This window comes from Candidatus Rickettsia barbarica, assembly GCF_041477405.1.
Taxonomy (GTDB): Bacteria; Pseudomonadota; Alphaproteobacteria; order Rickettsiales; family Rickettsiaceae; genus Rickettsia; species Rickettsia rickettsii.
In genome coordinates this window covers 292,501-407,843 of sequence record NZ_JBEWYL010000001.1, presented here as the reverse complement: position 1 = coordinate 407,843, position 115,343 = coordinate 292,501, and the positions used below count along the sequence as shown (strand labels likewise).

Below are 115,343 nucleotides of genomic sequence, written 5' to 3'. Positions count from 1 at the left end.
TTGCAGTAGCAGCTGCGCCTTTCGTAGCAATGCCTGTGTTATTGGTCACCGGCACGGCCCTTACTACTAAAGCTGTCATTCTAGGAGCAGGTATTTTGGCCGGAGGGCTAATCGCTACCGGAACTTATAAACTCACTCAAAAACCTTTACGCAATCTTCAGAAGTCATTTGAAAACTTAACTAGTAGTATAGATAAATATATCTCACCGCCTCCTAAAAATATTGATGAATTAGTAACAGCAAAACAACAAGCAAGACAAAAAGCTGAGACAGAAAAATCTAAAAAAAGGGAAGAAAATTTAAATAATGTAAATAATAATATTGATAAAGCTAAAGAACAAGATCTTTTAAAACAAGCACAAAATAATTTAAACCAAGCAACGCCAAAAGTAGAAATCAAAGAAAAGAAAGATAAAACTGTAGAAACACAACAAGCAAAATCTAATACATTCGCAGCAAAATTTAAGCCTAACACTAAAGGCAAAGGATTTGCCACAAAAATAAAAGACGAAAAAAAATCACACTCAATAAAAGAAGCATATAACTAAATAAGTGTTAAAAATAATATCTGGTAAATATAGAAACCAACTTATACCTACCGCTAAAAATATCAAATATCGACCTTCCACCGGTAAGCTCAAAGAGGCAATATTTAGTATATTAACCTCCGGTGAGTTTACCGGTAATAAATTATTTAACGAAAATACTCACATTCTCGATTTATTTGCCGGTAGCGGTAGCCTTGCTTTTGAGAGCCTATCAAGAGGAGCAGGTTTTGCTACCTTAATTGATATTGATACATCCTCATTAAAAATAGCAGAAGAGTTTGCTAAATCTCTAAACATTGAAAATAATGTTAATTTCGTTAATATTAATGCTTTAAATCTACCGAAAGCTACTAGACATCTTTTTAAACCAGCTTATAGAGAGGGATCTAAAGGAGACACGGAACACAGTACCGCAGCGTACACACTAGTACGTGAGGATGCGAGTACCGGATCGACGTCTAAATTACCTCTAGAAGCGAAGTTTGGGAAGAGGTCTAATAAATCATTTGATCTTGTCTTTATAGACCCCCCTTATCATAAAAATATAGTGCCTAAAGTAATGAAACTGCTGATAAAAAATAATTGGCTCAAAGACGGTGCTATTATAGTTATTGAGATGGCTAAAACAGATGATTATATTTTAGATGAAAATATTGAAATTATACGTGAAAAACTATATGGTAAGAGTAAGCTGTTGGTTTTGAGCTTTACCGTCATTCCCGCTTTCGTGGGAATGACATAGAACCGCGTAACAAGACATTAAAAAACAAACATGACCAAAAAACATTACATATGTTCTAACTGTGGAAATATTAGTCCTAAATGGTCAGGGCAGTGCTTTGATTGCGGTGTATGGGGTAGTATTGTCGAAGAGATAATAAGTACAAATCAAGCAATTGTTAAAGTCGGTAGTAAGCAAGACTTCGATAAACTTTCAGGGCATGTAACCGAGCAGTTACGCATCCCTACCCCTATAGGTGAATTCAATAGAGTACTAGGCGGCGGTTTAGTGCTTGGTTCTGCTATATTAATAGGAGGAGCCCCTGGTATAGGCAAATCTACTTTGTTACTACAGCTAGCAGCAAGTAACTTTGCATCAAAGATTAATTGCTTATATATAACAGGCGAAGAATCGTTAGACCAAATAAAATTAAGGGCCATAAGGCTAAACCTAACTAACTATAATACCGATATTTTAGCAGCTACTAATTTGGAAGATATTATTGCGAGTATAGAAGCTAATAAAAATAATATTGATTTAATAGTGATTGATTCTATTCAAACAATTACCACAAAAGAATTATCATCGCCTCCAGGCACTGTTTCGCAAATTCGTACATGTGCAAATGAGCTTGTTAATTATGCTAAGCAAAACAATATAATTATTTTATTAAGCTGTCACGTCACTAAAGACGGACAACTAGCAGGTCCTAAGATACTTGAACATTTAGTTGATACCGTGCTATATTTTGAGGGAGATCATAATAATCATTTCCGTATTTTACGCTCATATAAAAATCGTTTTGGCGGTGTGGGTGAAATAGGAGTATTTGAGATAAGCGGCAGCGGGCTTATTGAAGTAACAAACCCGTCTGAACTATTTTTAATGCAGCGAGAACAGAACGTTATAGGTACGTCTATTTTTGCAGGAATCGAAGGTTCAAGAACGTTACTTATGGAAGTACAAGCCCTTATAGTACCCTCAAATATGGTAACTCCTAGACGCTCTGCGGTGGGCTGGGATGCTAATAGGTTATCAATGATACTTGCCGTGCTTAGTAGTAGGATAGGACTGAATCTTGCTAATTATGAGGTATATTTAAGCATTGCGGGGGGACTTAAAATTGCCGATCCTGCTTCTGATTTAGCAGTAACAGCGAGCTTAATATCTGCTGCAACCGGCAACCCTGTACCCGAACATAGCGTCTTTTTCGGTGAAATAAGTTTATCGGGTGAAATAAGAAAAACCGCAAAAGCAGAAACAAGAATAAAAGAAGCCGTAAAACTTGGATTTAATAAGATTATCTGCTCTAAATTTGAAAATTTAACGTATGACTTCATATCTTCCGCCTCACATTTAAAGGACCTAAAAGAGATAATTAAATGATTATAGTTTATGAAATAAGAAATTTGGAAGAAGCACGTAATTTTGTATCTAGTGTAGAAGAACAGCTGATATTAACAAATCATGCCTCTAGCGTAAAATATTACGGTATGCTAGCAATTGATTACATGTTTAAAACTCTAAGTAAAGAATTTCCGGAAAAAGTTTTAGATCTTACCGTAAATGTAGGAGAGGATCACGCCGCTTTATTTACTGCAATCAAACTAGGGTACAAGAATATATCATATACAGGAAATTCTGAGGAAGCTAGGGGGTTGTTGTACGGATATCAAAACGTCATTGCGAGTGATTGAAAGGAACACGGCAATCCAGAAAATAATTAAAAAAATGCTAAAAATTAGCATTTTTAACTGGATTGCTTTGTCAATTACTCCGTAATTTTCCTTGCAATGACAAAAATTTAATAAAAAACCATGAATATCAAAGATATAGGAGTAATAATTGCTAAAAAACCTTTGAAAGAAAATACATTTATTATTACGGTTTTTACTAAAAATCATGGTTTATATTCGGGAGTTGTAAAAGAATTTTCTAAAAAAAGTAAACTTATATATCAAGAAGGGAATATTATAGATTTTCTTTGGCAGGCAAGATTACATGAACATATTGGCATGGCTAAATGTGAACTCATTAAATCTTACACCGGTTATTTTATCACAAATAAAGCTAAATTATATGCCTTTAATTCCGTTATAGCTTTAATCAAAGAGTTATTTCATGAAAGAGAAGAACATTCTAAATTTTTTTCATTTCTAATTAACTATTTAGATAATTTATCAAAGAATTTTTGTTTTCGTGATTATATTAATTTTGAGCTAGCTTTACTTGCCGAGACGGGTTATAAGCTTGATCTTACCAAATGCGGCGTGAGCCATGTTACAACTGATTTAATCTATGTATCACCTAAATCAGCTAGAGCATTATCATATGAAGTAGGAAAACCTTATAAAGATAAATTATTGATGTTACCAAGATTTTTACTTTCAGATAATAGTGAGATTACATTAGAAGAAAAACGGCAAGCTTTAGCTCTAACAAACTATTTTTTTAATAGATATTTATTTCATAATAATAGACAGGTTGAAGCACGCCAAACTTTTATTGAATATACTTTAAATAATTTTTAGAGACTATATTTTTACTTTTATTTTTCTTATTTTATGATATACTTACTTAAGTAATTACTTAAATAAGTATGTCATATGACTAGACTAAGCATAGATATACCAAACGAATTACATCATTTTCTTAAAGTTCACACTGCACATAAAAATGATACTATTATGAATTTTGTAAGAGAAGCGATATATCATAAAATAACACAGGAAAAAGCATTAAATGCAGAATCAATAAAAATATTAGAAGAATCAGCAAAAGGTTTAAATATTAATAAATATTCTGCGTATAAAGAAATGTATAAAAAGCTTAATTTAATATGATTCTGCAAACCTCTACTATTTTATTCCATGTCATTTTTGCTTTCACAGGAATGACATAAGGGCTTTTCAAAAATTTCCCGGTACACTATCTATATACATACCGGTACACATAGTGACTTATTCAAATAATAATCTATGAAAATACTAGCATTTGACACAGCCAATAATACTGCATCGGTAGCAATATCCGAAAATGAGAATATCCTTGCATATATAGAAGAATTACGTCCTTCTATGCAAGCAGAAAATCTAATACCGATGATAGAAGACGTGATGAAATCAGCTAAATGTTCATATGATGATTTAGATTATTTAGCGGTAACTAACGGACCCGGTAGCTTTACCGGCATTAGAATAGGACTTGCTAGTGCTAAAGGTATATTATTTTCCAAGGAGAATATTAAAGCAGTAGCGGTTAGCAATTTTGAATATGCTTATTTTAGAGCCATAACTCAAGTTACAGATTATGATAAAATATATGTCTTTTTAAACGCTTATCGCTCACAGCTTTATATGCAAGTTTTTCATAAATCAGGACAAATAGAAGAGCCGTTATTGATAGATTTCGAGTATGCTATACAACTGCTTACAAATGAGAAAGGGCATATAGTTTGTTGCGGTAGCGGACTTGAATTTATATATCACCAAATTATGCATTTGCCAAATATAATAACCTTGCCACGTTTTGCACGAGTTAAAGCTTGGGTTACCTGTAGATATATTGCTAGTAGATTGTCGAGCGATGTAAAATTAAATAGCTCTATCGAACCACTATACATACGCCCTCCTGATGCTAAAATCGCAATCAATTATGCCATTCCTAGTGAAAAGTAGGAATCCATTTACTGGATTTCTATAATCAACGAAATGACATAAGAGCTTTATTATAAGTATACTACATCATCTTCATAATTCAAGACTCCAAAATTATAAGGTAATTTCATAGTAAAATCACTATTGGAGTGTTCTACTTGATTGTCTGATACTTTTATTTTATCTTCATAATCAAAGAATCCAGAATCACTATCAGATACTGCACCTGATTCTTGCTTTACACACTTCTTGTCGTGTATTAAGGCTATTATTTGCCCAACTAATGATTTCGATAAATCATGATTATCCGAGTCAATAATATCAATGATTCTTACTAGACTTTCATCTGAGGCGTGCGAAATTATTGGTGCTAGCTTATCATTTGAAATATGGCTCATGATTCTTACTAAATTTTTATTTGGAATAATATCAAAATTTTCTGCAAGCTTTTCTTCTCCTGCTAAAATAATTATATTTTCAAGCTGTTCATCAGAAATATCCTCATCTGATAATTTTTTTAGTGCCTGCTCGGTAAGCTTTTCTAAAGAAAGGATAGTATCCATATATGTATTTAATTTATCTACTGGAATAAATTGCATTAATTTTTCAAAATGCTCCGGCAAAATATAATGAACTAATTTTTGTGCTTGTTCATCGGAAATATTATTTATTAATTCTACCAATTTTTTATATGTTATCTTTTCAAAAACTTCATCTAATACATTTTCAGACGTGTTTAAAATTGCTTCTACTAACTCATTATCAGGCAGAGTTTCTAGTTGATCTAAGAGATTAAATGTTTCTTCAGCGTTATTATTTAAATAAGAAAAAACTTTATTACTCACAAAATTAAAAGTTTCAGCAACTTTAGAAGAAAGAATACTAGATGTATTTTTTATAAAATTAAAACTCTTTACTCCGAAATCATAAACTGTTTTTAATGATGAACTAAATGTACTGAAAAAACTTTACTTTTAGGTGTGTTAGTTACTTAAAATTGATTAATTTATTAAAAAGGGATATTCTACTAAATGTCATGCCCGCGAAAGCAGGGCATTGTTGCGTGGTTCTAACTTTTCGTCATTGCGAGGAAATTACGAAGCAATCTCAGGAGTTTGTTATTATTTCATGAGATTGCCATGCAGTCTACAACTACTCGCAATGACGATTTAGTAGTATCCATGCAACAACGCCGCAGTACCTGTATGATAATGTAGCCAATTTTTGAAGTTCAACGAGTATATTATAATTGTCTTTGTTCTTGAATTAGCTCAAAAACTTCAACTGTGTCTCCTTCTCTAATATCTTGGTAATTTTCAAATGCTATACCACACTCATATCCTTCTCTAACTTCTTTAACTTCATCTTTAAAGCGTTTTAAAGTGTTGAGTTTTCCTTCATACATGACTACATTATCACGTAATAAGCGTACGCCCGCTCCTTTCTTAATAATCCCTTTAGTTACATAACTACCTGCGATTTTGCCAACTTTGGTAATATTAAATATTTGTCTAATTTCTGCGCTTCCGATATACTGCTCTCTAACGATCGGATCAAGCATACCGCTCATAATGGCTTTTATATCATCAATTAAATGATATATTATACTATAATATCGAATATCGACTTTTTCTTTTTCTGCGGCAGTTAAGGCATTTGCCCCTGCTCTAACGTTAAAGCCGACAATAATAGCCGAAGAAGCATGTGCAAGAGATACATCGGATTCCGTTATCGGACCTACGCCGCTATGAAGTATACGAAGCTTTATCTCATCACTCGGTAATTTTAATAAGCTACCTGAAATAGCTTCAACCGAGCCTTGAACATCACCTTTAATAATTAAAGGTAATTCCTTAATTTTACTATTACCGGAAGCTTTTAAAAACAACTCTTCTAAACTTGAACGCGGTGCAATAGATATTTTTTTTTCTTTAGCAAGACGCATTCTATATTCGGCTATATCTTTTGCTTGTTTCTCATTTTGTACTACGTTAAATTTATCACCGGCAAAAGGCACTTCATTTAACCCCTGAATTTCTACAGGAACAGACGGAGTTGCTTCTACTATTTCTAGTCCCTTATCATTAGTCATCTTTTTAACTTTACCGTAAGCAATACCAGCTATTATAATATCACTGTTTCTTAAGGTACCTCGCTGCACTAATATAGTGGTTAGCGTTCCTCTTCCTTGTTCAATTTTTGACTCGATTACAACACCGGCAGCTAAACCGAAAGGATTTGCCTTTAAATCCTGCATTTCTGCAATTAATAAAATTGCTTCTTCAAGTTTATCTAAGTTAATTTTCTTTAGTGCTGAGATAGGAATAATCATAACTTCACCACCTGCCTCTTCGCCGATAATTTCATGGACATATAATTCGTTCTTTACACGCTCAATATCAATATCAGGCTTATCAATCTTATTAATAGCTACAATTATAGGAACGCCCGCTGCTTTCGCATGATTAATTGCCTCAACCGTTTGTGTTTTGATTCCATCATCTGCTGCGACCACTATAATAACTATATCCGTTACTTTAGCACCTCTTGACCGCATTTCTGAAAAAGCTTCATGCCCCGGAGTATCAATAAAAGTAATTGCTCTACCGTCTGCAAGAGTTACTCTATAAGCCCCAATATGTTGTGTAATTCCGCCTAGCTCACCTGCAGCAATATCTGTAGACTTAAGAGAGTCAAGCAATGAGGTTTTACCATGATCGACATGACCCATTACCGTCACAACCGGAGCACGCGTTCTTAAATCCTCAACCTTATCATCACTAATTAAAACATTTTCAACATCTGACTCTTGGACTCTTGTTACCGTATGCCCTAAATTTGTTGCAACTAGTTCTGCCGTATCGGCATCTATTGTTTGGCTAGCATTTGCAAGAATACCGAGTTTCATTAATTCTTTAATTACATCAGCCACTCTTTCAGACATAGCATTTGCAAGATCGCCGACTCCGATAGCTTCCGGGATCGTTACTTCTCTATATACTTTCTCAGGTGCTTGTGATACTAATTTACGCTTTTCTTTTTCTCTAGCTCTTTTTATAGCAGCAAGACTTCTAGTTCTACCGCTGCCGCTTTCGTCGTCGCTAAGCATATTGAAAAGATCGACTTTTTTGAATTTTTTTGGCTCTTCTAGCTTAATTTTTGGTGCTATTATTTTACTCTCTGCTGTTTTATCTAATTCTTTCTCTGATTCTATACCGTAACGTGTTCGCATTCCTACTAAAGGAGACTTTACAAAAGTTTCTTCTTTCTTTTTAGGTATTTGTGACGGTATATCTTCATCATCTTGAACGATTTTAGCACTAACTTCTACTTTATTTTCTTCGGTATTTTGCTGTTTTTGTTCAACTTCTTTATCAGTTTCTAGCGGTTCTATTTTTGAGTTAGCAGACTGGTTAATACTTGCAAGTTTGCTTAAAGTGCTTATTTTTGAAGGGTCATTGAATTGAGATTGCTCAGCAGCTTTTTTAAGAATAGATAAACGTCTGTTAAATTCTTCCTTATTAGCATCAATAACAATTTGATCTAAACTATTCCTTTCTTTATTTAATGAAAGGGTAGTAGCACTACCGGTAGAGCTTTTTCTAACTTCTACTAGCGTTTTAGATTTAGCATTAACAAAGCTTTGAGCTCCTGTAAGAGAGTCAAAAGACTTATTAAGCGATAATTTTGAATTGCCAAGTGTCAACTTTTTGGGTTTGATTTCCTGGTTATCCGTCATATTTAAAACCTTTGTGTTTCTGTTTTTTTCCGTCTACTACTTGATTATGTCATTCCTAACTAAAAGCGGCGTTGCTCGCATGGCTCGTTTATGTCATTCCCGCGAAAGCGGGAATCCACTAAAATTTATAAAAAAAACTTATTTTTATAGGTTTATTTTTCAAGGACGCCCTAATTACTAAGCTATTTATTCTGGATGCTTGCTTTCGCAGGAATGATATATACACCCTACATTCAACCCACTAACTATCCTTCAATACACCATGCTGTCTAGCAGTTTTAATCAGCAATTTAATATTTTCGTCCGTTATATTAGAATTTGGAGCTAAATTTTTAAATTCATTTACACTCATCTCTCCTAAATCTTCTATGGTCTTTATACCATATTCGGCAAATTGTAATATTAATTCAAGCGATAATTCTAATATATCTATTAATTCTTGCTCAACTCCTAGATCCTCTAGCTTTTTGATAATCTTTTCATTCTTAAGGTCGACGTAATTAATAGCTCGATTTTTAATCTCTACGGCAAGTTCTTCCTCAAAGCCTTCAATTCTTGTTAAAGTACTAATCTCACTACTAGCAATTTGTTCTACTGAATTAAATCCCGTTACCGATAAAAGCTGACCTATAACTTCTTCAACATCTAAAGCTTCCATAAATAATGCCGTAGAAGTTAAGAACTCTTCATTTCTTCTTTTTGATTCTTGCTCTTCGGTCATTATATCGATATTCCAACCTGTAAGCTGAGAAGCTAAACGCACATTCTGCCCTCTTCTACCTATTGCAATACTTTGATTTTCTTGCGAAACTACTACTTCTACCTTATGCCTATCCTCATCAATCAAAATTTTTGTGATTTCCCCAGGTGCAAGCGGTGCAAGAGCATTAACTATAAACTGTGCAAGATCATTACTCCATAATACTATATCAATTTTCTCTCCGTTTAATTCATTTGTTACGGCTTTTACTCTATTACCTCTAATACCTACGCATGAGCCTACGGGATCTATACTACTATCCGAAGCAAATACTGCTATTTTTGCTTTTGAACCGGGATCACGTGCTACTGATTTTATTTGAATAATAGATTCAAGAATTTCAGGTACTTCTAGCTTAAATAGCTTAACTAGCATCTGGTTATCTACTCTAGACAAGAAAATCTGCGGTCCTTTTGTTTCTTGCCTTACATCCTGTACATATGCTTTTATACGATCATTAGGTTTAAAATTCTCACCCTTAATTAATTGATCTTTTTTTATTATTGCTTCAGCACGACTCAGGTCAACTATTATATCACCGTATTCTATTCTCTTAACTATCCCATTTATAATTTCGCCTTTTCTATCTTTAAAGTCATGATATTGTTTTTCACGTTCAGCTTCTATAACACGTTGCGTTATAACTTGTTTTGCAGCTTGAGCTGATACTCTAGCATGATCAATCGGCGGTAAATATTCATATATCTCATCACCGATTTTAGCTTCCGGATTCTTTATTAAAGCTTCTTCAAGTGAGATTTGCGTTAAGTAATCTTCTACATCTTCTACTATTTTTAAGATCCTGAAAAGATTTATCTCACCGGTTTTCCTATTTATCTGAGCTTTAATATTATATTCATTACCGTATTTTTTTCGTCCTGCTGCTTGTACCGCTTGTTCAACCGTTGAAATCAAAATTTCTTTTGATATTCCTTTCTCACGAGCTACAGAATCTATAATTTGTAAAATTTCTACATTACCTATATTAGACATACATTATCTCTTATTGCTTTAGCAATTTTTTAAATACTTCTTCAGTTAAAACTAGATTAGCATTTTTAATTAAATCATAATCAATTAGTACTTCTTGTTCTTCACATTTTAAATATATTTTATTATTTTCGGCTTTAATTATTTTACCCTGATAACGAGTTTTGCCGTTCAATAATTCTTTAAGTGTGATTTTAACTTCTCTTTCTAAAAATCTATTATAATTTTCAAACTTTACTACCGGACGTTCAAGACCGCTTGATGCTACCTCTAAAGAATATGCAGCTTCTATTAAATCTTCAACATCTAGAATAGCGGAGATAGTCCTACTTGCTTTAGTACAATCTTCCACAGATATTTTTTCGCTGTTTAAGCTATCAATCAATATCTCGACTACTTTAGGGTTAACACCTTTAAACTTCACAAGAACTAACTCAAACCCCATATCTGTCAAGGATTCTTCTATTACTTTTGCTATTTGTTGTTCAATAGTTTGCATATTTGATATTTATAACAAAAAAGGTGGGATAAACCCACCTATCTATAATTTTTATAATGCTTATCCGTAACGAAAATACACTAATTAGAATATATAAGCAATATTTAACTTTATATTTTTGTAAAACTACATATTCATAAAGGGGCAAATACTCGATAATCCCTCTGGTCTGCTTAGAGATGGATCATAGTCTCCTCCTGATGAACAAAATACTTCTACATGAATCTGAGTATACACATAACCCCCATTTTCGCTTCTAATATATGCTGCACATGATCGTTAAAAGAATGAGGAGCACAAATTTCATCAGTTTCACCTTTTAAAAGGCCTAATAAAAATTCTTCAGCTATTCTACCGGTATGATAATGTATATTATCGTTCTCATTAATATTATTATAACTATCTTGAGTATAAAATTTATAATGAATTTCAGTATCACATATTGCTGCCATATCAGTTAATTTTTTTACAGCTGCATCTAATTGAAATGTATCACTGTTTTTATTTCTAGTAGAGTGAATAATGTGCATAACGGCGGAAAGCTTAACATTTTCTTCATTTGTTATACTATTAATTCTAGAAATAGAATGGCTTGCTCCCGACCCCGCCGCTGATAAGAACGAGATCTTTATTGTTTTCTATATCCGATTCAATATATGAAGGGTGTACTTTTACCAGATGATTTTCAGAATCAAATAGATAATTTGTTACAGTTCCATTAGGATTTTTCTTTATTAAGTATTCATAATAATGACCTTCTTCATCATGACCGGTTTTTATAACTGTAAATTCACTGTATCTTTCTCCTACTTTAACAGTAATAATTTGCCTATGTTTGTGCGGTATTACTTTTTGTTCAGCACTTTCTATTTCGATTTTTATTTTATGACTTTCAAAACTCGCTATATTATACTTTGCTTTTAATTCATCATATTGCTTCTTTTCAGCACTTACAAAATGCTTTCCTACTATATTAATATATTTCGGTTACCAGCTTGTTACCCTCATCTACATTTGATATAAGCTCTTCAGCAACAGGTTGATATAACTCTGAAAGAATATTACGCCCTACATGTATACCAACAATTTTTGATACCGCCCTTTTACATTTATGATCATTCTCTAATGCTTGGATTGGATCACTTCTAAAAGACCTACTTCATCTGTTTCGCTATATGCACTTAAAACCTTTAGAATACTACTGCCGGTAAGATTTAAAAAATTTTTCATTGCATTTAGCTGTATTCCTTTCTCAGGTTTTTCAGTATTAAAACCCTTACTATTAAAAAATTCATTTACCACTGCTTCATATTTAGTTGCTAAATTTCCATAAAAATTTAAAGATTTAGTAATATCAAAATTCTTAAATAGCTCCGCAGTTTTTCTTATTTCTCTCACTATAGTTGTTCTAGACATAATTACTCCTTTTTGAATAATATAACCTTTACTATAAATATGCGTTTAAAATACATATTATAGTAACTAGACTTATATAGACATTTTTTTGTATATTCAAGGTAAAAATAAATAAAATTTTTATGCAGTTAACAAGTTTTACCGACTACGGATTACGTAGCCTTATATATCTTGCTTCAAAACCGGAAAGAATTTGTAGTGTAAAAGAGATATCAGAGTACCATAATATTTCCCTTAATCATTTGATAAAAGTGATTCATAGATTAGCACAATTAGGATATATTAATAGTAGTAAAGGAAAAGGAGGAGGAATTAAGCTAGCATTTAGCCCTTCTTCCATAAAGTTGGGAGATATAATAGAAAAATTAGAACCTAATATGGATATAGTAGAATGTTTCAATAAACATACTAATAGCTGCAAAATTACAAATTCATGCCAATTTAAACATTTTATTAAAGAAGCAAGTGAAGCATTTATAAAAACATTGAATAATTATACATTAGAAGATGCAATGATTACTAAAACAATTCAAATTAAGGATAAACTATAGAAAAATAAGCGTTTTTCTTTTTCCGCATATTAAAAACTCTTGATTCCCCTTAGCTCCTAGTATTGGACTTGCTATTATACCGAATATTTTAAAATTATGCTCTTTCTTAAGCCAATCTTTGATTTTATCGCATACTTTTTGATGTAAGAGAGGATTTTTAATAACTCCTCCCTGCTCTACTTCATGCTTTTCGACCTCAAACTGCGGTTTTATTAAAGCAATAAGCATGCAATCTTCTTTAACTAAATTTAGTACAGTCGGTAATATAGTAGTTAAACTAATAAAGCTGGCATCGCAAACAATTAAATCAGGCTTCGTTATTATTTGTTTATCGGTTAAATATCGTGCATTAGTCTTCTCAAGCACCTTAATGTGTGGATTGTCGCGTAATTTAGGATGAAGTTCGCCATAACCGACATCTACGGCAAAAATTAATTTTGCTTTACGCTCAAGTAACACTTCTGTAAAACCACCGGTGCTACTACCGATATCAATACAAACTAAATTTTCGGGATCAATTTTAAAATAATCCAAAGCGGCAATTAATTTTAATGCCCCTCTTGAAACATAATTATGCTGCGGTAGCTTTACCTTAATGTCGGTGTCATTTATATTAACCTGTATCCCAGGCTTAATTAACTGCTCATGCTTATTATGTACTTTACCTTGGATAATCAAACTTCGTGCTATGGTAATATCTGTTACAAAACCTTTTTGCAGCAAATATTTATCAAGCCTTATTTTAGTCATTACTGTTTAAATTTGAATTGAACTTATGTTATAAGGGCCCATTAGATAGACAATATACAATTTGTCTAATTGAAACTGTAAGTTTCAATTAGACATAATATATTTGAGCCATACAATAATGCTGCAACTGAAGGGAACATGGTAATCTAGAAAAATATTCAAACCCTAACCAATATATGTCTTTTCTTACCGGCAGAGAGCTTTATAACTTTTTTATCGAGTAAGAAATTAGTGTTAATTATCATATTTTCATCTTCGACTAATCTATCATTTATCTTAGCACCATTCCCTCTTATAAGCTTGCGTGCTTCCGATTTAGAAGTAACAAGCCCTGCTTCATGAAATAATTCATATGCACTAATACCTGCTTGTAATACTTCCTGCTCTAAAACAACGGTAGGTAAATTCTCATCGATTTGTCCTTCTTCAAATATCTTTACTGCAGTTTCTAGAGCTGATTTTGCTGCCTGCTCCGAGTGACAACGCTTAGTTAGCTCATAAGCAAGCTGTTTTTTAGCTGCATTAATATCTTCTGCCGCTAAACTCTCAAACCTATTAAGCTCTTCTTGAGTGAACTCGCTATATAATGTGGCAAATCTAACTATGTCGGCATCTTCGCAGTTACGCCAATATTGGTAATAATCATACGGGCTTAACAAATCTTCATTAAGCCATACCGCTCCCGCAGCAGTCTTGCCCATCTTAGCACCAGAGCTAGTCGTAAGTAGCGGTGTCGTCATACCGAATACTTCTTTGCCACTTATTTTACGAATTAAATCCGCTCCCATTACGATATTGCCCCACTGATCACTACCGCCAAGCTGCAAGCTGCAATTGTAATGCTTGCTTAAATAGTAAAAATCATAGGCCTGCAATAACATATAGTTAAATTCTAAGAAGCTTAAATGCTGCTCACGCTCAAGCCTTAGTTTTACCGAATCCATAGTCAGCATACGGTTTACTGAGAAATAGCTACCGAAATCCCGTAGAAAATCTAGATAATTGAACGAATCTAACCACTCTGCGTTATCCAGCATAATAGCATCACTTTTACCGTCACCGAATTTGATAAACTTCGACAAAGATTTTTTAATACCTTCGGCATTTTTAGCTATATCTTCTTTGCTTAAAATTTTGCGCACTTCATCTTTCCAAGTAGGATCACCGATTTTACTCGTACCGCCGCCGATAATTACAATAGGCTTATGCCCGTGCTGCTGAAGCAATCGCAGAATCATTATCTGCATTAAACTACCGATATGGAGTGATGTAGCAGTACAGTCAAAACCTATATACGCAGCTATTTTTGTTTCTTTCGTTATAGCAGTTAACCGATCCAAATCGGTACATTGATGGAAATATCCTTTATTTATAAATTCTTCTATAAAATGCATATATTATTTCTTATTTTTTAAAAATTCCTTTTTTGCTTTTCTGCTAGGAAATAAAATGTTAAGGAAAATAGCATCTTTATCACCTTTTATATAAAGTACTGCATATACTTGCGCAATCATTTGAACATATAAAATTTTTTGACCTTTATATTTCTCTTGATTATGATGTAATTTAATATCTAATAAATTACCATCAGCAATCGACTGTATTATTTCTTCAAAGCCTATACCACGCTCATTCAATAACTTAACGTTCTTTTCATGATTATATCTATACTTGGTCATAATATTTAGAGTTTAGTAGGGTCTGAATGAATTAGCTGATAAGGCAAACCATACTTAGAAGCTTTAATTTTTATTGCTTCTATGTCATGTTCTACAATCCTAATAGTAACAGATCTTTTTTTACTAAGATGTGCTTTTGCAAATTTTTGAAGCAAAGCTATTTCACTTCTATCATCAATTTTTTGCTGCTTTTCAAAATTATCTTCAATATCTTGTTCGTAAGAATCTAGTTTGATACTCATAATACAAACATTTTCAATGTTATAAAGAATTTAAGTACTTTGTCAATACTTGATATATTAGATTATCATACGAATATTTGTAAAAGCAGCAATATCAACGGCTGCATGGAGATTTTATGCTCATCCTACAGTTGCTATGGGGATTTGTGTTGGAACAGCTCTTGCATATTCGCCGGAGAACACATTTGAGTTATTAAAAAATACGACTTATACAGGAATAGAAGTAGCAAAATTTGCTTATGAAAATACAGCAGGAATATAGTAAACGGAATAGCCGGCTTAGCGCATCTTGTGTATGATAACTTACCAAGCTACAGCAAAACTCCTCAAGTGGATCTAGTCGGTAGCATAGAAATTTCATAAGTAGATGCTGTTGCATAAATCTCTAAAATAGCCAATAACTAAAAAAACTGATTATGTCATTCCTGCAAACCAGGGACGTTGTTGCATAAATCGGTGTCATTCCCGCAAGACATTGTTGCATGAATCAGTAAAATCCACTGTGTCATACAGTGGTTTGACCACGGTATCCAAAAAAATAACTTAAAACACTGGGCATGCCCGCTGCTGCAGGCAGACATTGCCCGCGTAGATCGATTCCACCATTGTCACCCCGTAGCCTGTACCTGCTGGGTCCAGTTAAAAATACTAGTATTTTTTTATCATATTTATGGATCCCGTGGTCAAGCCACGGTATGACAACAGGAAATCGATCCATACAGGCAATGCCCCACGGGAATGACATAGAATAAAAACTGTCCGGTTACCTTACTGATATCTGTTATATTTTATAATAATAAAATTTTATTTCGTTATTTTTAAATGTATCTTTTTTATTCCTAAAACCCTTTTTTAAAGAGCTACAGGAAAAATTAATATTACCGGCTTGAGCCGTGTCCGGTCCTTCATTTTTTATTTTCTCTATATCCTTTACTAACTTGGTACTACAACGGCAATATGCCCTGCTCTTTTTGGATTAGCATTGTTATATACGAATACAACAAAATATCCTTGATTAGCAAATTTTTGTGCTTGAATAAAACTATCATCACGATTTCCTGCTTTAACAAAATGCCATCCGTTCTTTATTCGGTCTTTTTCAAGCCACTCAGCTTGCTTATTTGATAAAGTAAGGTATAAAAATTTTATCGCTTTCAGGATGGTAGAGACTGATTTGGAAGCCCCAAGGCTGCACTAGCAGCATACGCAAAACAACTACAATGAGTCAAACGCTTTAACTTAGGAGAATTATATTTTTCTGTTTCTTCTAATAAAGTTTCTCCCAACTTACAATTTATTACATTACCTTTCTACCACTTTTCCTCAACATTTAAAAAGTTAATTACTGCTAATTTTTTTTAGCACTTTCTGATATATTGTCTGCTTGTGCAGTCATATTAATCCAAAGTAAGTAAATTATGATGAATTTTATTTTATTCATTTTTTTCTCATATCAATTTATGAACCTCTATATACAATATATAATATGATAATTCAACTATTAATTGTAATTTTTATATTTTATTATTCAGAGAAACATAAGCACACTCTATGTTTCTTGACAAATGCTATGCTTTTATATATGCTTCTTCGTATGTTAGCAACAAGAAATAAGGCTTAGAAATAAGTACTTCAAACTTAGGCACCCGTAGCTCAATTGGATAGAGTATATGACTACGGATCATAAGGTTAGGGGTTCGACTCCTCTCGGGTGCGCCATTCTTCAATTTCTTTCACTTTTATGAATGAAGCAAACGGTGGACGCAGCATAAAATCAAGCTTTTCAGGTTTAAGTGTTAGGTTAGAAAAACTAAAGGTGGTAGAAAAACGATGCGGGCAGCATTATATATGGCAACTGTTACGTCTGTAAGATATAATTCTGCAGTTAAACCTTTTTATAAAAGACTTGTAAAAAAGGAAAAGCCAAAAAGTTAGCTCTTATCTTAACTTCTTAAACACAATTACCTATGTAAAGGATAAAGAACTTAAAGGCTGAGTTAAATGCCGTAAGCTGGAACGGACTATATTTTGAGCGAGGTGGATTTAGCTTTACCAAGTGAGATTTAAGCAAGAAAGCAACACATTTATTCCCGGGAAATAAAGATTTTTCTTCTATATAGAGTTATCTCCCAGTTGAGATATTGCTTTTTGACTGATCGTTTAAAGCTTTCCATTGTACTTAGCAGCAATTATATTTTGCCTAGGTTCATTTTTTGCTTCAGCTTCACTAGAAGAAGTGTCAGCAGTCAATTTCTTTTGTCTCTGTTTTTTTAAGGTTCATGTTCTTTATCTTTGCTATGTTCTTTCTCCGGGTTTATTTTAAGCGGGGTGTCTTTAATCTTTAATTCCCCTTTGCCTATATATCTTACTATACCGTTAATTGCTATTTTCTTCTCCTATTCTGATAAAGCGTTATATTTTTCATATGCTGTTTTACCTAGAAAATCCTCTAACCAGTCAGGATTTTTTCTTATAACATCTATTAAATCCCATTCATATCCTACTCCATTTCCTCCGCTAGTAGTAATATTAAGCGGTATTAAGTGTTTTTGTTTACTCTTATCAGTAAAATGCAAATCTACATTTTTCGTTTCTTTATTTATAATTAAATCACAACTAATACAACAAAATTTAGACAATCCTATGTATTATATTTCTGCACTTAATTGATTATCACGATCTGGAAGTTGTGCTTTTATATACTGTATTATTCTCATTTCAGCATGAGCTTTATCGCTAAGTGGACCATCTAATACAATTTTATATGGTTGTTTTATAGCTTCAATAATTAAATGGACAAATTTTTTACTTGCATCAATAGTATCAGGGTTTAATGCATCTTCTCATTTCATCAAATCTCTTCTAGCTCTAGCTACTGCCTTCACTACTTTTGGGCTTACACTGGTTACATTACAGACTTTTTGTTGAACCTCTTGATTTATTATTCGGATATTTTTCTAGCTCTTGCAAAATACGTGGTAATATATCCTTATGGTCGCTATTATTTTTATAATAATATTGTGCAACATCTAGAAGTAGCGCTTTTCGTTGAGTATATAGATTTTGTTGTTATAGAAAATTTTTTTGCTCTTCTGTAGGTCAAGCTGTGTAAGTAGCATAATCTTGTAAATATTTAAAAACTTTTGTGGTATGTGTCTCAATTTGTTCAACTTTATTTGTGTTCACACTAGAATTATGTAATTCGTTGAACGCTACTAAAATTTGTTTGCCGTTAAAACATACGGTACTACATTGGCTATTATATTGAATTAACCTACCTAAGGCATCAAAGCATCTATTTTGTAAAGGAGTATCATTTTCTTTTATAATCTTTGAGTTAAGTCGAGTACGGCAAGCATATGCAAAATTCTGCAGATTTGAGTTGTTGTTGCCATTGAATAGCCCGTGGGTAGGATGCTCGTCAGCAAATCCAACATGAAATACCATATAAGAAACAAGTTGTTTTGGAATAATCTTTTCTGTTTTACTTGCTAAAACCGCTAGAACTGCTAATTTTTCAAAACTTTCATCCAGGGCTTCACTATTATTTTTTTCTTATAGTGTGCAGTAAGGATTTTTAAGACAGATATAGATTCGTTTAATATAATACTTTTTAATAAAGCCTCTCTCGATTTTTTATCTCTTATGATTCCTCTACTGTCTGGCTATCTACATATTTAATACACTCTACTGTTAACCTTTCTTTCTGTGCATTTGTTAGATTTGCCATATAAATATTATTTTATAATTTTAATTATTTTCTCCTAAAGCCTCAACGCTTTTCTCAAATATTGAATTATCAATATCATTACCGTCTACTAAAATCATCATGTTACCTGGAATGCTTTTTAAGCTTTCCACACCCAAATTGGTTATGTTATTATCTCTTAGATCTCCTATTTCAATATTATTGCTTATGAGTAAAGTTTCTAACGCTTTATTTTCGGTTAATGCAGTAGTAAGTTCTTTTATATTATTATGGGTTAAATTATTGTTATTAAGATTTAGAGTTTTTAACCATGGATTTAATTTTAAAGCAGATGAAGTTATTTGCTTTAAGTCTAAGGTATCAATATGCATGAGATTAAAAAACTTTCAATTACTTCTGCACTTTTTTCGGAGATTCTTGTTTCATTTAATATTAATTCTTTAATATATTGATTAGCCATTAAAGCATGCAGTAATTTTATGACTCCCTCGTTTCTAAGGTTATTATACCCTAAATTTAACGACATTAATTTTGCACTGCTAATATTATTTGCGATAACGTCGTCTATCCCTTCGGCAGTAATATTCATTTGTCCTATATCTAAGGATTTTAACTGTAGTTTTGAATGAAACAACTCACTAATAATTGCTGCTCCTTTATTTCCTACTGCACTACTACCTAATGCTAAAGAACTTAAATTAGGGTGGTTTTTAATATCATCTATTAATATTCTTAAATCTTCTATTTTCAGCGCAATAGCATTTAAAGATAAATATTCAAGAGAGGTATTATCTGCTAAAACATCAATAAGAATTTTTATTTTTTCACTATCTAAAGAAGTAGAATTCAGGTTTAAATGTGATATTTGATTTAACTTTACAATTTTACTTAGATTTTTTATATCATCGTTACTAAGGTTGCTGCCATATAAATCAATTTCTTTTACTACAGTATTTTGCTCTAACGTTTTAATTACAATTGACAAAAAACTACTATCTTCTTCATAAGGTAGTTCTACACAAACAATTTCAGGATCATTATTCTTAATTTTCTGCAACAATAAATCATTTCGACTAAGATCAATTTTTTGTCTTTTGGGAGACTCATCTTTCTTCACATCATCTATGCTACACAAGATATAGACATTGAAAAAAGTGGTAGTAATAATTGTTGTTTTACGTCCTATAGCGTCTCCTATCCAACCAAATATTAAAAAGCTCCAAAAGGTCTTAATAAACATGTTGAACAAAAAGCAGATGAATAAATAAAAACTACTTTGGGATCAGCCTTTGGAAAAAACAATTCATTGAATACTACTACCATATGTACAACATATAAAGCATAAGGTCAAAATATTCAAGAAATGTACCAACAGATAATAAACCTATTGCTTCTTTTTGATTACGATTTAAGCTGCTTTGTTCTTTCTCATAGCCGAGCATAATGTCTTTATAAAAAATTAAATTGTAAAGAAACTTATACTGTTTTATATAAAAGTCAATAGGAAATTTCGCTTTATACGATAAATAAGGAAACGAAGTACAACTTAACTCACTTCATATACTAATGCGTTGATCTTATATGAATATGGCATAACCTCACCGATAGTGGAAAACTAAAACCTATTAAGAACCAAGTTAAATAAAACTTATATCCCAAATATTGTTTGAATAGATAATTAATATATGCAATCAAAGCTATTGAAGCGACAATGATAGCTAAATTAATAAAACGCTTTAATTTTGATTGAGGAAAATCAAAATATTTATAAAACAGCCCCCCAGAAATAGTAAAACCGAGTAATCCCCAAAATACCGTCCATACCCAAGCAAGACAATTCACGTCAATAATTTTAAGATAAGCTACCATCGGTACGGTTAATAGCCATAAAAACGCTCCAAACATATAAGGATATTTTTGAATAATCTCTTCTTTTGTTACACTATATATAACAGCAGCAATAACCATTATTCCAATTGTTATAGATGCAATAATATCAACGGATAATGATAGCCCTTATAAATCAGCGAAAATCCCATACCGGTTAAAATCACTACTATTATTATTCTTAATAAGGAATATATAATATTTGCAAAAAACCAACCGTCAAATACTACGCCGCTGCTCATATCATATGACCGCTAGGGAAAGCAAAACCTTTAATATTTAGAGTAGGATTCAAAGGTATTTCAAATGTATATTTTAACAATATATTTAAAATTGTAGTGAAAAGTAATACACAAATAGCTTGTGCAAATAGTTGCCTCCTAATATAGTAAATCCGAGTATTATGATAATCTCATAACACTCTTCTTGTCCAAATAACAAAAAAACTTTTGCTGAATATTGAACAAAATATCCTTATTCATTACTTTACTTAATTTTATTTATATATAATTGAAGTTATCATAAATAATAAGCTATAGATATGCAAAATATTTTCCGCAATTTCCGCAAATTTGTATTTACTATTTTCGTATGTTTAATAAATTTACAACTAATTGCTGCAAGCTTTAACGAAAAAATACCTTTATATTTTAAATTAACTAACGAAAATCTGTTAGCAGGACAAAATGCGTTAAATATTGACCTTTGCGACTCTAGAATTAAAGAATGGTGTACAAAGCCACAAAGAGAGCTAGGGCTTAACGGAAAAAAAATCAATGATTACATATCTATTTCACCTGATATTAAAGGAGAATGGCGATTTGGCTGGTGGTATAACATAAATTTTACTCCAGAAAGCAATTTTGTAGCTCATCAAACTTATAAGATTACTATCGCAGATTATATATTCCCTCATTTTGTCGGTTTAAAAAGTAATAATATAAGTTTCACGACTTTACCACTACTTCCTATTATTAAAGAAATGAATTATCTACAGGATAATATCGATATTTCCAAAAAACTCGTTCACACTAAAATAGCTTTTAACTATCCTATCGATCCTAAAACTCTAGAGGAAAGAATAGAGTTTATAAAATCTTCAACTAAAGAAAAATTACCGTTTTCTATCAAATTCAATACCAATAATACGGAAGCTACGATTATTACTAATATACCACCGCTTACAGATAAAGAAGATACAATTTCCGTAATTATAAAAGACGGTGTTAAACCTCTACATGGGAGAAGTTTTCACATATAAAAATGTAAAAGATCTAAATAATAAGACACCAAATAACATAAGATATTCTTATAAAGAAAATGTATTAATTCCAAGTCTATCCTCATATTTAAAAATCACTAAATAGTACTGCTACAATTGTTAAAGATGATAAACTACAACCGGAACAGATAATTATAATTACCACAAATACACCGGTGTCGGGTGAGGAAATAAAAAAACATTTAGAGTTATTTTTATTACCGCAGGATAAGCCGGCTTTCTTAGGAGTTGCAGGCAAAAAAAACTATAAATGGCAAAATCCGAAAGAAATAACCGATGATATTCTTAAATCGAGTGAAAAAATAAATTTTGAGCTTTTATCTTCCGTCCCAAGCATTACTACTATGTATAGTTTTAAAGTAGATACGTTTGCCTCAAGAGCTTTTGCTTGTTAAAGTAAATCAAGGTGTTAAAACATCGGATAATTTAACACTCGGCTCAGATTATTTTCAAATCGTACAAATACCGGATAACCCTAAAGAAGTTAAGCTAATGTCCGACGGTTCTATTCTTTCATTAGCCGGCGAAAGAAAACTTCCCGTATATTCACTTGGCATAGATAAATTATATTTAGACATCGATAAGATTAATCAGCAAGAAGTTAATCATTTAATCAGTCAAACAAATAGATATAATATTTTCCAAAACCCGACTTTTATAAATGAATATACCTTTAATGAGTATAATATTTCCGAAGTATTTCAAGAGGAAGTAATAGTGAACTCTCAAAATTTAAATTTACCTCATTATACCGATTTAGATTTCAGTAAATATTTTAATTTAGAAGAAGCAGGCAGCTATTCCAAGGGGTTATTTCTAGCAAAAGTTTATGCTAAAGACAATAATAACATTATATCTCAAGATAAAAGATTAATTTTAGTTACCGATCTTGGTTGTATAGTAAAAACCGATAAAACCGGGACGCATCATATCTTTGTTTCTTATATCAGTAACGGTAAACCGGCTGGAGGCGTAAAAGCAGATATTATAGGACTTAACGGTGAGGTGTTAGTAAGCAGCAAAACCGATAGTAAAGGACATGCCGTTTTATCAAATATAAATGATTTTTCAAAAGAAAAAACTCCAGTAGCTTATATATTAACTACTAAGGATGATTTTTCATTTATGCCGTATAGTAGAATGGATAGACAAGTTAATTATTCTCGGTTTGATGTAGCAGGAGCCGTTAGTTCTGATCAAGGGTTAAAAGCTTATTTATTTTCCGATCGTGGCATCTATAGACCAAGCGAGCAAGGTCACATAGGCATTATGCTCACACAAACCGACTGGCAAGGAAAATTTGACGGCTTACCTTTAGAAATACAAGTAACTAACCCTAGAGGAAAAGTAATAGATAAAAGTAAAATAGTTCTAGATGCAGAAGGATTCGGCGCATATTTATTCTCAACGCTTGATGATGCCTTAACCGGCTTATACACAATATAAGCTTATATTTAGTAGGAGATAAAGGCAGCAATAACTATCTTAATAGCGTGTCTGTCAGGGTTGGTGATTTTCAGCCTGACCGCATGAAAATAAACATAAACTTCAATAACTCACAAGATGAGCTATGGACGAATCCAAAAGATCTTAAAGCAACCGTTAATCTCATAAATCTTTACGGCACTCCTGCAAAAAATAGAAAAGTCAGCGGCTTTATTGATATTAGACCTACCGAGTTTTTCGTACCTAGATTTAAAGAATATAAATTTTATAGTAGCAAAGGAAATAAAGAGTTTTTTATGAACGTTTAGGAGATATTACTACCGACTCTAAAGGTACGGCAAACTTTGACCTTAACCTTGAGAAATATTATAACGCTACTTTTAATCTAACATTTTCAGCAGAAGGATTTGAGCCTGATTCAGGAAGAAGCGTAAACGCAAGCAAATCGCTTATAGTGTCACCTCTGCCTTATATTATAGGATTTAGAAGCGATAGCGATCTAAAATAGATTAAGACAAAAACAAGCGCGGCAATAGAATTCATAGCCATATCAAATAAAGCAGAAAAAGTAGCTGCACCTAATTTAACTCTTAACTTAAAAAAGATTAATTATGTAAATAACTTAGTAGCAGATAGTAACGGTAATTATTCTTACAGTTCAGTACCTATTGAGACTAATATATCTTCTGACAAAATTAATATCACGGCAAACGAAAGTTATATTTATAAAGTGCCTACTAAAGAAGCAGGCGATTACGTTATTTACTTAACCGATAAAGAAGATACAATCTTTGCCCAAGCTGAATTTTCGGTAATAGGTGAAGGAAATGTTACGGCTAATTTAACAGATAACGCAAATTTAAAAGTTAAACTTGATAAAGATGATTAATACAACCGGCGATACTATTCTTTTAAATATTATAACTCCTTATACAGGTTATGGGTTAATTACTATCGAGACCGATAAAGTACATAATTTTGAATGGTTTAAAGCTGATGAAAATAATAGCATTCAAGAAATAAAAATTCCTGACGGCTTTGAGGGTAAAGGATATGTAAATGTACAATTTATAAGAGACATAGAAGCTACGGAAATCTTTATATCACCGTTTAGCTATGCAGTAGTACCGTTTACTGCGGGCATTTATAAACATAAACAAGATATTGGATTAACACTTCCTGCAAAAATCAAATCGGGAGAAAAGCTAGCAATTCGTTACCGTACTACAAATCCCGGTAAAATAATAATATTTGCTGTTGATGCAGGGATATTATCATTTGCTGGTTATCAGACTCCCGACCCGCTTAATTACTTTATTAACGATAAAGCCTTGGAAGTCCGAACATCACAAATCATGGATTTAATATTACCTGAGCATTCTTTATTAATGAAAGCTCATATGGCGGCTCCTGCCGGAGACGGTTGTATAAATGTCGCTCGAAACCTTAATCCGTTTAAAAGAAAAAGCCAACCTCCCGTAGCATTTTGGTCAAGAATTTTAGAAGCAGATCTTGATGAGAGAGAAGTCACATTTGATATACCAAGCTATTTTAACGGCACTTTAAGAGTTATAGGGGTAGCCTCAAGCCTTGACTCTATAGGAACTTCCAAAGCTGATTTATTAGTCCAATCCGATCTTATTATCAATCCAAATTTACCTTTATTTGTAGCTCCAAATGATGAATTTACAGTACCGGTAACAATATTTAATAACCTCAAAGATTCAGGAAATGCTCAGGTTTTTCTAAATATTGAAACAAGTGAAGGACTTAAAATATTAGATTATCCTAAAGAGATCCCGATAGACGAAAATAAGGAAGCTACTATTAATGTTAAATTAAAAGCGACTAATCAACTCGGTTCAGCAGATTTAAAGGTTGTGGCTTCTATAAATCACCTAAAGCCGGATATAATATCTATGGCAGTAGTACATAGCTCCGAATTAACTAGTACTACGAGCGTTCGCCCTGCTAGTCCAAGCGTTACAACAGTTAATACAGGCTTTATTACAGACAACAAGGCTAATTTAAAAATCTTACGGGATGTATATCCTGAATTTGCTAAACTACAAATTTCCGCTTCTAAATCACCGCTATCTATTATTTCTGGCTTTAAAGATTTCCTAGATAATTATCCTTATGGTTGCACTGAACAATTAATAAGCCAAAATTTTGCCAATATTTTATTATATAATGAACAAGAACTAGTTCAGATTCTTAAAACTGATCGTAAAAAAATGGATGAATCATTATCAAAAATATTTCAAACTTTATCAGAACGTCAAAATTATGACGGTGGATTTAGATATTGGAACAATTTTAATGACGATTCCGATCCATTTATTTCCGTTTATGCTATGCATTTCTTAAGCGAGGGAGCAACTAGATATTTAGCCGTTCCAAGTGATACATTTAATCAAGGTATTTACTATTTAGAGATATGGCTAACAGATCAATAAACTCCTTAGATGAAGCAAGAGAAAAGGCATATGCGGTTTATATCAAAACAGCGTTATTACTACAAGCTATATTGCAAATATTTTAAAATATTTAGACGAGTACCATAAAAATACATGGCAAGATGATTTGACTAGCGTTTATTTAGCAGCTAGCTATAAAATGCTGCACATGAATGAAGAAGCGGAGAAATTATTAGACAGATTTACTCTAAATAAACCTATATCAAAAACAGACTATCAGTATTACAATCCTCTACTAAAATATAGTCAGTATTTATACTTAATTTCTATGCATTTTCCAGAACGGTTAAAAGACTTTGACCCAAAAATTGTACAGGATATCGCTCTTTTTGCTAAAGATAACTATAATAGCCTATCCGCAAGCTATGCTATTATGGCAAGTCTTGCCTATGCCGATAAAATAAATCATGTAGATGAGGCTACTATTAAAGTAACCTCTACAGATAAAGAAGTTACTTTAACAGGCAATAAAGTGATGATTGCTGAGCTGTCGGTAGAAAATAAGAATATCGACTTAACATCCTCAAGTAACGGCTTTTTCTATCAGCTTTTAACTTCAGACTATGATAAGCAATTAACAGAAAATAAAGAGATAGTTAAAGGCATAGAAATAACAAAAAAATATCTCGATGAAAATAATAAAGAGGTTAGCAAAGTAAAATTAGGTGATAATATTACGGTGGAAATCACCATACGTTCAGGTAGTAATAAAACCTTGAGCAATATGGTGCTACTTGATTTATTACCGGCAGACTTCGAGCTTTTACCGGATAACAACCACATAAATATATTAGAACGCATGCAGGAAGTAATGATATGGAAACCGATATATATAAATAATCGTGATGATAGAGTTATGATTTTCGGTACTATTTCTGATCAAAAAATGACGCATCAGTGTAAAATCAAAGCAGTTAATAAGGGCATATTCTCTACTCCTGCTATTTACAGTGAAGCTATGTACGACCCTCAAACTTACTATCGTGGTGTTATAGGCAATATTATTGTGGAGTAGCATTACCCGCACGGTTTTTATGTCATTCCCGTGAAGCATTGTTGCGTGGACCGGTAAATGCTCTCTATGTCATTCCTGCAAAAGCGGGAATCCAGTAAAACCGACAAAAAACTTATTTTTTTAGGTTTATTTTGTCAATATTAAGACTACTTTTTCTGGATTCCTGCTTTCGCAGGAATGACATAGTAGGAGTTTATCCCACAATTGCTTTCAGCTTCTCTATAGTTTTTGTATCTTTTACAAGTTCTAAAAATATTTCCTGCTCATAGGCAAGTAGCTCTTCTTCATTTGTTTCATTATGTGTATCAATAATATCTTGAAATTTGCTAAGCACCTTATTTTGTAGATCGTTATATTTTGATGTATCTATTGCTGTTGTGCTAAATTTATTTTAGGCAAAGTAATTTTATGTGGAATCTCGGTACTATCTTTTTAGGTAGGTTTTAATTTTAAAGCTTCCTCTAAAATATAATGCTTGTTCATATTTACGTGCATATTCTCTACATCATAATCTGCTTTAAAGTAATCCGGCTGAACTTGTTTTATTCTGCTCTATAATATTGCTGATATTTCTAATTAGTTTAGTTTTATTACCATTACTTCAAGCAAACATTTCGGTAACACCGCCCCACCCAGGTATTAAACCAACACCACGTTCTACAAACCCTGCGTTAAGTTCTTGATTTCCTATAATAATAAAGCTTGAGTGCAATAACAGCTCATATCCACTTCCAAGTGCCACACCAAGACCACAAGCTAATAACATGTACAGAGGAATATTTTAAGTGGAGCATGGTTTGCTGTCCCAGCTTTAGTAAATTCTCTAGATCGTGAAAATTCTTATCTTCAATATAAGACAGAAGAAGTTTTAAATCAGCACCGGCAGACAAATTATTTCCTTGCAGATAAATATAAAGATTTTTACCGTCATTTTCGGCTTTACTTGCTGCTTCTTGTAGTAAATAAAACACCTCATGATTTAAACAATTCATTTTTATAGTAATAACAAAAATCAAAACATCTTGATAAAGTATTAATTTTGCCGAGCTATTCTCTAATACTATCTGACTTTCTTGTAAAATATCTTTGTGAGAATTAAATTTTTGTTTATCGATTTTTTGATATTCTTTATTGGCTAAATATTGCGGAAGTGGGATATGCATTAAATCGGCATTTTTAATTACCGAATTCCAACCGTTTTTAGCCGCTATAGTCAATAATTCAAATGGACCATATTTCCAGCTGTAACCAAGCTTCATAGCAGCATCGATATCATAAATATTATCCGTAACCGACGGAACTAGACCTGCTAAATAAACATAAAATTCCGTGATAATTTCAGTAAAAAATTTACCGTAAACCGAATCACTTACAAGAAGCACATCAAGATTAAAATATCTACTTTTTGAACAGGACTATATGATAAATCGTTTATATTGATAACTTCTTTAATCTTTTTGCCCTTTGATACCAATAAACGATCAAATCCACCGTCACCTTTACGTCCAATTAACTGCTTCTCTATCATCTTATCAAGAACAGGGGTCTTTACATATTATTTTATGATAAGCATCATTTGCAGGAAGAGAGGCAAGTAATGAACTTGAAATTAACTTCATTACGTCATACCCGATTAGATCATATAAACCGAAAATTCCGGTACTCGGCAACCCCAAAAATGTAGTAAATATTTTATCTATAGTAGCAACATCAAGATTCTGACTTATCGCTTTACGTGCTACTAATTCAAGTAAAAAATACCCTACTCTATTAGCAATAAAACCAGGCGTATCATTACATTTTACTATAATTTTACCAAGCGTTTTCGTTAAGAACTCTGATACTCTTTCTATTACTTCAGCCTTTATCATAGGGTCTATAATTAACTCAAGCAGTTCCATATTATCTTGGCGGATTGAAGAAATGCGTAATAACGAACCTAGATTTAATATTATCTGGTAAATTCTCTTTGAGTCTTTCAAGCGGTAATGTAGAGGTATTAGAAGCAATAATTGCATCTTCTTTAAGATAAGGAATAATTTTATTATATAATTGGTGTTTGATTTCTAACTTCTCAACAATAACTTCAATCACTAAATCACATTCTTTAATTAAATCTAAATCATATTCTAAATTACCGATGGTAATGAAATTTGCTCTATCAGGAAAGGATAAAGGTGGAGGTGGAGGTTTTTGTTTATGCAAATTTTCTTTAGCGGTGTTAACTATTTTATTAGGATCATCGGAATCTTTAGCGATAATATCAAGCAGCACTATTTTATAAGAGGAATTAGCAATTAACGCTGCAATCCCTGAACCCATTACTCCCGCACCAATAACACAAACTTTTTTTATTTCATTTTGCATAAGTTACCTTCTGTGTTACCCCGTGCCTTGACCATGGGGTCCAGTTAAAAATACTAAAAATTTTTATTATTTTTTGGATCCCGTGGTCAAGCCAAGGGATGACATCGAGTGTGTTTTTCGATACACACAACCATGTCCCCTTGCAATAACGTTATGTCATAGAAACACTTAAGACTTTTACCGACGCCACCCCCGGCTTGTTGTAAAATTTTAGCACATTCATTTATAGTAACAGCAGTGGTAACGACATCATCGACTAATACAATTTTTTTACTTACAATATTATACTTTGTGTTAAATTTGATACTACCCTTTATATTATTTTTGTGTTGTTTTCGTGGGAGAAAAGTCTGAGACTTAGTCCATTTTGCTTTAGTTAAAATCTCAGCTTTTAACATTTTATCGGTAACTTTTGCAATTTCCATAGCTAAAATATGAGCAGGATTATACATTAGTAGGTACAGGTATGATTAAATCAATATCTTTTATATCCTCGCTGCTATATCTATTATATAAAAGTTAGCAACGGTCTTAGCAAATATCGTCTTATCTTGATATTTAAACTGATGAACTATTTTTTTGCTATGCTCATTACACTTAAATAAGCTGCGAGCAAACTCATAATTAGGTTTGTTGCTATAACAATTTCCACAAATGCAGTTATCTAAGATTTTTATACTAAATCTTTGTCCACATATACTACAATAGGGTCTTGCTATAAACTCTAGCTTCTTCCAACAATCGCTACAAAATTCACCGCTCCCCCTAGTATTTCCGCACCGCTTAAACATCTCTGCGGCAAGATATAATCTATAAGATAATTATAAGTCTTTATTAACAATTAAAATCCTCTTGAAGATTCATGGTGTTTAGAAGCATTTGGTGTTGATTGTGATGATGGTACACTAGCACCATAACGAACCCCCTTGTCACGTGACAAATTCTCTTGCATATGTTGGCTTACTCATGAGCTTTATTTTGCTCAGGTTTTACTTTATTACTAACATTTGGAGTTATAAAAGATTGAAATATTTCTTCTTTTTTACCGTACATTTCTTTTAAATCACCAAATTGTGATTCAACAAAATAACCGACTCCTACTTTTACTGCCGATTTAACTTTTTCAAAATTAGTTTTTTCAGCAGGAGGAGCAAATTCAGGTCTCGCTGCAACCTTTGCTCTAGTTACATTAAAATGCTCTCTTAGCTGCCCTTCACTTAATTGATCAATTTTAGGGGGTATAGTTAAAAATTCTTCTAATGCTTTGGTATCTATTTTTGCTTGCCTTTCTTTTTCAAGCAAGTCTTTCTTATCTTCATAATTTCCTATTGATGTTTTAAACTATTTATTTGATTTATTTTATCTTTTTTTCGCTCCATACGCACTAAATTCGCATCTCCTTCACCTATTACATTAGCTCCACTCCTCCGTCCAATAGCACCTGCTACCAAACCGCCTATAATATCGCCTACAGAGCTTACTTGTGCTACTAAAGATACCGTCTCTAAGGTAGTATCTTGCTTTTAAAATCTCTTTAGTTCTAGTTATATTTAATTTTTCAGATTCAACTTTTTCTTGGTAAATTTTAGCTCATTGAGTATCCAAGACATTTTTAAGTTCAGGGCTATCTTTTGCTTTATCTATTCGAGTAGTAACTACTAACTCTGATTGCTTCACATAATTAGCTTTAATATTTTCTAAAGTTTTTTCTTTCTATCTAAACGCTTATCTTCTTTTACTTCTAAAGTTTCTTTTCCAACATTGTAAGCAACGGTTGATAAAGAAAGTGCAGCAAGCCCAACCCCGACGGGAGTGGGATTCAGGACCAACGATACTGCAACGCCGCCAATTCTAGCCGCACGTCTTACTGCTTTACTACCTAATGTTTTATATGTTTTCTCTAGAACATTTGCTGCAGTTTCACCACCGGGTAGTGTCATGATTTTATTTAATGCCTTATCGGCTAAACCGGAACTTGGGGGACCTTTCTCTTTAATTTTTGCACCTTGCTGAAGTGTATCAACCGGATCATAAGCTTTTGCTACTTTTTCTCCAACGTTAATTATTCCTTCTACTAATATGAGTAGGACTAGCGATAACTTTACTGCCCTCCTGTACCACTTCGATTGCTACTCCACTTGCAGCGATTCCCGCACGAGCAACTCTAGCACCGTAAAGTGCCGTATCCTCTTGCAGCGTTCTTTTTCCTGCTGGCTTATTTTACGATTGCCGTTCTCCTGTGAAGGCTCAGAAGCTTTTGTTTGTGCTGCTTCTAAAAGCTCTACTCTTTCAGGGGTATTTATTGAAGATTTAAGCTTATTATCTTCTGCTACATTTTTTATTCCTTCTTCAGGAGTATTAATAAATGATTTACTGCTTAAATTTTCTTTACTCATGCATATCTCATAAAATTATGTTCTATGTTATTTCACATTCTATGTCATTCCCGTGAAAGCGGGAATCCATCTTTTAAAAAGTATAAACAAACAATGCTTTTATCGATTCTTGATTACTGGATTCCCACTTTCGCGGGAATGACATCAGAACTAGCTAGAAATGATACAAAAGAACACTCACCTCTTCCCCATCGCATAGCTAGTAATCAAGTTTTTTACAGGTTTAAAATTATTGATCACCTTAAATCCTATTTGTCTTAAACATCTTAAATTTTTGGAATAATTTGAAAAAATATTATTTAACTCATCAGTCAGCTTATACATAATAAAATTATCCTCTTGCCTTAACTTTTGATATTCTTGTAATGTGCCATTATTACTAACTATCATACTCAAAATCTCTATATCCTTTATGCCCTGATTAAGCCCTTGTCCGGCTAGCGGATGTACTGTGTGGGCAGTGTCGGCAATAAGCACTATACGGTTATGAAAATATCTATTTGCTATACGGGCTTTTAGTAGAAAGCTACTAATCTCACTATCAATAGTAATTTTACCTAGGGAATTACCGGCATTTCTTTGAGTTAAAAACCTAACTTCTTCTACAGGCAAATTAACAATTAAAGCAGCCTGATCAGAAGAAGTTGACCATATTACGGATGAAGCATATTGATCTTTTAAAGGCAGCAAAGCAAAAGGACCAAGCGGCAGGAAATGCTCCATAGCACAATTTTCATGCGGCTTTTCATGCTTAATATTAAATGTAAGAGCAGTTTGATAAGGTTTCTCAATTTCATTAGCAAAGTAATGAGACCTCACTTTTGAATTTGCTCCGTCACATATAACTAATAAATTACACTTAATTTGGTTATCATCAAATTTTATAATCGAGTAGTCATTATGGCTTATAACCTCTTGATATTGATTATTATCAATTAATGTTATCAACGGATTATTAGTTATTTTTGACAATAGCATTTTTTTAAAGTCGCTATTCTTAACCACATATCCAAGTACAGCGTCAGCGTCATTTCGTAAGTCTAATATCTCTGAAGCCTGATTATCTACTACATATATGTCTTGCATTTCTGCTACAAACTTCTCAAGCTCTTCCCATATATCAATAGAGAATAAGAAATTTTTAGAATGCGGCGTTAAAGCAGTAGTTCTTATATCTTTAAAAAACTCTGGGCTTTTTACCGATTTACTCTCGAATATAGTAGTTTTTATACCCTTTTGTGCAAAAGAAAGCGCCGTTAACATGCCGCTAAGACCGCATCCTAAAATTACCGTATTAGACATCTTCCCAAACTCTTCTACTTCTAGAGGTAATTTGTGCGTCGATCCGATACTCGCATCCTCACTTACGCTTGTGTACGCTGCGGTGCTGCGTTTCGTGTCTCCTACAAATTCCTCTCTATAAGTGAATTTGGCAAGATGTCTATCAATCTGTTTTGTTTTCATTCGATTCATTTATGAAATATTTTAAATATCCGTTTGTTGCTATAAAGCTTAGAAGAAAATAAATAATTGCTATATCCAAATATGAGCTATTGCCTGAGTATAAACCTAAACAACAAATCAATACACTCGCTAAAGTCGTAAAGCTATTTAAAATCAATAAATTTGTAAAAATATCCGTTTTGCTGATAAATAGGTAGGTTATTAAGCAAATAAATAATGAAATAATAATTAAAAAGATGTTAAGCATAATTTTTAAAATCGGTTTTACTGTTGGATACACAATCGTCATCGTCATTGCGAGGAAATTACGAAGTAATTGACGAAGCAATCTCAGGAGCTTGTTATTATTTCATGAGATTGCCACGCTCCCTACGGTCGCTCGCAATGACGACTTGGATATCCCACCCCTCTCATTATATATAATCATTTATAACACTACAAACTGCAAATAAAATTAATTAAAATTCCTTAAATAATTTTAATATTATGTAATCTTAGCCAACCTTTACATTATAAATAGCTATTGTGACAAAAATGTTATAAAAAAATGTTGCTTTCTTTTACATTCGGCATTAACGTATATATTTAAATTCTTGGGTACGATTGCTAATTGATTTAATATTTTACGATATTTTTTGCTGCAAATTATAAGATTTTTTTGAAATCTTTCAAAAATCTTATAATTTGCAGCAAAAAATATCGTAAAATATTAAATCAATTAGCAATCGTACCCAAGAATTTAGTATTATTATTTTTAAGGTAAATTGTAATGTCACAACTAGATGTTTTAATAGTAGACGATGAAGAGAGTATACGAAATCTCATTGCTGCAAATTTGAAAGATGAGGGTTTTAACCCTAAGGTTGCCGCTAATAGTACTCAAGCCCTTAAAATACTTTCCGAAAAACCGGTCTCTGCAGTTATACTTGATATTTGGCTTCAAGGAAGCGAAATTGACGGACTTGGGATTTTAGAGATAATAAAAAAACGCTATCCTTTAATGCCGGTAATAATTATTAGCGGTCACGGTACTATAGAAACAGCAGTAAATGCTATAAAAATGGGTGCTTACGATTATATAGAAAAACCGTTTAATAATGATAAATTAGTTATTTTACTTACAAGAGCTTGTGAAGTAACAAAGTTAAAACGCGAAAATATAGATTTAAAATCAAAGGTTATAGATAAAACTGAATTAGTAGGCGAATGTTCGGTAACTTTAAAATATAAAATGGCAATAGCAAAGGCAGCTACCTCTAGCAGTCGTATAATGATTCACGGTAAAGTCGGCAGCGGTAAAGAACTTGCAGCAAGATTAATTCATAAACAATCTAAAAGGGTTAATAATCCGTTCATTATTTTCAGCCCTACATGTATGACTACGGAAAAAATCAATCAAGAATTATTCGGCGAATCGGAAAAGCAGGCAAATAATAAACGCCCTACTATCTTAGAATTTGCCAATAACGGTACTTTATATATAGATGAGGTCAGTAATATTCCTATTCCCATCCAAGTAAAATTATTAAAATTCCTTAAAGATCAAACTATTACAAAACCTTGCGGAAAAAATATTAAAATTGATATAAAAATTATCACCGGTACTTCTAAAAATATCCAAGATGAAGTTAATAACGGCAAATTCCTAGAAGATCTATATTATCGCCTTAATGTATCCTCTCTAAAAGTACCTTCATTATATGAAAGAAAAGAAGATATACCGCTACTCGTTAAGTATTTTGTTAAGCAACTTTCAAAATTTTCAGGTTTAAAAGAACGTAGCTTTGCCGATGAAACTATCGCTGCTCTTCAATCCTATGAATGGCCGGGCAATATTAGACAATTACGTAACGTTGTTGAATGGACTTTAATTATGAATCCGTTAACTACAGGTAATAATGAAATTATAAAACCTTATATGATACCTTCTGAAATATTAGCAAATAGTGCTAATCTTACAACACTTGAAGATAGCTTTGATATGTTATCTATGCCGCTTAGAGAAGCTAGAGAAGTTTTTGAGCGTCAATATCTATCAGCACAAATGAGTCGTTTTAATAATAATATTTCAAAAACATCCTCATTTGTCGGTATGGAAAGATCGGCTTTGCATCGTAAATTAAAATTATTAAGCTTACATATACCTCCTACAAATAGAATAAATGACGAAGAATATGAGGAAGCAAATGCTTAAAGTCATATCAATAATTACGATTTATTTGTTATTAAGCAGCTGCTCCGAATCTACCCGTGATGCGAACGGATTACTTACGGATAGCCAAAGCACGGTAATTCGGAATTATATAATATCGCAAAATTCTAAAAACCTTAAAGTGAACCTTAAAGAGAAATTCGGTTCAAATTTAAAAGGAGTAAAATTAATAGGAGTACAGCTAATAAATGAAGATTTATCAGGAATAGATTTGACTTCCTGCGAAATATTACGTGCTGATTTTGCAGGTAGCAATTTAGACAAAGCAATACTTACAAATGCTATAATTCAAGAAAGTAATTTTGCAGATTCGGTAATAAAAAATATTTCCGGATATAATTCTGACTTTCAAGGTTCAATTTTTCACAATATAACATTACAAAATACAAATTTTGTTCAATCAAATTTTAGCGATACTGCTTTTAATAAAACTACTATAATAAATGTCAACTTTGAAAATTCTAAATTTAGTCATGTATTATGGAACAATAATACTATCGACGGTGTTAATTTTCAAAAAGCTAACCTACAGAATAATAGCTTTAAAAATACTAATATAACAAATTCAATATTTTACGGTACGGATTTAGAAAAAAGTATCATAAATAATACCAATTTTACTAATAATTATTTTGAATCTAGCAACCTAAGTCAAACTACATTAACAGCAGTAATAATTAAGGATTCTAACTTCACACAAAGTATTTTTAATGAAGTAAATTTTAATAACGTACAAAGTAATAACTCTTGCTTTTCATACGCTTCCTTTCAAGATTCAACATTACAAAATATTAGCCTTACTAAATGTGATTTACAAAATAGTACAATTAGTAGTTCAGTTTTAAAGCATTTTAAAATCAATAATGCGATATTAAATAATATGAGTCTAAACGATAATAAATTTAATACTTTATCAATAAAAAATAGTAATGCTAATTTTGTAAGGATTAATAAAACTAAAGGCTCAAATATTACTTTAGATAATATTAGCTATACTAATAATATTTTTAGCAATAATGATTTTAAACAATTTATAGTGATTAATACTGACTTAAACAGCAGTGAAATAATAAACTCAAATATAACTAACGGACAATTTAATAATATAAATTTTTCTAAATCTTTAATACAAAACGTAAATTTTTCAGATGTTAAAATTACTTTAGGCAATTTAAACCAAGTAGCTCTAATAAATTCCACTCTAACAAATATTGCGGTTATTAACTCCGTCCTTTCTAATTCGCAAATAAATAATATTAACTACCAAGCGTATTCCGGTTTTATTAATACTAATGTTTCTAATAATATTATTTTAAATAGTGATAATTCAAGCAAAATTCTACCAAATAATATAGTAATAAATTCGCTAAAAGATTTGCAAAAAATAACTCACTTAACAAATATGAATTTAACAAATTTTGACTTGAGCAACTTAATATTTGATAGAGTAGATTTTTCAAATAGTATCTTTAAAAATGCTAACCTAACAAATACGGTAATAAAAAATTCCATTTTAAAAGAGGCTAATTTTTCTGCAGCAATACTTACTAAAACAGATTTTTCAAACTCAATATTAACAGATAGTATATTTAAATCAGCTAAAATTGATCAGGCGGGCTTTAATAACTCCGACCTAACAAATGCCGATTTTACTGAAGCAGCAATTAAAGATACTTCGTTTGATAAAGCTAAGACAAGCGGAATGAAAGGAGTAGAATAATCTTTAAATACCTTAGTCCTTATACGAACATTCAGTATGTCATCCCCGCGTAGCATTGTTGCGTGGATCAGTCAATGCTCTTTATGTCATTCCCGCGAAAGCGGGAATCCAGTAAAACATATAAAAAATTTTTTATATGCTTATTTTGTTAAAGGTATAATTTTGTCCAATATTAAGGGTTATTTTTCTAGATGCCTGCTTTCACAGGAAGAACATAGCATTTACCTTTGGTTGCTCTTGGAAGACTTTGCTTTATTAGTAGGAGTATTAGACGGTGTAAATGAATTATTATTTATAAAAGCAGTAGGACTTTGCTGCTTCATTCTATTAATAATTTGTTGTTGTTTAAGAGTATTTATCTTTTGTTTTCCGGCTATCCTTATAGATTGAGTAATTGTGGCAGTTTCTACAAATATTTCCTTAGGAGTTTGTAGCTGATCAATTCGCTCATAATGTTTTTTAAGAAACTCTTCCTTTATCTTTGGCTTTATTCCTTTCAAATCAACATATGTTCTATATAACTTCTTTAATTTTATTTGTTGCTTGGAAGATTGGTGAGGAAGTGATTTAATCGAATTAACAAGATTACTACCTATTTCTTTTATAATATTAACTGCAGGCGAAGCTATTTTCTTTATTCCTTCATAAATTTTACCTAACCAACTAGCAATAACATCTAATAGTTTAGGCGCATATTCTTTAGATATAGGGGGCATATCCCTTATAATATCTCTCGCTTCAGTTAGATTATGAGCTAAATGGAGTAATGCTTTTTTCTCCTCTAACTCGGTAGAACGATTAGCATATGAACTAGCTATATCTGCCTGAGCATCTATAGTATCGGTAATTATTGATTTAGTATCATTAAAAGAAAGATCTATAGGTGTCTTTTTTTGCGTTATAGTACTGTCTTCTCTTAATTTATCTAGCCTATCACGTATTGCTTGGTCTTTGTGATCATTAAGGCTTTTACTTTTTTGTTCTAGTTTAAGCTCAGATTGCAGCTCAATTAGATCATCTACTTCATTACCGGATTTTTTTGTGGGGATATAAGGTCTATCTTGGAGCTTTGCAAACCTTTCTTCTAACTCTTCAAGTGATGGAGGAGTGCCTTTAAGTTTTGCTAGTCTTTCTTCTAATTCTTTTATTATTTGATCGTCCTGCTTTTTCTTAGACATATATATACCTCTATAATAATTCCTAGGTTTTGTAAAAGAAAATTAATAAGATTTTTGCAATAATTAGTGAGTCCTATTTCAAAAAAATCTTATGATTTACAACAAAAAATAGATTAATTTAATTTTCCGCATGCAAAGCCTAGTTATTAATAACACAAACTACTAACCAAAATAAAGTATTTTTTGATATGAGTTAAGATATAATTATATAAAACTAGCATTATCCGTGTGGATCAGTTTTGCCATTGTCACCTAGTTCCTTGATCACGGGATCTAATTAAAAATACTAATAATATTAGTATTTTAAGTTGTTTTCTGGATACCACACAATTCAGCTAATTCTGCACATGCCTTATTTTCTCATATAACTTTAAACATTTTTCTTTTTTAACCATTCCCTCACTTCGTCAGTAGTGTAAGTTTTAAAATCAGGGGCATTAATTCTTTACAAAGCAATTTTGCATCTTCTGAATCTTCTTGTATTTCCTGTAGATAATATTCAATTGCTTTACGTACTATATATACCCTTTTGATCTGTCTAAGTTTTTTGCTGACTATGCTAAACTATTATTTAGTTCGTCCGGAATAGTTAAATTCAGTCTTGCCATCTTGTGACCTATCTTTAATTAATAACACATTACGACACATAATAGCACAAACTACAAACTGAAAAAAGCTATAAATACTTATCCAACACGTCCGACATAATTTTACGAGCTACAGGGGCGGCGGCTTTACTACCGCCTCCGCCATGATCAATAAAGACGGTAACGGAATAACTAGGATCGTGATAAGGAGCGAAGCCTAAGAACAAGGCATGATTACGCCTCTCCCAAGCAATAGATTTACGGCTTAAATCATCTTTAGCATTTAGTTTGCCTTGCACCTGCGAAGTACCGGTTTTACCAGCAAGTTGCCTATTTTTGCCTAAAATTCTATTATAATACGCCGTACCTCCCGCAACATTAACGGTATTATACAAACTTTCTTGGATTATTATGATATTTTCGGGCTTAATATTGACATTATAAAATTCCGGATCATTTTTTAATATTCTAGGCGTATACAGTTTACCGTTACTTGCAATAGCTGTAATAAACCTTGCAAGCTGCATCGGCGTTACCCCTAGAAACCCCTGTCCGATTGCTAAATTAAAACTATCTCCTATTGACCAAGGAAGCTTTAATTTTTTCTTTTTCCACTCTTTTGACGGTACAAACCCACTACTTTCAGGAGCTAAATCAATACCGGTTTTTGAACCGAGGCCAAATTCTCTTGCAACTTCAAGAATTTTATCCGGACCTACTATTCTTGCTAATTCATACATATAAATATTACAAGAATGCTTTAAAGCAGACATCATATCTAACGTTCCGTGTCCACTATGATTCCAACATCTAAAGCTATTAGTACCAAGAGCAGAGCTACCGTCGCAAAAAACGGTTTTATTAGGATTAATGCCTACTTCAAGGGCTGCAAGTACGGTAATTATTTTAAAAACCGAGCCTGGAGGATAAGAATTTTGTATTACCTTATTAATTAAAGGCTTATAAGGATCACTCGTTAAACTTTGCCAATAATTTTCCGATAATTTACTGAAATGATTTGATTCAAAACCCGGAGTGGAAGCACAAATTAGTACATTTCCGGTTTTAGTATCCATAACTATTACCGAAGAACCTTTAGGATTTAAATATTGCTGGATATTTTGCTGAAGAGACACATCGATATTTAAATGCATATCTTCACCCGATTTAGTAGGGATTCCCGCTATTTCTCTTACCTGCTTACCGTAAGCGTTTACTTCAACTTTTTTATAACCAAATGCTCCTCTTAGTTTGTTATCGTAATATTTTTCAATACCGGATTTACCGATATTAAAATCGCTTAAACTATGTATATTTAATTCCTGCTTCTCGTGCTCATTTATTTGACCAAGATAACCGATTAAATGAGAAGTAACACTTGAAAAAGGATAAAACCTTAAATAACCTATATCAATAAATATTGAAGCGAGTTTATGCTTTTGTTCTTCAATCATTGATACTTGCTGCCAATCAAGCTGATCAAATATTATTAAAGGAGTGTGGCGACTAGATTTTTTAATTTTTTGCTTAATATAATTATATTTTGCCGGAGATAAATTTAGAATATTACTAATTATTTCTAATTCATCCCTATAATTATTATTAATGCTTCTATCTATTACTAGCTGATAACATGGTTTATTAGTAGCTAAAATATTGCCATCTAAATCGTAAATTCTTCCTCTAGTCGGTGGAAGTACAACAAAATTAATACGATTCTTATCCGATAAAGTCTTATATTCTTCGCTTTTAATAAGCTGTAAATAAAACATTCTTATTCCAAGCAACGATAAAAGTCCGAGTTTACCTAATCCGATTATAAAGGCTCTTCGTGAAATTAACTCACCATGTAGTATTTTCTTATTTAGCATACTTTTTAAAGTAATTCATAGGAGAGTCAAGTATAAGACGAATTATATTATAAGAAAATATAGTTGTTAACAATTGAAAGAAAATTATTAAATATCCGTCTGCTTCTGGCTTCTTGATTTTTATTAGTAAATATTTAAAATTCAATATAAATAAACAATAAACGCAAAAAATAATGAAATTTATTAAATAGTTTTTAGCTACAAAATATTTTGAAGATAATTTATAAATCGTATATGCCGATAAAAAAACTAGCGAATTTGTACCGATAGGCATACCACTTATTTGATCTATAAATAGACCGAGAAAAAATATGCTAAAAATATTTAAGGAATATAACGACATAAAATAATAAATAAATATAATTTCCATCGCCGGAAAGATTCTGCTTTGAATATTTATTTTATAACTCACTAACGGAAATAATATTATAAAAAAACATAGCAAAGCAAACAGCAATTTTAATATTATTTGTAAGCTATTTTTATATATTTCCTGTTTTATCTTTAACATAAATAGTTTTTTGTTATATAGTTTTGTACTGTGTCATACCGTGACTTGATCGGCCATTAGGTTATCATCCCACGACTTGATCGCGGGATCTATATAAACAACATTTTGTGTGGTCATTTTTACTGGACCCCGTGGTCAAACCACGGGGTGACAATAGGAAAATTGCAACCACCCAACGACCATATCAACCACATACAAAATATAAATTAATTTTCTATTTTGTACAGTTTTAAAAAATGAATATGGATTCTACAATAACTCACAACAACTAGGGTTAGGTCTTTTATCATTATCGCTAAGCTCTAATTCTTCTTGTGCCTCGGAACTTGTGGATATAAATAGTTGTTTTGATATAATATTATTTATTATTGTCGTAAGATCAAAAGACTTAAGCCATGGGATAGGTATACTAGGTTTATCTGTTATATTTTTATTTTTTGACATTAAAAACCTCCTTTTTAGCTTATAAATGCGTCATTGCCAGAAAATTTAGGCTTTTTGTTGCACAGATCGTTTTATGTCATCCCCGCATAGGCGGGGATGACATCAAGTAGGTTTTACCGATCTACGCAACAATGCCTGCTCACAATAACAAAATCTATAATTATTAGGTAATATTTTAACTTTCTTCCTCACTTTGTTCTATCGGTTCTAAACCATATAAAGATATCATACGTTCAAATACTCTACCGGCAGTAGGGGCAGCCGTCCAACTTGCGGTTGCAAAGCCAAAGCTTTCTTTAGTCGGTTTCGGCTCATCAAATCTAATAAAAATAACATATTGCGGGTTAGATGCAGGCAGCATACCTAAAAACGATGACGCTCTACTATTTTTTAGATATTTCTTTTTTCCTGCCCCTTGTGAAAGTTTTTCTGCCGTACCGGTCTTACCGCCGATAAGATAGCCTTTGACCTCTGCTCTTTTACCGTTACCTTCTTTTACTACCGCTCTAAATAATTTCTTCATTTGGGTAGAGGTATTTTCACTAAAAACTTTTGTACCTATTACTTTTTCATCCTTTCTTTTTAATAAAGTAAGATCATATAAAGTACCGCCGTTAACAACCGGTAACATTGCTCTAACAAAATGCAAAGGGCTAATCGAAATGCCGTAGCCATACGACATAGTAACACTCGTTAACTCATTCCATCTTTTCTCGGAAGGAAATAACGGAGTACCTCGTTCAGGTAATTCTATTTGCAACTGATCTAATAGACCTAATTTCTTTAGGTATTTTTTAAAATTGCTTTTACCGATTTCAAGCATAATTTGACTTGTGCCAATATTTGAAGAATATAGAAAAATCTCAGGTACACTATGCCATCCTTGCCTTGGAGTATAATCCTTAAGCTGGAATCCTCCTACTTTCATATAACTTATATCATAAGCATCATTCATATTTATTGCACCGGTATCAAAGCCGACTGCCATAGTTAATGCCTTAAACACCGAACCCATTTCGTAAATCCCGAGACTTGCTATATTAAACAGCTCTTCCGGTTTGGCTAAACTCGGATAATGCGGATCGAAATCAGGCTTATTTACTAATGCTAAAATCTCGCCATTATTTGGATCAGCAATAATGCCTACTGCTCCTATGGCCTTAAATTGCTTTAAAGTTTTATCAATCTCCTCACTTAAAATACTTTGTAATCTAATATCAATAGATAATTGAAGCGGTTCTTTCCGATTCTTTGGTTCGTTTAATTCATAATCAGAATTAGTTAAATACTTATCATAAGCGAGCTCTAAGCCACTAAGCCCTACCGAGTCTCTACCTACATAACCGACAACATGCGACAATAAATTAGAAAAGGTATAAATTCGTTTCTGCTCTTCTTCAAATTCAAAACCAAGTAACCCAAGGCTAGTTATCTTTTCTTGCTGACTAGGTAGTACATCTCTTTTTACCCATATAAAGCTTTTATTTGACTTAAGTTCTGCAAGTAATTTAGCTTTATTAATATCAGGTAGAATTTCTGCTAGCTTTTTTACGGAAGTTTCAGGATCAAGTACTATTTGTGGATTAGCAAATAATGAAGCAGAAGGTAGGTTCACTGCTAATAAATTACCGTTGCGATCAACTATTGCTTTTCTAAATTGATGATTTTTTTTAAAGGAATCAATATTTTTATCGTAAACATTCGTAGCAACGATTATCAATCTGTAAGATAAAGTACAAAAAAGAAAAGAAAAGACACAAATAACCATTAATAATCGGATTTTTGTATTTTTACTACAAACATTCCAAATTGTTAGACTTTTAATTGTAGGTTTCCATTTTTCCCAAATTTGTTTCATATGTTATTTATGGTGTTTCAAACACTAATATTTCCGCAATCCTTATGTCATCCCGGCGAAAGCGGGAATCCAGTACTTTAAAACCTTTTCAAAACTTGATTTGAAAAATAAAAAATCTTTAAAATCAAGATTTTTTGAAAAGCTTGATTTATCTCGCTTTACCCTAGATTCCCGCCTACGCGGAAATGACATCGAACGCTTTTTCCAAGCCATGCAACAATCCTACCAAGATACGAAGATCAACTTCAAAAAGAGCAAGGAATCCACAAGACGAGGAACGGAGCGTATACTTAATACGTGAGTACCACAATACTTGTAGGATGACGTAGCCAATTTTTGAAGTTCATCGAGTATCCTTCACTCTACTCGAAACAGTCTGTATATACTTATTATTTGTAATTCTTTTGTAACGCCATTTACTACTCTTGGAAATACTAATATTATGATTAAATTTAATATTTTGATCGATATTTGGCCCTAACGGATCTTTTATCATTTGATAAGATTTAACTGTTTCTAATTTTAAATAAGCCGCCGCAAGTTTTTCCAATCTAGCCGGTAAAAGTAGATAAGCTTGCTCTGCTTTTAAAATATGAATATTATTATTCTCACTATTTATCTGTTTTACAACGCTACTTAATTGATAATCAAGAGTTGAGACTCGCTCCTTTATGCTAAATAAACTACATATTGCTATAATTGTTATCAGTAATGTTAAATAGTGAAGCTTTCTTATACTCATAATTAATTACTCATATATCGCTTTTGCTGCTCGAAGTTTTGCCGATCTCGCTCTAATATTTAGCCCTACTTCTTTATCTGACGGTGCTAGAGCTTTGTTAGTAATAACCTTAAGCCATTTATTTGGATCAAGCGTCATGTCGTCTTTAGCATATTTTGATCTTACTACCGGCTTTTCCGAATTTTCTTTAAAGAAATTCTTAACTATCCTATCTTCTAAAGAGTGAAAAGACACCACAACTAAACGTCCGTCTTTCTTTAATATATTTTTTACATTCACTAAAAACTGCTCTAACTCCCCAAGCTCATCGTTTACATAAATCCTAATGGCTTGAAAGGTTTTAGTTGCAGGATCAATTTTGCCTTTTCTAAATCCTATACTACTTCTAACAATCTCGGCTAACTTGCTTGTACTATCAATTCTCGCCGTTTTTCTATATTCTACAATTCTCTTAGCAATTCTTCGTGAAAAACTCTCATCTCCGTATTTGTAAATTACGTCAGCTAGCTCTTTTTCCTCTGCCGCATTTACAAACTCCTCGGCACTAAGCCCTTGCCCGCTCATACGCATATCGAGTGGTCCGTCATGCAAAAACGAAAATCCTCTATCTGCTATATCTAACTGCATTGATGAAACGCCTAAATCCAGCACTATCCCATCAAATTTTTTTTCCTTAAGCTTTGCAAAACTATCCGCAAAATTTGTTTCTACAAAATCAAATCTCTCACCGTAACTTTGCTGAATTTCTTCGGCTCTTTTAATCACGTTTGGATCACGATCCAAGGCTGTGACATAACAGTTACAGCTTTCTAATATTGCTTTGCTATATCCTCCTGCTCCAAACGTACAATCTAAATAAGACTCACCGGCTTTTGGGCTTAAGGCCTCTAACATTTCATTTAGCATTACAGACACGTGAGATTGTATCATTAATGAGCATTCCTTAGAGTTAAACGCTTTTCATGAGCAATTTTTTGAGCGGCATTTAAATATTTCTCGAAATTCTGCGGCTGCCAAATCTCAAAAATCACCCCTTTACCTACAAAACATGCTTGCTCTTCGATTTCTGCATGCTTCATTAAAGATTGCGGCAATATAACTCTTCCCTCCCCATCAAAGGAAAGTTGTACAGCTTCCCCGAATATCATAGTCTCAAACGCATCACGCTCCTCGGAATAAGGATCAAGCGTCTCTATCATCTGCCTTAATTTCTCGATATGCGAAATACCACACACCTCTATACAAGTATTCCTAATCGACGGATAAGCAATTACACCGTTAAATAATTCTTTACCTAGTACCGCACGGTAATTCGCCGGCACCGACACCCTACTCTTTTTATCAACACCATTTACATACTTAGATAAAAATACATTCATTGGGTTAATTTGGGATTTAATGGGAAATTATAGGATATTATAGGAATATCAAAGAGTCAAGGGTTTTTAACAAGGATGAGTTAAATTATTAAGATGTCATACCGTGGCTTGACCACGGTATCCAAAAAAATAATTTAAAATACTAATATTAGCATTTTAGAATGGATTCCGCGATCAAGTCATGGGATGACAGAGGGGGAATTGATCCACACAACAACGCCATACAGGAATAACATCGAACCACACAACAAAGCTTAATCCAATGATTTTATAGATTTTTTAAAGTGATTTTCACCTTGAAAATTCATATTATTTAATATATTAATTTCAGGTAAATGATTATAGTAATTTTATGGCTAAAGTTAGAGAAATAGAAACGATGGCTACTCTAATAACAAAACAAACATCTTCTTATGATACAGGTATGGTGTCTGGATATTACCTTACTAGAGCAAGACGACACCCTAACTCCTATTGCTTCTTCCAATTTTATCCCTAGCATTAGTTTATCGGCCATTCAAGAAGTACCACTGATATCTTCATCTTCTGCACAAGACTCCGACTACAACATTACACTAGATAAACTATTTGAACAGTTTCACATCACTTACGGAGCATATTCTTTTTACCAATCCAAGTTTTTTCAAACCGCTCAACTAAAACATCTTATAAAAAAGATTTTAGATCATCAAGGTGATGGATATCAATATTCAAGATTCGTTTTATCATACAGTTCTACATAAGGCTATTTACCGCAAACTTTATGATATAGCTGAATTTGTACTAGAAAAAGGAGCTTCAACAGAGTTAAAAGATTTAGATGGATATACACCTCTTCAATTAGTTATTCATGAAGGCTACACAGAAATGGTTAAATTTAATAATATGGAGCAGATCATCGAGATAAAAACTAATAGAATTAGTACCCGATGATAAACCTGAATTAAAAGCTTTTTTAAGCCTTGCAATAGCGTCTCAACATAATAATTCTAGCACAATAGATAATTCTCTTGTTACCACTAAAGATATAGAAAAATTAAATGATACTACAAATTTCTATACCGGTTCCAGAATATCTAAAATTGTTGTAGTTGCTAATGAAAATCCTGAAGAGTTGGGACTTGAATTAGCTGGTGAAGTACATGAATAGGTTTCTTAAACATACTCAATAACGACCTATAGAACTATTTTAATATAGGTTAATTTAAAAAATATTGACTTATTAATTTTTATTATGTTTTATTTGAAATAATTATTGATTAATGTTAATAAGGATTTTATTTTTTACATAAATAAAGGTTAATTATGCCGCAACTTAAAATAGGTATTTTTAAAATACATAAATATTGTAAAAATATAAAAACTACAACTCAATCAAACGCTAACTATCCCCTAAAAAAACTACTGAACAAAAATTAAACCCCACTGTAAAATATAAAAATATGATCCCAACCAAGATATTTGTACACCAGATACTGAACTTCTTGGCACAGATTATGACACATAATTATAAATCTAGCATTCTTGACTACATATATATTGTGAACAAATGCTAATTGAGCTTTAAAATCTAATTTATGTTTAATTTACCTATTGATAATATTATCGTATTCATATACCTAATATCTATTCTACTTATTGGTATATATTACCGAGCTAAAAATAGTAGTTTTAAGAACTATGCAAATGTTGAAAGTAAAGCGCAAAATAGTAAGCTGTTATTAATAGCTACGATATTTGTAAGTTCTGTCGGAGGAGCCACCACTTTCGGCATTATGGAAAAGGCTTTTTTGGGACATGAATATTATGCTTACGCTCTTATACTTACAATACCTATAGATATATTAATTGCAATCTATATAGTACCTTTAATTGCCAAACATTACGGAGCTGAAAGCATCGGCGATATCCTAAGTACATATTACGGTAATATAGGTCGTTTTATCGGAGGGGTTAGTTCGGTTATCGTTTCAGTGGGGTTTTTGGCTGCTCAAATAAGCGTCAGTGGCTATATTTTTCAATATATCTTAGAAATAAATGATGTAAATGGGGTAATTTTAAGTTATAGTATAGTACTTATATATACTACAATAGGCGGTTTACAATCTATTGTTTTTACTAATTTACTACAATTTTTGGCGATGATAATCGCTATACCAACCATAACTTTTATCAGTTTAAATAAAATCGGTTTTGTAGATTTTATTAATAACCTACCTACAGAAAATGCAAATTTTGATCGGAGCAACCTAATTTCTTATACAATTGAAGCAGCTTTAAGTTTTAGCGTCATGAATCTATATCCTACATTTATTCAAAGAGCTTTAATTAATAAAAATCCTACGCAAACAACTAAAGCAATATATGCAAAATCCGCTATATATTTTTTCTTCTTGATTTGCATTACTTTAAATGGTTTAATTGCTTATAAGCTTTATCCAAACCAACCGTCAAATTTAGTATTACCTTATTTAATCAACCAAATCATCCCAACTTTAATTCAAGGGATAGTAATGAGTGGACTCTTAGCTGCCGTTATGTCTACTGCTGATTCTGATTTAAACGTTACTTCTATAGCTATTGTTAAAGATATAATCAATCCTATTTTTAAGGTTAAAAATCAGCAAAAATTATTATTAATTGCTCGAATTATTAACATTATAATAGGAAGTTTTGCAATAATTGTAGCTTTAAAATTTAGTAATGTAATTGACTTAGTAGTATTCTTCACTGGTTTCTGGGGACCGGTAACATTAGTACCGTTAATAACAACGCTTTTTGGTATCAGAACATCTAAAACTATAATGGTCTTATCATCACTTGGCGGAGCAGCTATCTTCTTAATATGGGAATATTATTCTTTATCGTTGCAATATTTCAACCTTAGAGGAGTGTTTATAGGGACAATGGTGAGTCTTGTGATATTTATTCTAGGATGGCGGTATTCTAATGTCATTACGAAGAAAGTCATATAAAATATATTATCTATTTACTTGCAGTTTTAAATAATTTAATATATTAACTCAAGGTTAATAATTGAATTATGAGGATTTTATGTCTAAGCAAAATAGTATTGAAGGAAAATATAGCATAATAATTCCTATTGAAAACAAGAATGGGAGAATAAAATTTAAGCTTAAATTCACGTGATGAAGTTAATGACAGCACTTTAGCTGATATAGCTACGTATTCAGAAAATATGCGTAATATGTATTACTCTACTAAGCAAGAAATGATGCTGTTAACTCTTTAATGACAGGAACTTTAAATCATTCTATTCATAGTACAATGACTCCATATTATCCTGACTTAACTAAATTTAATATTAATGATTTATCTCAGAATGATGAACCTAAATTAATAGGCGAAGCATGCCAAGCACTTAAAGATCCTATTGAGGATATAAAAAGCTAGCCTTTTGCATGCATCCAGAAACCTGCTCGATGTTATTCCTGCGGAAGCGGGAATTCAGTGGCAAGTAGGAAAATCAAGCTTTTAATTTTTTAAATTTAGTATGTCTAGACTTTTTAGTGACTGGATTCCCGCCTCCGCGGGAATAACATCGCGACTCATACAACTAGGTTTTTCATGAGTTATAATATTAGTTTTTTCTGTGCAAAACATTAAAAATCATCTCAGCAAGTAACTTGTTAATACCATTTACTTTAGCAAGCTCATATATGGTTGCGTCGCATACTGCTTTATACGAACCGAAATAATGCAGTAATGCTTTTTTTCGAGTTTCACCTACGCCCTCTATATCGTCAAGGCGTGATATTTTTATAGCACGTGATCTACCTAGTCTATGATTCTTTATGGCAAAATTATGTGCCTCATCTCGCAAGATTTGTAAATATTTCATAACCGACAAATTCTTATCTAGAGTAAATACTTCCTTACCTATCACATGGAACTGTTCAAAACCGGCATTTCTATCTACTCCTTTTGACATACAAACAAAAGGAATATTCATTTCAAATTTATCCATCACCTCTTTAACAACGCCTAAATGCCCTTTGCCGCCGTCTATAATCATTAAGCTTGGCAATTTATGCAGCTCTTGCCTTAACCTTGTAAGCCGCCTTGTTAGGACTTGCCGAAGCATTTCATAATCATCACCTTTTATGTCACCCCCGCAATTCTTTATGCCATTCCCGCGAAAGCAGGAATCCATTAACCTTTTTGGATCCCCGCTTTCACGGGAATGACATACGAGAGAGGGAGCATGGACATTAAAAACCCGATATTCTTTTTTATCAAAACCGACTTTACCAACAACTACCATCACTCCAACCGCAAACTTACCTTGAATATGGCTATTATCATAAATCTCAATTCTTTCAGGAATTTCAGAAAGACCAAATAGCTCTTTAATTTCAAACATAATCTCTTGATTTTTTGCAAATTTCTTCAAATACTGCTCTAGAGAAAATAAAGCATTTGTCTCAGCATTTTGAACTAATTTAGCCTTACCGCCTTTATTAGGTACTGTAATATTAATCTGAAGTATATTGTTGATTTTCTTAATCGCCTCTATCACATTCTCTTTATCATTAATTTCATGATTAATTATAATTGCCGCAGGCACGTGTTGTTTTTGGTAAAATTGTAATAAAAAATATTCTAATACTTCTTCTTTGGTACTATTTTCGGTAGAAGTAGGAAAATAAGGAATATTACCGCATGCTTGCCCTGCCCTATATAAAAACACTTCCACGCAATAATGCCCGTTCTTTTCCACAATAGCGATTATATCTGCGTCTTTAACGACATCTGAAACCCCTGCCTTAAGCTGCACATAACTCAGTGCTTTAATGCGATCTCTAATTTCTGCCGCCTCTTCAAAACGCATCTGACTACTTAGCTCTTCCATCTTTCTAGATAGGTTCTCTTGGAGTTCTTTAGTGCGAACTTGTAAAAAATCTTTAACCTGAGTTACTAAGTCTCTATAGACTTCCTTGTTTATTTTACCGACGCAAGGAGCATAACAACGTTTTATTTCATATTGTAAGCAAGGGCGAGTACGTGCATTAAAGTAATTATCCGTGCAGGAACGTAATTTAAAAATTTTTTGTAGTTCGGTCAAAGTAGTATTAACTTCCGCACTCGAGGCAAAAGGACCAAAAAACTTCCCGTCACTTAGAGTTTTACCTCGATATTTTAGTAATTGTGGGAAATCATGATCTAAACGTAACTTAATGAAAGGAAAAGACTTGCAGTCCTTAAGAAGAATATTAAATTTCGGCTGAAATTTCTTGATTAACTGTGCTTCTAAAAGTAGTGCTTCAACTTCGGAATTAGTGATGCTATACTCTAAAAAACAAGTATTTGCAATCATCCGAAGCGTCTTATTATCTAAATTGCTTTTAATGTAATTAGTAAGGCGTTTCTTTAAATTTTTAGCTTTACCGACATAGAGAACTTGCTTGTTAACGTCAAACATTCGATAAACCCCTGAACATTCAGGAGCATCTATAAGTTTAGATTTAATTAACTCACTTCCGGTAATTTCTAGGGTCATGTGTATAGTGGTCCTATGTCATTCTTAGCTAAAAGCCGAAATCCAGAAAAAATAACCTTAATATTGATATAAAAATTACACATTAAACCTAAAAAAACAAGTTTTTTATAGGTTTTACTGGATTCCCGCCTTTGTGGGCATGACATAGAAGAGTACACCATGCAACAATAACCTTCAATTCCCCGTTTTATTATACGGATTGTCATTTGCGACTTTAACATTCACTATTTTTCGTGTATTGTCATCAAAGAAAAAGGTTATTTTAAACTCATCTCCTACATTTAAATCTACTTTTGGGTCATAAAGCATAATATGCATGTCACCGGGCTTAAAATCAACATTAATATTACCGGCAATTAAAAATGGATAATCCACTTTTACCATTTTACTAACCCCTTGATCATTAATTGTTTGATGAATTTCTATTCCACTTATCTTATCTGAAGATATATTCACTAAATTATAACTCTTACTTCTACTATTTATTAATGTAAAATACATAGCAGAATTGCTAACTTTACCTTGCACATTTGTTGTAGGTCTTGCCCAAGGCTGTGCAAAGTGAACGGATGCCTCTGCAGGTAAATCATCGGGCTGATCAGAAGAAGAAGTTGTAGAATTAGGATTTCGAGCTGTTTGGTTATCAGCATCAGCATAGTTTACTGCACAAATTAAAGTTATAAAACTAATTAGTAATGTTTTTAGCATAATAATACCCTTAATAAATTAAAATGAAATATTAACATAGATTAAATATAAATCTAGTTTTTTAAAAGATATTTTTTGTACACTTCTCGTGGTAATCTCTCTATAGCATAACGAACTGCGATTCTTAGCATTTGTAAAGTATAGCGATCCAAAAAATCTATTAATTGTTTTGCATCTTTTTTTCCTGCTTCACGTAGCATCCAACCTACTGCTTTATACATTAAATCATGTTTATCGTTTAAGAGTAATTTTGCTATTTCAAAAGTCGTATTTAATGTATTATTTTTGATAAAATACCAAGTAGCAACTATAGCTATTCGTCTTTCCCATAGAATTTCCGATTTTGTTAGTGTAAAGAGATAATCCTTTTCTTTATCCTATAAATAAGCTCTGATTATATGATGAGCTGATGCATCCACTAAATTCCAATTATTTACGTGTTTTATATTGTTTAAATAAAAATTATACAAAAACTCTTTATCTTGTGCTATCTGATATTGCATAATCAAAATAGCTAATGCTAAAAATTTCTCTTCATTAAATTCTGAAGTAATAAGTCGGCTTAAATCCTCCATATCCAAATTATAAATAACTTTTAGCTATTGTTAAAGTCGACACGGTAACACCCAATAAATCAGTCATGCTCTCCATACTCTCCTTCTCTAGTTTTCAAGAATAGCATTCTACGTCCTACAGGAATAGTAGCATTCTCAAGTAAAATATTTCTAATTTGTTGTAAATTGTCTCTCATGTTCAATAAGCCATTTTTTACGATGTAATCCCCTGCCATAGCCTCCAAGTTTGCCATTGCTATTAATAATACGATGACAAGAAACAATGATTGCTAACTGATTCATACCATTAGCATTTGCAACAGCTCTATAAGAATTAAGGTTTGCCCAAAACTTCAGCCTGATTTAAATAGCTTCGTTTTCACCGTAAGGTATATTCATTAATTCTTGCCAAACCATTTTTTGAAATGGGCTTCCTAAAAGCTATATAGGCGTATTAAATTTTTGTAAAGTACCGTTAAAGTACAATTGAAGATCCTCTTCAATCATTCAAATCGGTTCAGTGCTTCCAGAAATAATAGCAGATTCTGTCTTAATCCTTAGCCTCTCAAGTTCACACTCCAAACCTCTTCTATCAACAAACTCTAGCAAATAAAGCAATTTTTCATCACTAATTGCCAGCATAGAAACAAGAGGCGTATCTAGCCAAGCCGCTTTTAAAATATTTAAATGCCGGTTAAATTTTGTCGGCGGTCCTCCCATTATTTTAGAGACAGCATCTCGCAAACCGCTACTTGACTCATAACCCATATCAATTTGTGTATTCATGACCGACGCACCCATGTGCATTTGCTTCATCGCAATACCCATACGCCTTGCTCTCGTATATTCTACAAACGTCATACCAAAACGTTTTTTAAATTGGCAACGTGCTGTAGAAGCATCTACTGATAGCTCATCACAATCACTATCTTTCCATCTTTTAGCAGGATTAAACTCAATAGCATTAACAAGAGTACAAACTAAACCTGAAGCTTCACCAAGGATGTGAAAAAAGCTTGCAACGCTGACTAGGTCTATATGAAGCATGCCAAGCTTCCTTAGCAGTTTTATAAAATTCACAATTTTCAAATTTAGGTTTCCGTGCAGGACAAGTCGGTCTACAAAATACTCTTGTTATTTTAACCGCTACAAAAAAGATATTTTCATATCTGTCATCCTTATTAATTAATGCCTGATAATATTCTTGTCTTTGAAGCTTATTAAACATATTAATTTATCATATAATATAAATTTATAATTATATTATATGAACTTTTTAAAACTCCTGTAACCGAAATTCAGGCATTGATTTTTTATTTAATACTTCTGTCTCTCATGCTCGATAAGCCATTTTTTGCGATCTAGCCCTGAACCATAACCGCCAAGCTTACCGTTATTATTGATGATGCGGTGACACGGAATAATTATAACAAATTTATTTGCTCCATTAGCATTTGCAACGGCTCTATAAGATCTTTCCATACCTATTAATTTAGCTTGGGTAAAGTAACTTCTTGTTTCACTATAAGGTACATTCATTAGCTCTTGCCATACTAATTTTTGAAATTCGCTTCCTAAAAGATATATCGGAGTATTAAATTGTTGCAAAGTACCGCTAAAGTAAGATTTAAGCTCCTCTTCAATTGATATAATCGGTCTAGTGCGATCTTCAGTAATAGCCGATTTTGTGTTAATCTTAAGTCTTTTAATTTTATACTCTAATCCTTTACTTTCAACAAAATCGAGCAAATAAAGCCTCTCTGTGTCACTAATTGCCAGCATAGAACCAAGAGGCGTATTTAGCCAAGCGGATTTTAAACTCATTATTTTACCCTAAATATGATTTCTTAATATTATAATATTGATATTTTATTTAACAATTTTATATTTTTAACACTAACAATTTATAGGTAATCACTATGATAAAAGCTCATGTTTTTAAATATTCTCAGGTAATTTTAACCAAGAGGGAACTCGCTATAATAAAATTTAGCAAATACAACGGACTAAGTATACCGGATATTGCTACTATGGCAAAAGAAGAAGAAAAACTAATGGAATAATAGATCAGTATAAAACCGGTAAAATAACTACCGCAAAACTTCGTAAGAAAATGAATGAGCTTATACAAGCAAAAAACGGTAATCCTATAGGAGATAATGAGGTATTTGATCAAGGCTGGAATGCTATGTGCAAAATAGAACCTGAAAAGCTAACAGAGATATATAACTTACAACAGACACATAAATTTCATATCCACATTATAGGCAATACAAACGAATTACAGTATAATTATATTCAATAAAAAATAGAAAAGGCCCCAAATCAACCCACCATTTCTTATACACTTTCATACAAACTTGGTAACTCAGGTGAGAGAGAATTAAAACATTATACAAAATATTTTTTAGCAGCTCGCGATTATGAACCGGTATGGCATATGAAAGCTCAAAATAACTATGACCAAAACGCTTTAGACATATTAGGAAAATATTACGATAATACGACTAAAGATATTATATAAATATTGATAGCTTAAAAATTCTACAATAGCGCATTATGCAATAATTCGCTATTTGCGTTATTTAAGCCAAATCATTTAGCTTCATGATCTTTAGCAAAATCAATTAGGCTTTCCACAACATCACTTAAATTTTCATTATTAAAGTCAATCCTCATTTCTTTTTTAACAACATCAACAAAATAATCATCAAGTGAATTTTTCATTTAAAATGGAAGTGTTTTTTGTCCAATGAACAATTTATTTCCTGCTTAATGATTCATAGGTATCAAGAGCAATTTGAATGGCATTTTCACGCTGATTTTGATCTTTGCGATTCTGTAAGAAGCTATTATTGTTTTGTTAGTGCCGAGTTCACTTGGCACATCATTTTTAAATTCAGCTCTTATTTTTTTATTTAAAAGATCACTATCCGATAAACGTTTATTATGATGCTGTATTATTGTGTTATTTATTAAAGGTAGAAAATTTTTGATATAAAGGCAGGATCGATATTGATATAAGTCTTAATAGTATCTTGTATTTGATTAGCCATATCCATGACCAAATGTTAACCGCCTCAATTTTAGTAATATGACCGGCAATAACATACTCATCAAGCAACTTCATGACTTGAGCTGCATATATTTTTTTATCCGGTTTTTCTTTATAACGCTTTTCCACTATCTCTTTGAGCTTATTAAATTTTATTCATATTGTAAATTAACTTGTTCTTTTTCTTCATAAAATTCATAATAAAATTCATAAGAATTAGAAGCTATAAACATCAGATTTTTAAATTTATTCAACAAGAAATAATACTTATTGCGTATAACTTCATCGGCTAAATGCTGTTCGAGCTGTTCAGAATCCAAATCGTTAGGCACATTTATAAAAATATTTTTAATTTCTTGTAGTAACGGAAAAAATGCTTTCAATTTATCATCTACAAAAAATATAGCATCTTCTAAATCTTCTCTATCAAAATTGTTTAAACCATAATTTTCATAAAATTGATGTGCTTGTTTTAATTGATTCGATAACCCTACATAGTCAATTATGTAACCGTATTCTTTAGTTTTCCCTTCTTCTTCAAATAGACGATTCACACGAGCAATTGCTTGTAAAAGACTATACTCTTTTCATTCTTTGCATATGTAAATAACGACATTACACGGTGCATCAAAACCGGTTAGTAATTTTGAAACTACAATTAAAATTTCAGGATCATCGGAACTTTTAAATTTTTTAATAATTCTATTATTAAATTTTGCTCCATATTGTTCCCTCATGTTTTTTATAAATTTATTTACTTCATTTTCGCTTTCAATATCTTTATAACCGTCCCGGTCATCAGTAGCAGATATAACAACTTCAGAACTTACTTGTCCTATATCATCTAAAAATTTTTTAAAACGAACGGCAATTAATCTAGAAGGAGCTATTAACACATACCTTTTAAACCTGTGCCTTTAAATGTTTTTAAATAGTGCGTTGAAATATCAAATGCTTTGGCATAAATAGCTTCCTTTGTTTGAGCAAACATCTTTGAGCAACTGAATCTTGTTTTCAAAGCTGCTTTTTCTTCTTTATTTAATCCATTAGTAATCATATCAAAATCTTGTATTACGTCCTGCAAACTCTCAACTACTAAATTATTTGTAGTACTTACTCCCCTTGATACCTACATACCAAATCTTACAGAGTCAAGATTTTATAAATTTTTCTTTAAGTCTACCAGCGATGTGCCTGCTACTAGCTTTCTTATATCGCCTGCTATCTGCATAGTCTGAGTACCTAGCTGGTATAAATTTAATGCCTCTTTATCTATTGCTTTATATTTATCTGCAATCTCCTTTATTTCTTCTAGCGTATAATTATTAGATAAAATTTTAACAAATTCTTTATGAGATAGATTAGTTATTTTTGCTAACGTATTTATATCTTGGAAACTCATTTTATCTTGATAATGATTTGTAAAAGTATATTGCTCATTTTCATAGGTGCTAAACTCTGCAATTTTTATAGAAAAATCCTCGTCTACAATCAATTTAAAAGGTCTGTTATTAGCATTTATTTCTAAAGCTCTATTAGTTATATTAAAATTAACACGTGCATTATTTATGTCTATACTACCTAAGCCATTATAGTAATTCATAGTATCGGTGATACCTAAAAAATATTACTATTAGTATCTAAACTAAAAGAGTGAGTAATATTATCACCTACAGTAACGCCAAGCCAACTATCAAGACCCATGCTTGCTGCTTCCCTTTGCATTTATATTTTTTGTTGTACCACTCATATTATGTCCTTATTTTTTTATTAATTTATAAGAAAATAAGTCGTATTTAATAATTTATTATTCTCTTCACTGCTATAATTACTGAGTTCTAGCAAAGCTTCGTATGTTTCTTTCTCAAGTAAATAGTCACCTCAGCTTTTGAGTATGTAGATTATTATTTTTGCCTAGATTCTGCTGTTGTAAAATACTTCCCATAACCAATAATAGTAGGTACAGAATATTTTTTTAGCAAGACATGGAGCGAAAATTAAAACAAAAGGAACATTCAAAGTTTTTACTAAATTTCAAAAAGCCTTGAAACCTCTTATTGGAAGTGGTGGAGGCAAAGGGAATCGAACCCTTGACCCTCTGCGTGCAAAGCAGATGCTCTACCCCTGAGCTATGCCCCCGATTATTTATTAGCGAGTTTTTTGGAAGTGAAAATATTAAGATAAGCTTTTAACTAATCCCCAAGGTAATGGCTGACCATTGCTCCCTACGACTAAATCTCCGGAAAATTCATATTCAGCAGCTAGAAAAGACTTTTGAGCAGCAATAAGCTTGACCGGTTTGATTTTCTGACCGTTATGAAAATATTCTTTAGCCTGTTCCCTAGAAGTCGGGTTATTTTTGGAAGCTGTTTTTGCTTTAGACATATACTATTAACTTTTTCTTAAACTTGTGAAGAATATAAAACTTTTTCCTAAACTTGTCAATAACTACCGTGTCGATAAATAGACATTGCCTAGAAAAAGTTGATAATTTGAAAAGTTGACGTCATTACGAGGAAAATTACAAAGTAATTGACGAAGCAATCTAGTAAAATGCATAGCATTTTTATTATTTTTCTGGATTGCCACGCTCCTTACAGTCACTCGCAATGACGATTTGGTATCCATGCAACAGGAGCCTACAGCCGCTTACAATGACGGTATCAACGCTTTCTAGGCAATGCCTATAAATATGTTAAGATATCCATAATTACCGTTATTACTTCACTTTCACCGACGAATGCTATTTTAAATTCTACTATTTCTGATATCGTTTTTCCATCATATATACTAAACCCTACTCCTGTAAATTCTACTTTTGCGTTGATATCAGCACCATATGATACTAATAGCTTATATATTTCATCATCCTTAATATCTTTAGAAGTACATCGAACATTTTTAGCAACCGCATGCAAAGGTATTCCTCCGGATTTTCTTTGATCCACCTCAGCTCCGTTCTTAAGTAATAGTTTTGCTACATTAAAGTGCTTACTGCTTCATATAAAGGTGATCCTAGCCAAGCTCCTCGTTCCCGTTTACTGCAGCGCCTTTTGATATTAGATATTCTGCTACAATTTCCGTGACGTGTGGCTGAATTTCAAGGAGTATTCTTCAAAATATCACTACACATATTAACATTTGCTTTTTTTTCTTCAACTAACCATTTAGTCAACTTTTAGTGCATTATTTGTAGATACCGAAAATAGTTCAGTAGTAGATACTGCACGTAATTCATTTAAACTCCTTACTAGGCCCACTTTAATCAAGAGAGAAATAGACTCTTTTAAAACATTTTCAAAGCTACATTGTTTTACATAATGTTCTATATCTTGCACTACTACTCTATTTGACTTTAGCAACAGAGTTAAATTACTATTTAATAGTTCTTTTATCATATTCTACTTATTTATACTTTGTATTTCTTAAAGGTGATAAAGATCTCATTGTCATTCCTGCAAAAGGCTTGCTTGGATACCCAAATCGTCATTGCGAGCAGCCGTAGGCTGTGTGGTAATCTTATGAAATAATAACAAACTCCTGAGATTGCTTAGTCAATTGCTATGCAATTTCCTCGCAATGACGATTAGGAAGTCACGCAGACAATACTGAGAACTCCTACTGATTAATCCTTGTCGTATGGTAACCGTTAGGTAGATCACGCACCCAATCACCTATTGCAAAAGAGCCAAAGATAATCATAGCGATTTTATCTTGTGCAATATCTAGAATTTGCTACACTATAAAATTAAGCCTAGCTTGGATTTTTAGAGAACGCTGAGGTAGGGTATTATAGGTTTTCATCTATTCACTTGCACCATGACAATATTTATATTTCTTGCCTGAACCGCACGGACATAACTCATTACGAGATACCCTACCCCAACTAGTAGGATCGTCAGGGTTTCTATCTTTTGGATCAATGCGTGATACGACTGGTTTAAGGTCAGTCTCAATACTACTTCCTGCGTTATATTTACTAAATGCCGGATCTTCCCGACTCTCACGCATATTTTTCTGAAGTTTTTTATACTCAAGCAAAACATCTTCTTTTTGAACATTTTTTAAGTCAATATGGAAATGGTATACGGTTTGAATAAATAATTCTTTTAAATTATTAAACATCTGCTCGAATAAGTTAAATGCTTCTCTTTTATACTCACTAAGAGGGTCTTTTTGGCCATAAGCTCGAAGAAATATGCCTTGTCTTAAATGATCTAAACTATATAAATGATCTTTCCAAACTTGATCAAGGGTAGTTAATAAAATATATTTCACGGCATTATGCATTAACTCGCTACTATAGGCTTCTTCTTTTAACTTATATATATCATGAGCCATTTGTATAACGGTCTTCGTGATTTCTTCTTCCGTTACATCATTTTTACTTACTACATTATGATCAAATTTTACAGAAAAAACACGATGTAATTCTACGCTTAAATTCTCTATATCCCAATCTTCTCTATAAGAGCCTACCGGCATGAAAGCTAATACTATCTTTTGGGCAAGTTCCTCAGTAGTACTATTTAAGAAACCGTGACTATCTTTAGATTTAATAATTTCAGTACGTTGCTCGTATATTATCTTACGTTGGTCATTCATTACATCATCAAAACGTAATAAATTTTTACGCATTTCGTAGTTATGTCCTTCCACTTTTTGCTGCGCTTTTTCAAGTGAACGACTAATCATTGGATGGTGGATAGCATCTCCGTCTTTCAATCCAAGTGTTCTAAGGACTCCTGATATACGATCTGATGCAAAAATACGCATTAAATCGTCATCAAGCGATAGGAAAAACTTAGTTTTACCAGGATCACCTTGTCTACCTGATCTTCCTCTTAGTTGATTATCTATCCTACGGCTTTCATGCCTTTCCGTACCTATCACAAATAAACCGCCTGCTTCAATAACCTGCTTCTTTTCTTCGGCAATTTGAGCTTTTATTTCAGCTACTTTAGCTTCATAATTATGTTCTTTATCCAGCTGTTCTATTAACATTTCAGGATTACCGCCAAGCATAATATCAGTACCCCGCCCTGCCATATTAGTTGCAATCGTTACTGCCTTAAACCTACCTGCTTGAGCAATAATAAAAGCTTCCTGCTCATGAAATTTGGCGTTTAATACTTTATGAGGGATTTTTTCTTTATTTAAAACGCTTGAAAGTTCTTCTGACTTTTCTATGCTTATCGTACCGACAAGTATAGGCTGTCCACGATCGTAACAATCCCTAATTAGCTTTAAGATAGCATCATATTTTTCTTTTTTACTACCGTAAATTTCGTCATCAAGGTCAAGCCTTGTAACTTTATTATGGGTTGGGACTGCGACCACATCGAGATTATATATATCTTTTAGTTCCGGTGCTTCGGTCATAGCCGTACCGGTCATACCCGATAATTTAGGATAATTACGAAAATAATTTTGGAAAGTAATAGATGCTAAAGTTTGGTTCGCATTTTGAATTTTCACATTTTCTTTTGCTTCTAATGCTTGATGTAACCCTTCCGAATATCTACGCCCTTCCATTACACGACCGGTAAACTCATCAATAATCATTACTTTACCTTCACGCACCAAATAATCTACATTAACAGTAAACATATTATGAGCTCTTAAGGCTTGGTTAACATAATGTACTAAAGTTAAATTCTCAAAATCATATAAACTGGTATCTGGTTTTATAATACTTTCTTTACTTAAAAGCGATTCTATATGTGTAATGCCGGTTTCCGTTAAATTGATAGTTTTTAATTTTTCGTCTTTTTCAAAATCACTTGCATTAAGCAGACATACTATTTTATCAATTTTACCGTATAATTCTGCATTATCATTAACCGGACCCGAGATAACGAGCGGAGTTCTTGCTTCATCTATCAAAATCGAATCAACCTCATCGATGATAGCAAAATTAAAAGGACGAAGTACCCGCTCCTGCAAGCTATACTTCATATTATCCCTTAAATAATCGAAACCGAGTTCATTATTTGTTGCATGAGTAATATCGGCGTTATAGGCAGCTCGTTTTACCTCATCAGGCATACCGCCAACAATACATCCAACCGATAAACCTAAAAAATTGTAAATTTTACCCATGGAAGCAGAATCACGGCGTGCTAGATAATCATTTACGGTTACAACATGTACACCTTTTCCAGTTAAAGCATTTAAGTAAGCAGGAAGCGTTGCAACTAAGGTCTTACCCTCACCGGTACGCATTTCGGTAATCATGCCTCGATGTAATATCAGGCCACCTATAAGCTGAACATCAAAATGACGCATACCGCAAACTCTTTTAGCTGCTTCCCTAACTACCGCAAACGCCTCATATACTATATCATCTAAAGTAGCTCCGTTTTTAAGCTTTTCTTTAAACTCCACAGTTTTATTCTTCAACTCCTCATCTGATAATTTTTGTATAGCAGGTTCAAGCAAGTTAATTTTTGTAATTTCAGAAAATAGTTTTTTTACAGTACGATCATTTGCAGTACCGAAAAGTTTTTTTAAAATAGAAAGCATTAAAGTCCTTATGATATTTTTAGTATTTTAGTACTTAAATATAGGTATATTTTATAAAATTATCAAATGTTATAATTTTATTTAAATGAATAATTTTTTACTATAAATATTTGTAAATTATTATTAATAAATAAAATATTCTCAAATAGCTGTTGACGGTTATATATTATTTTTATAAAATTTAAACTTATATTTAACACAATTATGAGTCATAAATGAAAAAATTATCTGTTATATTTTTATCAGTTAGCATGCTTTCCGGTATTGCTTTTGCTGATAAAGACAAGGTAGTTGCTACCTATAAAGGCGGTGAAGTAAAAGAATCGCAAATTATGAAAGAATTTAAGCCTCAGCTTAATCTTCAATCAGGTGAAACAATCAAAAATTTTGGTGATTTTCCACCACAAGATCAGGAAAAATTAATAAAAATTTATGTTAATAATCTTTTGTTAAAAGAAGAAGTTGCTAAGTCAAATATTACTTCGTCTAAAGAATTCCAAGAAAAACTTGAAAATGCAAAAAATCAATTAGCTCAACAAGAATTACTAGCAAACTACATAAAATCTAACATTACAGATAAGATGTTTGATGACGAATATAATAAATATGTCGGTAATCTTAAAGGTAAAGAACAAATAAAAGTTGCTCATATTTTAGTTAAATCTCAAAAAGAAGCTAATGATATCAAAACCAAATTAAGCAAAGGCGGAAACTTTACTAAGCTTGCAGAAGAGTTATCTCGTGATAAAGCTTCAGCTTCAAACGGCGGCGTTATCGGTGACATTCTACTAAATCAACCTGGGCAGTTAGTACCGGAATTTGAAAAGAAAGCTTTTGCTTTAAAAGTAAATGAAGTTTCAACTCCTGTAAAAACCGATTTCGGTTGGCATATTATCAAAGTGCTTGAGAAAAAACCTGTGCCTATTCCAACAAAAGAAGAAGCAAAAGTAACTATTGATAATATATTAGCTGCAGAAATACTAAAGAAATATATTGCTGATTTAGAAGCTAAAGCTAATTTAAAAATCATGTTACCTAAAGCAGACAGCAAAGCCGGATCGTAATTTATATTTTGTTATTGCGAGAGCGGGCATTCCCTGTATACCAAGTCGTCATTACGAGGAAAAACTGTACGTTTTGACGAAGCAATCTCAGGAGTTTGTTATTACTGCATGAGATTGCCACGTCGCTTCGTGCCTCGCAATGACGGTTTGGGTATCCACACAACAATGCCTCCGCGGGAATGAAATAGGGTTCACACAGTAACACGCCCTCTACCCAAGAATAACATTATAACTACTCTCAATCACTGCAAATGCTACACACACAGGATAATCATCAGCAAGAGAAAGGTGAATATTAAAAGGAGAGAGTGTGTTTGTATAGTTTGAGCTAACTTCTACTATAGGCTTACCTAAATCATTATTTAGTATAGTAATATCTTTAAAATTTATACCTTGACCTATACCGACTCCAAAGGCTTTACTCACAGCCTCTTTAGCAGCAAAACGCTTGGCTAAAAAAGCAGCATGGTTTATTTTTCCCAACAAAGCAAACTGTTTTAATTCCTTTGAAGTTAGAATTTTTTTAGCAAAAAGTTCTGGATATAAATGTAATATTTTTTCGATTCTAGGAATTTGTACTATATCAGTACCAACACCGATAAGCATTTACTTATCGGTTTCATAATCTTCGCCATTCTCATCAATAAAGATTTGATCATCTAAATCAGAATAATCTTCCCCGATATAAACTTCAGGTAAATACTCAAATTTTTCTTCTACAGCTTCTGATTCATCTTGATTAACAAGCGGCTCTATCATAGTTCTTGTACGCAGACTATTTATTAAATCTTGTTCTAACTGAGCTACCGATACTTTTCCGGCAGCAATTCTACGTAATGCGATAACAGGAGGCTTATCACGCTTTTCTTTTTTAATTTGATTAGTTTCTACTTTATAATTTAATAATTTAGCATATCTTGTTGCTAGGACAACAAGCCGAAACCTATCCGGTATAATTTTATTACAATCTTCTGCTGTAATTCTTGCCATAATTTTTCTCCGTTAAAAATAGTATACTACAAATAAATAGGAAACGACTATACGCAGATCAACTTCAAAAAGAGCAAGGAGTGCACAAGGCGAGGAACAGCGTATACTTATTAATACGTGCGTACCGCAGCTCTTGTAGAACGACTTAGCCCATTTTTGAAGTTGATCGAATATATTATACCCTTTTTATATCTGCACCACAATTACTTAATTTTTTTTCTAAATCTTGGAAGCCACGATCTAAATGATATATTCGGTGTAATACGGTTTTGCTATTAGTACTAAGACCGGCGAGTATTAGCGATACTGAAGCTCTAAGATCACTTGCCATAACTTCTGCGCCTTTTAACATTTCTACACCTCGAACAACCGCCTTATTACCTCGTACTACTATATCTGCTCCCATTCTACATAATTCAGGGACATGCATGAAACGATTTTCAAAAATATTCTCGGTGATCATTGAAACACCGCTACTAAGCGTCATAAGGCTCATAAATTGTGCTTGCAAATCAGTAGCAAAGCCAGGATAGGGATTAGTTTCTAAATCAACTGAATTTAACTTCCCTTCATAAGTTACTTGAACTCCGTTATTGATCGGCACGACTTTTATACCTGTTTCGATAAGTTTTAAAGCTATATTTTCTACAATATGATAATCAATCCTACAAATTTTTACATCACCTTTAGTAATAGCTGCCGCAAACATATAAGTACCGGCTTCAATACGATCAGAAAGTACTTTATAGCTCGCTTTATTTAAAGAATCCTTGCCTTTAATTGTTATTTCGCTAGTGCCGATACCTGCAATATCGGCTCCCATTGTGATAAGACAATTACATAAATCAACTATTTCCGGCTCTCGACCGCAATTAAAAAGCACAGTTTCCCCCTCTGCTAAAACAGCTGCAAGTATTGCATTAATCGTAGCACCTACGGAAACTTTATCAAAAACAAAATGAGTACCTTTTAAGCGTCCTTTACTTGAAGCGTTAATATAATCGTCTTCTATTTCAATCTCAGCTCCCATAGCTTTTAATACAGCAATATGCAAATCTACTTGCCTTGCTCCAATAGCACAACCACCCGGCAGCGATACTTTTGCTTTACCGTATTTGGTAAGCAAAGGACCAAGTACCCAAATCGATGCTCTCATTTTACGGACTATTTCATAATCTGCAATAAAGTTATTTATATTTTTGGTATCAATTATAAGCTCAAATTCATCTTGATGTTCTATTATTTCAATATCTGCCCCGTGACTTCGGAGCAAATCTTTCATAATACTAACATCCGTTAACTTTGGAACATTAGTAATATGCAGTTTATCGGTAAGAATAGACGCTGCCATAATAGGTAGCACGGCATTTTTAGCACCGCTAATATTAATACTACCTTTCAGAGGTGTACCACCGTGAATAATTAATTTGTGCATAAATTATTTTGATAAAATTGTAACGTCATTGCGAGGAGAAACTGATTAAATTGTCATACCGTGGTCAAGCCACGGTATGACACCGATTATACTACACATCCAAATTCACGACATTCAACGCATTTGCTTGGATAAATAACCTGCGAGGTTCAACAACGTCACCCATTAAAGTAGAGAAAATGCCTTCTGCTTCATCAATTTCTGCAACTCTTACCTGAAGCAAAGTTCTTTTTGTAGGGTCAAGAGTAGTTTCCCATAGCTGGTCGGAATTCATCTCACCAAGCCCCTTAAAACGCTGAATATTTATACCTCTTTTTCCGCATTCTATAATGGTATTTAACAACTGACTCGGTGTTAAAATATCGAATTCCTGACTTTTTACTATAAGCGTTAATTGCTTACTAAATATATCACAAATCGTTAAAGCAAGCTTTGATATTTGTACAAACTCAAATGATTCTAACTGCTCTTTCAATAATATTTTACTTTCTTTTAAACCCCTACTAAAGCAGAAGAACTCTATTTTATTTTCATGTTTTAAAACTTCCCAATTAGTCTTATCAGGCGAATCTTCTAAGCTATTTAAAATATCTAAAGCTTTTTTAAGTCTTAAATCACTTTCAGGCTCAAATATTTTGTTATTAAGTAAGTCATTAATAGCAAGAATTTCGGTAATTGAGCGATTAAATTTTTTGCTAGCATGGTCAAGCAAGCCGTTAAACTTAACCACTTTATTAATTAGCTCTTCTAAATTATCACCCACTAACCGCTCTTTATCGTCTAGAATTAAGGGTGCATCATTAATAGTTGATTTGATCAAATAATCTTGCAGCGCTTGCTCATTCTTTAAATAAAACTCGGCTGCTCCTTTCTTTACTTTATAAAGCGGTGGCTGAGCTATATATAGATAGCCTTTATTTATTAGCTCAGGCATATGACGATAGAAAAACGTGAGTAATAAAGTTCTAATGTGCGAACCATCAACATCAGCATCGGTCATAATAATAACTTTATGGTATCTAAGCTTTTCTAAGGAAAATTCTCGTTCAACACTAATTCCAAGCGCTGTAATTAACGTACCGATTTGGTCCGAACCGAGCATTTTATCAAATCTTGCACGTTCAACGTTCAAAATTTTACCACGCAAAGGCAATATAGCCTGAATTTTGCTATCCCTACCCTGCTTTGCAGTACCGCCTGCAGAGTCCCCCTCAACAATAAACAATTCTGAAATAGCAGGATCTTTTGCATGGCAATCTGCAAGTTTACCTGGTAAATTCGAAACTTCTAAAGCTGATTTTCTTCGAGTGAGTTCCCTTGCTTTTCTAGCAGCTTCACGAGCATTCGCAGCTTCCATAATCTTAGCTATAATTGCCTTAGCTTCTGCTGGATGCTCTTCAAACCACTCAAGAACCTTTGTATAAACGGCATTCTCAACAACCGGTCGTACTTCGGAGCTTACTAGCTTATCTTTTGTTTGAGAAGAAAATTTAGGATCAGGCACTTTAACGGAAAGCACACAACATAGCCCTTCCCTAGTATCTTCACCGCTAAAGTAATTTTTAGCTTTTTTATTAAGACCCGTAGTATCAAGATACGAGGTAATAACACGTGTTATCGCTGATTTGAAAGCACTAAGATGAGTTCCGCCATCACGCTGCCTAATATTATTAGTAAAGCATAAAATATTTTCATGATAAGAATCGTTCCAATGCATCGCAAGCTCAAGGCTTATACCAGACTCAGCATTCTCCGTATTAACTACTATACATGGATGGATAGCGTGCTTCGCTCTGTCTATATATTTTACATAAGCTTCTATACCGCCCGTATAATAAAACTCTACTTCTTTAACTTCTTCAAAGCGATTATCGACAAGTAAAATCTTTACGCCTGAATTTAAAAAAGCAAGCTCACGAAGACGATGCTCTATAGTGCCAAAATCAAATTCTATATTAGTAAACGTTTCTACAGACGGAAAAAAAGTAACTTCCGTACCTTTTTTATCAATATTTTCTTTGACAACCGCAAGCGGAGCTTCCGTTATACCATTATTAAATCTCATCAAATATTCCTGATTATTACGCCAAATACGCAGCTCAAGCCATTCAGAAAGAGCATTTACAACCGATACACCAACACCGTGTAGACCGCCTGCAACCTTATAAGCGTTCTGGTCAAACTTACCGCCGGCGTGAAGTTGCGTCATAATAACTTCAGCTGCCGATATGCCTTCTTCTCCATGAATTTCAACGGGTATACCTCGCCCGTTATCGGATACGGTTACTGAACCGTTTTTATTTAATGTTACTCGTACTAGATCGCAATAACCAGCAAGCGACTCATCAATAGCGTTGTCGACTACTTCATAAATCATATGATGTAGACCCGACCCGTCTCCAACATCCCCGATATACATTCCCGGTCTTTTTCTTACGGCTTCAAGACCTTTTAAAACCTTTATGGAATCAGCACCGTATGATGATTCGTTAAATTTTTCTTCAATTTCCGACATATTATATATATTATATATTTGGCTCTATTACTTGTTGCTAGAAACAATAAAAATGACTATAACGTAACTTATTAAAATAGTAAAGTTTCTTGATTTAAAATTAGCGAGATAACAAAATAAAGATTGATAATTTAAAAAGTTTACGTCACTGCAAGAAAATTACGAAGTAATTGTACGTCCACAATCTCAGAATATTTGACGGGATTGCTACGCAGCCTACGGCTGCTCGCAATGACGATATCAATTGATTCTAGTCAATACCAAATTAGCGAAATAACAATGAATATATTAAAGTTAAAACATATTTTCGACGTAATTAATGATTATGACGTGTTTTTATTCGATCTTTGGGGGGTAATAATTGAAGGGGGGTGTACCTATCCGGGCGTCGTACAAAATATCAATAAGATTATTGAACGAAAAAAAGTATATTTTGTCACTAATGCTCCACGCAATATTTTTTCACTGCATCAAACAATTAAATCGTGGGGATTAAATGCAGAACCGGGAATGATCATTAGCTCAGGCGAAATAGCAGTAGAAATGATACTAGAAAGTAAAGAGCGATTCGGTATAGAAAAACCAGCAATATATCATTTAGGACATTTAGAAAATGATATAATAAACAGAATTCAATGTCCTATCACTGATGATATTAACAAAGCTAATATTTTCTTAATGACTATTTACAGAGACGAAAACGAAAATTTAGATTTAAACGAATTCAATGAATTATTTAAAATTGTTGTACAACGTAAAATGGTCAATATTTGTGCTAATCCTGACCTTGGAATAAATCAGCACGGTGTTTATAGATATTGTAGCGGCTATTATGCCGAAAAAATAAAGCAGCTTGGCGGAAAAGTAATTTATAGTGGTAAGCCATATGAAGAAATATATAGCAAAATTTTAGAAGAATGTCATAATACCCCTAAGAATCGCATGTTAATGATTGGGGACACTGTTTACACCGATATACTTGCAGCAAATCGCCTTGGTATAGACTCTGCCCTAGTGTTAACCGGAAATTCTAGAGAATATCATATTGATTTTGATAATATTGATGAAAAACTAGATAGTTTAATGAAAGCTGCTGTTAAGCAATCGATTACACCTAGTTTTGTTGTTGATTTATCTTGAATAGCTTTGCCGTCATTGCGAACGACTAAAGGTGTTGTCGCATGACTAGTTTATGTCATTCCCACTTCCACGGGAATGACATAGAAAGGTGGAAATAACATCAAAAGAATTCTATTGATATTTTACTCATAATCTGCTATAGAGTAAAACTTAAGCGGTCGTGGCGAAATTGGTAGACGCGCAGCATTGAGGGTGCTGTTCTGTAAAAAGATTGGAAGTTCAAGTCTTCTCGACCGCACCATTCGCCGGTTTTTCACAAAGTCAAATTTTTGTTTGTTTCAACACTTCAAGTTTTATATTTACTCCTAAGTTCGTCTTGTTAGCAAATGTTTGTGCTAATTGTATACTCCTGATAAATGAAAAGGAGTTGAAATAAAAACTATTGCTTATTTGTACTCTGTGCTTTATATTGATTAGCAAATTGTACACAATTCTGTGCCAAACCTAGCTACCCAGCTTTAAATAATTATAATAAGTATATAATAAACTATTAGGTCAATAGGCTATGCCTAATTTCAATATATTGAAAAGCATCTTACCAGATCATCACGATCAATTTGCTGAAATTTTTGATCAAATTAACGATCTGATCGAAGATCACAATTATGATGCTGCTGCAAGCAGGCTGGCCAAGCTTCATTATGCCGATTTAGCAGATTTCTTAGATAATCTTAACAATAAAACATATAAAATAATTATTCCTTTATTACAGGATGAAATTAAGCCTGAAACGTTAGTATCATTAAATGCTTATAGTAAACCTTTAATAATAGAAACTTTAGGCATAAAAAAATCTGCAGAATTAATCAATAAGCTAGTTATAGAAGATGCTATTGAAGTAGTAATCGATCTAGACGATGATATAAAAGACCTTATCCTAAGTAATCTCACTAAAGAAAAAAAACACCAAATTACCGTAGGTTGTACATATCCCGAAAATACGGTAGGTAGGGTAATTGAACGAGATTTTATTAATCTTCAAGAAGGATGGACGGTCGAGGAATCATTAAATTTTATCAAGAACGTAAAGAATGACTTTTACGCGGCAATCGTTACGGATAATAAATTACGCCCTATCGGTATTATTTCTCTTAGCATGCTAATTAAAGGCAAACAAAATGAATTGATAAAAGATTTGATGAACAAAGATTTTAAACTTGCAGATGCTTTTACCGACTTAAATGAACTAAGTTTCATTTTTAGACAATATGCTTTAACTATTGTACCGGTAGTAAATAAAAGCGGTAAGTTAGTAGGTAGCGTATCAATCGATAATATAATTTATATTATCGAAGAACAAGCCGGCAAAGATATATTATCATTAAGCGGGGTACACACTCAAGATACTTTCTTCAATATATTTTATACCGTTAGACATCGTTTTCCTTGGCTCTTTGTTAATCTAATCACTGCCTGCATGACTTCACTTATCATTAACCATTTTAACGATACTATTGCAAAACTTGTAACGCTTGCAGCCACTATGCCTATTGTAGCTTCAATGGGCGGAAATGCCGGAACACAAGCCATGACCGTTACGGTTAGAGCCCTTGCTAATAAAGATATTCATTATAATAATGTCAATAAAGTTATATTAAAAGAAATAGCCGTATCGGCTTTTAACGGTTTTGTACTTGCAATTATCGGAGCAGGACTTAGCTTTGTGATGTTGCTTGACTTAAATCTTAGTGTTATTTTTGCTATTGCAGTTATTTTAAATTTTTTAGTAGCCGGATTATTCGGCTCTGCTATTCCTATAATACTGCATTATTTTGATATAGACCCCGCTACAGGCTCCGGTGTATTTCTAACAACCATAACCGATGCTCTAGGTTTCCTAACTTTCTTAAGCCTTGCTCATATTTTTTTAGTGTAAAATTTATTCAAATAAAAATACATACACATTGCAGCAAACAGTAGCTATCGCTCCAAGACATTTACATATACCACAACTTGTATCCTGATTTTCAAAGTCGGTAGTAATATTATTCTCATAAGATATATTATTATCTCTTTGTATATTCTGATGATTATTAATATTTGACTCTTTGAACAATAAATTTGCAACAGTTAGTATTAACTCACCCTGTGATGCAGTTAGATTAGTATTATTTAAGGAGCTAGCTTGTGCGTACTCTTGTACTTCTAAACTATTACGGTTTGACATAGTTATATTTTGACTTTAGGATTAATATTTAAAATAATATAATAATAATCTTTAGGTTCTATGAAGGAAAATTAAATTAATCTATTTTTGCTATTTTTTGCTGTAAATCATAAGATTTTTTTGAAATAGGAACAACTATTACTGCAAAAATCTTATTAATGTTCGCTAAAAAATATCTGAAAATATAAATAATTTAATTTTCCTTCATAGAACCTAATCTGCAGCTATTTATTACTGCAATTTTTGGCATTTCCTCGAAACGGTTGATATCGTCATGAGCTAAGCAACTGCAAAGAGCGTGGCAATGACGACATAAACTTATAATGAAATAAGAAATAACTTTTATAGAAGATATAAGCTCTTGGAAAGAAAAGTTTGCAATTTGTGTTTATAGTAAAAAATTACTTGATAAACTCGAATATTTAAATACTAAAGTAGCAAATCCTATAGATATACTCGAAATCACAAAAGGTATCTACTATGCACGTAACACGGTTCTCAAATGCGTCAATCAGGCAATCCTTATTATTCGCACCCGATTGAGGTAAAAATTATGCTTGCTGAATTTGTAGCTGAAGAAGCACCTAAGCTTTATAACATTATTATGCTGCAAGCCGCTTTACTTCATGATACTATTGAAGACACTGAATTAACTGAAGAAGCAATTACCGAAATTTTTGGACCGGAAGTAGCAAAACACGTAGAAGGTCTAACTAGCATTAACTCTTACGGGAAGATAAGTAGCGGAGAAAGCCTAAACTTATTAATTAAAGAGAAAAAGATACAATACGGCATTAATAAAATTATTTGACCGAATTCATAATGTGCAAACTTTGGGAGTTAAATCACCTGAGAAAGCTAGAAAAATTATTGAAGCGACTTTAATAAATTTTCTTTTGGTCGCTGCTAATATAAATTATAAACTAGAACAAGAATTAAGTTATGCCTAAAAGTTTTTAATATTGAACTTGAAAGACACAAAGCTTTTTCTAATAATAACTCTCTGCTTCCTCCTCTAACTTTATAAAATAATTTACTCCAAATGTAGAACCAATTAGAATTGGAATAATCAAGAATAATAATCCCCAGTGATTAAAATAATCTATCAAGTAAATTGTTCTAAAAGAAGAAACTGCAAACATTAAAGCTCGTGATAAAGCAAATATAAAACTGCCGCATGTAAAACGTTTTAATACTGGAAATCGTGCATAAAACACTGCACCTGCCGGAAAAATAGTAGGGACAAATACTACAATAAATAATTGGAATAAAAGTAATTCTATAGTATTTGAAATATTATTTAGTAAGATAGGAGACATAAGGGCTACCATAGAAAATATTGTTAATCTTACTTTAAGGACTTTTAAAGGATGTATTTTACAAACCAAATAAGTAACAATTATTGTACTTATTAATTCTATACCACAAACAATAAAATTTTGATGAATTACTTAAGTAGCACTGTAATTAAATGAGTTTTTAGCATATTACCGCAATAAATATAAACAATATAAAACCATAACGGGGCTTCCACAATGTACCAAAAAGAAAGCTATTGCTGTTGGTTTATTAATTTTTTCACTCCAAATAGGGCTTGATTTTAGCCGATTACTATCTATCCCTGCTTGCGCTACAGTTTTCTTTATTCGTCTTTTTGCATCAATGAAATCTGGAGTCTCCCTAAGATTTGTCCTTACAACAGCACCAACTATAGCAATAGCTGCTCCAAACCAAAATACAATAGGTCAATCAAGTCCAAAAGAAGTAACAAGTGTTCCTACCGCCAATGCTATACGGTTGCACCTAAAATGACAAAAACAACAAGTGAAGCTACCACCCAATAACGTTGAGGAATTTTTGCCATTTCGGTTAGATAAAGCTCGGCACCTACTACCCCCCCATAAAGGACATCCCCTGAGCGATACGACACTAAGATAACAAAGCGACATTAAAAAAGTTGTAATAATGACCGTTGCCTTACGACCTATAGTATCTCCTATCCAACCGAATATTAAAGCACCGATAGGTCTAAATACATATGTTGCACAATATGTGCAATGGCAGAATATAGAGAAGCTGCTCGTGCATCGGCTTCAGGAAAAAATAGCTCGTTAAGTATTACCGCCATGTGTACATAGAGCGTGAGATCAAAATACTCAAGAAACGTACCTATCGATAGTAGCCCTATTGTTTCTTTTTGATTACGGGCTAAACTTTTTTGCTCTTTTGCGTAACTTCACATACTTTTTTACAGATTAGTTAAAATTAATAAAGAACTATACTGTTTTATATAAAAATAAAAGTCACGTTAACAAAATTAGATTTTTTATAGCATTGCTAACTCAAGACAGGTGTCGTAATGAGCTGAGCAACTGAAAGGAGCGTATCAATCTAAAAAAATAATAATAAATTCTAGTTTACAGAGTTTTTAACTAGATTGCTTAGTCAATATACTTTGTAATTGCCTTGCAATGGCGTTAATTTATTAAATAATCTATATTTATTTAGCAATGCCAATAAATTTCTAATTTAATACTTGCAATTTATCTTATAATTACTTATATTCAGATTCGCTTAGATTAAAAAGCACTAAGGCATTTTATATGTAATTAATTTTGATCCCCTTAAACTTTTTACATTAAAACTCCGTTATTTTATTTAAGCGGGTGTAGCTCAGGGGTAGAGCGCTACCTTGCCAAGGTTGAAGTCGAGGGTTCGAATCCCTTCACCCGCTCCAGTGATTTAGTCCGTTTTATGTCATTCCCGCCTACGCAGGAATGACATAGAGCATGTTTTTCGAGCTAAGCAACAACGCCCTTTTGCAGATGACATCAGTAAGTTTATCATAAATTCAATCTTCCAAACCATATTTTTTCTTAATATATTCTAATGAAATTACTTCTTCTCTTTTTTCTATACAAAACAAAGCAATTAATAAATCTGCTTTTTCTTCTATATAACTTTCTATTGCTTTACGTATAATATCTAGTTCATTAGAAATTCTAGTAGTTATAACTGTCATAAAAATAGCCCTTTATCGGTTTTGTGATAATTTATATTAGTATAAAATACATTTAAATATATTTAATATTAGTATTATTTTACCCTTGCATTAAAGCTATTAGGTAGCTATTTTATTTTATTAAACTTAGTACATAACCTATCTTATAAAGAGAAATTTTAAGGAAACACGGCAAAGGGACGTGAGATGCGAGTACCGGATTGATGTATACCGCAAATACTTCAAAAGTTGGAAGTCAAATAAGTGGTGAGCCTGCGGAGCGTGGAAAACTACATGAGCAAAGGCGAAGCCTAAAATTTGACGTACCAAAGCTTGAAGTATCAAAGGTATACAAATTACTTTTAGAAAGAGGTTATACAGGAAGACTATTGCAACAATTAGGAAATTACATATGTCAGCAAATACGCAAGATAATCAGGCAAATAATAACGACTCTATAGAAATACAGGAAACTGAGGTAGTGCCTGCAGAAACAAATTCTTTACAATCGGGGTTAACAAGCTTAATACCGATGGTTTTAATTTTTGCTGTATTTTACTTCTTATTATTACGTCCACAAGAAACACAACGCAAAGCAAGAGAGAAATTAGTAAGTGAAGTTAAAAAAGGCGAAGAAGTTCTAACAAATAGCGGCATTTATGGTATTGTGACTAAAGTAAGTGAAAATGACAATAATATTGAAATCGAAATAGCTAAAGATGTACGTATTAAAGTTTTAAAAAGTGCTATTATCGATATAACGAGTCGTACAAAAGAAGTAGCAGTAAAAAAAGAAAACAAAAAAATAAGGAGGTAAGCGGTGCAAAAGCTTCCTAAGTGGAAAATTTTTCTTTCAATTATATGTACGGTTTTTGCGGTTATTTGTGCCTTACCTAATTTCATGCAGGTAAACTCTAAGTTTCTACCTCATGATTCAGTAAATCTAGGACTTGATCTTAGAGGAGGAGCCCATTTATTACTCGATGTTGATTTTGACACCTACTTAAATGATTCAATGGAAAATCTTGCCGACACTTTACGCAAAAATTTTCGTGAGGATAAAATCCGCTATAAAAATCTGTTAGTTAGACAAAATAGCATTCAATTAGAAGTAAGATCGCCTGAGCAATTAAAGCCGTTAAAGAAAATAATTAATAAAATCGATCCAGAAATTATCGCTGAAGTAAATGAAAATAAAATAAAGCTTAGCTACAGCGAATCTAGATTAAATGACTTACTTAATAAGGTAGTAGACCAATCTATTGAGATCGTTCGTATGAGAGTTGATAGTACCGGCACTAAAGAGCCGACCCTACAGAAACAAGGCGATAAGCATATATTACTGCAAGTTCCCGGTGAAGAAAATCCCTCTTACCTGCAGAATATATTAGGGAAAACTGCAAAGCTAACTTTTCATTTAGTTGATGAAAATGCCAATATCGAAGAAGCGGTAAAAGGACATGTTCCAGTAGGTTCAATGCTAGTTAAGGGAGATAACGCAAGTCATGGGGAGTATTATGTCGTTATAAAGAAAAAAGTTGTTTTGGGTGGGGAACAGCTTACAACCGCTTCAGCTTCTTTTGACCAAAATTCGCAAGCGGTAGTTGCTTTTTCTTTCAACAATTTAGGTAGTAAAATATTTGGTGAAATAACTAAAAATAATACCGGTAAACGCCTTGCTATAGTTTTAGACAATAAATTACTAAGTGCTCCAACGATAAACGGAGCGATTATGGGCGGAAGCGGTATAATAACAGGAAATTTTACCGTTGAGTCGGCAAATGAGCTTGCACTATTATTGCGAGCCGGTTCGCTTCCTGCCCCACTTAAAATTATTGAAGAGAGAAGTATAGGTCCAAATTTGGGTGCTGATTCTATAGAGTCGGGCAAAAAGGCAGGACTTATAGGATTTATAGCAGTGTGTATCTTTATGGTTTGGTCTTACGGTGTACTTGGTTTATTTGCCAATATAGCCTTAAGCCTTGCATTGTTATATATTTTAGCTTTACTTTCACTTTTCCAAGCTACTTTAACTCTGCCGGGAATTGCAGGAATAATACTCACTATGGGTATGGCTGTTGATGCTAATGTATTGATTTACGAAAGAATTAAAGAGGAACTGCATAAAGGAGTGTCTAATCTTTATGCTATTAGAACCGGTTTTGAATCTGCGTTTGCCACTATCCTTGATGCTAACCTAACTACTTTAATCGTTGCTTTTTTACTTTATATATTTGGCGTAGGTGCAATAAAAGGTTTTGCCGTTGCATTAACGATCGGGATTATATCTTCAATGTTTTCGGCGATTATCATTACTAAATTGTTAATAGATATTTGGGTACAATATTTTAAACCTAAAAAATTAGGGCTTGTGTAAAAGAGTAGACTTTGTTGTATGGTATTTTTATGTCATTCCTGCGAAAGCAGGAATGACATAAGAGCCATACAGCAAGACCAGCTAGGATGACAACGCAAAAATGGATAATATCTTATGAAAATACAGTCAAATGTTATAAAAATAATTATAGTAATTAGCTTATTAATAGGAGTAGGAGCATTATATTTGTTGTTATCTTTAAGAACGCCTGAAAAGCCACTGGCCGGTCAAGTTCATATCTATGAAGATAACGTAAAAATCGGTGGTGACTTTGAACTAATAGACCAAAATGGAGAGATATTTAATAGTGATAAGTTGAAAGGCAACTTAAGCCTCATTTACTTTGGATTTACTAGTTGTCCTGATATATGCCCAACCTCTCTAAATAAAATGACGGAGATTGTAGAAATTTTAAATAAACATAAAATAGATATTCTACCTGTTTTTATCACTATTGACCCAAAACGTGATACTCCTATAGCACTTAAAGAATATCTAAAACATTTTCATCCGAAATTTATAGGTCTTACCGGTAACGAGCAGCAAATAAAAGATGTAACTGATAAATTCAAGGTTTTCTATGCTCGTGTGCATGGTGATGATGACGACCCGAACTATATGCTTGATCATTCATCTTTTACATATTTAATCGATGCAAACGGAAAATATCTGAAACATTTCTATTTAGATTCTTCACCTAAGGAAATGATGGAATTTTTAAGAAATGAATAATTATATATCGGTAGCGTATTTATTTACCTTTTTAACCTTAGCGACATTGTTAATTGTAAGTTTTTTAAATTACAAGTCATTGAAAAATAAACAGAACTTTAATGCAAAAGAGAGTAAGAAATAGATTACTAACAATAATTATTTGTTTTTGCTCAGCATGTTTAGGAATTAGTATAATACTTTACAATTTAGAGAAAAATATAGTATTTTTTTTGCCACCGTCAAAAATTAATGAAATAGAACAGGGCAAAGAGTTAAGAGTCGGTGGACTTGTTAAAACAGACTCAATAAATAAAATTGCTGATGATAAGATAAGTTTTGTTATTACCGATAATATTAAGGATTGCGAGATATTATATCAAGGAGCCCTTCCGGCTCTATTTCGTAAAGGACAAGGAATTATTGCCATCGGGCAATTATCGAACGGGAAATTTATAGCAAGACAATTACTTGCAAAGCATGATGAGAATTACAGGCCTCCGCAATAACAACGTCATTGCGAAGAGCGAAGCGACGTGGCAATCTAGTAAAATAGGCCTGAGATTGCTTCGTCGAATTACGTTGTAATTCTCCTCGCAATGACAAAAAATAACTAAACCAAATAAATAAAAACATGTTTATAGATAAAATCAAAGCAAAAGCAAATAATTACGAAATAAACGTAATTATCGAAATTCCGATGAATAGCGGTCCAATCAAATACGAATTTGACAAAGAATCAGGAGCAATTTTTGTTGATCGCTTTATGCAAACTACCATGAGCTATCCATGCAATTACGGTTTTATTCCTCATACTCTTTCAAATGACGGTGATCCGATAGACGTACTTGTCGTAGCTCATCATCCGGTAGTGCCTGGGTCGGTTATAAAATGCCGAGCAGTCGGTGTATTGATGATGGAAGACGAATCAGGGCTTGATGAGAAAATAATCGCAGTACCGACTTCTAAGCTCGATATTACTTTCGATCATATTAAAGAGCTAGATAATTTATGTAACATGCTCAAGCAACGTATCGTGCATTTCTTTGAGCATTATAAAGATTTAGAAAAAGGTAAATGGGTTAAAGTTACTGGATGGGAAAATAAATCAAAAGCAGATGCTTTAATCAATGAAGGAATAGATAGGGTCAGCTAGGAATAAGAATTCATGACGTTGCTTGCATGGTGCTTGATGTCATTCCCGCGGAGGCGGGAATCCAGAAAAAGTAGCCTTGATCCCGATCTCAACAATTACACATTAATTAACAAAATAAACCTATAAAAACAAGTTTTTATTTTTTATAGGTTTTACTGGATTCCCGCCTCCGCGGGAATGACATCAGAAAAATAAGATAAAAAACAAACAGTGACCGACTTCTTGCATAACGTAGCTAATAAAGAGGAATTTGAAGGAAACACGGAACGCAGCACCGCAGTGTACACTTTAGTACGTGAGAATGCAAGTACCGGATTAACGCACAAATTACCTTTAGAAGCAAGTTATTCAAGAAGTCGATTATTTCGTTCAGGAGTCGTAGTAGCTTTTTTCACATTAATTTCTCGCATATTTGGCTTAGTGCGTGAACAGTTTATCGCATCATTATTCGGCTCTACGCCTATGGGTGATAGCATTAATGTTGCTTTTAAACTACCGAATCTATTTAGAAGAATTTTTGCAGAAGGAGCATTATCAAGCGTATTCATTCCTATTTATAATGCAAAAATGCTTATTTCTAAGAAAGCCGCTAATAATTTTTCAGGTGAGATTTTTATCCTTTTACTTCTGACATTAATAGTAATAATAGCATTAATGCAAATCTTCATGCCACAATTAATGCTGTTTATTGTTCCTGGATTTCACGGTAAAAAAGAAAAGTTTGAGCTTACGGTGTTTTTATGCCGAATTACAATACCTTATTTAATATTTGTTTCATTAACGGCTCTACTTGGCGGAATATTAAACTCTATAAAAAAATTCGCTGCATTTGCTTTTTCACCGGTTATTTTAAGTATATGCGTAATAATTTTTACTTTAACATTTGATCATTATATAGAATCTACTATCTCAATTAGCTTATCTTTAATAATGGCCGGAATATTACAAGTTTCGTTTATGTTTGTCTGTGTGAAAAGAGCGGATTTAAACTTTCCGATAATTTTTAACCCAAGCGATCCCGATGTAAAAAAGCTTTTGATTAATATGGGACCGGCAACCATTAGCTCCGGCATACAGCAATTAAACCTTTTCATATCCCAATCTATTGCTAGCTTTATTGAAGGTGCTATTTCTATATTATCTTATGCCGACCGGATATATCAATTTCCTCTATCAATAATAGGTACTAGCTTCTCTACTATATTGCTACCTGAGCTGTCAAAAATCTATAAATCAAATGATATAGTAGCTGCAAAAAAAATACAGAATAATGCTATTAGAATGGGATTATTATTATCGTTGCCTGCTACATTCGGTATTATAATTCTATCTCATCCGATTATTAATATAATTTATGAAAGAGGAGTATTCACGAGCCAAGATACTACAAATACAGCTGAGGCTATTTCTGCGTTTGCACTTGGGCTCCCTGCTTTTATTTTGGCAAAAATTTTAACTCCTATTTTTTATGCTAACGGAGATACTAAAACACCGCTCAAAATAACCTTATTTTCAATAATAATTAATACCGGCATGAACCTATTATTAATGGATTCTTTGAAACATATCGGTATTGCAGTCGGTACATCTATTGCAGCTTGGTATAATCTAGGTTTATTATATAGCTATACTACAAAACAAAATAAGCTTCATATAGAAGCCGGTATAAAACTTTTCTGCGGTAAAATTTTGTTATGCTGTATATTAATGTCTATTATAATTGCTTTAATAAAGCATTATTATTTAGAATATTTTTATTCGGAATATTTACTGATTAAAGTCTGTATGCTAGGTAGTACAATTGCAGTTGGAATGGGAGCATTTTTCGGCACGGCATATTTATTAAAAACGGTTAATTATGATAATAACAACAAATAAGCACCAATCAAATTATCAGGATTGGCTAAAAGCCTTAGCTATTATAACCATGATCATTGATCATGTAGGTTTATATCTATATCCTGAATTAACGATTATGCGGATCATAGGTCGCACAACTATGCCAGTATTTTGCTTTTTTGCCGGTTATAATTTTCATGATAAACCAAAAACCCATATAATAATATTCGGTGTTTTATTACAAATATATACCACTGTACTATTTAAACAGTTTCTTACTACAAATATTCTAATCTCTATCTATTTAGGGCAATGGTATATTTATTATTTTCGTAATTCTTTAACTCGCTTTTTCTATAGCGGTTATTGTCATGCAATTATAATGGTACTATTGTGGTATATTAGCTGGACTTTGATTGATTACGGGACTTTTGTAATTGCTACAATGATACTTGGATTTATTTCAAAACATGAGCAGGCAAACTTAAAACTTTGCTGTTTTATAGCAATTTTTGCTTCTTTTGTGCATTCAACTCTTTTTACTCTTGCGATTTCCTTTAATGAGTTTAATTTTTCAAATACTGACTTAATTTTAAACCTCACTTTCTTAACAATTACCTATATATTAATGATCCTAAGCGATTATTCACAAAAAATAGCTATAAATCTAAAATGGATAAGTCGCAATGTTTTATATATTTACTGCATACACATTATGATCTTACAATTCATATTCATCTATAAATACACATATGGTTTAAAAATTGGTAAATAAACATTAATAATGAGTGACAGCTTAATTTAGTTAATATATTTAAATAACTTGATAATTAAATATATTAATATAATAGATCGTTTAATTTTGGATAATGAACAATATAAAGAGCAATTAAAAAAAACAAACTATTTAAAATTAAGTTAGATAGTACGCTACGAAAAAATAAATTTCTTAAACATTTTCGGATTTGGTCATACGAATTTCAAAAAATGGTATTAGCAAGAGTAGTGTTTTCTGAAACAAAAGAATTTCAACAACTTGCATGGGAGCATCTGACCGATGAATTTGGACATAATATAGAATTATTCCAAAATCTAGAAAATAATGCAGAAACTACAGATTCTATTTTTGAGGCCTTAGGTTCTTGGTTTATGCTAAAAATGATGACTCTTGGAGATAGTGAAAGAGCCGTCCTTATTCATTTAGTAATAGAGTCTTGTGCTACTATATTTTATGCAAAACTAGGATCAATATTTTTTAATCATAAAGCAGCAAAACATTTCAAAACACATATGTATCTTGATCCTGAACATGAACAAATGGGAATAGATTTATTAAAACAAATAAACATTAATGATTCTTCTTTACTCACTATTCAAAAAAAGGCTGGGATATGATTGACACTCTGTTTACTAGACTTGCTGAAATCACACAGGATTAGCTTTAACTTATAGTATTCTAGATTTTATAAAAAAGCTTGCTTGCACGGTACGGTTTTTCATCATTGCGAGCGACTGAAAGGAGCACGGCAATCTCAGGATTTTGGCACGAGATTGCTTTATCGAATTACTGCGTAATTCTTCTCACAATGACGGAAAAATCGATCCACGCAACAACGCCAATGTCAAGCGGAAATAGCATATTCACACTAAACCAACTCGCTTACTTGAGATTTGGCAAAGAGCTTGATCTGAAAGTTAACAAAATTTACATTACCTTTTGAGCCTATTGCCGCAAATTTATGCGCTTTAAGAAGTAGGTCATAATCGTCCGCTAAATCGGCGAAGAAAAATGCGATTTCGCCGCTTTGTTTTACTCCTAAAATCTCACCGCTACCTCGAAGTTTTAAATCCTGCTCAGCTATATAAAATCCATCATTAGTTTGTTTCATTATCTCAAACCTACCTCGTGCAACTTTTCTAAGCCTTTTAGGATTGTATAACAATATACAATATGACTGCAAACTACCCCGCCCTACTCTACCTCTAAGCTGATGAAGTTGAGCGAGACCAAATTGCTCAGCATTTTCAATAATTATCAAAGTGGCTTCAGGTATGTCTATTCCGACTTCAATAACGGTTGTTGCAACTAATATCTTAATTTCACCTTCCTTAAATTGCTTCATTATTTGGTCTTTCTGCTCGTTCTTCATCTTACCGTGAATAATACCGGTATAACCTTGATAGATATTGTCGATAGAGTTAAAACGATTCATCACATCCATCAATAAACTATCCTCTTCCGACGTTTCTTTCTCTCCCTGCTCTATCAATGGACAAATCCAATATACCCGCTCACCTGCAATAAGCTTCTTATTTATCGCTACTATAATATGCTCTATCTTATTAACGGACATGGTATTTGTAGCGATAGGTAAACGACTTTTCGGCTTACCCATTAGCTTTGAGATAGTCATATCACCAAACATAGTAAGTGCAAGACTTCGAGGAATCGGCGTTGCAGTCATAACTAACACATCGGGATTTACTCCTTTATTTATTAAATTCAAACGCTGTTGTACCCCAAATCTATGCTGCTCATCAATAACTATATAACCTAATTTCTTAAAACTTACTTTTTCTTGAAATAAAGCATGAGTGCCGACTAATATATCAATCTCATCGTTGTCAAGTTGTATCATAATATTTTTACGAGCTGTCCCCAGTATCTTACCTGTAAGTAATCCGACTCTTATATTAGTATTTTTTAAAGCTTTAACAAAAAACTCATAATGCTGATTGGCAAGCAAATCAGTTGGAGCCATAAGCGTTGCTTGAAATCCAGTGGCTACCACATTTACCATCGTCAACAGAGCTACCAAAGTTTTACCGGAGCCAACATCGCCTTGCAACAATCTCATCATTTCTATTTTATCGCTTTGATCACACTCTATTTCTTCTATGACTTGCTTTTGATAAGAGGTTAACTCAAATCCTAGCTCATTTAATATATTTGCTTGAATAGATACAGCTTTAGGGTAAATATTACCTTGTCTTCTACTTATTTGCGTACGTACATTTAAAAGAGATATTTGATTAGCGATAAGCTCCTTAGCTGCTAGTTGTTTTTTGGCGTTAGTATATAAATAGTCATTGCGAAACCCCTTTAGGGGCTGCGGCAATCTAGAATTTATTAATTTTACATTACTGGATTGCTTCGTCGGCATGCATGCCTCCTCGCAATGATGGAAAACATGCAACACTTGCAAATTCTGCAATATAATATCTAAATAATCTTTTACTTCTTTATCTTCTATACTCTTACACTTCTCTTCAAATATCTCTATTGCTTTTATGATATATGAATATAACTGCTTGTTACTAAGTAAATATGTCAGGGAATAAATCGGCTCTATTTCTTTTGCGAGTTTAGGATTTACAATAAATTCAGGATGCGCAATTTGTAAGTAATGATCAAAAAATTGTACCTTTCCGCTGATAATATGAGAAGTACCAACTTGCAGCTTATTAAAAATAAACGGTGGGGGTTTATGAAAAAACACTAATAACAAGGAACCAGTATCATTGCTAGCTGTAATTTTTAAAGGCTGACTACTTTTCTTTGGTAAATTAATGCTCTCAACTACAATTTCTGTTTGGATTATGTCACCGTCTCTAACTTCAGTTAAATTAGGCGATAATATTTTATTTTGATATGAAACAGGTAGATAAAATAATAAATCACGAATATTGTTAATACCAAGCCTTTTAAGAGCAGATACGGTATCTTCACGTATATTGATGAACGTTTTTACAGAAGAGAATAAGAATTTTTCTAAAATAGTTAGCATATATAGTCATAATTATCTTATATACCAATATATATACTTTATAATAAAAGAAGAATAATAAAATATACAAATTATGATTAATATGTCATTCTTGCAAAAGCGGGAATCCAGTAATTAAACGGTGCATACACAGTAAGTTTTGAAAATTAAAAGCTTGATGTATCACGCTTTTTTCTGGATTGCTGCTTTCGCAGGAATGACATATTAATCATGCAACAAAGCCTTCTCTTATAAATCTAATTTTAACCCTGCTCTAACTATAGCTGAGGATTTTAAAGGCATACCTTACCTAAACCGATAAATTCAACTTTGACTAAAGTTATTAGCTTTAACTCCGACACCGTAAGACTGAAATTTTTGATTTTTGCCGTAATTAATATTAACTTGCATATATTTGTTATCAACAACAAAATGGTTAATTAAACCACACTCTAAACCGTATGGAGCAAGTATCGCTCTAGTAGCCGGTAAATATTTAACCGGTCCTAATTCAATCATCGGAATATTATTTAAGTTAATAAATGAATATCCTGAATAGAATAAAAACGGATCAAATAAATCTAAATAAGCATATGAAAAAATTTTATTTTTAGTAATATAATTTTTACCGTATATGGAGTTAATCGCTTTTACATATGTATTTATATCATCACCGCTTTTATCTTTGCCATCAAACTTAGTACTAAAAATATAACTTGCTTGCTCTAGTCTTGTCCATAAATAACCTATACCGTAAGTAGGATTAATTTTGTTACTTGCCATGTATCTATCTTTAATATTTTCAGATAACAAATAACTTGCTTGCATGCCCCCTGTATCTATAGCAATGTGCTTATGAACTTGCAAAGAATTAAAATCTTTAGTTTTAAAATATGTTGTACCCTCAAAAGGATCTACTTCATATTTTATTACTTTTAAATCAACTTCTTTGCTCTTGCTCCATAACCTCCTATTTCATGATTACCTACCATAATCCAAGATGTAGCAGTAAATCTTGTAATATAACTTAAGATCTTCATAGCTATATTATCTGAATCGGCAAACATAGCATCATCTAATTGACGGTAACCTTCAATTAATGACATAGCAACATTGCTACTCGCTCTTGAGGACATATCTTTATCATACGTCACTACATAACTATAATTTTTTTTAGAATTTTCTTGAATTGTTATATTGTCATCAATATTTGATGCAGTTACTAATACTGTTGATGAATACAAAAAACAAGCAGCAATGGTTAAATTTAATTTCTTGTAAAGTATTTTTTTTAATATACCAAACTTGTGTATGTCCTTGACTTCTTTTGAAAATCTTCCTAATGTCTTAAATAATAGATATTAAATAATTTAAAATTTATGAATAAAAAATCTATCCTTCGGCTGAAGCTGCTCTTGAAGGACTTCTTTATGACAGCATGACTATAATGTCGTGCGGATTCGGTCTATGCGGTATTCCTGAAAATTTAATAAATGCACTTCTTAAAAGCAATGTTCAAAATTTAACAGTTATAAGCAATAATTGCGGTGTTGACAACTTCGGACTTGGGCTTCTTCTTCAAACTCAACAAATAAAAAAAATGATTTTTTCGTATGTCGGAGAAAATAAGATTTTTGAGCAACAATATCTTGATAAGGTTTTAGAGCTTGAGCTAAACCCACAAGGAACTTTAGCTGAACGAATTAGGGCTGCTTGTATGGGAATTCCGACTTTTTATACTAAAACAGGTATAGGTACAATTGTAGAGGAAGGTAAAGAAACAAAGGAGTTTAACGGCAAAAAATATATAATGGAAACTGCCCTTCAAGCTGATCTTGCTATTATTAAAGGCTTTAAAGCTGATAAAAGCGGCAACGTGATTTATATAAAACTGCACGAAATTTTAATGCAGTCATGGCAGGTGCCGCTAAAGTTACAGTTTGTGAAGTAGAGGAAATAGTTAAGGTGGGAGAGCTTGACCCTAACAATATTCACACACCTAATATTTTCATACAACGATTAATAGTAGGTGAAAAATATGAGAAACGTATTGAGCAATTAACTGTCAGGGAAACATAAGATATGCCTCGGAGCAAAGAAGAAATTTATCAAATAACCGCAGAGGAACTTAAAGACGGACTATATGTCAATCTTGGTATAGGTATGCCTACGCATGTAGCAAATTATATACCTCAAGGAGTGAATGTAATATTTCAAAGTGAGAACGGTATGCTTGGTATGGGACCATTTCCTTACGCAGGAGAGGAAGCTCCTGATTTAATTAACGCCGGTAAGCAAACTATTACTGCTATTCCTGAAAGCAGCTATTTCGACAGTAGCTTTTCATTTGGGATGATTAGAGGTTCGCATGTCGATTTAACTATTGTATGTGCTATGCAAGTCTCACAAACAGGCGATCTTGCCAACTGGACTATTCCGGGTAAAATGGTTAAAGGTATGGGAGGAGCTATGGATTTGGTCGCTAACACCAAAAGAGTAGTTATTATAATGGAACATAACGCAAAAGATGGCGGTGCTAAATTATTAAAAGAATACAACTTTCCGTTAACAGGTAAAAAAGTAGTTAACAGAGTAATTACCGATCTTGGAATTTTTGATATTGATAAAGATGAAATGATATTAGTTAGACAAGCTGACGATGTTACTATTGAAGAAATAAAGTCTAAAACTGAAGCCGAGTTTATAGTTAATTTATAATATGGAGAATAACATGGTTAAAGTAGCTATCGTAATATTATAATACGGTCATACTGCAAAGTAGCTGAAACACTAAATAAGGACATAAAGGAAGCAAGAGCAAATGTTTCTTATACAAATAAATAAAGATAAACCTAATAATCTCGATTGAGATTTATTAGACAATGCAGATGCTATCATTTTTGGAGTCCCAACCTATATGGGTAGTTTAGCCAGATCGTTTAAAACATTTATGGAAGCTACCTCAACTAGATGGGCACAACAAAAATGGAAAGATAAAATAGCTGCAGCTTTTACTAATTCTGCTTTTTATTCAGGTAATAAGTTTGCAGTATTTGCAGCTATTTCACTTCGCTATGCAGCATTGTATGATTTGGGTCGGGCAAGCTGAAACTGCTCCGAATTTTTCTGATCATGAGATGCCTGATCCCAATAAAATTCACCGCTTAGGTAGCTGGTCAGGACGTATGACTCAATCTAACCACAAATCTTCTCCTGATATTACTCCTACTCAAGGCGATTTAAAAACTGCTAATTTCTTTGGTAAAAGAATAGTTGAAATAACTAAGAAGTTTAAAGGGTAGATTTATATGGTGTTTTATGTCATTCCCGCAAAGCGGGAATGACATTTATTATCTAACAAATGATGGTTTTTGTGAGTTCCTATTATTAATTTTTTGAGCATGCGTAGTCATTTTAGCATCTCGTTCTCCTTTAGTTTTAAGCACTTTTGATTTATTCCTATTAACACTAACATCACTCCAGTTACCACTATCGCTTTCACTGCTACTACTATCACTCACCTCTATAGCAACTCTTCGTGCGAAAATTGATTCAAGTCCACTAGGTTTGTTAACATTCTGAGCAGGCTTACTATGAGAATGTGCAACCGGTTTTCCTGTATTAGGGTCAAATTCAACTTTTTTTAGTTTTTTTGGCCCTGCTATTTCTCTAATTAAAGCAGACGTATCTATAGAAGGACGTGGTTGATTTTCCAGTTTTTTAACCGTATTAGATTCTACAGGCTTAGATAATGTCTCAGCCTGAGCCGGAGCCATAGGCGGTGGTGGAGGTGGTGATGGAATGTTATTGTTCGGTAAAGGAGACGGTGGTGTTATATTATTTTCCAAAGGTTTAGCTAGGGACACATTTGCTAATATTGGTTCTTTTTGTGAAGCCATGTGATTTGTAAGGTTACTTACTATCTTTTGTAACTTCTCATTGTTAGGTAATTTTGCAATTATATCCTTAATATTTCTTTCTTTATTTTCAATTAATTCCTCAAATTTATGCTTCGTTTTATATAATTGTTCATCAATCTTTCTAATTGTTCTAGTATTACTCTCTTTGTTTTTTGCTAAAACCTGCTCACTATTATTTACAAAAACATTTTTAACATTTTGCCAAATATTATTTAATTTTTCAAAAAATGTATGAGATACTCCTGCCCTAATTTCAGCAACCTGTTTTTGTATTTCTTGCAGTTCTTTGATATTAGAATTTTCGGATATTAAGTTTTGGATGTTTTGTTTTGTAGCATTTAAAGAATTATATTGTTTCTCTAGTGCTTCAGCATTAATGAATTGTAAGGGATTTGTCATATGTAGAGCTGAGAATCTTTCAGGTTTACTCTTATAACTAAAAAATACTTCCGATAATCTTGCTCTTTGATCTTTAGATAAATCTTTCTTTGTTAAATCCTTAAAATTTTTTTCGATTTCTGCTTGTAATGCTTGCTTTAAAGGTGCAGATTTTTCCGCTATATTTATATATCTTATTATCAATATCTTTTAATATTTTATTATTATACTTTATTGCTTCATTTGTTAACTGTGCTTCACTTTTTATCAAAATATACTTTACATTAGAAACTGTTTTTACAAATCTTTTAAACCAAGGCAACGATCTATTATGTTCTTTTTCTAGTTCTTTAGTTTCATTTTGTATTTCGATTAAACCTTGCAACTGCTTATTTTGTTTGCATAATTCATTTACTTGGCTCAATTCAATATAGTATTTAAAGCATTATTTTCTTGTGCTAATAATTTCTTTATATCTATTTCTTTAACCATACCATACACCTAATATAAATTAACATCAGTATTATAGCAAATTTCTTGTACAAAGGCAAAGAGAAAGTTAATTTATGTAATGTATTTTGATAAATAAAAGATAGATAAACGAATATAGTTAACGTAATTTTAAGGATGATAAGCCTATAAGAGCAAATATAACTGAAATAATCCAAAATCTTATTACGACTTTTGATTCTGCCCAGCCGTGTTTTTCAAAATGATGATGGAGCGGTGCCATTTTAAATATTCTTTTTCCTTTAGTAGCTTTGAAGTAATATACCTGTAAAATTACGGATGCCGTTTCAATAACAAACAAGCCGCCGACTATAGCTAAAACTATTTCATGCTTAGTAATAACGCTAATAATACCAAGCACACCGCCAAGACTTAGACTACCGGTATCGCCCATAAAAACTTCTGCCGGTTGTGCATTAAACCATAAAAATCCAAGGCAGCTACCGACTAATCCCGCACATAACACCGTTAACTCTCCGGTATTCGGTATATAGGTTAGCTGTAAGTAGTTCGAGTAAATTAGATTTCCTACTAAATAACTTATTAAAGCAAAAGAACCGGCAGTAAAGGCAATAGAAACGGTAGCAAGACCATCAAGCCCATCCGTTAGATTCACGGCATTAGAAGAGCCGACTATAACAAATATAGCAAAAACTATATAACAATAACCAAGATCCAAACTTAAATTTTTAAAAAACGGTACGTTAAGTAAATGACTTGGACTTTTATCTAGATATTCTAGTAAAACACATATAATGAAGCTAATAATTCCTTGAAGTAAAAGCTTACTTTTTCCTCTTACTCCGTAATGATTATCTTTAGTTACCTTAGCATAATCATCCATAAATCCTATAATACCGAAACTAATAAAACCAAATAACGTAATCCAAATATATTTATTCGTTAAATCAGCAAGTAATAAAGTAGAAAGACAACTAGACAAAATAATCATAATGCCCCCCATTGTCGGAGTACCTACTTTTGTTTGATGCGATTCAGGTCCGTCTGAGCGTATAGGCTGACCGTTTTTTTGAAGAGATCGCAGAAATTCTATTAATATCGGACCCGTGATAAAGCTAAGGCTTAGAGTTATAATAATAGCAAGACCGCTACGAAAAGTAATATAGTGAAATAAATTAGCTATATGTGAATTATGTATATGAGGGAGTAAAAGATTGTATAACATTTGTAGATTTAAATTTAAAAGTATATTTTGATGTTATTCATTGTGCATAGATACTAAATCGTCATTACGCGCAGTCGTAGACTGCGCGGCAGCAATCTCGTCAAACATCCTGAGATTGCTTAGTCAATTACTATGTAATTTCCGCGCAATGACGGGCAACCAAACCACACAATATTAAGAATATCCTAGTGTATTTATTTATAATAATCAACAATCTTATCAAGTTTTACGTCTCTTGACCCTTTTATTAGAATCAGCTCATTACCTTCAAATAAATCCGTAATATGCGTAATTAATTCATCAACATTTTTAAAGTATTTTTTAGCTATTTTAGAAGGTAGTAAATCATTAATATATTTAGTATTTACTCCTACTAAATAGACCTTAGAACAAGCGGCATCTAATATGTACTGCACTAGTGTCTCATGTAATCGTTTAGAATTTTCCCCTAGCTCTAGCATATCGCCTATTATAGCAGTTTTATTCTCGGCAGGTACTTGTTTTAAATATTCTAATGCAGCTTTCATTGACTGCGGACTTGCGTTATAGTAATCACAAATTACACGACAATTTTGTATATTGATAATTTCCCCTCTTCCTTTAGTAGGAGAAATATTTGCTAAGTGATTTGCAGCTATCTCTATATCTTTACCTAATATATCGATAATTAAAAGTACACCGGTATAATTTTCGGTAAAATGCCGAGGAATAAACGGTATCATTACATCTAAGACTTTCTTATTTATCTTATACTTTAAGTAGACTTGCTCTCCTAGGTTCTCATATAAAATTAATTCTGCTGAAGTTTTAGCTGATCTACCGAAGCTATGTATATCGGTGATAGAAAGGTTTTTTAATATCGATAATATTTTGTTATAGCAATTAGTATCGGCATTAATAACGGCAATATCATTTTTGCTAAAATTTGCAAAAATCTCACATTTAGCTTCAGCTATCTCTTCAAGCGAGTTAAAAAATTCTAAATGAGCCTCTGAAATATTAGTAATCATGGCAATATTTGGCTTTAATATTTGAACCAGCTCTCTTATTTCACCTTTATGGTTCATGCCAAGCTCAAAAATAGCATATTCCGTATCATCAGCCATTGAAGCAAGATTAATAAGCATACCGAGTTTGTTATTGAAGTTACCTCGGCTAGCAAAAACTAGAAAATCATGTTGTAATAATACTTTCAGTGCTTCTTTTGTAGCAGTTTTACCGACGCTGCCTGTTATAGCTATAAATTTAGCTTTTGAATTCTCTCGTTTATATAAAGCCATTTTTTGTAGAGCTTCAAAACAATCATCGACTAAGATAATTTTATCTTTATCATTGATCTCTACTCGCTTACTAATAATTACGGCTGCTGCTCCTTTATCTATTGCATCTAGAACATAATCGTGACCATCTCTATTACCTTGAAGTGCTATAAATAAATTACCTTTTTTAACATCTTTGGAATTAAATTGCACTTCATTACAACTTATAGAATTAGAGATTGTTATACCGAGAACAGCACTTAAAGTTTTAGAGTTCCAGATCATATGTTTTTGTTATTTATGTGTTGTTGTATGGCGTGTTTATGTCATTCCCACGTAGGCGGGAAGCCAGTAAACATATAAAAAGCAAGCTTTTTATATGTTTATTTTATCAAATATATAACTTCTGTATTAATATTAAAGTTATTTTTCGGGATCCCCGCTTCCGCGGGGATGACATCAAGGTTTTTTTAAAACTGTCCGGTACTATGGGTCAAGCCACAGGATAACAAACTTTTACACACTTCCTCACAACCTCAGCATCATCAAAAGGTAATTTCTTATCGCCTATAATTTGGTAATTTTCATGACCTTTGCCGGCAACTAATAAGATATCATCTTGTTTTAAATTATTTATACCGTATTTAATAGCCTCCTCTCTATTTGCTATTTCTGTATAATCTGCTTTCTCTATACCGCTTATGATTTCAGCTCTAATAAGCTTTGGGTCTTCATGGCGTGGATTATCATCTGTAATTATGATGGTATCAGCACGTTTTGCAGCTATTTGCCCCATAAGACTTCTCTTTGCCTTATCACGATTACCGCCGCAGCCAAAAACTACGCTTAGCTTACTATCACGTAATTTAATATTTTTCAGTTCCGTTAAAGCTTTTTCAAGAGCGTCCGGAGTGTGGGCATAATCAACGAAGATATTAGTGTTATCTATTCTCTCCATTCTGCCTTTTACTGCTTTAACTTCCACTAAAGAATCTATAACATCATCAAAAGCAAAACCAATATAATGAATGCTAAGAACAGCAATTAATAAATTACTAGCCTGAAAGCTACCAATTATCGGGGTATTAAAATTATATTCTCTATTATTAAATGTAAAATTAATATTTTGTCCTTTTAAAGAACCGTTAAGTCTAGTTATTTCTAAATCACCTTTTGTCCCAACGGTTATAAATTTAATATTATGATTATGTAGATAATCTTTAACAAACTCTATTTCTTCTATATCAGAATTTAATATTGCGATACCGTTCGGTAATAAATGATTTATAAATAATTTCAGTTTGGCTAATAAATAATTTTCTTTTGTATGGTGGTAATCTAGATGATCCTGACTAAAGCTAGTAAAACATGCGATATTTACTTTTATTTCCCTAAGTCTTGTTTGATCAAGACCATGACTAGAAGCTTCAAAAACTAAATATTCTATACCATTTTCAGCTAAATTATGAGCAATTTTTCTAAAGCTTAAATAGTCTAAAGTTGTTAATTCCGGTACATCATTTATAAGATTAACGCAGCCACATATTTCTACCCCTATCGTACCTATAGATGCTGCTTTTTTCCCAAGTAACGAATATGTTTGAGCTATATAGGATACTACCGAGCTTTTACCGTTAGTACCAGTTACGGCTATTAGATCCTTTGGTTTTTTAGGATAGAATATTTCTATGGCTTCATATAAAGCTGCCTGCACATCTTTTACATAAATTACTTTATCTATAACAATATTTTTTTTATTGTCCGTAATTACTAATACTGCACCTTTGCTTAAAGCATCCTTAATAAAATCATTTCCATCAGTATTCCTTCCTTTAATCGCAAAAAAGATATCTTTATCTTTAACGGTTTTAGAATTAATCGACAAACCTTTTACGTTATGTTGTTGAAATAATTGCTTTAGGTTATGGGACATATTTATTATGTTAAAAACGTGTTACCGTCATTGCGAGGAAATTGCATAGCAATTGACGAAGCAATCTCAAGAGTTTGTTATTATTTCATGAGATTGCCACGCAGCCTACGGCTGCTTGCAATGACAGAGCAGGAATGACATCGAGTCTACACCTCCGATAAATTCCAAAGTAGTTGATTTGCCTCAACAATTATATTTTTATCTACTAATTTCTTGATATATACTAATTTATTATCTGGTTTGATTTTTGCCTGATTAGAGTAAGTACTAACGAATTTTATAATTTTATCAATCATATCGGCATTTTTATAAAATTTAATCACAAATCCGTTATCTCCTGAATCTAGATTTTCAATATTTAACTTAAAGCATAATAGTTTTATTTTTACAATATCAAGTAAATTATTAAATTCAATCGTTAGTAAACCGAATCTATCAATCATCTCATCTTTAAATGTCTCTACTTCTATCTCATTACTTAAATTACCTATTCTTCTATATAGTCCAAGTTTAAGAGCTGCATCGGCTACATAATTATCTGGAATAAAGACGGATAATCCCAAATTAATAGTCGGGATAAAGGGTTGTTCTGAAACAATCGGTGCATCTTTAAAAATAGCTATTTGTTCTTCCAGCATTTCTTGATATAGTTCTGTACCTACTTCTTTAATTTGTCCTGATTGTTCTTCACCTATCAAATTACCGAAACCTCGTAAATCCATATCACGGCTTGCAATAGTAAAACCTGAGCCCAAAGCACAACTATTTTGTATTATCTCTAAGCGTCTTAAGGAGTGCGATGTCATCTTTTTATGACTTGCTACCGTTAGATAGGCATAACCCCGCATTTTACCTCGACCTATACGACCACGCAATTGATATAGCTGACTAAGACCCAGCATATCAGCATTATGTATGATCATGGTATTTGCCTCGACTATATCAATTCCTGATTCTATAATAGTAGTTGAGACTAGTATATCGAATTTGCCGGCATAAAACTCGCTCATAACCTCATCAATTTTACTCGGAGTCATTTTTCCGTAAGCTATTTTATAACTTAATTCCGGCACGATTTGTTTTAATTGTTTTGCGATATCCTCTATATCTTTAATTCTTGGAACTACATAAAAACTTCTTCCGCCTCTAAAATGTTCGCGTAATAATGCATCTCTGATAATAACGGGATCACACGGCATAACCGAGGTATGAACTTCCAGCCTGTTTAGAGGCGGTGTTGCAATAATGCTAAGTTCTTTTAAACCGGTCATTGACATTTGCAACGTTCGAGGAATCGGTGTGGCCGACATTGCAAGTACATGGGAAGAGGATTCTAGCGATTTAAGAAATTCTTTTTGACCGATACCGAAATGTTGTTCTTCATCGATTATTAACAATTTCAAATTAAAGAATTTTATATTTTTATGTAATAAAGAATGAGTGCCTATTATTATATTTATTTTACCGCTTTCAAGCTCCGATCTTATAATTTTTGCTTCTTTAGAACTAATAACGCTAGATAATTGCTTGATATTTAAACCAAAACCTTTGAACCTTGCTATGAACCTTGAAAAATGTTGACTACATAAAATAGTTGTTTAGAGATTTTGCTACCATAAAAACGGCACGCATTGCTACCTCTGTTTTGCCAAACCCGACATCACCGCATATTAACCTATCCATTAACATAACGTTTCTTAGATCTTCTTTAATATCGTTTATAGCGATTAATTGGTCTTCCGTTTCGCTGAAAGGAAAATTAGCACAAAATTTATCATATTCTTCAAGATCAAATTCAACGGAAGCACTACTATTCAGTTTCCTTTTAGCTGCTATTTGTATTAAATGCAGTGCTATCTCTTTTATACGCTTTTTAAGCTTTGCCTTACTTCTTGGCCATGAAACGCTACCAACCTTATCAAGCTCCGCATTATCATTGCCGTATTTTTTTATTACCTCTATACTTTCAACTGGTATATATAATTTATCATTGCCGGCATATAAAATCTTTAAAAAATCATATGGTTTGCCTTTGATTTCTAAAGCTTCTAGCTTTAAAAACTGCCCTATTCCATGATCTTTGTAAACAACAAATTCGCCTTCAGCTAAATTATCAAGCTCCAGCAAGATATTTTTAAGTTTTTTGTTAGTGTTTATAGAGCTAGGTTTTTCTTCTAATAATTCGCTAGCGGTAATAAATAAATATTCTTTCGTATAAAAGCTTTGATTTAAAGGAATTATCGCGACATTTATTATTGAAGCCTTAGCCTCATCTAATTTATTTATCTCATTATATTTATATTCATAATTTTGAATTATGCTTTTGATTCGCTCAAAACTACTTAAAACGCTTGAGCCTATAATAATTTTCTTATGAGAATTTGCTTTAATAACCTCAAATAATTTATCGAAAACCGTTTTCTTTTCTATAAAACTTGTAGCAGCGATATTTTTAATTAAGCTAGCTTGCTCTGAGTTTTCAAAAGTAAGTAGTATATTATTTTTTTGTTCTAGTAATTCCGTTATTTCAGAAGCGGTAAAATATAAGCTAGTCGGTGAAAGGGTGGGATAGAAACTATTAAATTTAAGTTTATTTGCCTCTGACCTTGCCGAATAAAAATCGTTATAACTATGTTCAAATTCTAAAATGGCTTGTTTTGACAAATTATCGAATATGAAAATAGGATCGTTTAAATAATCTATTAAGTTAGAGCAAGGAATCGTAAAATAATGGGAGTACTTGTTCATATCCTGTGAATTTTCTTCCAGATATTACCGCCTCATATAAAGCATTATCAGTATGATTAACTCCAAAATTTCGTAAGTAATTATTCTTAAAATTACCTATAGTTTCACTATTTAAAACTATCTCATTTGCAGGACTAATAATAAGCTCCCTGCAGGATTTAGTCGAAATTTGCGTATCAATATCAAATTCTTTTATTGATTCAATATAACCCCAGCTAAAATGAATTCTATAAGCTTTAGGACCGGACAATATTATATCAATGATTTCGCCTCTAACCGCACATTCCCCGACATCGATGCTACTCGCATTTCTTGTAAAACTATTTTCTACTAGAAACATAGCAAGCTCATCCGTAGTAAATTTCATTTTAGGGGATAATTTCAAAAAATATTTAGAAAAAAATCTTTCGGCGGTAATTTGTTTAATAAGTTCGCTGTATGAGTGATGAGTAATTTGTTGCTATGACTATTATTTGTTGTTAGCTTGATTAATGTTTCTGCACGTCTAGATAAGATATTTGCATTTGGTGACGTATGGTCATAAGGGATGGTATTATAGCTTGGAAAGTAATAAATATTTTCATTAGAAGAAAAAAATAAAGCTTGCTTGTATAATTGCAACGCCTCCTCTTCATTACTCGCACTCAAGATGAAATCTTGCTTAAGATTCTTAGTAAAATTATCAATTGTAAAGAAAGATTTGGCAGCCGCCGGAAATTTTTGTTGTAACATTCTACAGGAGTTTATATTTTTGCTATTTTGTGTAATTTATCAATTATTTCGGCATCTAGATAAGAAGGAGCAGAAGATTTATTATTAATCCAATTATAAAGATCATTATCATTTTGATCAAGTATTAAAGAATAGCTTCCAAGTTTTGTTTCATCCATTAAGGATAGGTACTTTTCAGCAAAGCTACCGAGTATATAATCCATTTCTCTGCAACCGCGATTTTTACTACGGTAAACAAGTTTCTTTTGTAAAGAGTTTTTATTTAATTTATTCATCTATAACATCTTGCAAAATTTTTTTATACTAATATTATTAAAATAATCAGATACCAAGATCATTTTAAAATGCTTTAATAATTCAGAACTCTAATAAATCCATTCTACATGGGTAAAATTCTATTAACTTTTATTATCAATAACAGCAAAAAAGCATAAATATGTCGGTTCAAAATATCTGTTCTACAAAAGCTTATGATATGCTAATTTCAAATGATAATGCTTTTCTTGTAGATGTTAGAACTAGAGAAGAGTGGCAGCAAGTGGGGATACCTCATTTAGATAATAAAAATAAGGTGATCTTTCTAAGTTGGCAATTGAATAAAGATTTTGAAGATAATTTTTTATCTATCGTTAACGATAAAATTCATGCAATAATATTTTTTCTGTGCCGTTCAGGATATAGGTCATTTATCGCAGCAAATTTTATAACTAATATAGGTTATAAAAATTGTTATAATATTAGTAACGGCTTTGAAGGAAATAACCAAGATAAAGGCTGGAAACAAAATAACTTACCGTGGCAGTTTTAAGTGAGTACTAACCAAATAATTTTAACGGATCAAGGTAATAATTATGTAAATGTCTGGAGTCACGTGGCTCAAGATCTTTACAATCATTACGGTGAAACTCTATATAATAGCTGGTTTAGTAAAGTCAATTTTATAGAGTCTTCATTAAATACCGTTATTCTTTGTGCCCCTACTAACTTTGTTAGAGATTGGATAAAATCCAAATACTCTATGGTTATATTGCAACTATTTCAACATTATAATAATACCATTAAGTCAATTGAAATAATTACTCAAGAGTTACCTGAAACAACCCAAACAGTTACAGAATTACCTACTAAGACTTTTGCCGATATCGGCAGCAGTGAGCTTAATTCGGAAAATATCTTTTCAACCCTTGATGTACGTTTTACTTTCGATAATTTTGTGGTTGGAGCCCCAAATGAGCTAGCTTATGCAGCCGCAAGAGCGGTTGCAGAATCATCAGGTGCGGTTTCTGAGTCTAATCCGCTTTTTCTATATGGCGGCGTAGGGCTTGGTAAAACTCATTTAATGCATGCAATCGGTTGGTACATCAAGCAGCATAATCCAAGCCGCAAAGTGATATACATGTCGGCAGAAAAATTTATGTATCAATTTGTTAAAGCTCTGCGTAACAAAGAAGTAATCTCGTTTAAAGAGAAATTTCGTTCGGTTGACGTGTTAATGATTGATGATATTCAATTTATTTGCGGTAAAGATAGTACGCAGGAAGAATTTTTCCATACTTTTAATACATTGATTGATAATAACCGTCAAATGGTTATTTCTTGTGATAGATCGCCTTCAGATTTAGATAATATTGAAGATCGGATAAAATCTCGTCTTGGATGGGGCTTAGTTGCCGACGTTCATAGTACTACTTATGAGCTACGACTCGGTATTCTAGAATCTAAGATTGAGCAGATAAACGTTAAAATACCAACAAGCGTAATTGATTTTTTAGCATCTAAAATCGTTTCAAACGTTAGAGAACTTGAAGGAGCTTTAAATAAGGTGATCGCTCATTCTAATTTTACTTTAAAAGAAATTACACTCGAAAACACACAAAATATTTTGCGGGATTTACTGCGTTCTAATGAAAGAATAATTACCGTTGAAGATATTCAGAAAAAGGTAGCTAGCCGTTATAATATTAAGTTATCCGATATGTCTTCATCAAGGAGATTACGAGAAGTTGCAAGACCACGTCAAATAGCCATGTATCTTAGTAAAGCATTAACGCCGAAAAGTCTTGCAGATATCGGTAAAAAATTCGGTAAAAAAGACCACACAACGGTTATGCATGCTATTAAGAAAGTAGAAGAATTACTGGAAAACGATATAGAATTACGCGAAGAGATTCATTTGCTAATGAAAATATTGCAGAACTAAATGTCATACCGTAGTCAAGCTGACTTTGTTGCATGGTCCGAAAAACCGACTCGATGTCATTCCCGCGAAATCGGGAATCCCGGGTAAAGCAAAATAAATCGAGCTTTTAATTGTACAAACTTATTGTGTATAACCTTTAAATTACTGGATTCCCGCTTTCGTGGGCATGACATAAACAGCCATACAATAAAGCCAAAACGTCGCAGAAATGATATAGATATATATATCAAATGCTCTCAAAAAACGATTCAGTAAAAGAAATTTTTTTCAAGATTCTCCAGAAAATACCAAATTAACAGAATTATAAAGATAATTATGGTTACGGTGATGAGGGGGGAGCATATTTCTTACTTAAAAGTTTAAATGAATTAATAAAGAGGAATTACAAATTCACTATCTCGACTACGATTATCAAATCCACGCTAATCAAGAATATAGATATATTTTTAAGAATAGTAATATTACAAAATATTTTATTGCTCCTGAAAAGCGCTTATTTTATCAATTAAAATTTGTTGATGCAGACAGGGTATACTCAAATGATTTGGAGAATTGGAATGTAAAACGAGGAATGAGTACGCACAGCCCTTAATAGGTGAGCATACGAATCCTCCGAAGTTTTGCAGAAACAATTCTTCAAATCATTTGAGTATACAAGCTACAGGCAGTCATCTATGTGGTAAAGATCAATATTAATACTACCTATGTATTTTTAAATCCTGATTCATTTACTCTTAGCTACCAAATTCTAGGACCTCAAAAAGACCATAATATTAATACTGTTTTTAATCGTATATTAGTATTAGTATGTGCTCCAATTAGTTTAAAATATTCTTTCATACTATTGTCTATATCAGTTGTTTCCAAAGTTTGATTATTATCATCATCATTTGCATCATATATATCTTTTCTTTTAGACAAGGAAAGTTTTAATCTCTTTTGAAACGAGGTAGGAGAAATAGTTTGATTAAATTTGGGGGGTAATATCTTGTAATACATTCTTAGCATATTCAGGTGCATCAATATCATACCATTCTTTTATTTTAGCACATAAAATTTGTAGAATTTCAGGTAGGATTTTTTTTAATTTCTGTCTTGAGAGATGCTTGTTTTTGAGCTAAAAACCCTTCAATATTTTTTAAGCTTTCAGTAAATTCCAAGTAGGTTATTTCAATTAAATCCTTTAAATCTTGAGAAAAATCCTTTTTTTCAAGCAATTTAGTTTTTGTAAGCTTTAAATTACGTTCTCCTATATTGTTTACTTTAAGAATTAAAGCAGTTAAATTTGGGTCTAATGAATTTCAACTTTATAGGACAATGCTCTAATTTATGAACTTTTGCTAAAAAAGATTTTATATCATTGCTTTTTACATTATCCATATTTTTGTAAAATTACATTGAAGCTAAGATGTTCAATATTCGTGCTATATTTGCTAGTTTATAATTATTTAATTTTTTACTAAGCCATTCTATTAATAATATATTACCTTCTTTAATAAGTAATAGATTACCATTTTGTACATTTGTAGTGTCATAATCTATTGGACAGGAATTTGGTAACACATATTTATTGTTTGAGCAACGGCATGCTCAGCAGACATAGGAAAAAACTCCTTATATGATAAAAATATACTATTTTTATCAATAAGTTCTAAAAACATAGGAGCCGTAAATAAGGTTGCAGTATTTCTATGCGTTGCAAACATAAATAACAAATGTGTTAACTTTTCTGCAAAGTAATTTAGTTTTCGCGGTAATTCTTCTATATTTTGCGTCGATGCTTTAGCATGCACAACTTCAAATATACGTTTTATAATAGCATGTTTATATTCATGTTCTTGCTCAAATTTAGATAAAATTTCATCATATCTTTCTAAGCCAGGTACATCTGTTTGTACATTACCGATTTTATAATGTACTATATGATTCATTGTAAAAGTTTCTTCTTTAGTATTTGAGATCTTACATATAGTAGATAAATCACTATTTATTTCTTCTAAAATCCGGTGCTTTAGCTGATTTTATTATTCCTGCCAATCATTTCAGCAAAAGCTAAAAGTCCTTTAGAATTATGTATGGGTTATTACTTATACTTTTTTAAGTTGATATTACTGTTTTGCAATTCTTGTAATAATACTTTCTTTGCATGCTGAGCAGTAATACCGTCTGCTAAAGCAACTATCTTAGGAATAGAGTGATTTGGATTAAATACACAATGCAATAGCTTTTGATAATCCTTATCACTTATATTTTCTTTGTTATAATTTTTAAATAATTATGTTTATTAAAAGCAGTTTTGATAATATTAAAATTTTCTTCGTAATAATTATTATCTACAACTAATATTTCAGATTTAATTTTTTTATAAATATTTCTAATAGTAGAATATTTAAAAAATCTATCAGCTAAATTATGTAATACTGAACCTAGTTTAAGTTTAAAATCTTCAGAGTTATATATATAATTAATATCTAGTATATTTTTAAGTAAAAAATTAAGAGACTTAGGTAAAGTATAATTTCCTTTTAACTCTTCATCAGAGGAGCTATCAAAGTTTTTGTATTTTAGCATTATTATTTATAGTAGAATGAGTGTTAAATTATTTAGAAACAAATATATCTAGTGTCTCCGTAAGGGCACTAAAATCATCTCTATATAATAAATCATCTGTAGTACATAATTCTTTAATATCTAAAGTTTGTCCAGTATTTCCCTCAAAACAATACATAAATGCCAAAGCTTCCATAATTTTCTTATCTTTAACAAATTTAAATAATCGTTCTTTTCCATAAGTTATTGTATCTTCAACATCAGCTAAATCTTTCTCTACTAAGGGCATCATTGTATTTACTTCTTGAGCTATAGTTATAATATTAGCTATATACTAAAATATTCACTATTAATCAAGTTTTCTTTACTAATAGTTACAATTTATTTTATAAGTTAAATTTTGTTCAGTTTAGACTTTAGACAAATAAGTTTATTGACAAAAGTTAATTTTTATTGTACTTTGCCCTCTTAGTATTTTTTGTGAAAGGTAATTATGGTAGATATAAACAACAATAAGATTAGCTTAGCACTATTTGAAGGCGGTGGAGTAAAAGGAAATATCCATTTAGAAAAATTAAAAATAATGGAGCAAATAACCGGTAAGCCTACTTGTGAGATATTCGATTTTACTGGAGGGACCAGTGTTGGAGGACTTATTTCTATTTTGCTTAATTTACCGAATCCTAATAATCCCGGAAAACCTTTATTCAGTGCAGCGCAAGCTCAAGAACTGTTTGAAGAAATGGCACACGATATTTTTCCGGTAGGATTAACTTTTAGAAAATTGTGGAGTTTTAATGGCTTATTCAGCCATAAATTTTCTCCTGAACCATTAGTAAAATTATTGAAAGCATATTGTAAGGATTATACCCTCAAGGATTTAATCGGTGATGTTGTAGTTACAGGTTATGATCTAAATAATAAACAAACTCCTCTTATGACCTTCTCTACTATAGATGCTAGACAAAGTGAAGAGAATAATTATTACCTTTCAGATATAATACAAGGCATCACTGCAGCACCTGGATATTTCCCCAGCCACAATTTCCGTAATATAACCAATACTAAATCACATAAAATCATTGATGGTGGAATATATGCTAATGACCCAACCTTACAAACATGGCAATTATTAAAAGACAATAACTATCACATAGACAACGCTTTGTATTTATCATTAAAAGAAGAAAATAATGATGATTACCAAACTGTTTGTTGCGGCGGAGGGATGCTAGAACTAGTGAAAAATAATATGCCCGCTAAAATATTAGCAGCAACACAACAAGCTGATGAACAAACCGCTCAAAGCATTTTTGGTAATAAATTAATAGAAATAGCTACTTATATTCCAGAAAAACATGCTGAGATGAGTAATTCTAGTACTGAAAATCTGCAAGCACTAAAAGAATTTGCTAAAAAATCTATATATGGAAGCTCCACCTTTAGAAATATACCTTATAATGAAAAGTTTAAAGAAGCTATTGATAAAATCATAACTAATTATAATGCAAATAACCCTAACGACCAAATTGTTATGAATGATTTTTACAAAGAGTTATTCCATATTAATACTTCTAATAACGCAATTGATCACAGTTTTGAACAGGAAGAGGATATAGCAAACAACGAGGATGCAGTGAATACACCGATAGCTCAAGCTCTAGATTCTAAAGATATAGAACCTGGGAAAAAAGAATTATTAGCAGGTATCAAGGAGTTTTTTAATCCATTCATCGAAAAAAATCCAGAAGCAAAAGTAGATATAGAGAATTTTTTACACGAAATAAAAAATTTGACATTAGCAGAAATTGAAAACGGTATTGTTACTTTTAAAGAAGCTAGATTAAAATGGCAAGCAGAGCAGAATAACCTTGATGTATTTAGTAGCTGTAGTATGGAAGCCTTAAAAGAGGATATGACTCTTGAGGGTGAAGAGCATACAGATGATGTACAAGGTTATCTCTAACTTTCTTAATGTCATTCCCGCGTAGGTGGGAATCCAGTCAAAAAAGTATAAATATGCTAGACTTTTAAAACTAAACGCTCGATTTATCTAGCTTTACCTTGGATTCCTATTTTCGCAGGAATGAAATCAAACGCTTTCTTCGAGCCATACAACAACACCACAGCTGCTCACAATGATGACACCTGTGTTTAGTTAGGAATATTTGACTTTTTCTTCTTATATAAAATCTAAATACAGTAAAACGAAGCATAATAAAGCAAAATTGCTTATCGTTGCGCCGTGTATTTAGAAACCAAATAAGTTACAGCAGCAATAACTAAGTAGTATATTGCACCAAATATAAATCCTGCCGTACCTGTTACTTTAGCATAATCCTTCAGTGCATAACTAAGCGTCATAGGGATAAGTAGATTATGCCCAACCATATGAATCATCATCAGTGCAAATATCATAGCGATTGCAAGATTATGACTCGTTGAAATAACTTCTAATATAAAAGCTATTTACCGCAAATAATATACAACCGCACAAACTAACAATAAATCCTAAACCTATAACTTTTTTATCGTGTACAATGGCGTTTTTTTATTAAATACCCCCTCCTAAAAAGCCTCCAAAGATAGCGGCAAAAAGATAACAAAAACGCTAATTTACCGTAAAAAGATGGCGAAACTTTCATTTTATCAATCAAAATAAAAGGAGCTTCTATGAAAAAACCGTAATATATGCCGTTAAATGCACCGATGATAAAAGCATATAACCAAAGAATTTTATCTTTAATACTTACCTGCAAAACCTCAAAATATTTACTGCTGTGGGAAAAATCTATATAAGAATTTATTTCAGGTAAAACTTTATAATATAGTACCGGTAAGGCTAAAAAATACAAAAACATAATGCCAGCTTGAATATTCTATAATATAGTCCCCTATAGATGAACCTAGAGAAGGGATAAATAACAGCCACGGAGATAAGCTAGCATAGACATATGATAACTCTAAGCCTTGAGAGGAGTCTCCAGCCATACCTGCCCAATAACAGAACCTACACTTTTACACCGAAAGCTTGCACAACACAAGCTATCATCAGCATTTCTATATTAACTGCAAAAATGCTAATAATTGAAGATACAACATAAATAAAAAGCCCTAATAAAGCTATAGGTCTCCTGCCGTAAATATCCGATCATCTGCCGAGTGATAATACACCAAGCGCAAACCATAGAAAATATAATGTAGATGTAATTTGAGTGAGACCGCCGTCAATGCCGAAATATTTGGTTAAACTCGGTAATCCTGAAGTATAAATTGTTTCCGTAGTCGGTGATAAAATAAAAATAAGCATAGCAGCATCCATGCCGGAATCTTCGCAATAATTTTCATAAAGGATTTTTTTTATTTCGGTTCATCAAGTTTTATCGATTAATTCGCTCCAAACAAAATTTTTCCATTATCATTTTTAATCTTTCTATTCTCTCAATCAAGTAAAGTCACTGCTCTCTGCTAATTCTATAATTTTTATCATATCTTGCATCAACGTAAGCTTTTTCTAGTAATTCAAAACATTCTTTTTGTTCGGGAGACGATTGCAGAAATACTTTAAGTAGCTCAACATTATAAATTTGCACAATATCCACCTAGCTTTCTTATATCGTGTAACTTTGGTTTGTAACAGGCCAAAACTAATAAAATGTTACTGTAAACACTTTCAGTGGCTTGATGCAGCTCAAAAGCACTTTTACTAAAATCACCTCTTTCTAATGGGTATTTACAATCAATAAAAAAACTCTTACCTCTACCAAACCAGTATTCATAATCTTCTTTAGCTATTTCTTTTACTTCACTCCAAGGCAAATGTTTAGCTCGAGAAAGCTGCTCGCCACTATCATATAAAAGAATACCTTCATTCTTAATGTCGGTATAAAAATAACGCCCTTTTTCAAGCTTGTCATTTACCTCACTTATAGATTCACATATTATAGATATCCAAGGTTCTAGCGAAAAAACCTCGGCTTTTCTTAAGCCTGTTTGTTCTAACCTTTTTTCTATCTTAGATTCTACCCTTAAAGTAGCATGCTCCTTAAATTTACCTTTTTTTCTACTAAAAAGTCAAAATCACTTGTATAACTATAAGTAGTATGATCTTCCGTATACATATCTTTAACCCAATCACCTCTAACATACGAGCCATACAAGATAATCAGGACAATTTTATCCTTGGCAACAGCCAAAATTTGCTGCACTATATAATCAAGCCTATCTTGCACTTCAAGAGACCGTTTTGGTCAAATTGTTTTCATAGCTGATCGTTATTTAAACGTTAAATCTAAAATGTACTATATCCCCATCCTGCATTTTATATTCTTTACCCTCTAAACGCATTTTACCTACTTCCTTGGCTTTTGCTTCACTACCGAGATTTATGTAATCTTTATAGCCGATAACTTCTGCTCTGATAAAACCTTTTTCAAAATCGGTATGAATAATACCGGCAGCAGCCGGTGCAAGTGTGCCGTCTTTAAAAGTCCAGCTATGGGCTTCCTTTGGTCCTATAGTAAAAAAGCTTTTAAGGTTTAAAAGATTATACCCCTCTTTAATGACTTTATTAAGCCCTGTTTCGTCTAAACCTATAAATTTTAAAAACTCTTCCTTTTCTTCCATGCTTTCAAGTAAAGCAATTTCAGCTTCTATTTTTGAAGAAATTACGACACTTTTAGCATTTTCTTTCTTTGCTCTTGCCGCTACTAATTGTGTAAATTCATTACCTATAGCTGCATCTTTTTCAAGTACGTTACATATATATAAAACGGGCTTAGAGGTAATTAACTGCAATTGTTTTAAATTATCAACTCTTAAAGCTTCATTTAGCACTCTTGCAGGTTTATCCTCACCTAATACCTTATAAACCTCTTTTAACAGCTCTATCTGCTCTGCCATAGCTTTATCGCCTGACTTCAAGCATTTTTCACTTGTAGCTAAACGCTTTTCAACCGATTCTATATCGGCAAGTATTAATTCCGTTTCAATAATCTCGAGGTCATGCAGCGGATCGACTTTGTTATGTACGTGCGTTATATCCTCATCTTCAAAACAACGCAGTACATGCAGTATTGCATCGACTTCCCTGATATGAGATAAGAACTTATTACCTAGCCCTTCGCCTTTGCTTGCTCCTTTAACAAGCCCTGCAATATCGACAAACTCAATATAAGACGGAATAATTTTACCGCTTCCGGCTAAGCTTGCTAGTTTATGCAAACGCGCATCAGGCACTAAAACTTTGCGGCTATTAGACTCAATAGTACAAAACGGATAATTAGCGGCATCTGCAGCCTGACTTGCCGTTAAGGCATTAAATAACGTCGACTTACCGACATTCGGCAACCCAACAATTCCGAGTTTTAGTGTCATAAATTTTTCCGTAAATAATACATTATAGAATCTTTTTCGCAACCGTGCATAGCAAATTCAATTTTATACCCCAGTTTCTCATAAAACGATTTTGCTTGGCAGTCCATAGTAACAAGATGAATAAAATTACAGCCTCGGTCACGTGCTAAATCCTCAACCTTTTGCATTAGTACAGTACCATAATTTTAGTTTCTTATATTTTCATTAATAAAGAGTGAATCAATGTAAAATCCCCCCAAGAACTCATACCTCTAATTCCTACAACAAAATTTTTATCCTGATCTAAACAGGAAAATGAAAAAGATTCAATATCTCCTACTCACCCCTTTTGTTCTCTAGCATCTTTGTTCAAAGCCTCAATAATTATAGTGCTATGAGTTCTATCCATTGCATCAGCATAAACAATTTCAAAATTTTGTGTCATAAATCTTTGCTTCTTTGCTGTTTAGTTTTAATATCGTTTTCCCGTCATTGCGAGGAGATGCATAGCATCAACGTGGCAATCTCGTGAAGTAGTATAGAATTCCTGAGATTGCTTCGTCAAAACTTACAGTTTTTCCTCGCAATGACGAGTTGGTATCATCCACACAGCAACGTCGATCAAGTCGTAGGAATAACATTGAATATATCAAGCTATCTTATTCTTAAATTCTTCTAACTTATTCTCTAATATTAAACCAAAGTTACTAGTGATTCTATCTATAGCTTGCATTACTGTTTCATACTCCGGTTTAGAGAAATGATTAAGTACGTAATCTGCTACATCCTGATTATTTTGCGGTCTACCGACTCCAATCCTAATCCGGTTATAATTATTACCTATAACCCCATCAATCGACTTTAAACCATTATGCCCGCCATTACCGCCACCGGTTTTAAATTTTATTCTACCTGTTTCTAAATCAATATCATCATGAATAACAAAGATTTTTGCGGGGTAGATATTATAATATGTTTTCACCGATATCACTGACTTACCGGACAAGTTCATATAGGTGGTAGGCTTTATAAAAATTATCTTTTGTCCATCACTAATAGTTTCAGCAATTTCACAATTGAATTTTTTCTTTGTACTAAATGATGAATTATATTGGTTTGCTATTTTCTCTATAGCAATAAAGCCGACATTATGCCTCGTATATTGATACTCTTTTCCTGGATTACCAAGACCAATAACAAGAAGCATAATAATTTACCTAATAACTAGTAATGGAAAATTTTTGAAGAAGTATTGATTTGCAAGAAGTACAGAATAATGCCATTCTTAGCTCAGCATTATTGCGTGGATCGAAAAACCTACTCGATGTCATACCGTGGCTTGACCACGGTATCCAGAACAAAAATTAACAAAGACTGGATACCGCTACAAGCTCGCAGTATGACAATTAAAGATTACCGGATTTCCGCTTCTAGCTAGGCATGGCATAAAACGAGCCAAACAACAACGCCTACGAATCCTCGCAATAACGATTTAAGTATCTAAGCAAGTCCTTATCGTGAGAATTATCTTACTTCCCTGCTTCAGCGACTTGTTGTTCCCCTTCAGCTTCAGTTTTTGCTCCTCTACGTCCTATAATAGTTGCAAGGACAAATTCTTTTTTTGTAACAAAACTACATCCTTTCGGTAATTCTATTTTTGACGATTTTAGCGAAGTAGCCATAGGCATATTAGTAACATCTATAGTTACGTTTCTTGGGATATTATTAACATCACATAATAAAGTAACTCTTCTTGTTACTATATTAAAGTATCCACCTCTTTTAACGCCTAAAGCTCTTTCTTTCCCTTCATATACTACAGGTACTTCCATTTTTTGGGTTTTCTCTTCTAAAAAGACAAAATCAACATGGCGTACTATATCTGTAACAGGATGTAATTCTACAGCCTTCGGCAATACTTTATATTTTTTCTTATCAATTGTTAAATTAATTAACTGAGAGATAAAAGCCGGCTTTCTATAATATTTAGTTATTTCCTTTTCTTCCAAAGAAATACTAACAGGTGTTTTACCCGCTCCATAAATAATAGCCGGAACACGCCCTGCTCTTCTTAATGCTCTTGCTGCTCCCGTACCGAATTCCGTGCGGGACTCCGCTTCAAGTTCTAATATTTCACTCATTATTACTCCATATTAACTTATAATAAATCTTCATTATCATACTTAATTACAATTAAAAATTCAAGTAAATTAATTTTTGACTAGAATATAGGAGTAATATATTCCTTAGTTAAAATTCTTTAATTTATTGGATATTGAAAAGAACTTTAGTTCTAACCGAAATTATTTTGTAAGGAAATTATGAAACAGATACAACCTAAGCGTAGTGCAAATCCCTCAAACTGTGGAGAAGAAATTGCTGCCAAGGATATAATAAGGATTTTCTCCTTGAATCTATTATGTACTCTTCTGACTCTGACTATATTGGGCGTGACAGCGAGAGTGAAGATGACGATTCTTATGCATCAATACTTTTGTTAAAAATAAAGAACCGGAATGCAAAATTCACTTAGATTTAGTTTAGTATATTACATATGTGCTACCAAACAAATGTTAGAGAACAAGCAGAAAATGCGAAGGTTTCTAATGTAGACAATGAAAGGCAGGTAATTAAATATAGTACAACTCCAACAATTCTGTACCGAAAGTTCAATTGAATCTATGATAACATCAATATCAAAAAGCAACATAGATGCTGACAAAATTATCTTACCTTTCCCTTCTGTAGCACAACAAAGACAATTAGGGAAATTATATCGTTATAATTAAAAATTTTAAAGAGCTTTACCCTTCTAATTCTGACAATGATAACGTTGGAATAGTAATATTATTAGGTGATGAAAAGGGGTCATACGGCGACCTAAATCTATGGGATATTTAAAAATTTATGAGTTTGCAGAGATAATCTAGCACCGCTTTCTAATGCTAATTTTACTGCTAACTCATTATTTTCGCCATTAAGTCTTTGGTTGTTTTGATCCATAGGTTGAATAAAAACCGGTATATTATAAGAGGTTTGCCCTACTTCCGGTATGAGACTATATTCTAAAATATTTTTAGCAACGATAAATTTCACCGCACTAATTTTAGGCAATAAATCTTCTCTTATTTTACTATAACCGGTTTTACCTACCTTCGGCGAACAAATTATAGACACTTCTTTCGGCAAAGAACGATATAACGTACCGTTAGTCTCTATTTGAACTTTAACATCTCGGTCTAATAACTTCTGACATAATAACTCTATAGGTTGACGCATCGGCTCACCGCCGGTTATTACTACTAAATTAATCGATTTTTCATTTTTAGAATTTAATGCCAGGCTTTCTACTTTATTCAAAATCTTATCTATATCTACTAAATCAAAATCTTCAAACTCCGTATCACAAAAATTACAAGCAAGATTACATCCTCCAAGCCTAATAAAGATCGCAGGACAACCTACAAAAATGCCTTCCCCTTGTATAGTCTTAAAAATAGACTGTACCTCTAACTGAGTACCATCACCGTTTAATATGCTTCTTTTAGGATTTTGTCCAAACATTTTTAAATTATTATCGATTGATTAAAAACATTATAGTACATTTTTATAAAAAAATCTTGCAATAACTAATAAAAAAAACTATTATCTAGGTTTCATCGGTCATATGGCTTTGGTATGCCTAATGTTTTACCGTTTAAACCTAGAAATACCAATTATAAGGAACAATATGCCTAAATTAAAAACAAAGTCTGCCGTAAAAAAACGTTTTAAACTTACTGCTAGCGGCAAGGTTATTGCATCTCAAGCAGGTAAAAAACATTTTATGCGTCGTCGTACTAAAGCTCAAATTCGTAACCTTAGAGGAACTACAATACTTTGTCCTCAAGACGGATATAATATTAAAAAATATTTTTTACCGTACGGTATAAATTAATTAACTAGGAGCTAAAGCAATGACACGTGCAAAATCAGGAAAAATTTCTAAAAATCGACATAAAAAAATCCTTAAATTAGCCAAAGGCTATAGAGGTAGAGCAAATAGCTGTTTTAGAGTAGCTATTGAGAAAGTAGAAAAAGCCCTCCAATATGCTTATAGAGATCGTAGAAACCGTAAACGTGATTTTAGAGGCTTATGGATTCAAAGAATAAATGCAGCAGTAAGAGAACATGGGCTTGTTTACTCTCAATTTATGGGAGCTCTTAAAAAAACAGAAATCGATATAGATCGTAAAGTACTTGCAGAACTTGCCGTCAATAACAGTGACGGATTCGTAAGTATCGTAGAAAAAACAAAAGCACATATTTAAGTATTTAATGTCATCTCGTGGTCAAGCCACGGGATGACATATTTATAATAATTAATTTTTATTTTCGTTCGGTATAAATATTATGAAACGTACATTTCAACCTAGTAATTTAGTTAGAAAAAGAAGACATGGTTTTAGATCTAGAATGGCTACTCCAACCGGAAGAACAATCTTAAGAAAACGTCGTGCTAAAGGTAGACATAAATTATCTGCTTAAAATAATCTGATTTATCAAATTGTCTATTACCTCTTTAAAAAATCAAAAAGAATTTGAGCTTATAAATAAGCTTGGAAAGAAGCTCCATGAGAGATATTTTATTTTGGTAATCGCCACAAAACTTCCAAAAATCTTCCTTGAATCAAAATATAACACCTTTTTAGGAATCAAAGTTAGCAGAAAGCTAAATAAAAAAGCTGTAGTTCGTAACAAAATTAAAAGGCGTATACGACATCTAATTAGAATTATTGTTAGTGATTCTAGCTTTAAGGCTATAAAATTTGCAATGATTATTATTCCAAGAAAAGGATTTGAAGAGATAAACTTCTCACACTTGAATTATGAATTCAGTAAAGTAATTCTAAGAAATATTTAGATTTCAATAGACCTCTTCGGAAACTCGCTTATAGAGAGGAATTTGAAGGAGACACGGAACACAAAACCGCAGCATACAAAAGAGTACGTGAGGATTCAAGTACCGGGTCGACGTACAAATTACCTCTAGAAGTAGAGTTTCCGAAGAGGTCTATTGAAATGACTTGGCATTACTCGCGTGGCTTGGTTTTGCCGTCATTGCGAGGAAAAATTGAAAATTTTGACGAAGCAATCCAGTAAAAAATTCTGATTTACAGATTTTTTACTATTTTTTATAGATTGCCACGCTTCTTGCAGTTGCTACGTTGTGGCATGGCTCGTTTTATGTCATTCCCGCGAAAGCGGGCATGACATCGAGTAGGTTTTTCAAGCCATGCAAGCAAGCCTTCCACGGGAATAATATTGAATTTACTTATATTCCCTCTGTCCCCTCTCCTAATGTCGGTACTTCTTCTACTACAGTAAGTGTTGTATCTATAGTATTTTCTTCAGATGTAATAGTATTTATAGTAGAATTATAATATTTTTTTACTAATTCTATAACGTCTAAATTATGCGTCTCTTCTGCCGTATAAATATTAGAGCTACCTACCTCTATAGTACTATGCTCAAGTACAGCTTTTAGAATAGCTAAATCACCTTTCTCTATAGCCTTATCAAGATTATAGGTACTTACTTTAGTATTACCATAATTAAGTAAACAAATTAATAGTTCAGAATTCCCTTGCTCTATAGCATCCCCTATACTAGTATCAGTGTATAATCCTTTCTGATTTAACATAGTCTCTATCTTGCTTAGAGAAAATTTATTAAAATTATATGTTTCTAAGGTTAAAGCTCTACTAAATACCCTGATTAAGTCATCGTATGTTAATTCTTTCGGCTTTGTTTCTATATTTAAGTTAAATATTTCAGGATATGATTCATAATATTTCGCATGAATATTTTTATAAAATTTTACAAAAGCGTTATATTCTTTATGTAGAAAAGCCGGCAACTCCGCTATGCTTTTCATCTTTTTAATTTTATTAGCACTTAAAGAAAAACTATAAATTTGATTGTCTAATTTATAGCTTATACTAAAATCTGATGCTACTAATAGATGAAAATGATCTCTTACATATTCAATCAATAAAAAGTCATTTTGTGTTCTAGCATCGTAATTATTTTGAGCTAATTGTTATAATATTTGCATCACTGGCCTTATTATAAGTGTATAACACCATGTTGCCCTGTATCCAATCTAAATGATGTTGACTAAATGACAAGAAAATATATGAACAATATTACATTGATTTGCAATGGTATTATTTTGTATTTTATTAAGCAGTGTAATATCTAACACAGAAGTTGTACCTTAATCAGAAAATATACTCATTGATAAGTAAGAAGGCTCAGGCATAAAATATGATTTAATTTTTCCCCATAAACCTAAATTAGTAGGTTTATAGAAAAACTCTGATCCATGTACATTTATAAAATATTCACTACCTGTACCCGAAGGTAAGTCAGCTAAAGTTTTTATTTCCTTGATATCAGGATTTTCATTTTTCATACTTATATTCGGGCCTTTAAACAATATTTTTTGCATATTTATATCCTTATATAATTAACTTAATTACCCTATTCTATGGGAATTACCACATAATATGGCAATTTTTATAAAAGTCAAGATAGAGTGGGTATTTTATTCATAGCTGTTAAGTTTTTAATAAGAAAAAATCATATAAAGCTATATAGTATTTATAAAAATTTATAGTTGATAATTATATAGATAATAGCATTGAAAATAAGGCTATAAAGTAACCGGTAAAAAAGGGATAAGGTTTAAAACAATCTTATCCCTAGTTGCAAATAAAAATAGAGTTTAGAAAGAACTTGCAATATTATTTATTAAATCTCCGGATCAGTATTTCCCAATATTGTTGTATCTGAATTATTATCCGTATTTTCTTCCATAAAATTTAAATTGAGTGCAATAGTATTATTTAAAAGAATTTCAGAAGTGATTCCTTAATTACTGATTGACCATTATTTATATTTTCTATTATACCTAACTTCACTCTTTAAAGCAACTGAAAGCTTTTATTCTCGTAGCTGATTCCTATTATTAGACTTCTTGCATAACCTATCTTAGAAAGAGGGACTTGAAAGAAAGACGGAAGCACTTGCCACCGCAGCGTACACGCAAGTAACGTGAGGATGCAAGTACCGGATTGACATACAAATCGCCTTTAGAAGGAGGTTATGCAAGAAGTCTATTTTCTAAATAACAAATAATATACAATATAAAACCATCCAAAAAATCCATGAATAATAGCCCATAATATTGATTTATTCACATTAAATGATATTACTATTGCAAGTATTGTTCCAAGAGCAATACCACCACCATATCCTAAGTAATTCATATATTGAATCCTTAATATTTTTGAGAGGATATATCCTATTTCAAAAAAACCTTATAATTTATAGCTAACAAGAGCCGAGAAGCCACAGACAAGAAACAACAGCAGTTATGAAATGTTCGGCATTCGAGGGCTTACAAAGATATTGCTGCCAATTTTTTAAGTTCTATCTGAATATATACGTTCCTTACAAAAGCAGAACTTTATATATTAATTATTTTTTTGCAGTAAGATTCCAAATTTTCTCTGCTTTACTTCCAAGCTACCAAAAGCTTATTCCTAGAATTGTAAAAATACTGCTTTATGAGTTGTATTCAAAAAATCTTGTATATAAATTAATAAATAAAAAAGTAACCCCAAATCCTTTAGTTACCGAATTATCTTGTTTTGAACCGTGATAAATAGCTGCTCCAGACATTAAAGCAAATAATAAAATAAAGACCAATGAAATAATTCTATCGGCTTTACCGGCTTTAAGTAATAATCTTCAGGATCATAATTTCCAAATATTGATAATAACCACATTGCAATAAATGAGTATAATAAACCAACTACAAAAGTTACTTGAGTAAAATGATTGAATGTTTTATTTTCTTCTAGTGCAAGAGCAGAGAATGCTAATATTCCTCCAAATAATA

At 32.3% G+C, this 115,343-nt stretch carries 115 protein-coding genes, 4 tRNA genes and 20 pseudogenes (2 of these 139 only partly in view); 48 read left to right on the top strand and 91 right to left on the bottom strand.

Annotation, left to right across the window (positions count from 1 at the left end; translation table 11 throughout):
- From srfD to tsaB, 7 genes are all read left to right on the top strand, one after another.
- On the top strand, positions 1 to 548 hold the 3' portion of the coding sequence (srfD, locus tag ABVF33_RS02405) for an effector protein SrfD (protein WP_499706102.1). It extends 2,326 nt beyond the left edge of the window; only the last 548 of its 2,874 coding nucleotides appear in the window; its start codon lies off the left edge, out of view; its stop codon occupies positions 546 to 548.
- Positions 549 to 552: 4 nt separating this feature from the next.
- Positions 553 to 1,290, top strand: coding sequence for an RsmD family RNA methyltransferase (locus ABVF33_RS02400; protein WP_499706101.1), 738 nt, complete (start codon positions 553 to 555; stop codon positions 1,288 to 1,290).
- Between the two features lie 30 nt (positions 1,291 to 1,320).
- Complete coding sequence (radA, locus tag ABVF33_RS02395; protein WP_499706100.1) at positions 1,321 to 2,655, top strand: DNA repair protein RadA; 1,335 nt, start codon at positions 1,321 to 1,323, stop codon at positions 2,653 to 2,655.
- Positions 2,652 to 2,966, top strand: a complete 315-nt coding sequence (locus ABVF33_RS02390) for a hypothetical protein (RefSeq protein WP_499706099.1) — start codon at positions 2,652 to 2,654, stop codon at positions 2,964 to 2,966. The genes radA and ABVF33_RS02390 overlap by 4 nt, the downstream gene beginning before the upstream one ends.
- A gap of 120 nt (positions 2,967 to 3,086) precedes the next feature.
- Positions 3,087 to 3,800, top strand: a complete 714-nt coding sequence (gene recO, locus ABVF33_RS02385; protein WP_499706098.1) for a DNA repair protein RecO — start codon at positions 3,087 to 3,089, stop codon at positions 3,798 to 3,800.
- 75 nt (positions 3,801 to 3,875) lie between these two features.
- Positions 3,876 to 4,112 carry a hypothetical protein gene (locus ABVF33_RS02380; RefSeq protein ID WP_499706097.1) on the top strand — a complete coding sequence of 79 codons (237 nt, stop codon included), beginning with the start codon at positions 3,876 to 3,878 and terminating at the stop codon, positions 4,110 to 4,112.
- A gap of 135 nt (positions 4,113 to 4,247) precedes the next feature.
- Complete coding sequence (gene tsaB / locus ABVF33_RS02375) at positions 4,248 to 4,946, top strand: tRNA (adenosine(37)-N6)-threonylcarbamoyltransferase complex dimerization subunit type 1 TsaB (RefSeq protein WP_499706096.1); 699 nt, start codon at positions 4,248 to 4,250, stop codon at positions 4,944 to 4,946.
- 50 nt (positions 4,947 to 4,996) lie between these two features.
- On the opposite strand, the pseudogene srfC reads toward tsaB, so the two are convergent.
- The 6 genes and pseudogenes from srfC to ABVF33_RS02345 form a co-directional block, all read right to left on the bottom strand.
- Positions 4,997 to 5,916: pseudogene (gene srfC / locus ABVF33_RS02370) on the bottom strand (SrfC family effector protein); the annotation flags it as partial.
- 252 nt (positions 5,917 to 6,168) lie between these two features.
- Positions 6,169 to 8,664 carry a translation initiation factor IF-2 gene (infB, locus tag ABVF33_RS02365; protein WP_499706095.1) on the bottom strand — a complete coding sequence of 832 codons (2,496 nt, stop codon included), beginning with the start codon at positions 8,662 to 8,664 and terminating at the stop codon, positions 6,169 to 6,171.
- A 241-nt stretch (positions 8,665 to 8,905) separates the two neighbouring features.
- Positions 8,906 to 10,417, bottom strand: coding sequence for a transcription termination factor NusA (nusA, locus tag ABVF33_RS02360; protein WP_499706094.1), 1,512 nt, complete (start codon positions 10,415 to 10,417; stop codon positions 8,906 to 8,908).
- A 10-nt stretch (positions 10,418 to 10,427) separates the two neighbouring features.
- The gene (gene rimP, locus ABVF33_RS02355) at positions 10,428 to 10,913 is read right to left on the bottom strand and encodes a ribosome maturation factor RimP (protein ID WP_499706093.1); all 486 of its coding nucleotides are present in this window, start codon (positions 10,911 to 10,913) and stop codon (positions 10,428 to 10,430) included.
- A gap of 215 nt (positions 10,914 to 11,128) precedes the next feature.
- Positions 11,129 to 11,443, bottom strand: a complete 315-nt coding sequence (locus ABVF33_RS02350; protein WP_499706092.1) for a ferredoxin reductase domain-containing protein — start codon at positions 11,441 to 11,443, stop codon at positions 11,129 to 11,131.
- A gap of 592 nt (positions 11,444 to 12,035) precedes the next feature.
- Positions 12,036 to 12,329 (bottom strand): hypothetical protein, encoded by a 294-nt coding sequence (locus ABVF33_RS02345; protein WP_499706091.1) that lies wholly within the window; start codon positions 12,327 to 12,329, stop codon positions 12,036 to 12,038.
- 122 nt (positions 12,330 to 12,451) lie between these two features.
- On the opposite strand from ABVF33_RS02345, the gene ABVF33_RS02340 reads away from it, so the two are divergent.
- Complete coding sequence (locus ABVF33_RS02340) at positions 12,452 to 12,880, top strand: Rrf2 family transcriptional regulator (protein WP_499706090.1); 429 nt, start codon at positions 12,452 to 12,454, stop codon at positions 12,878 to 12,880.
- Here the strand turns inward: ABVF33_RS02340 and ABVF33_RS02335 are convergent.
- The 4 genes from ABVF33_RS02335 to ABVF33_RS02320 all read right to left on the bottom strand — a co-directional run bounded on the left by ABVF33_RS02335 (position 12,875) and on the right by ABVF33_RS02320 (position 15,551).
- Positions 12,875 to 13,630 (bottom strand): TlyA family RNA methyltransferase, encoded by a 756-nt coding sequence (locus ABVF33_RS02335; protein WP_499706089.1) that lies wholly within the window; start codon positions 13,628 to 13,630, stop codon positions 12,875 to 12,877. The genes ABVF33_RS02340 and ABVF33_RS02335 overlap by 6 nt on opposite strands.
- Before the next feature lie 158 nt (positions 13,631 to 13,788).
- The gene (tyrS, locus tag ABVF33_RS02330; RefSeq protein WP_499706088.1) at positions 13,789 to 15,024 is read right to left on the bottom strand and encodes a tyrosine--tRNA ligase; all 1,236 of its coding nucleotides are present in this window, start codon (positions 15,022 to 15,024) and stop codon (positions 13,789 to 13,791) included.
- A 3-nt stretch (positions 15,025 to 15,027) separates the two neighbouring features.
- Positions 15,028 to 15,309 (bottom strand): hypothetical protein, encoded by a 282-nt coding sequence (locus tag ABVF33_RS02325; RefSeq protein WP_499706087.1) that lies wholly within the window; start codon positions 15,307 to 15,309, stop codon positions 15,028 to 15,030.
- Positions 15,310 to 15,314: 5 nt separating this feature from the next.
- The gene (locus ABVF33_RS02320) at positions 15,315 to 15,551 is read right to left on the bottom strand and encodes a CopG family antitoxin (RefSeq protein WP_499706086.1); all 237 of its coding nucleotides are present in this window, start codon (positions 15,549 to 15,551) and stop codon (positions 15,315 to 15,317) included.
- Between the two features lie 67 nt (positions 15,552 to 15,618).
- On the opposite strand from ABVF33_RS02320, the pseudogene ABVF33_RS02315 reads away from it, so the two are divergent.
- The 3 genes and pseudogenes from ABVF33_RS02315 to ABVF33_RS02305 all read left to right on the top strand — a co-directional run bounded on the left by ABVF33_RS02315 (position 15,619) and on the right by ABVF33_RS02305 (position 17,486).
- Positions 15,619 to 15,914 (top strand): annotated as a pseudogene (locus ABVF33_RS02315) (hypothetical protein).
- A gap of 1,279 nt (positions 15,915 to 17,193) precedes the next feature.
- Positions 17,194 to 17,270 (top strand) — tRNA-Arg (locus ABVF33_RS02310).
- 111 nt (positions 17,271 to 17,381) lie between these two features.
- Complete coding sequence (locus ABVF33_RS02305) at positions 17,382 to 17,486, top strand: hypothetical protein (RefSeq protein WP_499706085.1); 105 nt, start codon at positions 17,382 to 17,384, stop codon at positions 17,484 to 17,486.
- A 225-nt stretch (positions 17,487 to 17,711) separates the two neighbouring features.
- Here the strand turns inward: ABVF33_RS02305 and ABVF33_RS02300 are convergent.
- The 6 genes and pseudogenes from ABVF33_RS02300 to ABVF33_RS02275 all read right to left on the bottom strand — a co-directional run bounded on the left by ABVF33_RS02300 (position 17,712) and on the right by ABVF33_RS02275 (position 21,228).
- Positions 17,712 to 18,190 (bottom strand): annotated as a pseudogene (locus ABVF33_RS02300) (hypothetical protein).
- Positions 18,191 to 18,650: 460 nt separating this feature from the next.
- Positions 18,651 to 18,998: a hypothetical protein gene (locus ABVF33_RS02295; protein ID WP_499706084.1), complete on the bottom strand. Its 348-nt coding sequence runs from the start codon at positions 18,996 to 18,998 to the stop codon at positions 18,651 to 18,653.
- 303 nt (positions 18,999 to 19,301) lie between these two features.
- Positions 19,302 to 19,631, bottom strand: a complete 330-nt coding sequence (locus ABVF33_RS02290; RefSeq protein WP_499706139.1) for a hypothetical protein — start codon at positions 19,629 to 19,631, stop codon at positions 19,302 to 19,304.
- Positions 19,613 to 20,377 (bottom strand): leucine-rich repeat domain-containing protein, encoded by a 765-nt coding sequence (locus ABVF33_RS02285; RefSeq protein ID WP_499706133.1) that lies wholly within the window; start codon positions 20,375 to 20,377, stop codon positions 19,613 to 19,615. Before ABVF33_RS02285 ends, ABVF33_RS02290 begins: the two co-directional genes overlap by 19 nt.
- A 92-nt stretch (positions 20,378 to 20,469) precedes the next feature.
- Positions 20,470 to 20,702 (bottom strand): annotated as a pseudogene (locus ABVF33_RS02280) (hypothetical protein).
- 121 nt (positions 20,703 to 20,823) lie between these two features.
- Entirely contained in the window at positions 20,824 to 21,228 is a 405-nt protein-coding gene (locus ABVF33_RS02275; RefSeq protein WP_499706083.1) for a hypothetical protein, read from the bottom strand.
- 460 nt (positions 21,229 to 21,688) lie between these two features.
- On the opposite strand from ABVF33_RS02275, the pseudogene ABVF33_RS02270 reads away from it, so the two are divergent.
- Positions 21,689 to 27,370, top strand: a pseudogene (locus ABVF33_RS02270) (alpha-2-macroglobulin family protein).
- 193 nt (positions 27,371 to 27,563) lie between these two features.
- Here the strand turns inward: ABVF33_RS02270 and ABVF33_RS02265 are convergent.
- The 13 genes from ABVF33_RS02265 to ABVF33_RS02205 all read right to left on the bottom strand — a co-directional run bounded on the left by ABVF33_RS02265 (position 27,564) and on the right by ABVF33_RS02205 (position 33,844).
- Complete coding sequence (locus ABVF33_RS02265; protein ID WP_499706082.1) at positions 27,564 to 27,704, bottom strand: hypothetical protein; 141 nt, start codon at positions 27,702 to 27,704, stop codon at positions 27,564 to 27,566.
- Between the two features lie 267 nt (positions 27,705 to 27,971).
- Positions 27,972 to 28,112, bottom strand: coding sequence for an enoyl-CoA hydratase/isomerase family protein (locus ABVF33_RS02260; protein ID WP_499706081.1), 141 nt, complete (start codon positions 28,110 to 28,112; stop codon positions 27,972 to 27,974).
- Entirely contained in the window at positions 28,090 to 28,752 is a 663-nt protein-coding gene (locus tag ABVF33_RS02255) for a Clp protease/crotonase-like domain-containing protein (protein ID WP_499706080.1), read from the bottom strand. Before ABVF33_RS02255 ends, ABVF33_RS02260 begins: the two co-directional genes overlap by 23 nt.
- The gene (locus ABVF33_RS02250; protein WP_499706079.1) at positions 28,740 to 28,898 is read right to left on the bottom strand and encodes a hypothetical protein; all 159 of its coding nucleotides are present in this window, start codon (positions 28,896 to 28,898) and stop codon (positions 28,740 to 28,742) included. The genes ABVF33_RS02255 and ABVF33_RS02250 overlap by 13 nt, the downstream gene beginning before the upstream one ends.
- Positions 28,899 to 28,902: 4 nt before the next feature.
- Positions 28,903 to 29,271: a 3-hydroxyacyl-CoA dehydrogenase family protein gene (locus ABVF33_RS02245; protein WP_014410844.1), complete on the bottom strand. Its 369-nt coding sequence runs from the start codon at positions 29,269 to 29,271 to the stop codon at positions 28,903 to 28,905.
- Between the two features lies 1 nt (position 29,272).
- Entirely contained in the window at positions 29,273 to 29,737 is a 465-nt protein-coding gene (locus ABVF33_RS02240; protein WP_499706078.1) for a 3-hydroxyacyl-CoA dehydrogenase family protein, read from the bottom strand.
- Positions 29,738 to 29,823: 86 nt separating this feature from the next.
- Complete coding sequence (locus tag ABVF33_RS02235; RefSeq protein WP_499706077.1) at positions 29,824 to 30,189, bottom strand: ComF family protein; 366 nt, start codon at positions 30,187 to 30,189, stop codon at positions 29,824 to 29,826.
- 33 nt (positions 30,190 to 30,222) lie between these two features.
- Positions 30,223 to 30,456, bottom strand: coding sequence for a ComF family protein (locus tag ABVF33_RS02230; RefSeq protein WP_499706132.1), 234 nt, complete (start codon positions 30,454 to 30,456; stop codon positions 30,223 to 30,225).
- A gap of 241 nt (positions 30,457 to 30,697) precedes the next feature.
- Positions 30,698 to 31,039, bottom strand: coding sequence for a hypothetical protein (locus ABVF33_RS02225; RefSeq protein WP_499706076.1), 342 nt, complete (start codon positions 31,037 to 31,039; stop codon positions 30,698 to 30,700).
- Positions 31,040 to 31,434: 395 nt separating this feature from the next.
- The gene (locus ABVF33_RS02220; protein WP_014273606.1) at positions 31,435 to 31,677 is read right to left on the bottom strand and encodes a hypothetical protein; all 243 of its coding nucleotides are present in this window, start codon (positions 31,675 to 31,677) and stop codon (positions 31,435 to 31,437) included.
- A gap of 189 nt (positions 31,678 to 31,866) precedes the next feature.
- On the bottom strand, positions 31,867 to 32,133 hold the full coding sequence (locus tag ABVF33_RS02215) for a hypothetical protein (RefSeq protein ID WP_499706075.1): 267 nt from the start codon (positions 32,131 to 32,133) through the stop codon (positions 31,867 to 31,869).
- Between the two features lie 177 nt (positions 32,134 to 32,310).
- A complete protein-coding gene (ubiH, locus tag ABVF33_RS02210) occupies positions 32,311 to 33,597 on the bottom strand; it encodes a 2-octaprenyl-6-methoxyphenyl hydroxylase (RefSeq protein WP_499706074.1) in 1,287 nt (428 codons plus the stop codon).
- Positions 33,578 to 33,844: a monovalent cation/H+ antiporter complex subunit F gene (locus ABVF33_RS02205; RefSeq protein ID WP_012719844.1), complete on the bottom strand. Its 267-nt coding sequence runs from the start codon at positions 33,842 to 33,844 to the stop codon at positions 33,578 to 33,580. Before ABVF33_RS02205 ends, ubiH begins: the two co-directional genes overlap by 20 nt.
- 522 nt (positions 33,845 to 34,366) lie before the next feature.
- Between ABVF33_RS02205 and ABVF33_RS02200 the strand changes: the two genes are divergently transcribed.
- Both ABVF33_RS02200 and ABVF33_RS02195 read left to right on the top strand, forming a co-directional pair.
- The gene (locus ABVF33_RS02200) at positions 34,367 to 35,791 is read left to right on the top strand and encodes a sigma-54-dependent transcriptional regulator (RefSeq protein ID WP_499706073.1); all 1,425 of its coding nucleotides are present in this window, start codon (positions 34,367 to 34,369) and stop codon (positions 35,789 to 35,791) included.
- Entirely contained in the window at positions 35,784 to 37,529 is a 1,746-nt protein-coding gene (locus tag ABVF33_RS02195) for a pentapeptide repeat-containing protein (RefSeq protein ID WP_499706072.1), read from the top strand. Before ABVF33_RS02200 ends, ABVF33_RS02195 begins: the two co-directional genes overlap by 8 nt.
- A 221-nt stretch (positions 37,530 to 37,750) precedes the next feature.
- Here ABVF33_RS02195 and ABVF33_RS02190 read toward each other — a convergent pair whose 3' ends face one another.
- The 5 genes from ABVF33_RS02190 to ABVF33_RS02170 form a co-directional block, all read right to left on the bottom strand.
- The gene (locus ABVF33_RS02190; RefSeq protein ID WP_499706071.1) at positions 37,751 to 38,707 is read right to left on the bottom strand and encodes a hypothetical protein; all 957 of its coding nucleotides are present in this window, start codon (positions 38,705 to 38,707) and stop codon (positions 37,751 to 37,753) included.
- 676 nt (positions 38,708 to 39,383) lie between these two features.
- Positions 39,384 to 41,165, bottom strand: coding sequence for a penicillin-binding protein 2 (mrdA, locus tag ABVF33_RS02185; RefSeq protein ID WP_499706070.1), 1,782 nt, complete (start codon positions 41,163 to 41,165; stop codon positions 39,384 to 39,386).
- Entirely contained in the window at positions 41,155 to 41,676 is a 522-nt protein-coding gene (locus ABVF33_RS02180; RefSeq protein ID WP_499706069.1) for a hypothetical protein, read from the bottom strand. The genes mrdA and ABVF33_RS02180 overlap by 11 nt, the downstream gene beginning before the upstream one ends.
- Before the next feature lie 249 nt (positions 41,677 to 41,925).
- Complete coding sequence (locus ABVF33_RS02175) at positions 41,926 to 42,120, bottom strand: hypothetical protein (protein WP_041471899.1); 195 nt, start codon at positions 42,118 to 42,120, stop codon at positions 41,926 to 41,928.
- A 175-nt stretch (positions 42,121 to 42,295) separates the two neighbouring features.
- Positions 42,296 to 43,978, bottom strand: coding sequence for a peptidoglycan D,D-transpeptidase FtsI family protein (locus ABVF33_RS02170; RefSeq protein ID WP_499706068.1), 1,683 nt, complete (start codon positions 43,976 to 43,978; stop codon positions 42,296 to 42,298).
- Positions 43,979 to 44,078: 100 nt separating this feature from the next.
- Between ABVF33_RS02170 and ABVF33_RS02165 the strand changes: the two genes are divergently transcribed.
- Entirely contained in the window at positions 44,079 to 44,279 is a 201-nt protein-coding gene (locus tag ABVF33_RS02165; protein WP_499706067.1) for a hypothetical protein, read from the top strand.
- A 42-nt stretch (positions 44,280 to 44,321) separates the two neighbouring features.
- On the opposite strand, the gene ftsL is transcribed toward ABVF33_RS02165, so the two are convergent.
- From ftsL to mraZ, 3 genes are read right to left on the bottom strand one after another with little or no spacing between them, the layout of a single operon-like run.
- Positions 44,322 to 44,720 carry a cell division protein FtsL gene (ftsL, locus tag ABVF33_RS02160; protein WP_004998104.1) on the bottom strand — a complete coding sequence of 133 codons (399 nt, stop codon included), beginning with the start codon at positions 44,718 to 44,720 and terminating at the stop codon, positions 44,322 to 44,324.
- A 6-nt stretch (positions 44,721 to 44,726) separates the two neighbouring features.
- A complete protein-coding gene (gene rsmH, locus ABVF33_RS02155) occupies positions 44,727 to 45,650 on the bottom strand; it encodes a 16S rRNA (cytosine(1402)-N(4))-methyltransferase RsmH (protein WP_499706066.1) in 924 nt (307 codons plus the stop codon).
- Positions 45,650 to 46,099: a division/cell wall cluster transcriptional repressor MraZ gene (gene mraZ / locus ABVF33_RS02150; protein WP_499706065.1), complete on the bottom strand. Its 450-nt coding sequence runs from the start codon at positions 46,097 to 46,099 to the stop codon at positions 45,650 to 45,652. The genes rsmH and mraZ overlap by 1 nt, the downstream gene beginning before the upstream one ends.
- Before the next feature lie 696 nt (positions 46,100 to 46,795).
- Between mraZ and ABVF33_RS02145 the strand changes: the two genes are divergently transcribed.
- The 3 genes from ABVF33_RS02145 to ABVF33_RS02135 all read left to right on the top strand — a co-directional run bounded on the left by ABVF33_RS02145 (position 46,796) and on the right by ABVF33_RS02135 (position 49,513).
- The gene (locus tag ABVF33_RS02145) at positions 46,796 to 47,032 is read left to right on the top strand and encodes an ankyrin repeat domain-containing protein (RefSeq protein WP_499706064.1); all 237 of its coding nucleotides are present in this window, start codon (positions 46,796 to 46,798) and stop codon (positions 47,030 to 47,032) included.
- Between the two features lie 644 nt (positions 47,033 to 47,676).
- The gene (locus ABVF33_RS02140) at positions 47,677 to 49,074 is read left to right on the top strand and encodes a sodium:solute symporter family protein (protein WP_499706063.1); all 1,398 of its coding nucleotides are present in this window, start codon (positions 47,677 to 47,679) and stop codon (positions 49,072 to 49,074) included.
- A gap of 277 nt (positions 49,075 to 49,351) precedes the next feature.
- Positions 49,352 to 49,513, top strand: a complete 162-nt coding sequence (locus ABVF33_RS02135) for a hypothetical protein (protein WP_499706062.1) — start codon at positions 49,352 to 49,354, stop codon at positions 49,511 to 49,513.
- Between the two features lie 187 nt (positions 49,514 to 49,700).
- Here ABVF33_RS02135 and uvrC read toward each other — a convergent pair whose 3' ends face one another.
- From uvrC to ABVF33_RS02095, 8 genes and pseudogenes are all read right to left on the bottom strand, one after another.
- Positions 49,701 to 51,620 (bottom strand): excinuclease ABC subunit UvrC, encoded by a 1,920-nt coding sequence (gene uvrC / locus ABVF33_RS02130; protein WP_499706061.1) that lies wholly within the window; start codon positions 51,618 to 51,620, stop codon positions 49,701 to 49,703.
- Positions 51,621 to 51,794: 174 nt separating this feature from the next.
- The gene (locus tag ABVF33_RS02125; RefSeq protein WP_499706060.1) at positions 51,795 to 52,328 is read right to left on the bottom strand and encodes a copper chaperone PCu(A)C; all 534 of its coding nucleotides are present in this window, start codon (positions 52,326 to 52,328) and stop codon (positions 51,795 to 51,797) included.
- A 53-nt stretch (positions 52,329 to 52,381) separates the two neighbouring features.
- A pseudogene (locus ABVF33_RS02120) lies at positions 52,382 to 52,903 on the bottom strand (DNA alkylation repair protein).
- 7 nt (positions 52,904 to 52,910) lie between these two features.
- Positions 52,911 to 53,079 (bottom strand): annotated as a pseudogene (locus ABVF33_RS02115) (DNA alkylation repair protein).
- Positions 53,054 to 53,602: pseudogene (locus ABVF33_RS02110) on the bottom strand (methylated-DNA--[protein]-cysteine S-methyltransferase). The pseudogenes ABVF33_RS02115 and ABVF33_RS02110 overlap by 26 nt, the downstream one beginning before the upstream one ends.
- A 30-nt stretch (positions 53,603 to 53,632) precedes the next feature.
- Positions 53,633 to 53,743: pseudogene (locus ABVF33_RS02105) on the bottom strand (helix-turn-helix domain-containing protein); the annotation flags it as partial.
- 133 nt (positions 53,744 to 53,876) lie between these two features.
- Positions 53,877 to 54,110: an Ada metal-binding domain-containing protein gene (locus ABVF33_RS02100; protein ID WP_499706059.1), complete on the bottom strand. Its 234-nt coding sequence runs from the start codon at positions 54,108 to 54,110 to the stop codon at positions 53,877 to 53,879.
- An 89-nt stretch (positions 54,111 to 54,199) separates the two neighbouring features.
- Positions 54,200 to 54,706 (bottom strand): methylated-DNA--[protein]-cysteine S-methyltransferase, encoded by a 507-nt coding sequence (locus tag ABVF33_RS02095; RefSeq protein ID WP_499706058.1) that lies wholly within the window; start codon positions 54,704 to 54,706, stop codon positions 54,200 to 54,202.
- 95 nt (positions 54,707 to 54,801) lie between these two features.
- Between ABVF33_RS02095 and ABVF33_RS02090 the strand changes: the two genes are divergently transcribed.
- The gene (locus tag ABVF33_RS02090; RefSeq protein ID WP_499706057.1) at positions 54,802 to 54,945 is read left to right on the top strand and encodes a hypothetical protein; all 144 of its coding nucleotides are present in this window, start codon (positions 54,802 to 54,804) and stop codon (positions 54,943 to 54,945) included.
- Positions 54,946 to 54,995: 50 nt separating this feature from the next.
- Entirely contained in the window at positions 54,996 to 55,187 is a 192-nt protein-coding gene (locus ABVF33_RS02085) for a hypothetical protein (protein WP_014410869.1), read from the top strand.
- A gap of 290 nt (positions 55,188 to 55,477) precedes the next feature.
- Here the strand turns inward: ABVF33_RS02085 and ABVF33_RS02080 are convergent, their stop codons facing one another.
- The 11 genes and pseudogenes from ABVF33_RS02080 to secA all read right to left on the bottom strand — a co-directional run bounded on the left by ABVF33_RS02080 (position 55,478) and on the right by secA (position 62,462).
- The gene (locus ABVF33_RS02080; RefSeq protein ID WP_014410871.1) at positions 55,478 to 55,609 is read right to left on the bottom strand and encodes a hypothetical protein; all 132 of its coding nucleotides are present in this window, start codon (positions 55,607 to 55,609) and stop codon (positions 55,478 to 55,480) included.
- Between the two features lie 241 nt (positions 55,610 to 55,850).
- Positions 55,851 to 56,066: a hypothetical protein gene (locus ABVF33_RS02075; protein ID WP_499706056.1), complete on the bottom strand. Its 216-nt coding sequence runs from the start codon at positions 56,064 to 56,066 to the stop codon at positions 55,851 to 55,853.
- Positions 56,067 to 56,089: 23 nt separating this feature from the next.
- Complete coding sequence (locus ABVF33_RS02070; protein WP_499706055.1) at positions 56,090 to 56,491, bottom strand: hypothetical protein; 402 nt, start codon at positions 56,489 to 56,491, stop codon at positions 56,090 to 56,092.
- Between the two features lie 33 nt (positions 56,492 to 56,524).
- Positions 56,525 to 56,994: pseudogene (locus ABVF33_RS02065) on the bottom strand (type I restriction enzyme subunit R domain-containing protein).
- Between the two features lie 102 nt (positions 56,995 to 57,096).
- The gene (locus ABVF33_RS02060) at positions 57,097 to 57,540 is read right to left on the bottom strand and encodes a hypothetical protein (RefSeq protein ID WP_499706054.1); all 444 of its coding nucleotides are present in this window, start codon (positions 57,538 to 57,540) and stop codon (positions 57,097 to 57,099) included.
- Positions 57,541 to 58,001: 461 nt separating this feature from the next.
- A tRNA-Ala gene (locus ABVF33_RS02055) sits at positions 58,002 to 58,076 on the bottom strand.
- Positions 58,077 to 58,112: 36 nt separating this feature from the next.
- Positions 58,113 to 58,322 (bottom strand): hypothetical protein, encoded by a 210-nt coding sequence (locus ABVF33_RS02050; RefSeq protein WP_499706053.1) that lies wholly within the window; start codon positions 58,320 to 58,322, stop codon positions 58,113 to 58,115.
- Between the two features lie 299 nt (positions 58,323 to 58,621).
- On the bottom strand, positions 58,622 to 58,885 hold the full coding sequence (locus ABVF33_RS02045) for a hypothetical protein (RefSeq protein WP_499706052.1): 264 nt from the start codon (positions 58,883 to 58,885) through the stop codon (positions 58,622 to 58,624).
- 219 nt (positions 58,886 to 59,104) lie between these two features.
- The gene (locus tag ABVF33_RS02040; protein WP_499706051.1) at positions 59,105 to 59,335 is read right to left on the bottom strand and encodes a hypothetical protein; all 231 of its coding nucleotides are present in this window, start codon (positions 59,333 to 59,335) and stop codon (positions 59,105 to 59,107) included.
- A gap of 238 nt (positions 59,336 to 59,573) precedes the next feature.
- Positions 59,574 to 59,741 (bottom strand): annotated as a pseudogene (locus ABVF33_RS02035) (nucleotidyltransferase); the annotation flags it as partial.
- On the bottom strand, positions 59,742 to 62,462 hold the full coding sequence (gene secA / locus ABVF33_RS02030) for a preprotein translocase subunit SecA (protein ID WP_499706050.1): 2,721 nt from the start codon (positions 62,460 to 62,462) through the stop codon (positions 59,742 to 59,744).
- Between the two features lie 215 nt (positions 62,463 to 62,677).
- On the opposite strand from secA, the gene ABVF33_RS02025 reads away from it, so the two are divergent.
- Positions 62,678 to 63,526, top strand: a complete 849-nt coding sequence (locus tag ABVF33_RS02025) for a peptidylprolyl isomerase (protein WP_499706049.1) — start codon at positions 62,678 to 62,680, stop codon at positions 63,524 to 63,526.
- Positions 63,527 to 63,736: 210 nt separating this feature from the next.
- On the opposite strand, the gene acpS is transcribed toward ABVF33_RS02025, so the two are convergent.
- From acpS to gyrB, 4 genes are all read right to left on the bottom strand, one after another.
- Positions 63,737 to 64,132, bottom strand: coding sequence for a holo-ACP synthase (gene acpS, locus ABVF33_RS02020; RefSeq protein ID WP_004998055.1), 396 nt, complete (start codon positions 64,130 to 64,132; stop codon positions 63,737 to 63,739).
- Entirely contained in the window at positions 64,133 to 64,516 is a 384-nt protein-coding gene (gene rpoZ / locus ABVF33_RS02015; RefSeq protein WP_010977486.1) for a DNA-directed RNA polymerase subunit omega, read from the bottom strand.
- 175 nt (positions 64,517 to 64,691) lie between these two features.
- Positions 64,692 to 65,951: a UDP-N-acetylglucosamine 1-carboxyvinyltransferase gene (gene murA / locus ABVF33_RS02010; RefSeq protein ID WP_499706048.1), complete on the bottom strand. Its 1,260-nt coding sequence runs from the start codon at positions 65,949 to 65,951 to the stop codon at positions 64,692 to 64,694.
- Positions 65,952 to 66,042: 91 nt separating this feature from the next.
- Positions 66,043 to 68,466, bottom strand: coding sequence for a DNA topoisomerase (ATP-hydrolyzing) subunit B (gene gyrB, locus ABVF33_RS02005; RefSeq protein ID WP_499706047.1), 2,424 nt, complete (start codon positions 68,464 to 68,466; stop codon positions 66,043 to 66,045).
- A 279-nt stretch (positions 68,467 to 68,745) separates the two neighbouring features.
- On the opposite strand from gyrB, the gene ABVF33_RS02000 reads away from it, so the two are divergent.
- The 3 genes from ABVF33_RS02000 (at position 68,746) to mgtE (ending at position 71,482) form a co-directional block, all read left to right on the top strand.
- Positions 68,746 to 69,606 carry a TIGR01459 family HAD-type hydrolase gene (locus tag ABVF33_RS02000; protein ID WP_499706131.1) on the top strand — a complete coding sequence of 287 codons (861 nt, stop codon included), beginning with the start codon at positions 68,746 to 68,748 and terminating at the stop codon, positions 69,604 to 69,606.
- 154 nt (positions 69,607 to 69,760) lie between these two features.
- Positions 69,761 to 69,847: transfer RNA gene (locus tag ABVF33_RS01995), tRNA-Leu, on the top strand.
- A gap of 264 nt (positions 69,848 to 70,111) precedes the next feature.
- Positions 70,112 to 71,482 (top strand): magnesium transporter, encoded by a 1,371-nt coding sequence (gene mgtE / locus ABVF33_RS01990; RefSeq protein WP_499706046.1) that lies wholly within the window; start codon positions 70,112 to 70,114, stop codon positions 71,480 to 71,482.
- A 3-nt stretch (positions 71,483 to 71,485) separates the two neighbouring features.
- Here mgtE and ABVF33_RS01985 read toward each other — a convergent pair whose 3' ends face one another.
- Complete coding sequence (locus ABVF33_RS01985) at positions 71,486 to 71,773, bottom strand: hypothetical protein (protein ID WP_004998034.1); 288 nt, start codon at positions 71,771 to 71,773, stop codon at positions 71,486 to 71,488.
- 502 nt (positions 71,774 to 72,275) lie between these two features.
- On the opposite strand from ABVF33_RS01985, the gene ABVF33_RS01980 reads away from it, so the two are divergent.
- Entirely contained in the window at positions 72,276 to 72,584 is a 309-nt protein-coding gene (locus ABVF33_RS01980) for an HD domain-containing protein (protein WP_499706045.1), read from the top strand.
- 13 nt (positions 72,585 to 72,597) lie between these two features.
- On the top strand, positions 72,598 to 72,723 hold the full coding sequence (locus ABVF33_RS01975) for a hypothetical protein (RefSeq protein ID WP_499706044.1): 126 nt from the start codon (positions 72,598 to 72,600) through the stop codon (positions 72,721 to 72,723).
- Between the two features lie 39 nt (positions 72,724 to 72,762).
- On the opposite strand, the gene ABVF33_RS01970 is transcribed toward ABVF33_RS01975, so the two are convergent.
- A complete protein-coding gene (locus ABVF33_RS01970; RefSeq protein ID WP_499706130.1) occupies positions 72,763 to 73,104 on the bottom strand; it encodes a proline/betaine transporter in 342 nt (113 codons plus the stop codon).
- 458 nt (positions 73,105 to 73,562) lie between these two features.
- Positions 73,563 to 73,703 carry a proline/betaine transporter gene (locus ABVF33_RS01965; RefSeq protein WP_499706043.1) on the bottom strand — a complete coding sequence of 47 codons (141 nt, stop codon included), beginning with the start codon at positions 73,701 to 73,703 and terminating at the stop codon, positions 73,563 to 73,565.
- Positions 73,704 to 74,435: 732 nt separating this feature from the next.
- Here ABVF33_RS01965 and ABVF33_RS01960 point away from each other — a divergent pair.
- Positions 74,436 to 74,510: transfer RNA gene (locus tag ABVF33_RS01960), tRNA-Gly, on the top strand.
- Between the two features lie 114 nt (positions 74,511 to 74,624).
- Here the strand turns inward: ABVF33_RS01960 and ABVF33_RS01955 are convergent.
- Positions 74,625 to 74,795, bottom strand: coding sequence for an antitoxin of toxin-antitoxin stability system (locus tag ABVF33_RS01955; RefSeq protein ID WP_499706042.1), 171 nt, complete (start codon positions 74,793 to 74,795; stop codon positions 74,625 to 74,627).
- A 200-nt stretch (positions 74,796 to 74,995) separates the two neighbouring features.
- Here ABVF33_RS01955 and ABVF33_RS01950 point away from each other — a divergent pair, with 200 nt between their 5' ends.
- The 9 genes and pseudogenes from ABVF33_RS01950 (at position 74,996) to ABVF33_RS01910 (ending at position 82,296) form a co-directional block, all read left to right on the top strand.
- The gene (locus ABVF33_RS01950; protein WP_499706041.1) at positions 74,996 to 75,235 is read left to right on the top strand and encodes a palindromic element RPE5 domain-containing protein; all 240 of its coding nucleotides are present in this window, start codon (positions 74,996 to 74,998) and stop codon (positions 75,233 to 75,235) included.
- Positions 75,187 to 75,611, top strand: a pseudogene (gene yajC / locus ABVF33_RS01945) (preprotein translocase subunit YajC). The gene ABVF33_RS01950 and the pseudogene yajC overlap by 49 nt, the downstream one beginning before the upstream one ends.
- Positions 75,595 to 77,151 carry a protein translocase subunit SecD gene (secD, locus tag ABVF33_RS01940; protein ID WP_499706040.1) on the top strand — a complete coding sequence of 519 codons (1,557 nt, stop codon included), beginning with the start codon at positions 75,595 to 75,597 and terminating at the stop codon, positions 77,149 to 77,151. The pseudogene yajC and the gene secD overlap by 17 nt, the downstream one beginning before the upstream one ends.
- Positions 77,152 to 77,265: 114 nt before the next feature.
- A complete protein-coding gene (locus ABVF33_RS01935; RefSeq protein ID WP_499706039.1) occupies positions 77,266 to 77,883 on the top strand; it encodes an SCO family protein in 618 nt (205 codons plus the stop codon).
- Between the two features lie 101 nt (positions 77,884 to 77,984).
- Entirely contained in the window at positions 77,985 to 78,371 is a 387-nt protein-coding gene (ccmE, locus tag ABVF33_RS01930) for a cytochrome c maturation protein CcmE (RefSeq protein WP_499706038.1), read from the top strand.
- 125 nt (positions 78,372 to 78,496) lie between these two features.
- Positions 78,497 to 79,018, top strand: coding sequence for an inorganic diphosphatase (gene ppa, locus ABVF33_RS01925; RefSeq protein WP_499706037.1), 522 nt, complete (start codon positions 78,497 to 78,499; stop codon positions 79,016 to 79,018).
- 210 nt (positions 79,019 to 79,228) lie between these two features.
- Positions 79,229 to 80,896, top strand: coding sequence for a murein biosynthesis integral membrane protein MurJ (murJ, locus tag ABVF33_RS01920; protein ID WP_499706036.1), 1,668 nt, complete (start codon positions 79,229 to 79,231; stop codon positions 80,894 to 80,896).
- Complete coding sequence (locus ABVF33_RS01915; RefSeq protein ID WP_499706035.1) at positions 80,877 to 81,632, top strand: TraX family protein; 756 nt, start codon at positions 80,877 to 80,879, stop codon at positions 81,630 to 81,632. Before murJ ends, ABVF33_RS01915 begins: the two co-directional genes overlap by 20 nt.
- Positions 81,633 to 81,695: 63 nt before the next feature.
- Positions 81,696 to 82,296 (top strand): annotated as a pseudogene (locus ABVF33_RS01910) (hypothetical protein).
- Positions 82,297 to 82,503: 207 nt separating this feature from the next.
- Here ABVF33_RS01910 and ABVF33_RS01905 read toward each other — a convergent pair.
- The 3 genes from ABVF33_RS01905 to ABVF33_RS01895 all read right to left on the bottom strand — a co-directional run bounded on the left by ABVF33_RS01905 (position 82,504) and on the right by ABVF33_RS01895 (position 85,868).
- Positions 82,504 to 84,645, bottom strand: coding sequence for an ATP-dependent DNA helicase RecG (locus tag ABVF33_RS01905; protein ID WP_499706034.1), 2,142 nt, complete (start codon positions 84,643 to 84,645; stop codon positions 82,504 to 82,506).
- Between the two features lie 303 nt (positions 84,646 to 84,948).
- The gene (locus tag ABVF33_RS01900; protein WP_499706033.1) at positions 84,949 to 85,491 is read right to left on the bottom strand and encodes a hypothetical protein; all 543 of its coding nucleotides are present in this window, start codon (positions 85,489 to 85,491) and stop codon (positions 84,949 to 84,951) included.
- Positions 85,492 to 85,559: 68 nt separating this feature from the next.
- The gene (locus ABVF33_RS01895; RefSeq protein ID WP_010977504.1) at positions 85,560 to 85,868 is read right to left on the bottom strand and encodes a hypothetical protein; all 309 of its coding nucleotides are present in this window, start codon (positions 85,866 to 85,868) and stop codon (positions 85,560 to 85,562) included.
- A gap of 194 nt (positions 85,869 to 86,062) precedes the next feature.
- Here ABVF33_RS01895 and ABVF33_RS01890 point away from each other — a divergent pair.
- The 4 genes and pseudogenes from ABVF33_RS01890 (at position 86,063) to ABVF33_RS01875 (ending at position 87,926) form a co-directional block, all read left to right on the top strand.
- Positions 86,063 to 86,756, top strand: a pseudogene (locus tag ABVF33_RS01890) (CoA transferase subunit A).
- On the top strand, positions 86,707 to 87,342 hold the full coding sequence (locus ABVF33_RS01885) for a 3-oxoacid CoA-transferase subunit B (protein WP_499706032.1): 636 nt from the start codon (positions 86,707 to 86,709) through the stop codon (positions 87,340 to 87,342). Before ABVF33_RS01890 ends, ABVF33_RS01885 begins: the two are co-directional and overlap by 50 nt.
- Positions 87,343 to 87,541: 199 nt before the next feature.
- Positions 87,542 to 87,733 (top strand): flavodoxin, encoded by a 192-nt coding sequence (locus ABVF33_RS01880; RefSeq protein ID WP_499706031.1) that lies wholly within the window; start codon positions 87,542 to 87,544, stop codon positions 87,731 to 87,733.
- Positions 87,711 to 87,926: a hypothetical protein gene (locus ABVF33_RS01875; protein WP_004997978.1), complete on the top strand. Its 216-nt coding sequence runs from the start codon at positions 87,711 to 87,713 to the stop codon at positions 87,924 to 87,926. Before ABVF33_RS01880 ends, ABVF33_RS01875 begins: the two co-directional genes overlap by 23 nt.
- Positions 87,927 to 87,974: 48 nt before the next feature.
- On the opposite strand, the pseudogene rickA reads toward ABVF33_RS01875, so the two are convergent.
- From rickA to ABVF33_RS01845, 6 genes and pseudogenes are all read right to left on the bottom strand, one after another.
- Positions 87,975 to 89,414 (bottom strand): annotated as a pseudogene (gene rickA / locus ABVF33_RS01870) (Arp2/3 complex-activating protein RickA).
- Positions 89,415 to 89,532: 118 nt separating this feature from the next.
- Positions 89,533 to 90,618, bottom strand: a complete 1,086-nt coding sequence (gene mraY / locus ABVF33_RS01865) for a phospho-N-acetylmuramoyl-pentapeptide-transferase (protein WP_499706030.1) — start codon at positions 90,616 to 90,618, stop codon at positions 89,533 to 89,535.
- Between the two features lie 194 nt (positions 90,619 to 90,812).
- Positions 90,813 to 92,162, bottom strand: coding sequence for a UDP-N-acetylmuramoyl-tripeptide--D-alanyl-D-alanine ligase (locus tag ABVF33_RS01860; protein ID WP_499706029.1), 1,350 nt, complete (start codon positions 92,160 to 92,162; stop codon positions 90,813 to 90,815).
- 208 nt (positions 92,163 to 92,370) lie between these two features.
- Positions 92,371 to 93,810 (bottom strand): UDP-N-acetylmuramoyl-L-alanyl-D-glutamate--2,6-diaminopimelate ligase, encoded by a 1,440-nt coding sequence (locus ABVF33_RS01855; protein WP_499706028.1) that lies wholly within the window; start codon positions 93,808 to 93,810, stop codon positions 92,371 to 92,373.
- Positions 93,811 to 93,956: 146 nt separating this feature from the next.
- Positions 93,957 to 97,290, bottom strand: a pseudogene (gene mfd / locus ABVF33_RS01850) (transcription-repair coupling factor).
- An 11-nt stretch (positions 97,291 to 97,301) separates the two neighbouring features.
- On the bottom strand, positions 97,302 to 97,565 hold the full coding sequence (locus ABVF33_RS01845; RefSeq protein WP_499706027.1) for a succinate dehydrogenase assembly factor 2: 264 nt from the start codon (positions 97,563 to 97,565) through the stop codon (positions 97,302 to 97,304).
- Positions 97,566 to 97,726: 161 nt separating this feature from the next.
- On the opposite strand from ABVF33_RS01845, the gene ABVF33_RS01840 reads away from it, so the two are divergent.
- Positions 97,727 to 98,098, top strand: coding sequence for a rhodanese-like domain-containing protein (locus ABVF33_RS01840; protein ID WP_499706026.1), 372 nt, complete (start codon positions 97,727 to 97,729; stop codon positions 98,096 to 98,098).
- Entirely contained in the window at positions 98,099 to 99,490 is a 1,392-nt protein-coding gene (dnaA, locus tag ABVF33_RS01835; RefSeq protein WP_499706025.1) for a chromosomal replication initiator protein DnaA, read from the top strand.
- A 756-nt stretch (positions 99,491 to 100,246) separates the two neighbouring features.
- On the opposite strand, the gene ABVF33_RS01830 is transcribed toward dnaA, so the two are convergent.
- The 5 genes from ABVF33_RS01830 to ABVF33_RS01810 all read right to left on the bottom strand — a co-directional run bounded on the left by ABVF33_RS01830 (position 100,247) and on the right by ABVF33_RS01810 (position 102,332).
- Positions 100,247 to 100,498 (bottom strand): hypothetical protein, encoded by a 252-nt coding sequence (locus tag ABVF33_RS01830; RefSeq protein WP_499706024.1) that lies wholly within the window; start codon positions 100,496 to 100,498, stop codon positions 100,247 to 100,249.
- 59 nt (positions 100,499 to 100,557) lie between these two features.
- Positions 100,558 to 100,707, bottom strand: coding sequence for a hypothetical protein (locus ABVF33_RS01825; RefSeq protein WP_016830861.1), 150 nt, complete (start codon positions 100,705 to 100,707; stop codon positions 100,558 to 100,560).
- A gap of 321 nt (positions 100,708 to 101,028) precedes the next feature.
- Positions 101,029 to 101,421, bottom strand: a complete 393-nt coding sequence (locus ABVF33_RS01820; protein WP_499706023.1) for a hypothetical protein — start codon at positions 101,419 to 101,421, stop codon at positions 101,029 to 101,031.
- 313 nt (positions 101,422 to 101,734) lie between these two features.
- A complete protein-coding gene (locus ABVF33_RS01815; RefSeq protein ID WP_499706022.1) occupies positions 101,735 to 102,061 on the bottom strand; it encodes a hypothetical protein in 327 nt (108 codons plus the stop codon).
- 28 nt (positions 102,062 to 102,089) lie between these two features.
- Positions 102,090 to 102,332, bottom strand: coding sequence for a hypothetical protein (locus tag ABVF33_RS01810; RefSeq protein ID WP_499706021.1), 243 nt, complete (start codon positions 102,330 to 102,332; stop codon positions 102,090 to 102,092).
- A gap of 201 nt (positions 102,333 to 102,533) precedes the next feature.
- Between ABVF33_RS01810 and ABVF33_RS01805 the strand changes: the two genes are divergently transcribed.
- A complete protein-coding gene (locus tag ABVF33_RS01805) occupies positions 102,534 to 104,006 on the top strand; it encodes a patatin-like phospholipase family protein (protein WP_499706020.1) in 1,473 nt (490 codons plus the stop codon).
- Between the two features lie 216 nt (positions 104,007 to 104,222).
- Here ABVF33_RS01805 and ABVF33_RS01800 read toward each other — a convergent pair.
- The 10 genes and pseudogenes from ABVF33_RS01800 to ABVF33_RS01755 all read right to left on the bottom strand — a co-directional run bounded on the left by ABVF33_RS01800 (position 104,223) and on the right by ABVF33_RS01755 (position 110,959).
- Positions 104,223 to 105,388 (bottom strand): annotated as a pseudogene (locus tag ABVF33_RS01800) (Bcr/CflA family efflux MFS transporter).
- 107 nt (positions 105,389 to 105,495) lie between these two features.
- Entirely contained in the window at positions 105,496 to 105,633 is a 138-nt protein-coding gene (locus tag ABVF33_RS01795; RefSeq protein ID WP_004997939.1) for a HEPN domain-containing protein, read from the bottom strand.
- Positions 105,620 to 105,859: a HEPN domain-containing protein gene (locus ABVF33_RS01790; protein WP_499706019.1), complete on the bottom strand. Its 240-nt coding sequence runs from the start codon at positions 105,857 to 105,859 to the stop codon at positions 105,620 to 105,622. Before ABVF33_RS01790 ends, ABVF33_RS01795 begins: the two co-directional genes overlap by 14 nt.
- 209 nt (positions 105,860 to 106,068) lie before the next feature.
- On the bottom strand, positions 106,069 to 106,236 hold the full coding sequence (locus tag ABVF33_RS01785) for a nucleotidyltransferase domain-containing protein (protein WP_499706129.1): 168 nt from the start codon (positions 106,234 to 106,236) through the stop codon (positions 106,069 to 106,071).
- An 82-nt stretch (positions 106,237 to 106,318) separates the two neighbouring features.
- Positions 106,319 to 107,416, bottom strand: coding sequence for a redox-regulated ATPase YchF (gene ychF / locus ABVF33_RS01780; RefSeq protein WP_499706018.1), 1,098 nt, complete (start codon positions 107,414 to 107,416; stop codon positions 106,319 to 106,321).
- Positions 107,413 to 107,583 (bottom strand): GNAT family N-acetyltransferase, encoded by a 171-nt coding sequence (locus ABVF33_RS01775; RefSeq protein ID WP_499706017.1) that lies wholly within the window; start codon positions 107,581 to 107,583, stop codon positions 107,413 to 107,415. The genes ychF and ABVF33_RS01775 overlap by 4 nt, the downstream gene beginning before the upstream one ends.
- 26 nt (positions 107,584 to 107,609) lie before the next feature.
- Positions 107,610 to 107,840, bottom strand: a pseudogene (locus ABVF33_RS01770) (acetyltransferase).
- Positions 107,841 to 108,044: 204 nt separating this feature from the next.
- Positions 108,045 to 108,602 (bottom strand): aminoacyl-tRNA hydrolase, encoded by a 558-nt coding sequence (pth, locus tag ABVF33_RS01765; RefSeq protein ID WP_014410909.1) that lies wholly within the window; start codon positions 108,600 to 108,602, stop codon positions 108,045 to 108,047.
- 322 nt (positions 108,603 to 108,924) lie between these two features.
- Positions 108,925 to 109,536 (bottom strand): 50S ribosomal protein L25/general stress protein Ctc, encoded by a 612-nt coding sequence (locus ABVF33_RS01760; protein WP_499706016.1) that lies wholly within the window; start codon positions 109,534 to 109,536, stop codon positions 108,925 to 108,927.
- 745 nt (positions 109,537 to 110,281) lie between these two features.
- Complete coding sequence (locus ABVF33_RS01755) at positions 110,282 to 110,959, bottom strand: 7-carboxy-7-deazaguanine synthase QueE (protein ID WP_004997925.1); 678 nt, start codon at positions 110,957 to 110,959, stop codon at positions 110,282 to 110,284.
- A 166-nt stretch (positions 110,960 to 111,125) separates the two neighbouring features.
- Between ABVF33_RS01755 and rpmI the strand changes: the two genes are divergently transcribed.
- From rpmI to ABVF33_RS01730, 5 genes and pseudogenes are all read left to right on the top strand, one after another.
- Positions 111,126 to 111,332 (top strand): 50S ribosomal protein L35, encoded by a 207-nt coding sequence (gene rpmI / locus ABVF33_RS01750; RefSeq protein ID WP_004997924.1) that lies wholly within the window; start codon positions 111,126 to 111,128, stop codon positions 111,330 to 111,332.
- A gap of 19 nt (positions 111,333 to 111,351) precedes the next feature.
- Positions 111,352 to 111,705, top strand: a complete 354-nt coding sequence (gene rplT, locus ABVF33_RS01745; protein ID WP_499706015.1) for a 50S ribosomal protein L20 — start codon at positions 111,352 to 111,354, stop codon at positions 111,703 to 111,705.
- Positions 111,706 to 111,787: 82 nt separating this feature from the next.
- Entirely contained in the window at positions 111,788 to 111,922 is a 135-nt protein-coding gene (gene rpmH / locus ABVF33_RS01740; protein ID WP_499706014.1) for a 50S ribosomal protein L34, read from the top strand.
- A gap of 19 nt (positions 111,923 to 111,941) precedes the next feature.
- A complete protein-coding gene (rnpA, locus tag ABVF33_RS01735; protein WP_499706013.1) occupies positions 111,942 to 112,298 on the top strand; it encodes a ribonuclease P protein component in 357 nt (118 codons plus the stop codon).
- A 5-nt stretch (positions 112,299 to 112,303) separates the two neighbouring features.
- A pseudogene (locus tag ABVF33_RS01730) lies at positions 112,304 to 112,450 on the top strand (palindromic element RPE1 domain-containing protein); the annotation flags it as partial.
- A gap of 441 nt (positions 112,451 to 112,891) precedes the next feature.
- Here ABVF33_RS01730 and ABVF33_RS01725 read toward each other — a convergent pair.
- The 3 genes and pseudogenes from ABVF33_RS01725 to ABVF33_RS01715 all read right to left on the bottom strand — a co-directional run.
- A pseudogene (locus tag ABVF33_RS01725) lies at positions 112,892 to 113,888 on the bottom strand (hypothetical protein); the annotation flags it as partial.
- 667 nt (positions 113,889 to 114,555) lie between these two features.
- Complete coding sequence (locus tag ABVF33_RS01720; protein WP_016728287.1) at positions 114,556 to 114,708, bottom strand: hypothetical protein; 153 nt, start codon at positions 114,706 to 114,708, stop codon at positions 114,556 to 114,558.
- 414 nt (positions 114,709 to 115,122) lie between these two features.
- Positions 115,123 to 115,343, bottom strand: partial view of a hypothetical protein gene (locus ABVF33_RS01715; RefSeq protein WP_499706012.1) — the 3' portion only. 52 nt of this gene lie beyond the right edge of the window; only the last 221 of its 273 coding nucleotides appear in the window; its start codon lies beyond the right edge, outside the window — the gene reads right to left on this strand; it ends in the stop codon at positions 115,123 to 115,125.

Coding starts and splice junctions, on each gene's coding strand:
- radA (WP_499706100.1), top strand. CDS start 1,321: ATGACCAAAAAACATTACATATGTTCTAACTGTGGAAATATTAGTCCT.
- ABVF33_RS02390 (WP_499706099.1), top strand. CDS start 2,652: ATGATTATAGTTTATGAAATAAGAAATTTGGAAGAAGCACGTAATTTT.
- recO (WP_499706098.1), top strand. CDS start 3,087: ATGAATATCAAAGATATAGGAGTAATAATTGCTAAAAAACCTTTGAAA.
- ABVF33_RS02380 (WP_499706097.1), top strand. CDS start 3,876: ATGACTAGACTAAGCATAGATATACCAAACGAATTACATCATTTTCTT.
- tsaB (WP_499706096.1), top strand. CDS start 4,248: ATGAAAATACTAGCATTTGACACAGCCAATAATACTGCATCGGTAGCA.
- infB (WP_499706095.1), bottom strand. CDS start 8,664: ATGACGGATAACCAGGAAATCAAACCCAAAAAGTTGACACTTGGCAAT.
- nusA (WP_499706094.1), bottom strand. CDS start 10,417: ATGTCTAATATAGGTAATGTAGAAATTTTACAAATTATAGATTCTGTA.
- rimP (WP_499706093.1), bottom strand. CDS start 10,913: ATGCAAACTATTGAACAACAAATAGCAAAAGTAATAGAAGAATCCTTG.
- ABVF33_RS02350 (WP_499706092.1), bottom strand. CDS start 11,443: ATGCACATTATTCACTCTACTAGAAATAAAAACAGTGATACATTTCAA.
- ABVF33_RS02345 (WP_499706091.1), bottom strand. CDS start 12,329: ATGTCTAGAACAACTATAGTGAGAGAAATAAGAAAAACTGCGGAGCTA.
- ABVF33_RS02340 (WP_499706090.1), top strand. CDS start 12,452: ATGCAGTTAACAAGTTTTACCGACTACGGATTACGTAGCCTTATATAT.
- ABVF33_RS02335 (WP_499706089.1), bottom strand. CDS start 13,630: ATGACTAAAATAAGGCTTGATAAATATTTGCTGCAAAAAGGTTTTGTA.
- tyrS (WP_499706088.1), bottom strand. CDS start 15,024: ATGCATTTTATAGAAGAATTTATAAATAAAGGATATTTCCATCAATGT.
- ABVF33_RS02325 (WP_499706087.1), bottom strand. CDS start 15,309: ATGACCAAGTATAGATATAATCATGAAAAGAACGTTAAGTTATTGAAT.
- ABVF33_RS02320 (WP_499706086.1), bottom strand. CDS start 15,551: ATGAGTATCAAACTAGATTCTTACGAACAAGATATTGAAGATAATTTT.
- ABVF33_RS02305 (WP_499706085.1), top strand. CDS start 17,382: ATGCGGGCAGCATTATATATGGCAACTGTTACGTCTGTAAGATATAAT.
- ABVF33_RS02295 (WP_499706084.1), bottom strand. CDS start 18,998: ATGGTATTTCATGTTGGATTTGCTGACGAGCATCCTACCCACGGGCTA.
- ABVF33_RS02290 (WP_499706139.1), bottom strand. CDS start 19,631: ATGCATATTGATACCTTAGACTTAAAGCAAATAACTTCATCTGCTTTA.
- ABVF33_RS02275 (WP_499706083.1), bottom strand. CDS start 21,228: ATGGTTATTGCTGCTGTTATATATAGTGTAACAAAAGAAGAGATTATT.
- ABVF33_RS02250 (WP_499706079.1), bottom strand. CDS start 28,898: ATGATAGAGAAGCAGTTAATTGGACGTAAAGGTGACGGTGGATTTGAT.
- ABVF33_RS02245 (WP_014410844.1), bottom strand. CDS start 29,271: ATGGAACTGCTTGAGTTAATTATAGACCCTATGATAAAGGCTGAAGTA.
- ABVF33_RS02240 (WP_499706078.1), bottom strand. CDS start 29,737: ATGCAAAATGAAATAAAAAAAGTTTGTGTTATTGGTGCGGGAGTAATG.
- ABVF33_RS02235 (WP_499706077.1), bottom strand. CDS start 30,189: ATGTATAATCCTGCTCATATTTTAGCTATGGAAATTGCAAAAGTTACC.
- ABVF33_RS02220 (WP_014273606.1), bottom strand. CDS start 31,677: ATGACACTACCCGGTGGTGAAACTGCAGCAAATGTTCTAGAGAAAACA.
- ABVF33_RS02215 (WP_499706075.1), bottom strand. CDS start 32,133: ATGAGTAAAGAAAATTTAAGCAGTAAATCATTTATTAATACTCCTGAA.
- ubiH (WP_499706074.1), bottom strand. CDS start 33,597: ATGAAAACAAAACAGATTGATAGACATCTTGCCAAATTCACTTATAGA.
- ABVF33_RS02205 (WP_012719844.1), bottom strand. CDS start 33,844: ATGCTTAACATCTTTTTAATTATTATTTCATTATTTATTTGCTTAATA.
- ABVF33_RS02200 (WP_499706073.1), top strand. CDS start 34,367: ATGTCACAACTAGATGTTTTAATAGTAGACGATGAAGAGAGTATACGA.
- ABVF33_RS02195 (WP_499706072.1), top strand. CDS start 35,784: ATGCTTAAAGTCATATCAATAATTACGATTTATTTGTTATTAAGCAGC.
- ABVF33_RS02190 (WP_499706071.1), bottom strand. CDS start 38,707: ATGTCTAAGAAAAAGCAGGACGATCAAATAATAAAAGAATTAGAAGAA.
- mrdA (WP_499706070.1), bottom strand. CDS start 41,165: ATGCTAAATAAGAAAATACTACATGGTGAGTTAATTTCACGAAGAGCC.
- ABVF33_RS02180 (WP_499706069.1), bottom strand. CDS start 41,676: ATGTTAAAGATAAAACAGGAAATATATAAAAATAGCTTACAAATAATA.
- ABVF33_RS02175 (WP_041471899.1), bottom strand. CDS start 42,120: ATGTCAAAAAATAAAAATATAACAGATAAACCTAGTATACCTATCCCA.
- ABVF33_RS02170 (WP_499706068.1), bottom strand. CDS start 43,978: ATGAAACAAATTTGGGAAAAATGGAAACCTACAATTAAAAGTCTAACA.
- ftsL (WP_004998104.1), bottom strand. CDS start 44,720: ATGAGTATAAGAAAGCTTCACTATTTAACATTACTGATAACAATTATA.
- rsmH (WP_499706066.1), bottom strand. CDS start 45,650: ATGATACAATCTCACGTGTCTGTAATGCTAAATGAAATGTTAGAGGCC.
- mraZ (WP_499706065.1), bottom strand. CDS start 46,099: ATGAATGTATTTTTATCTAAGTATGTAAATGGTGTTGATAAAAAGAGT.
- ABVF33_RS02145 (WP_499706064.1), top strand. CDS start 46,796: ATGGATATCAATATTCAAGATTCGTTTTATCATACAGTTCTACATAAG.
- ABVF33_RS02140 (WP_499706063.1), top strand. CDS start 47,677: ATGTTTAATTTACCTATTGATAATATTATCGTATTCATATACCTAATA.
- ABVF33_RS02135 (WP_499706062.1), top strand. CDS start 49,352: ATGACAGGAACTTTAAATCATTCTATTCATAGTACAATGACTCCATAT.
- uvrC (WP_499706061.1), bottom strand. CDS start 51,620: ATGACCCTAGAAATTACCGGAAGTGAGTTAATTAAATCTAAACTTATA.
- ABVF33_RS02125 (WP_499706060.1), bottom strand. CDS start 52,328: ATGCTAAAAACATTACTAATTAGTTTTATAACTTTAATTTGTGCAGTA.
- ABVF33_RS02100 (WP_499706059.1), bottom strand. CDS start 54,110: ATGTTTAATAAGCTTCAAAGACAAGAATATTATCAGGCATTAATTAAT.
- ABVF33_RS02095 (WP_499706058.1), bottom strand. CDS start 54,706: ATGAGTTTAAAATCCGCTTGGCTAAATACGCCTCTTGGTTCTATGCTG.
- ABVF33_RS02090 (WP_499706057.1), top strand. CDS start 54,802: ATGATAAAAGCTCATGTTTTTAAATATTCTCAGGTAATTTTAACCAAG.
- ABVF33_RS02085 (WP_014410869.1), top strand. CDS start 54,996: ATGAATGAGCTTATACAAGCAAAAAACGGTAATCCTATAGGAGATAAT.
- ABVF33_RS02080 (WP_014410871.1), bottom strand. CDS start 55,609: ATGAAAAATTCACTTGATGATTATTTTGTTGATGTTGTTAAAAAAGAA.
- ABVF33_RS02060 (WP_499706054.1), bottom strand. CDS start 57,540: ATGAATTACTATAATGGCTTAGGTAGTATAGACATAAATAATGCACGT.
- ABVF33_RS02050 (WP_499706053.1), bottom strand. CDS start 58,322: ATGTCTAAAGCAAAAACAGCTTCCAAAAATAACCCGACTTCTAGGGAA.
- ABVF33_RS02040 (WP_499706051.1), bottom strand. CDS start 59,335: ATGATAAAAGAACTATTAAATAGTAATTTAACTCTGTTGCTAAAGTCA.
- secA (WP_499706050.1), bottom strand. CDS start 62,462: ATGCTTTCTATTTTAAAAAAACTTTTCGGTACTGCAAATGATCGTACT.
- ABVF33_RS02025 (WP_499706049.1), top strand. CDS start 62,678: ATGAAAAAATTATCTGTTATATTTTTATCAGTTAGCATGCTTTCCGGT.
- acpS (WP_004998055.1), bottom strand. CDS start 64,132: ATGCTTATCGGTGTTGGTACTGATATAGTACAAATTCCTAGAATCGAA.
- rpoZ (WP_010977486.1), bottom strand. CDS start 64,516: ATGGCAAGAATTACAGCAGAAGATTGTAATAAAATTATACCGGATAGG.
- murA (WP_499706048.1), bottom strand. CDS start 65,951: ATGCACAAATTAATTATTCACGGTGGTACACCTCTGAAAGGTAGTATT.
- gyrB (WP_499706047.1), bottom strand. CDS start 68,466: ATGTCGGAAATTGAAGAAAAATTTAACGAATCATCATACGGTGCTGAT.
- ABVF33_RS02000 (WP_499706131.1), top strand. CDS start 68,746: ATGAATATATTAAAGTTAAAACATATTTTCGACGTAATTAATGATTAT.
- mgtE (WP_499706046.1), top strand. CDS start 70,112: ATGCCTAATTTCAATATATTGAAAAGCATCTTACCAGATCATCACGAT.
- ABVF33_RS01985 (WP_004998034.1), bottom strand. CDS start 71,773: ATGTCAAACCGTAATAGTTTAGAAGTACAAGAGTACGCACAAGCTAGC.
- ABVF33_RS01980 (WP_499706045.1), top strand. CDS start 72,276: ATGCGTCAATCAGGCAATCCTTATTATTCGCACCCGATTGAGGTAAAA.
- ABVF33_RS01970 (WP_499706130.1), bottom strand. CDS start 73,104: ATGGTAGCCCTTATGTCTCCTATCTTACTAAATAATATTTCAAATACT.
- ABVF33_RS01955 (WP_499706042.1), bottom strand. CDS start 74,795: ATGACAGTTATAACTACTAGAATTTCTAATGAACTAGATATTATACGT.
- ABVF33_RS01935 (WP_499706039.1), top strand. CDS start 77,266: ATGAAAATACAGTCAAATGTTATAAAAATAATTATAGTAATTAGCTTA.
- ccmE (WP_499706038.1), top strand. CDS start 77,985: ATGCAAAAGAGAGTAAGAAATAGATTACTAACAATAATTATTTGTTTT.
- ppa (WP_499706037.1), top strand. CDS start 78,497: ATGTTTATAGATAAAATCAAAGCAAAAGCAAATAATTACGAAATAAAC.
- ABVF33_RS01915 (WP_499706035.1), top strand. CDS start 80,877: ATGATAATAACAACAAATAAGCACCAATCAAATTATCAGGATTGGCTA.
- ABVF33_RS01905 (WP_499706034.1), bottom strand. CDS start 84,645: ATGCTAACTATTTTAGAAAAATTCTTATTCTCTTCTGTAAAAACGTTC.
- ABVF33_RS01885 (WP_499706032.1), top strand. CDS start 86,707: ATGCCTCGGAGCAAAGAAGAAATTTATCAAATAACCGCAGAGGAACTT.
- ABVF33_RS01880 (WP_499706031.1), top strand. CDS start 87,542: ATGGGTAGTTTAGCCAGATCGTTTAAAACATTTATGGAAGCTACCTCA.
- ABVF33_RS01875 (WP_004997978.1), top strand. CDS start 87,711: ATGATTTGGGTCGGGCAAGCTGAAACTGCTCCGAATTTTTCTGATCAT.
- mraY (WP_499706030.1), bottom strand. CDS start 90,618: ATGTTATACAATCTTTTACTCCCTCATATACATAATTCACATATAGCT.
- ABVF33_RS01860 (WP_499706029.1), bottom strand. CDS start 92,162: ATGATCTGGAACTCTAAAACTTTAAGTGCTGTTCTCGGTATAACAATC.
- ABVF33_RS01855 (WP_499706028.1), bottom strand. CDS start 93,810: ATGTCCCATAACCTAAAGCAATTATTTCAACAACATAACGTAAAAGGT.
- ABVF33_RS01845 (WP_499706027.1), bottom strand. CDS start 97,565: ATGAATAAATTAAATAAAAACTCTTTACAAAAGAAACTTGTTTACCGT.
- ABVF33_RS01840 (WP_499706026.1), top strand. CDS start 97,727: ATGTCGGTTCAAAATATCTGTTCTACAAAAGCTTATGATATGCTAATT.
- ABVF33_RS01830 (WP_499706024.1), bottom strand. CDS start 100,498: ATGCTAAGAATGTATTACAAGATATTACCCCCCAAATTTAATCAAACT.
- ABVF33_RS01820 (WP_499706023.1), bottom strand. CDS start 101,421: ATGAATCATATAGTACATTATAAAATCGGTAATGTACAAACAGATGTA.
- ABVF33_RS01815 (WP_499706022.1), bottom strand. CDS start 102,061: ATGCTAAAATACAAAAACTTTGATAGCTCCTCTGATGAAGAGTTAAAA.
- ABVF33_RS01810 (WP_499706021.1), bottom strand. CDS start 102,332: ATGATGCCCTTAGTAGAGAAAGATTTAGCTGATGTTGAAGATACAATA.
- ABVF33_RS01805 (WP_499706020.1), top strand. CDS start 102,534: ATGGTAGATATAAACAACAATAAGATTAGCTTAGCACTATTTGAAGGC.
- ychF (WP_499706018.1), bottom strand. CDS start 107,416: ATGACACTAAAACTCGGAATTGTTGGGTTGCCGAATGTCGGTAAGTCG.
- ABVF33_RS01775 (WP_499706017.1), bottom strand. CDS start 107,583: ATGCAAAAGGTTGAGGATTTAGCACGTGACCGAGGCTGTAATTTTATT.
- pth (WP_014410909.1), bottom strand. CDS start 108,602: ATGCTTCTTGTTATTGGTCTTGGTAATCCAGGAAAAGAGTATCAATAT.
- ABVF33_RS01760 (WP_499706016.1), bottom strand. CDS start 109,536: ATGAGTGAAATATTAGAACTTGAAGCGGAGTCCCGCACGGAATTCGGT.
- ABVF33_RS01755 (WP_004997925.1), bottom strand. CDS start 110,959: ATGTTTGGACAAAATCCTAAAAGAAGCATATTAAACGGTGATGGTACT.
- rpmI (WP_004997924.1), top strand. CDS start 111,126: ATGCCTAAATTAAAAACAAAGTCTGCCGTAAAAAAACGTTTTAAACTT.
- rplT (WP_499706015.1), top strand. CDS start 111,352: ATGACACGTGCAAAATCAGGAAAAATTTCTAAAAATCGACATAAAAAA.
- rpmH (WP_499706014.1), top strand. CDS start 111,788: ATGAAACGTACATTTCAACCTAGTAATTTAGTTAGAAAAAGAAGACAT.
- ABVF33_RS01720 (WP_016728287.1), bottom strand. CDS start 114,708: ATGAATTACTTAGGATATGGTGGTGGTATTGCTCTTGGAACAATACTT.